Origin of the sequence: Yimella sp. RIT 621, from assembly GCF_004146205.1 — a bacterium.
Lineage (GTDB): Bacteria > Actinomycetota > Actinomycetes > Actinomycetales > Dermatophilaceae > Yimella > Yimella lutea.
The window spans coordinates 1-115,343 of record NZ_SEIP01000005.1 but is presented as its reverse complement, the minus strand read 5'-3'; the positions used below and the strand labels follow the sequence as shown (position 1 = coordinate 115,343).

At 67.2% G+C, this 115,343-nt stretch carries 106 protein-coding genes, 1 tRNA gene and 1 riboswitch; of the genes, 15 read left to right on the top strand and 92 right to left on the bottom strand.

The window, feature by feature from the left end:
- Complete coding sequence (locus EU513_RS06445; protein ID WP_129625067.1) at positions 1-1,953, top strand: acyltransferase; 1,953 nt, start codon at positions 1-3, stop codon at positions 1,951-1,953.
- Here the strand turns inward: EU513_RS06445 and EU513_RS06440 are convergent.
- Positions 1,950-3,938, bottom strand: a complete 1,989-nt coding sequence (locus EU513_RS06440) for an acyltransferase family protein (protein ID WP_129625066.1) — start codon at positions 3,936-3,938, stop codon at positions 1,950-1,952. The two genes, EU513_RS06445 and EU513_RS06440, sit on opposite strands and share 4 nt — an antisense overlap.
- 95 nt (positions 3,939-4,033) lie before the next feature.
- Complete coding sequence (locus EU513_RS06435) at positions 4,034-4,711, bottom strand: hypothetical protein (protein WP_129625065.1); 678 nt, start codon at positions 4,709-4,711, stop codon at positions 4,034-4,036.
- A gap of 87 nt (positions 4,712-4,798) precedes the next feature.
- On the opposite strand from EU513_RS06435, the gene EU513_RS06430 reads away from it, so the two are divergent.
- Both EU513_RS06430 and EU513_RS06425 read left to right on the top strand, forming a co-directional pair.
- A complete protein-coding gene (locus EU513_RS06430) occupies positions 4,799-6,712 on the top strand; it encodes an acyltransferase family protein (protein ID WP_129625064.1) in 1,914 nt (637 codons plus the stop codon).
- Positions 6,667-7,710: a sugar phosphate nucleotidyltransferase gene (locus EU513_RS06425; RefSeq protein ID WP_129625063.1), complete on the top strand. Its 1,044-nt coding sequence runs from the start codon at positions 6,667-6,669 to the stop codon at positions 7,708-7,710. Before EU513_RS06430 ends, EU513_RS06425 begins: the two co-directional genes overlap by 46 nt.
- On the opposite strand, the gene polA is transcribed toward EU513_RS06425, so the two are convergent.
- Positions 7,707-10,376, bottom strand: coding sequence for a DNA polymerase I (gene polA, locus EU513_RS06420; protein ID WP_129625062.1), 2,670 nt, complete (start codon positions 10,374-10,376; stop codon positions 7,707-7,709). The two genes, EU513_RS06425 and polA, sit on opposite strands and share 4 nt — an antisense overlap.
- 19 nt (positions 10,377-10,395) lie before the next feature.
- Between polA and EU513_RS06415 the strand changes: the two genes are divergently transcribed.
- Positions 10,396-10,854: a PaaI family thioesterase gene (locus EU513_RS06415; protein WP_370447346.1), complete on the top strand. Its 459-nt coding sequence runs from the start codon at positions 10,396-10,398 to the stop codon at positions 10,852-10,854.
- A 66-nt stretch (positions 10,855-10,920) separates the two neighbouring features.
- Here EU513_RS06415 and EU513_RS06410 read toward each other — a convergent pair whose 3' ends face one another.
- Positions 10,921-11,511, bottom strand: a complete 591-nt coding sequence (locus EU513_RS06410; RefSeq protein ID WP_129625061.1) for a GNAT family N-acetyltransferase — start codon at positions 11,509-11,511, stop codon at positions 10,921-10,923.
- Positions 11,512-11,628: 117 nt separating this feature from the next.
- Between EU513_RS06410 and EU513_RS06405 the strand changes: the two genes are divergently transcribed.
- Positions 11,629-12,408: a DUF554 domain-containing protein gene (locus tag EU513_RS06405; protein ID WP_129625060.1), complete on the top strand. Its 780-nt coding sequence runs from the start codon at positions 11,629-11,631 to the stop codon at positions 12,406-12,408.
- Positions 12,409-12,475: 67 nt separating this feature from the next.
- On the opposite strand, the gene EU513_RS06400 is transcribed toward EU513_RS06405, so the two are convergent.
- From EU513_RS06400 to EU513_RS06295, 22 genes are all read right to left on the bottom strand, one after another.
- Entirely contained in the window at positions 12,476-13,192 is a 717-nt protein-coding gene (locus EU513_RS06400) for an ABC transporter ATP-binding protein (protein ID WP_129625059.1), read from the bottom strand.
- Positions 13,179-13,997 (bottom strand): ABC transporter ATP-binding protein, encoded by an 819-nt coding sequence (locus EU513_RS06395; protein ID WP_239702859.1) that lies wholly within the window; start codon positions 13,995-13,997, stop codon positions 13,179-13,181. The genes EU513_RS06400 and EU513_RS06395 overlap by 14 nt, the downstream gene beginning before the upstream one ends.
- A gap of 173 nt (positions 13,998-14,170) precedes the next feature.
- Positions 14,171-15,340 carry a branched-chain amino acid ABC transporter permease gene (locus EU513_RS06390; RefSeq protein ID WP_129625058.1) on the bottom strand — a complete coding sequence of 390 codons (1,170 nt, stop codon included), beginning with the start codon at positions 15,338-15,340 and terminating at the stop codon, positions 14,171-14,173.
- Between the two features lie 58 nt (positions 15,341-15,398).
- Entirely contained in the window at positions 15,399-16,427 is a 1,029-nt protein-coding gene (locus EU513_RS06385) for a branched-chain amino acid ABC transporter permease (protein WP_129625057.1), read from the bottom strand.
- Between the two features lie 89 nt (positions 16,428-16,516).
- Positions 16,517-17,743, bottom strand: coding sequence for a branched-chain amino acid ABC transporter substrate-binding protein (locus EU513_RS06380; protein WP_240795947.1), 1,227 nt, complete (start codon positions 17,741-17,743; stop codon positions 16,517-16,519).
- Between the two features lie 206 nt (positions 17,744-17,949).
- Positions 17,950-18,567, bottom strand: a complete 618-nt coding sequence (locus EU513_RS06375) for an ANTAR domain-containing response regulator (protein WP_129625055.1) — start codon at positions 18,565-18,567, stop codon at positions 17,950-17,952.
- 85 nt (positions 18,568-18,652) lie between these two features.
- Complete coding sequence (locus tag EU513_RS06370) at positions 18,653-19,705, bottom strand: DUF695 domain-containing protein (RefSeq protein ID WP_141928689.1); 1,053 nt, start codon at positions 19,703-19,705, stop codon at positions 18,653-18,655.
- Positions 19,706-19,832: 127 nt separating this feature from the next.
- On the bottom strand, positions 19,833-20,381 hold the full coding sequence (locus EU513_RS06365; protein WP_129625053.1) for an NADPH-dependent FMN reductase: 549 nt from the start codon (positions 20,379-20,381) through the stop codon (positions 19,833-19,835).
- Positions 20,382-20,581: 200 nt separating this feature from the next.
- Positions 20,582-20,664: transfer RNA gene (locus tag EU513_RS06360), tRNA-Leu, on the bottom strand.
- 40 nt (positions 20,665-20,704) lie between these two features.
- On the bottom strand, positions 20,705-22,174 hold the full coding sequence (gene pyk, locus EU513_RS06355; protein ID WP_129625052.1) for a pyruvate kinase: 1,470 nt from the start codon (positions 22,172-22,174) through the stop codon (positions 20,705-20,707).
- Positions 22,175-22,317: 143 nt separating this feature from the next.
- Positions 22,318-23,775, bottom strand: a complete 1,458-nt coding sequence (locus tag EU513_RS06350; RefSeq protein ID WP_129625051.1) for a glutamate synthase subunit beta — start codon at positions 23,773-23,775, stop codon at positions 22,318-22,320.
- Positions 23,768-28,306 carry a glutamate synthase large subunit gene (gene gltB / locus EU513_RS06345; RefSeq protein WP_129625156.1) on the bottom strand — a complete coding sequence of 1,513 codons (4,539 nt, stop codon included), beginning with the start codon at positions 28,304-28,306 and terminating at the stop codon, positions 23,768-23,770. The genes EU513_RS06350 and gltB overlap by 8 nt, the downstream gene beginning before the upstream one ends.
- 162 nt (positions 28,307-28,468) lie before the next feature.
- On the bottom strand, positions 28,469-29,371 hold the full coding sequence (gene lgt, locus EU513_RS06340; protein ID WP_129625050.1) for a prolipoprotein diacylglyceryl transferase: 903 nt from the start codon (positions 29,369-29,371) through the stop codon (positions 28,469-28,471).
- Positions 29,372-30,172 (bottom strand): tryptophan synthase subunit alpha, encoded by an 801-nt coding sequence (trpA, locus tag EU513_RS06335; protein WP_129625049.1) that lies wholly within the window; start codon positions 30,170-30,172, stop codon positions 29,372-29,374.
- A complete protein-coding gene (gene trpB, locus EU513_RS06330; protein ID WP_205744691.1) occupies positions 30,169-31,419 on the bottom strand; it encodes a tryptophan synthase subunit beta in 1,251 nt (416 codons plus the stop codon). Before trpB ends, trpA begins: the two co-directional genes overlap by 4 nt.
- A gap of 30 nt (positions 31,420-31,449) precedes the next feature.
- Positions 31,450-32,259, bottom strand: a complete 810-nt coding sequence (trpC, locus tag EU513_RS06325; RefSeq protein ID WP_129625048.1) for an indole-3-glycerol phosphate synthase TrpC — start codon at positions 32,257-32,259, stop codon at positions 31,450-31,452.
- 22 nt (positions 32,260-32,281) lie between these two features.
- Positions 32,282-32,560 (bottom strand): HGxxPAAW family protein, encoded by a 279-nt coding sequence (locus EU513_RS06320; RefSeq protein WP_129625047.1) that lies wholly within the window; start codon positions 32,558-32,560, stop codon positions 32,282-32,284.
- 71 nt (positions 32,561-32,631) lie between these two features.
- Positions 32,632-33,189, bottom strand: coding sequence for a Trp biosynthesis-associated membrane protein (locus EU513_RS06315; protein WP_168990171.1), 558 nt, complete (start codon positions 33,187-33,189; stop codon positions 32,632-32,634).
- Positions 33,186-34,733: an anthranilate synthase component I gene (locus EU513_RS06310; RefSeq protein ID WP_129625154.1), complete on the bottom strand. Its 1,548-nt coding sequence runs from the start codon at positions 34,731-34,733 to the stop codon at positions 33,186-33,188. The genes EU513_RS06315 and EU513_RS06310 overlap by 4 nt, the downstream gene beginning before the upstream one ends.
- Positions 34,734-34,738: 5 nt before the next feature.
- Complete coding sequence (gene hisI / locus EU513_RS06305) at positions 34,739-35,095, bottom strand: phosphoribosyl-AMP cyclohydrolase (RefSeq protein ID WP_129625045.1); 357 nt, start codon at positions 35,093-35,095, stop codon at positions 34,739-34,741.
- Between the two features lie 191 nt (positions 35,096-35,286).
- Positions 35,287-37,107, bottom strand: coding sequence for an ABC transporter ATP-binding protein (locus tag EU513_RS06300; RefSeq protein ID WP_129625044.1), 1,821 nt, complete (start codon positions 37,105-37,107; stop codon positions 35,287-35,289).
- On the bottom strand, positions 37,104-39,071 hold the full coding sequence (locus tag EU513_RS06295; protein WP_129625043.1) for an ABC transporter ATP-binding protein: 1,968 nt from the start codon (positions 39,069-39,071) through the stop codon (positions 37,104-37,106). The genes EU513_RS06300 and EU513_RS06295 overlap by 4 nt, the downstream gene beginning before the upstream one ends.
- 19 nt (positions 39,072-39,090) lie before the next feature.
- Here EU513_RS06295 and EU513_RS06290 point away from each other — a divergent pair, with 19 nt between their 5' ends.
- A complete protein-coding gene (locus EU513_RS06290; protein WP_129625042.1) occupies positions 39,091-39,732 on the top strand; it encodes a TIGR03085 family metal-binding protein in 642 nt (213 codons plus the stop codon).
- Between the two features lie 20 nt (positions 39,733-39,752).
- On the opposite strand, the gene EU513_RS06285 is transcribed toward EU513_RS06290, so the two are convergent.
- Positions 39,753-40,226: a GNAT family N-acetyltransferase gene (locus EU513_RS06285; protein ID WP_129625041.1), complete on the bottom strand. Its 474-nt coding sequence runs from the start codon at positions 40,224-40,226 to the stop codon at positions 39,753-39,755.
- Between the two features lie 211 nt (positions 40,227-40,437).
- Here EU513_RS06285 and EU513_RS06280 point away from each other — a divergent pair, with 211 nt between their 5' ends.
- Positions 40,438-42,069 carry an HNH endonuclease signature motif containing protein gene (locus tag EU513_RS06280; RefSeq protein WP_129625040.1) on the top strand — a complete coding sequence of 544 codons (1,632 nt, stop codon included), beginning with the start codon at positions 40,438-40,440 and terminating at the stop codon, positions 42,067-42,069.
- Between the two features lie 178 nt (positions 42,070-42,247).
- Here EU513_RS06280 and hisF read toward each other — a convergent pair whose 3' ends face one another.
- Positions 42,248-43,003, bottom strand: coding sequence for an imidazole glycerol phosphate synthase subunit HisF (hisF, locus tag EU513_RS06275; protein ID WP_129625039.1), 756 nt, complete (start codon positions 43,001-43,003; stop codon positions 42,248-42,250).
- 24 nt (positions 43,004-43,027) lie between these two features.
- Between hisF and EU513_RS06270 the strand changes: the two genes are divergently transcribed.
- Complete coding sequence (locus tag EU513_RS06270) at positions 43,028-43,660, top strand: hypothetical protein (protein WP_129625038.1); 633 nt, start codon at positions 43,028-43,030, stop codon at positions 43,658-43,660.
- Between the two features lie 16 nt (positions 43,661-43,676).
- On the opposite strand, the gene EU513_RS06265 is transcribed toward EU513_RS06270, so the two are convergent.
- From EU513_RS06265 to EU513_RS06135, 27 genes are all read right to left on the bottom strand, one after another.
- Positions 43,677-44,168 (bottom strand): PH domain-containing protein, encoded by a 492-nt coding sequence (locus EU513_RS06265; RefSeq protein WP_129625037.1) that lies wholly within the window; start codon positions 44,166-44,168, stop codon positions 43,677-43,679.
- 7 nt (positions 44,169-44,175) lie between these two features.
- A complete protein-coding gene (gene hisG, locus EU513_RS06260) occupies positions 44,176-45,021 on the bottom strand; it encodes an ATP phosphoribosyltransferase (RefSeq protein WP_129625036.1) in 846 nt (281 codons plus the stop codon).
- Between the two features lie 48 nt (positions 45,022-45,069).
- Positions 45,070-45,333 carry a phosphoribosyl-ATP diphosphatase gene (locus EU513_RS06255; RefSeq protein WP_129625035.1) on the bottom strand — a complete coding sequence of 88 codons (264 nt, stop codon included), beginning with the start codon at positions 45,331-45,333 and terminating at the stop codon, positions 45,070-45,072.
- A gap of 93 nt (positions 45,334-45,426) precedes the next feature.
- Positions 45,427-46,176: a nicotinamide riboside transporter PnuC gene (pnuC, locus tag EU513_RS06250; RefSeq protein ID WP_129625034.1), complete on the bottom strand. Its 750-nt coding sequence runs from the start codon at positions 46,174-46,176 to the stop codon at positions 45,427-45,429.
- Positions 46,173-46,664 carry a 6,7-dimethyl-8-ribityllumazine synthase gene (gene ribH / locus EU513_RS06245; protein ID WP_129625033.1) on the bottom strand — a complete coding sequence of 164 codons (492 nt, stop codon included), beginning with the start codon at positions 46,662-46,664 and terminating at the stop codon, positions 46,173-46,175. The genes pnuC and ribH overlap by 4 nt, the downstream gene beginning before the upstream one ends.
- Positions 46,661-47,020 (bottom strand): hypothetical protein, encoded by a 360-nt coding sequence (locus EU513_RS06240; RefSeq protein ID WP_129625032.1) that lies wholly within the window; start codon positions 47,018-47,020, stop codon positions 46,661-46,663. The genes ribH and EU513_RS06240 overlap by 4 nt, the downstream gene beginning before the upstream one ends.
- 106 nt (positions 47,021-47,126) lie before the next feature.
- The gene (ribD, locus tag EU513_RS06235) at positions 47,127-47,933 is read right to left on the bottom strand and encodes a bifunctional diaminohydroxyphosphoribosylaminopyrimidine deaminase/5-amino-6-(5-phosphoribosylamino)uracil reductase RibD (protein ID WP_240795946.1); all 807 of its coding nucleotides are present in this window, start codon (positions 47,931-47,933) and stop codon (positions 47,127-47,129) included.
- 59 nt (positions 47,934-47,992) lie between these two features.
- Positions 47,993-48,125, bottom strand: a riboswitch (FMN riboswitch).
- A gap of 105 nt (positions 48,126-48,230) precedes the next feature.
- On the bottom strand, positions 48,231-49,100 hold the full coding sequence (locus EU513_RS06230; RefSeq protein ID WP_168990169.1) for a Rieske 2Fe-2S domain-containing protein: 870 nt from the start codon (positions 49,098-49,100) through the stop codon (positions 48,231-48,233).
- 101 nt (positions 49,101-49,201) lie between these two features.
- Complete coding sequence (gene rpe / locus EU513_RS06225; RefSeq protein WP_129625031.1) at positions 49,202-49,858, bottom strand: ribulose-phosphate 3-epimerase; 657 nt, start codon at positions 49,856-49,858, stop codon at positions 49,202-49,204.
- Positions 49,859-49,880: 22 nt separating this feature from the next.
- The gene (locus EU513_RS06220; RefSeq protein WP_129625030.1) at positions 49,881-51,410 is read right to left on the bottom strand and encodes an RsmB/NOP family class I SAM-dependent RNA methyltransferase; all 1,530 of its coding nucleotides are present in this window, start codon (positions 51,408-51,410) and stop codon (positions 49,881-49,883) included.
- Positions 51,407-52,330: a methionyl-tRNA formyltransferase gene (fmt, locus tag EU513_RS06215; protein WP_129625029.1), complete on the bottom strand. Its 924-nt coding sequence runs from the start codon at positions 52,328-52,330 to the stop codon at positions 51,407-51,409. The genes EU513_RS06220 and fmt overlap by 4 nt, the downstream gene beginning before the upstream one ends.
- Before the next feature lie 2 nt (positions 52,331-52,332).
- Positions 52,333-53,001 carry an HAD-IA family hydrolase gene (locus tag EU513_RS06210; RefSeq protein ID WP_129625028.1) on the bottom strand — a complete coding sequence of 223 codons (669 nt, stop codon included), beginning with the start codon at positions 52,999-53,001 and terminating at the stop codon, positions 52,333-52,335.
- 22 nt (positions 53,002-53,023) lie between these two features.
- Entirely contained in the window at positions 53,024-55,063 is a 2,040-nt protein-coding gene (locus EU513_RS06205; RefSeq protein WP_240795945.1) for a primosome assembly protein PriA, read from the bottom strand.
- A 72-nt stretch (positions 55,064-55,135) separates the two neighbouring features.
- On the bottom strand, positions 55,136-56,353 hold the full coding sequence (gene metK / locus EU513_RS06200; RefSeq protein WP_129625027.1) for a methionine adenosyltransferase: 1,218 nt from the start codon (positions 56,351-56,353) through the stop codon (positions 55,136-55,138).
- A gap of 71 nt (positions 56,354-56,424) precedes the next feature.
- A complete protein-coding gene (gene coaBC, locus EU513_RS06195; RefSeq protein ID WP_129625026.1) occupies positions 56,425-57,645 on the bottom strand; it encodes a bifunctional phosphopantothenoylcysteine decarboxylase/phosphopantothenate--cysteine ligase CoaBC in 1,221 nt (406 codons plus the stop codon).
- Between the two features lie 11 nt (positions 57,646-57,656).
- The gene (gene rpoZ, locus EU513_RS06190) at positions 57,657-57,920 is read right to left on the bottom strand and encodes a DNA-directed RNA polymerase subunit omega (protein WP_129625025.1); all 264 of its coding nucleotides are present in this window, start codon (positions 57,918-57,920) and stop codon (positions 57,657-57,659) included.
- Between the two features lie 30 nt (positions 57,921-57,950).
- Positions 57,951-58,562: a guanylate kinase gene (gene gmk / locus EU513_RS06185; RefSeq protein ID WP_129625024.1), complete on the bottom strand. Its 612-nt coding sequence runs from the start codon at positions 58,560-58,562 to the stop codon at positions 57,951-57,953.
- A complete protein-coding gene (gene mihF / locus EU513_RS06180) occupies positions 58,562-58,879 on the bottom strand; it encodes an integration host factor, actinobacterial type (RefSeq protein WP_129625023.1) in 318 nt (105 codons plus the stop codon). The genes gmk and mihF overlap by 1 nt, the downstream gene beginning before the upstream one ends.
- A 97-nt stretch (positions 58,880-58,976) precedes the next feature.
- Positions 58,977-59,858 carry an orotidine-5'-phosphate decarboxylase gene (pyrF, locus tag EU513_RS06175; protein WP_239701754.1) on the bottom strand — a complete coding sequence of 294 codons (882 nt, stop codon included), beginning with the start codon at positions 59,856-59,858 and terminating at the stop codon, positions 58,977-58,979.
- Positions 59,859-59,861: 3 nt separating this feature from the next.
- A complete protein-coding gene (locus tag EU513_RS06170) occupies positions 59,862-60,824 on the bottom strand; it encodes a dihydroorotate dehydrogenase (protein WP_129625022.1) in 963 nt (320 codons plus the stop codon).
- Entirely contained in the window at positions 60,821-61,669 is an 849-nt protein-coding gene (locus EU513_RS06165) for a hypothetical protein (RefSeq protein ID WP_240795944.1), read from the bottom strand. Before EU513_RS06165 ends, EU513_RS06170 begins: the two co-directional genes overlap by 4 nt.
- Positions 61,647-64,982, bottom strand: a complete 3,336-nt coding sequence (gene carB, locus EU513_RS06160) for a carbamoyl-phosphate synthase large subunit (RefSeq protein WP_129625021.1) — start codon at positions 64,980-64,982, stop codon at positions 61,647-61,649. Before carB ends, EU513_RS06165 begins: the two co-directional genes overlap by 23 nt.
- Complete coding sequence (carA, locus tag EU513_RS06155; RefSeq protein WP_240795943.1) at positions 64,982-66,151, bottom strand: glutamine-hydrolyzing carbamoyl-phosphate synthase small subunit; 1,170 nt, start codon at positions 66,149-66,151, stop codon at positions 64,982-64,984. The genes carB and carA overlap by 1 nt, the downstream gene beginning before the upstream one ends.
- Positions 66,148-67,464 (bottom strand): dihydroorotase, encoded by a 1,317-nt coding sequence (locus EU513_RS06150; RefSeq protein WP_129625020.1) that lies wholly within the window; start codon positions 67,462-67,464, stop codon positions 66,148-66,150. Before EU513_RS06150 ends, carA begins: the two co-directional genes overlap by 4 nt.
- Positions 67,461-68,384, bottom strand: a complete 924-nt coding sequence (locus tag EU513_RS06145; protein WP_129625019.1) for an aspartate carbamoyltransferase catalytic subunit — start codon at positions 68,382-68,384, stop codon at positions 67,461-67,463. Before EU513_RS06145 ends, EU513_RS06150 begins: the two co-directional genes overlap by 4 nt.
- The gene (pyrR, locus tag EU513_RS06140; protein ID WP_129625018.1) at positions 68,381-68,989 is read right to left on the bottom strand and encodes a bifunctional pyr operon transcriptional regulator/uracil phosphoribosyltransferase PyrR; all 609 of its coding nucleotides are present in this window, start codon (positions 68,987-68,989) and stop codon (positions 68,381-68,383) included. The genes EU513_RS06145 and pyrR overlap by 4 nt, the downstream gene beginning before the upstream one ends.
- Before the next feature lie 139 nt (positions 68,990-69,128).
- Positions 69,129-69,380 carry a hypothetical protein gene (locus tag EU513_RS06135; protein ID WP_129625017.1) on the bottom strand — a complete coding sequence of 84 codons (252 nt, stop codon included), beginning with the start codon at positions 69,378-69,380 and terminating at the stop codon, positions 69,129-69,131.
- Here EU513_RS06135 and EU513_RS06130 point away from each other — a divergent pair.
- Complete coding sequence (locus EU513_RS06130; protein ID WP_129625016.1) at positions 69,379-69,597, top strand: hypothetical protein; 219 nt, start codon at positions 69,379-69,381, stop codon at positions 69,595-69,597. The genes EU513_RS06135 and EU513_RS06130 overlap by 2 nt on opposite strands.
- 100 nt (positions 69,598-69,697) lie before the next feature.
- Here EU513_RS06130 and EU513_RS06125 read toward each other — a convergent pair whose 3' ends face one another.
- Genes EU513_RS06125 through efp form a run of 3 tightly spaced genes read right to left on the bottom strand, consistent with a single transcriptional unit; the run spans position 69,698 to position 71,516 of the window.
- Positions 69,698-70,510 (bottom strand): heparan-alpha-glucosaminide N-acetyltransferase, encoded by an 813-nt coding sequence (locus tag EU513_RS06125; RefSeq protein WP_168990168.1) that lies wholly within the window; start codon positions 70,508-70,510, stop codon positions 69,698-69,700.
- Positions 70,511-70,538: 28 nt separating this feature from the next.
- A complete protein-coding gene (nusB, locus tag EU513_RS06120; RefSeq protein WP_129625014.1) occupies positions 70,539-70,952 on the bottom strand; it encodes a transcription antitermination factor NusB in 414 nt (137 codons plus the stop codon).
- A gap of 3 nt (positions 70,953-70,955) precedes the next feature.
- Positions 70,956-71,516 (bottom strand): elongation factor P, encoded by a 561-nt coding sequence (efp, locus tag EU513_RS06115; RefSeq protein WP_129625013.1) that lies wholly within the window; start codon positions 71,514-71,516, stop codon positions 70,956-70,958.
- 179 nt (positions 71,517-71,695) lie between these two features.
- On the opposite strand from efp, the gene EU513_RS06110 reads away from it, so the two are divergent.
- Positions 71,696-73,258, top strand: a complete 1,563-nt coding sequence (locus EU513_RS06110; protein WP_129625012.1) for an FMN-binding glutamate synthase family protein — start codon at positions 71,696-71,698, stop codon at positions 73,256-73,258.
- Positions 73,259-73,276: 18 nt separating this feature from the next.
- Here EU513_RS06110 and aroB read toward each other — a convergent pair whose 3' ends face one another.
- The 13 genes from aroB to EU513_RS06045 form a co-directional block, all read right to left on the bottom strand.
- Positions 73,277-74,344 carry a 3-dehydroquinate synthase gene (gene aroB, locus EU513_RS06105; RefSeq protein ID WP_129625011.1) on the bottom strand — a complete coding sequence of 356 codons (1,068 nt, stop codon included), beginning with the start codon at positions 74,342-74,344 and terminating at the stop codon, positions 73,277-73,279.
- Positions 74,341-74,856 (bottom strand): shikimate kinase, encoded by a 516-nt coding sequence (locus tag EU513_RS06100; RefSeq protein WP_370447347.1) that lies wholly within the window; start codon positions 74,854-74,856, stop codon positions 74,341-74,343. The genes aroB and EU513_RS06100 overlap by 4 nt, the downstream gene beginning before the upstream one ends.
- The gene (aroC, locus tag EU513_RS06095) at positions 74,850-76,088 is read right to left on the bottom strand and encodes a chorismate synthase (protein ID WP_129625009.1); all 1,239 of its coding nucleotides are present in this window, start codon (positions 76,086-76,088) and stop codon (positions 74,850-74,852) included. The genes EU513_RS06100 and aroC overlap by 7 nt, the downstream gene beginning before the upstream one ends.
- Before the next feature lie 13 nt (positions 76,089-76,101).
- Positions 76,102-76,950 (bottom strand): shikimate dehydrogenase, encoded by an 849-nt coding sequence (locus EU513_RS06090; RefSeq protein ID WP_205744685.1) that lies wholly within the window; start codon positions 76,948-76,950, stop codon positions 76,102-76,104.
- Positions 76,944-78,158 (bottom strand): endolytic transglycosylase MltG, encoded by a 1,215-nt coding sequence (gene mltG, locus EU513_RS06085; RefSeq protein ID WP_129625008.1) that lies wholly within the window; start codon positions 78,156-78,158, stop codon positions 76,944-76,946. Before mltG ends, EU513_RS06090 begins: the two co-directional genes overlap by 7 nt.
- 16 nt (positions 78,159-78,174) lie before the next feature.
- Complete coding sequence (ruvX, locus tag EU513_RS06080; protein ID WP_129625007.1) at positions 78,175-78,663, bottom strand: Holliday junction resolvase RuvX; 489 nt, start codon at positions 78,661-78,663, stop codon at positions 78,175-78,177.
- 2 nt (positions 78,664-78,665) lie between these two features.
- Positions 78,666-81,374, bottom strand: coding sequence for an alanine--tRNA ligase (gene alaS, locus EU513_RS06075; RefSeq protein WP_129625006.1), 2,709 nt, complete (start codon positions 81,372-81,374; stop codon positions 78,666-78,668).
- 258 nt (positions 81,375-81,632) lie between these two features.
- Positions 81,633-82,796, bottom strand: a complete 1,164-nt coding sequence (locus EU513_RS06070) for an ABC transporter ATP-binding protein (protein WP_129625005.1) — start codon at positions 82,794-82,796, stop codon at positions 81,633-81,635.
- A 6-nt stretch (positions 82,797-82,802) separates the two neighbouring features.
- Positions 82,803-83,888, bottom strand: a complete 1,086-nt coding sequence (locus tag EU513_RS06065; RefSeq protein ID WP_129625004.1) for an ABC transporter ATP-binding protein — start codon at positions 83,886-83,888, stop codon at positions 82,803-82,805.
- A 13-nt stretch (positions 83,889-83,901) separates the two neighbouring features.
- Positions 83,902-84,891: an ABC transporter permease gene (locus tag EU513_RS06060; RefSeq protein WP_129625003.1), complete on the bottom strand. Its 990-nt coding sequence runs from the start codon at positions 84,889-84,891 to the stop codon at positions 83,902-83,904.
- A gap of 111 nt (positions 84,892-85,002) precedes the next feature.
- Positions 85,003-86,754 (bottom strand): ABC transporter substrate-binding protein, encoded by a 1,752-nt coding sequence (locus tag EU513_RS06055; protein ID WP_129625002.1) that lies wholly within the window; start codon positions 86,752-86,754, stop codon positions 85,003-85,005.
- Between the two features lie 76 nt (positions 86,755-86,830).
- Positions 86,831-87,856, bottom strand: a complete 1,026-nt coding sequence (locus EU513_RS06050; RefSeq protein WP_129625001.1) for an ABC transporter permease — start codon at positions 87,854-87,856, stop codon at positions 86,831-86,833.
- Between the two features lie 193 nt (positions 87,857-88,049).
- Complete coding sequence (locus EU513_RS06045; RefSeq protein WP_239701739.1) at positions 88,050-89,420, bottom strand: replication-associated recombination protein A; 1,371 nt, start codon at positions 89,418-89,420, stop codon at positions 88,050-88,052.
- Positions 89,421-89,439: 19 nt separating this feature from the next.
- Here EU513_RS06045 and EU513_RS16325 point away from each other — a divergent pair, with 19 nt between their 5' ends.
- Together EU513_RS16325 and EU513_RS06035 are read left to right on the top strand one after the other, a co-directional pair.
- Complete coding sequence (locus tag EU513_RS16325) at positions 89,440-90,213, top strand: GNAT family N-acetyltransferase (protein ID WP_129625000.1); 774 nt, start codon at positions 89,440-89,442, stop codon at positions 90,211-90,213.
- 16 nt (positions 90,214-90,229) lie between these two features.
- The gene (locus EU513_RS06035; protein ID WP_129624999.1) at positions 90,230-91,039 is read left to right on the top strand and encodes a thioesterase family protein; all 810 of its coding nucleotides are present in this window, start codon (positions 90,230-90,232) and stop codon (positions 91,037-91,039) included.
- 19 nt (positions 91,040-91,058) lie between these two features.
- Here the strand turns inward: EU513_RS06035 and EU513_RS06030 are convergent, their stop codons facing one another.
- The 3 genes from EU513_RS06030 to EU513_RS06015 all read right to left on the bottom strand — a co-directional run bounded on the left by EU513_RS06030 (position 91,059) and on the right by EU513_RS06015 (position 94,419).
- A complete protein-coding gene (locus EU513_RS06030) occupies positions 91,059-91,661 on the bottom strand; it encodes an HAD family hydrolase (protein ID WP_129624998.1) in 603 nt (200 codons plus the stop codon).
- A gap of 135 nt (positions 91,662-91,796) precedes the next feature.
- Complete coding sequence (aspS, locus tag EU513_RS06025) at positions 91,797-93,614, bottom strand: aspartate--tRNA ligase (RefSeq protein WP_129624997.1); 1,818 nt, start codon at positions 93,612-93,614, stop codon at positions 91,797-91,799.
- 427 nt (positions 93,615-94,041) lie between these two features.
- Positions 94,042-94,419: a YchJ family protein gene (locus tag EU513_RS06015; protein ID WP_205744684.1), complete on the bottom strand. Its 378-nt coding sequence runs from the start codon at positions 94,417-94,419 to the stop codon at positions 94,042-94,044.
- 79 nt (positions 94,420-94,498) lie between these two features.
- On the opposite strand from EU513_RS06015, the gene argG reads away from it, so the two are divergent.
- On the top strand, positions 94,499-95,920 hold the full coding sequence (gene argG, locus EU513_RS06010; protein WP_129624996.1) for an argininosuccinate synthase: 1,422 nt from the start codon (positions 94,499-94,501) through the stop codon (positions 95,918-95,920).
- 170 nt (positions 95,921-96,090) lie between these two features.
- On the top strand, positions 96,091-97,599 hold the full coding sequence (locus tag EU513_RS06005; protein ID WP_129624995.1) for a peptide MFS transporter: 1,509 nt from the start codon (positions 96,091-96,093) through the stop codon (positions 97,597-97,599).
- 57 nt (positions 97,600-97,656) lie between these two features.
- Here the strand turns inward: EU513_RS06005 and EU513_RS06000 are convergent, their stop codons facing one another.
- The 14 genes from EU513_RS06000 to EU513_RS05935 form a co-directional block, all read right to left on the bottom strand.
- A complete protein-coding gene (locus EU513_RS06000; protein ID WP_129624994.1) occupies positions 97,657-98,079 on the bottom strand; it encodes a hypothetical protein in 423 nt (140 codons plus the stop codon).
- Positions 98,066-98,416, bottom strand: coding sequence for a hypothetical protein (locus EU513_RS16635; protein WP_168990167.1), 351 nt, complete (start codon positions 98,414-98,416; stop codon positions 98,066-98,068). Before EU513_RS16635 ends, EU513_RS06000 begins: the two co-directional genes overlap by 14 nt.
- A gap of 17 nt (positions 98,417-98,433) precedes the next feature.
- Complete coding sequence (locus EU513_RS05990) at positions 98,434-99,582, bottom strand: pyridoxal phosphate-dependent aminotransferase (protein WP_240795941.1); 1,149 nt, start codon at positions 99,580-99,582, stop codon at positions 98,434-98,436.
- 11 nt (positions 99,583-99,593) lie between these two features.
- Positions 99,594-100,244 carry an NUDIX hydrolase gene (locus tag EU513_RS05985; RefSeq protein ID WP_129624992.1) on the bottom strand — a complete coding sequence of 217 codons (651 nt, stop codon included), beginning with the start codon at positions 100,242-100,244 and terminating at the stop codon, positions 99,594-99,596.
- A 4-nt stretch (positions 100,245-100,248) separates the two neighbouring features.
- On the bottom strand, positions 100,249-101,940 hold the full coding sequence (locus EU513_RS05980; RefSeq protein ID WP_129624991.1) for a CTP synthase: 1,692 nt from the start codon (positions 101,938-101,940) through the stop codon (positions 100,249-100,251).
- 68 nt (positions 101,941-102,008) lie between these two features.
- Complete coding sequence (murJ, locus tag EU513_RS05975) at positions 102,009-103,628, bottom strand: murein biosynthesis integral membrane protein MurJ (RefSeq protein WP_168990166.1); 1,620 nt, start codon at positions 103,626-103,628, stop codon at positions 102,009-102,011.
- On the bottom strand, positions 103,625-104,416 hold the full coding sequence (locus EU513_RS05970; RefSeq protein WP_129624989.1) for a hypothetical protein: 792 nt from the start codon (positions 104,414-104,416) through the stop codon (positions 103,625-103,627). Before EU513_RS05970 ends, murJ begins: the two co-directional genes overlap by 4 nt.
- The gene (locus EU513_RS05965) at positions 104,416-105,345 is read right to left on the bottom strand and encodes a copper transporter (RefSeq protein WP_168990165.1); all 930 of its coding nucleotides are present in this window, start codon (positions 105,343-105,345) and stop codon (positions 104,416-104,418) included. Before EU513_RS05965 ends, EU513_RS05970 begins: the two co-directional genes overlap by 1 nt.
- Positions 105,342-106,520 (bottom strand): putative cytokinetic ring protein SteA, encoded by a 1,179-nt coding sequence (gene steA / locus EU513_RS05960; RefSeq protein ID WP_129624987.1) that lies wholly within the window; start codon positions 106,518-106,520, stop codon positions 105,342-105,344. Before steA ends, EU513_RS05965 begins: the two co-directional genes overlap by 4 nt.
- Positions 106,521-106,537: 17 nt before the next feature.
- Positions 106,538-108,241: a DNA repair protein RecN gene (recN, locus tag EU513_RS05955; RefSeq protein ID WP_129624986.1), complete on the bottom strand. Its 1,704-nt coding sequence runs from the start codon at positions 108,239-108,241 to the stop codon at positions 106,538-106,540.
- Positions 108,241-109,140, bottom strand: coding sequence for an NAD kinase (locus tag EU513_RS05950; RefSeq protein WP_129624985.1), 900 nt, complete (start codon positions 109,138-109,140; stop codon positions 108,241-108,243). Before EU513_RS05950 ends, recN begins: the two co-directional genes overlap by 1 nt.
- A complete protein-coding gene (locus EU513_RS05945; RefSeq protein WP_240795940.1) occupies positions 109,137-109,952 on the bottom strand; it encodes a TlyA family RNA methyltransferase in 816 nt (271 codons plus the stop codon). Before EU513_RS05945 ends, EU513_RS05950 begins: the two co-directional genes overlap by 4 nt.
- Positions 109,949-110,176 (bottom strand): hypothetical protein, encoded by a 228-nt coding sequence (locus EU513_RS05940; RefSeq protein WP_129624984.1) that lies wholly within the window; start codon positions 110,174-110,176, stop codon positions 109,949-109,951. Before EU513_RS05940 ends, EU513_RS05945 begins: the two co-directional genes overlap by 4 nt.
- Complete coding sequence (locus tag EU513_RS05935) at positions 110,169-110,417, bottom strand: hypothetical protein (RefSeq protein ID WP_129624983.1); 249 nt, start codon at positions 110,415-110,417, stop codon at positions 110,169-110,171. The genes EU513_RS05940 and EU513_RS05935 overlap by 8 nt, the downstream gene beginning before the upstream one ends.
- Before the next feature lie 82 nt (positions 110,418-110,499).
- Between EU513_RS05935 and EU513_RS05930 the strand changes: the two genes are divergently transcribed.
- The gene (locus EU513_RS05930) at positions 110,500-111,633 is read left to right on the top strand and encodes a hypothetical protein (RefSeq protein WP_129624982.1); all 1,134 of its coding nucleotides are present in this window, start codon (positions 110,500-110,502) and stop codon (positions 111,631-111,633) included.
- A 160-nt stretch (positions 111,634-111,793) separates the two neighbouring features.
- On the opposite strand, the gene EU513_RS05925 is transcribed toward EU513_RS05930, so the two are convergent.
- From EU513_RS05925 to EU513_RS05910, 4 genes are all read right to left on the bottom strand, one after another.
- On the bottom strand, positions 111,794-112,804 hold the full coding sequence (locus EU513_RS05925) for an HAD-IIA family hydrolase (protein ID WP_129624981.1): 1,011 nt from the start codon (positions 112,802-112,804) through the stop codon (positions 111,794-111,796).
- 15 nt (positions 112,805-112,819) lie between these two features.
- The gene (locus tag EU513_RS05920; RefSeq protein WP_129624980.1) at positions 112,820-113,233 is read right to left on the bottom strand and encodes a single-stranded DNA-binding protein; all 414 of its coding nucleotides are present in this window, start codon (positions 113,231-113,233) and stop codon (positions 112,820-112,822) included.
- Positions 113,234-113,341: 108 nt separating this feature from the next.
- Positions 113,342-114,088, bottom strand: a complete 747-nt coding sequence (locus EU513_RS05915; RefSeq protein ID WP_129624979.1) for a lipopolysaccharide assembly protein LapB — start codon at positions 114,086-114,088, stop codon at positions 113,342-113,344.
- A complete protein-coding gene (locus EU513_RS05910) occupies positions 114,085-115,131 on the bottom strand; it encodes a hypothetical protein (RefSeq protein ID WP_129624978.1) in 1,047 nt (348 codons plus the stop codon). Before EU513_RS05910 ends, EU513_RS05915 begins: the two co-directional genes overlap by 4 nt.
- Positions 115,132-115,343: the final 212 nt, after the last annotated feature.

Genomic DNA, 115,343 nt, shown 5'->3' with positions numbered 1-115,343 from the left:
ATGGCGCAACGCAGCAGATCGCACTACGGCCACAGCCCGGCGCTGGACGGCCTGCGTGGTGTCTTCATGGCTGCGTTCATGGCCTTTCACTTCGGGGCGACGTTCCTGTCCGGCATGTGGATCGCGATCAACCTGTTCTTCGTGCTGTCCGGCTTCCTGATCACCCGGCTGTTGATCGAGGAACGCGAGACCCGTGCAAGCATCGATGTCTGGGGCTTCTACAAGCGACGCGGACGACGGATCCTGCCTGGGCTGTTCGCCATGTTGACGGTTGTGACCGTCTACGTCTGCGTATGGGCACCGGAAGAGCTACGCGCCCGGTGGGGCGGTGACATTCTGGCCACCCTCGGATTCGTCATGAACTGGCGGCTGATCGCCCAGAGCGACGAATACTTCGGCGACCACCTCGTCGCGCCCCCGCTACGACACGCCTGGACCCTCGGAATCGAGGAGCAGTACTACCTGGTCATCCCGTTCCTGGTGATGGGGCTGGTCCTGTTGGTGCGCAACCGTGCCGCACGCGTCCTGGCGCTCGTGGCCCTCGCCGGTCTGGCGACGATCTGGACGGCGGCGCTGGCCGCTCGGGAGTCGACGGGCTTCGCCCGGCTCTATTACGGCACCGATACGCGCATCGCGTCGCTGCTGATCGGTACCGCACTCGGAATCGCGCTCGGCTGGACCGCCAGGGAGGGTATCCCTCGGTTGCCGCTGCGGTGGGTCACCGTGCTCGGTTGGGTCGGACTGGCGAGCAATGTCGCGCTCTTCCTGATGATCGATCCGTTCACCGACTGGATGTACACCCGCGGCGGGATGTTCTTCGGCGCCATCGGGTCGGCGTTGCTGATCCTGTCGCTCGCCGACCCGCGTCGCAGCGCCATCAAACAGTTGTTCAAACCCCGCATCGCGCGCTGGTTCGGTCGGCTGTCCTACTCGCTCTATCTGTGGCACTGGCCGGTTCACTTGCTGCTGGGTCCCGACGGGCTCGCCGGCAGCGTCGTGCTCACCGGAGTCGTCGGCTTCGCGATCTCCACTCTGCTCGCCTACCTGTCCGACCGATTCCTGGAGCAGCCGGTGCTGCGCGGTGGGATCAAGGCCCTGCTCCCTCGTCTCCGGGTCCCGATGGCGGCCGTTTTCGCGCCCATGGTCGCCTTCGTGGTGGTGTGTGCCACCGTGTTGCTGCCCACCTCGGCGGCGCCGACCGGATCGCAGACGACGGTCATGCCAGCAGCGATCACGCGGACCCAACCTGAGTACTCGGGCACACCTGCTGCCTTCGCGATGCTGGGCGATTCCGTGCCGTGGTACCTCACCGAACGCTTTCCGCGCAAGCTGTTCCCGCAGGCGAAGCCGGTCAACCTCGCCTCCGAGGGGTGCGACCTGCTGGACCGGCCGCTGCTGTCGGTCGACGGCATCAAGGATCAGCACGGAGCCTGCAAGCAGAACATGAACACCTGGGGCGCGCGACTGCGAGAGTCCGGCGCTGCGTCGTTGGTGGTCTGGGGTTCGCCGTTGCTGGCCTCGGCACACCAGATGCCCGACGGTTCGAAGGGGCTGCTGGGTAACCCTGCGTACGAGCAATTGATCCTGCAGACCTACGACCGGATCTGGCAGACCGCACGGGCCAACGGAGCGCGGACCGTCGACGTGGTCAACGTGCCTTGTCGGCGCTTCGGAGCGGCTCCGGACTCCCAGGAGTACCAGCAACTGCAGCGCGAACAACCCGGCTACGTCGAGGAGTTCAACGATCCGGTTCGACTGAACGGCCTCCTGGCCCGCTGGGTGTCCTCCACCCCGGGCGCCCGCCTGATCGACCTGCACAGCGCCATCTGCCCCGAAGGACGCCGGGATTCCATCAACGGGATCACCGTGTTCAACGACGGGCTGCATTTCTCCCCCGAGTTCACCCCGACGCTGTGGCGTTGGCTGCTCGGGCAGCTCAGCGCGCGCGCTTAACCCTCGACCCGCACGACCTGCGGGGCCAGCCAACTCCAGATGAGTTCGGCTCCCGGCTGCGAGAAGTGGATGCTGTCCTTGTAGACGCGGGCACCGTTGATGGTCCGCCGATATTCACCGGCCGGACACAGCTGAGCGCTCAGATCGAGCACCGACACGTCGCCCTGGTGGCGGGCCCTCCACTCACCGATCAACCTGTTCGCCCATGCGGTGTCGATCGGCACGGGCTCACGCCCGACCAGTTCTGCACTACGACCGCGCAATTGGGCCGGTTCGAGCACTCGACACGGAACGTTGACCACGTCGAGACGTCGCGCACCGGTGGTCTTGAACTGGCCGTACAAGGCGTCCAGGCTGCGCAGCAGGAGGCGGCCCGCCTCCGGCGACCCCGGTTGGACGACGCGCCCGTCGATCTGCAGCGGGAACAGGAATGCAAGGCCGGCCGGAGCGAGGATCACGTCCGACCCTGCGGCACGCGCCTGCCCTGGCCACCGTTCGCGCCAGGCTGCGCAACCAGGATCCTCAGGGATCGTCTTGTCCAGGACGGCGAGGGTCACAGGTACCGGGTTGCAGCCGTTGTACGTCGCCAACCTGGTCATCTGCAAACCCGGATAGCTCGATCGGTGGAATCCTTCGACGAGGGACGAGGGTATCGAGTCGCCGACCACGGCCATCCGGACCGGGGTCGTCGGCGCGACATACCGCACGGATGCGTCCAGAGGCTGCCCGTTCCACGGCGGGCTGTCTGTCTGCGGCAACGAGTTCCACAGACCTGCCGCGATCGCGGCCAGCACGGCCACCGTCACGAAGCCGGTGGCCCGAGGTACTCGTCGGCGCAGCATACGCCGGACCGAGCCGCGAAGCCCGTACATCAGGATCGGCAGTTCGACCAGCCGGTAGGACGCGACCGCGCAGACCCAGGTGAGCAAAAACTGCAGCAACCCGTTGACCAGCGCCGGCAACGAGTCGAAGCGCAACCACAAGGAGATCGGCCAGTGGTACAGGTACAGCCCGTAGCTGATCTGTCCCAAGTGGACCAGGGGCGCAATCCCGATCACCCGGTTGATCGTGAGTCTGCGCGTGTCCAGCGCGGAGATACCCATGAAGGCCGCGAGCACCGCGAAACAGAACAGACCGCCATACCGGAACGCACCTGTGCTGCGCTCGTCGAGCAGGAAGAAGGCACTGAGCGAAACGATGGTGCCGATCCACCCGATCGCGTTGGTGATGCCGCGCGGCAACCGGAACTTCTCGCGTCCGGGGGCTGCGGTGTACATCGCTGCACCGGCCACACCGACGATCAGGGCCTGCATGCGAACGTCGGTGCCGTAGTAGAGCCGGCTTCCGGAGCCGCCCCCCGGGCCGACGAGGTAGGAGGTCCAGGCTGCGCTCGCGGCCGCGAGCGCGACCAACATCCACACGCGCACGGCTTTACGGCGGCTGACCGCGAACAGACCGAGGATGAGCCAGGGAACGAAGAGGTAGAACTGCTCCTCGACGGACAATGTCCACACATGGCGCAGCGGCGAAGGATCGCTGAAGTAGTCGAAGTACTGGTCGTCGCGTTCGATCAGGCGCCAGTTCTGCCAGAACGTCAGTGTCGCGAACGCATCACCCGCGGTCTGCGAGCGGTTCGGGGTGCTGTCGACGAACGCGACCTTGACCAGTACCGCCAGCACCAGCAGACACATCGCGGGGACGATGCGTCGCGCGCGGCGCAGGTAGAAGCGCACCACGTCCAGATCGCCGTACTTGTACCGCTCCTTGATCAGGATGGTGCCGATCAGGAATCCGGAGAAGACGAAGAAATGGTTGATGCCGATCCAACCGCCCACCAACCAACTGGCGCCGAAGTGGTAAGCGATGACCAACAGCACGAACAGACCGCGGTAACCGTCCATCGCGCGGCGGTAGCTCGGTCCGTGCTGCTCAAGGTCGAGCGCGACGCTGCGGCGCAGCACATCGGGCACGTCGAGTCCTGCCATCACATGTCCTCTCGGCCGGACCGCATCCGGCCGGGTATGTCGTGCCGACGGAACAACGAGCAGGAGCCGTCGATCACGGCTCCCGATCTGCTGTGTCAGACGTCTGTCGAGCGCCCGTCGGGAACGCGGTCGGCGTCGACGTCTCCACGGTCGAAGTCGTCATCCTCGTAGGAACGGCGGCGTCGGCGGTCAGCACGCTCGTCCAGGTCGTCCTCGAGCACGGGGCGGCGTCCACGACGTCCGGAGTCGCGTGCGGAATCACGTCCGGTCGGACGATCGGCGTCGTCGTCCACGATTGCGGGGCGGCGACCGCGGCGCTCGGCATCGCGTGCGGAACCACGTCCGGTCGGACGATCGTCGTCGTCCTCGTCGTCGTCGAACCGGTCGCTCGCCGAGGTACGGCGGGGGGCAGGACGGTCGTCGTAGCCCTCGTCGTCATCATCGTGGCGAGCGGGTCGACGTTCCTGCCGCTTGTCGAGACCGAAAAGAGCGACTCCGAGTGCCGGAATCAACAGGCCGAGTGCGAGGGCGATGATCGCGCGTAGTTTGGCTGCGTCGTTGACTCCCTGGCAAGCACCTCTGCCCCATCCGTCCGGCGGGGAGGCCGCCGATCCACACCCGAATACCCCGCCTACGTCACCCTTGGGTACCCACAGAGGTGTGAAGTAGAAGTATGCGGCGAGGCCCAGCAATGGAAGCCCGCACAACAACGCGATCTTGCTGCCTGTCCGCAACGCTGTCACAGTGCGGGTCTCGTATCCATCAGCTGACATGGCGGCGATGCTACCGGCAGCAACGACTGCAGATCTACTGCTCGGTAGATATGATCCGACGAGTTTTCCTGCCGATGGAAGGACCCCGTGGCCAAGCACAAGTCGTTGCCGTACCGTCCGGCTCTCGACGGCCTGCGTGGGGTCGCAGTCGCTGCCGTCGTCGTCTTCCATCTGAACAAGTCCGCCCTTCCTGGCGGATGGCTCGGGGTCGACCTCTTCTTCGTCCTGTCCGGATTCCTGATCACGTCACTGCTGCTGACCGAACACAATCGTTGGGGGCGGATCAGTCTCGGCGGTTTCTGGGCATCCCGAGCTCGCCGGCTCCTGCCGAGCCTGGTCCTCATGCTGTTGGCGGTGCTGACTGCATCCGCGTTCCTGGCCGAGCACGGACGGCGTCCGGCCATCGGTGGGGACGTCCTGGCGGCATTCTTCTACGTCGCCAACTGGCGCTTCCTGCTCGGGGACGAGCAGTACTTCGCGACGATCGCGATGCCCTCACCAGTGCGACACACCTGGTCCTTGTCCATCGAGGAGCAGTTCTACTTCGTCTTTCCGCTGCTGTTGGCGGCGCTCCTGGTCGTGGTCCGGCGGCGGGTCCAACTCGCGGTCGTTCTGGGTGTTCTCGCGACCGCTTCGGCCCTATGGATGTCGGTCAAGTACGTACCGGGCGTCGACCCGTCCCGGGTCTACTACGGCACCGACACCCGCATCTTCGAGTTGCTGATCGGCGCCGCAGCAGGAGCACTTCTGGGTGCTCACGAGTTCGCGGAACGGACCCGCTGGCGCGTCGACGGCATGATCGAGCGCCTGGCCTGGCCGGCCATCGCACTGTTCGTGTCGAGCTTCTTCCTGGTGGACGAGAACAGTCCCTTCGTCTTCCGCGGTGGGTTGGCCCTGCTGTGCCTGATCGCTGTCGTCCCGATCGTCGCCGCATCGGCGCGGACGAGGAACTCCTTCCAGCGACTCTTGGGATGGGAGCCTTTGCGTGGTCTCGGCCTGATCAGCTACTCGCTGTACCTGTGGCACTGGCCGGTGATCGTCTTCCTGAACGCGGAGATCGTCGCGAACCCCTGGGTGCGGGCGCTCGCCCAGGTCACGCTCTCCCTCGGCCTGGCGTACGCGACCTGGCGGTTCGTGGAGCAGCCGATCCGGCGTGGCGGCTTTCGGGCGCTGGTGCCTGGCCGACCGGCGACCAGCCGCGCCGTCACGATCGCCACCGTGCCGCTCCTGCTGGCCGGGCCGTTTCTCGTCCGGCTCACACCCGCACCGGCGGCGACGGTTCGTAATGTGGATCTGGCTGTCGGCACGTATGTGCCTCTGGAAGAGCGCGCGGTCGTGACCTTGATCGGCAACTCGATCCCGGAAAGTCTGAAGACCGGTTTCGACGCTGCGGAGTACCCGGACATCGAGGCCAAAGAGGTGACGAGCATTGGTTGTGATCCGTTCGTCTCCAACCGGTGGCGTGACGGAGCAGTTCAACCGCCCTCCTCGGAGTGCCGCGGATGGAAGGACGGCGGCTGGGTCCGAGCGCTCGGCGAGCAGAGACCCGCGCTCACGTTGTTCTTCGTCCCCCAGACAACGACTGGCGACTGGGGTGACGCAGGGCGGAAGATCGAGTTCGGCACCCCGGCGTACGACCGATGGTTGGCCGGAGAACTCACCACGCTGCACCGCAGGGTCACATCGGCAAAAGGGGGCCGGTTCGTGGTGATGAATCTTGCCTGCCACCGCCAGACCGACTTCGGTTTTGATCCGACGATCAAGAACGTCAATGACGATCGCAGGGTGCAACACGTCAACCGGGTCGTCGCGGTTTGGGCGAAGCAGGCAGGAGTTCCGGTCATCGACCAGTACAAGGCGCTGTGCACCGGCGGCTATCACGGATCGGTCAACGGCGTCCCGCTGTACAAAGACACGCTCCACTTCACCCCGGAGAGTGCGCGCATCATGTGGAGTTGGCTGGTGCCCCAGCTCCAGACCGCGTTGCAGAGCAGGGGCTGATCGTGCCGGTGGCGGTGATCCTCGCCGGTGGACTCGGTACCCGGATGCGGCCGCTGACCGACCTGCGGGCCAAACCCGCGCTCCTGGTCGCCGGGACGCCCATCGTCGGTCATCAGTTGCGTTGGTTGGCGTCTGCCGGGATCAGGCGGGTCGTGATCGCGACCTCCTACCGCGCGAAAGACCTGCGCACGGTCCTGGACGACGGCTCGGAGTTCGGGGTAGCGGTCAGTTACGTGCACGAAGCCGAACCTCTCGGGACCGGTGGCGCACTGGCGCTGGCCACCCGAGCGATGGATCCGCACCAGGCTGTCGTCGTCCTCAACGGCGACCAACTCACCGGTCACGACCTCCAAGCGCACCTGCTCGCGTTCGCCGACGGCGGCGTGGCTGTCACCATTCATGCCCGGCGAGTGGACGATGCACGCGCGTTCGGCCTGTTAAACCTCGACGGTGATCAGGTCCGCGGCTTTCGCGAGAAGCCCACCGAGCCGGTTCCCGGCGTCGTGAATGCCGGCACCTACATCCTGCGGGCAGGTGTCCTGCGCGACGTGCCGAGCGACACCGTGGTGAGCCTCGAACGTGAGGTGTTCCCCCGCCTGATCGCCGACGGTTTTGTCGTCACCGCATACCTGGAGGACGCCTACTGCCTGGACGTCGGCTCCCCCCGTGCGCTCCTTCAGGCCAACCGGGACGCGGTCGCCAGAACCGGTGCCACAGCGCGGGTCGACGGCGTCGTGGCGAGCAGCGCGACCGTCGACGGACACAGTTATGTCGGGACCGGCGCGGCGGTCGGCGCCGACGCGGTCGTCCACGGATCGGTCTTGATGCCCGGATGCGTCATCGGTGACGGCACGAAGATCGAACGCTCCATCGTCGCCCAGACCGCCGTCGTGGCCGAGGGAGTTCGGCTGCAAGACAACGTCATCGGCGAAGGAGCACGGGTCAGCAGCTCCCTCGAACCCGGTGCGGTCGTGCCGACCGGTGCTGTGATCGGTTAGTGCGCCGCCTGGTGCCAGGAATTACCCACGCCGATGCTCACGTCGAGCGGAACGTCCATCTCGATCGCCGCGCCCATCTCACGACGGACGAGATCCTCGACCTGGTCGCGCTCGCCCGGCGCGATCTCCAGCACCAGTTCGTCGTGCACCTGCAGCAGCATCCGTGACTTCAGGTCGGTGTCATCGAGCGCGCGTTGCACACCGAGCATCGCCAACTTCACCACATCGGCGGCCGAACCCTGGATCGGTGCATTGAGCGCCATCCGCTCGGCCATCTCGCGGCGCGGACGGTTGTCGGATGTGAGGTCGGGCAGGTACCGGCGCCGGCCGAGCATCGTCTCGGTGTAACCGACCACCCGGGCATCGTCGACGACCGAGCGCAGGTAGTCGCGCACGCCACCGAACCGCTTGAAGTACTCGTCCATGAGTTCCTTCGCCTCACCGGTGCTGATCGTGAGCTGCTTGGACAGACCGAACGCGGACAACCCGTACGCAAGTCCGTAACTCATCGCCTTCACCTTCGACCTCATCTCCAGGGTTACGTCGGCGGGCTCCACTCCGAAGACGCGTGCTCCGACGAATCGGTGCAGGTCCTCGCCGGTGCGGAAGGCTTCGATGAGCCCCTCATCGCCGGACAGATGCGCCATGATCCGCATCTCGATCTGGGAGTAGTCGGCCGACATCAGCGACTCGTAGCCGTCGCCCACCACGAACACCTCGCGCACCCGGCGGCCGGCCTCGGTGCGGATCGGAATGTTCTGCAGGTTCGGGTCGACCGAGGACAGCCGGCCGGTCGCGGCGACGGTCTGCAGGTAGGTGGTGTGGATGCGTCCGTCGTCGGCGGCCGACTTCATCAGACCCTCGACGGTGACCCGCAGGCGTGACCAGTCGCGGTGCCGCAGCAGTGCTTCCAGGAACGGGTGCTCGGTCTTGGTGTACAGGTCGGTGAGTGCGTCGGCGTCGGTGGTGTAGCCGGTCTTGGTCTTCTTGGTCTTCGGCATGCCCAGCTGGTCGAACAACACGACCTGCAACTGCTTGGGTGAGCCGAGATTGATCTGCTCGCCGCCGATCGCGTCGTACGCGTCCTGCTGCGCCTGCCGCACGCCGTCGGCGTACTCCGATTCCAGCGACTGCATCGCGTCGGCGTCGACCGCAATACCGGTGCGCTCCATCGAGGCCAACACACCGGTCAGCGGAAGCTCCACCTCGCGCAGCAACTGCGCTCCACCGGTGTTGTCGAGTTCGGTCTCCAATGCGTGGGCGAGTTCGGCAACGGCGGCGGCCCGCACCATGGCTTCGTGCGCCTCGGTGTCGGTGCCGCCGAAGTCGAGCATCCCCTGCGCGGCGGGTTCGGCGTCGGCCCGCAGTTCGCGCTTGAGGTAGCGCAGGACGAGGTCGGCGAGGTCGTACGAACGCTGGTCAGGACGCACCAGGTAAGCCGACAGCGCCGTGTCGTTGACGATGCCCTCGACCGGCAACCCACTGGCCACGAGTGCCTGCGCCTGCGGCTTGGCGTCGTGCATCACCTTCGGTCGAGCAGCGTCCGAAAGCCATTCCCGCACAGCGACCTCGCCTCGCGGCTCAAGCGTCGCGAGCTCGAGGTAGGCCGCCTTGTGGTCGGCGCTGATGGCGATCGCTTCGGCCTCGCCCGCGCCGCGCGCCCAGCGCCCGATGACCTCGACACCGGCGGTCACCCCGCTGCTGAGGTGCTCCCCGATCCATTCGGCCACCTCACCCGGCGGGAGCACCTGGCCCTCGACATCGACTCCGTCCTCGGCCTCCTCCTGCACAGCTTCGAGCGTGGCGAACAAGCGGTCCCGCAGCACTTTGAACTCCAGGCCGTCGAAGACGGTGTGCACCTCCTGGCGGTCCCACACCTGGCGCTCGAGACCGTCCGGATCGGTGGGCAGCACGACATCGCGCAGCAACTGGTTGAGCCGGCGGTTACGCAGCACCCCGTCGAGGTGGGCCCGGAACGACTCGCCGGCCTTGCCCTTGATCTCGCCCGCATTGGCAACGACGCCGGCGAGGTCGCCGTACAGGCCGATCCATTTGGCCGCCGTCTTCGGACCGACACCCGGGACACCGGGCAGGTTGTCGGACGACTCCCCCACCAGCGCGGCGAGGTCGCTGTAGCGCTCGGGCAGAACTCCGTACTTCTCCTGCACCGCGGCCGGTGTCATGCGAGCAAGTTCCGAGACACCGCGCACCGGGTAGAGCAGGGTGACTTTGTCGTTGACCAACTGCAACGCGTCCCGGTCGCCGGAACAGATCAGCACCTCGTCGAAACCGGCGTCGACCGCCTGGGTCGTGAGGGTGGCGATGATGTCGTCGGCCTCGTAGCCCTCGGACTCGATGTAGGTGATCCGCAGTGCGTCGAGCACCTCACGCAGCAGGGAGACCTGACCCTTGAACTCGTCCGGGGTGGCCGAACGTCCGGCCTTGTACTCGGCGTACTCCTCCACCCGGAAGGTCTTGCGCGAGACGTCGAAGGCCACGCCGACGTGGGTCGGTTCCTCGTCACGCAGGACGTTGATGAGCATCGAGGTGAAGCCGTAGACGGCGTTCGTGTGCTGCCCCGTCGTGGTCGAGAAGTTCTCGGCCGGGAGGGCGAAGAAGGCGCGGTACGCCAAGGAATGTCCGTCCAACAACAACAATCTCTTCACGCATGGCAGCCTAAGCCCCATGACCGACAACCACGCCGCCCCCACCACCTCCTCGATGTCCGACCCGGAGATGGTCGAACTGTTCAACACGATGAACGCCGGAACGCTCGTTGAACGGATGGGGATCGAGTTCCTCGAAGCCTCCCCGCAACGGGTCGTGGCCCGGATGCCGGTGGAGGGAAACACCCAGCCCTACGGCCTGCTGCACGGCGGCGCGAGCGTCGTCCTGGCCGAGACGGTCGGATCGGTGGGCTCGGCCCTGCAAGCCGGCGAAGGACGCGCCGCGGTTGGGCTGGACATCAACGCGACCCATCACCGCGGCGTCCGCAGCGGATTCGTCACCGCCACGGCGACGGCGATCTCGCTCGGCCGCACGGTGGCGTCCTACGACGTCGCGATCACAGACGACGAGGGCCGCCGGGTCTGCACCAGCCGCATCACGTGCATGCTGCGTGACGCGCCGACCAAGGCACAGTGACGCCCTAACAGGGCGAAAGTCCGCAGAACTCGCGGGTCAAGGCGCGGGTTCTGCGGACTTTTGCGTTCAGCCTGCGTTGCGGGCGGTCGCGGTCTTGGTGCGGGCGCGGCCACGGATGGAACGGCGCAGCCGGACGACGGACTGTCCGCCCGCCCGCTCGGCCGCGAGTTCGGGCTCGAGATGGCGACGCAGCGCGGCCACCGAGGTCGATCGCAGGGTGGTCGTGCTGGCGAACCCGAGCCGGGCGAAGAATCGGTTGATGTCACGCTGCGCAGCAGGCACCGCAGCGGTGACGACGCCGGCCCCGATGCTCTCGGCGGCGAGCGGGACGACGGCCAGCAGGGAGCGTGCCACGCCGGTGCGCCGGTGCGCGGGAAGCACGTACATCTGATCGATCCAGACGGACGTCTCGTCACTCATCGAGCTCATCGGGTTGCGCAACAGCACCAGGTAGCCGGTGGCCTCGGTCCCGTTGTGCGCCAAGAAGATTCGCACGTCCTTGTGCTCGACGGCGTCCCGCAGCCGGCCGTCGCGAACCATCCGGGCAGCCCATTCACGGGTCTGCCCGGCAGACACCCGGTAGTCGATCCACAACTGCTCGAGGTCCACCAGGTCGGCCGAGCCAGGACGCACCGCACGCACGGACGAACGCGCCACTTCGTGTCTTCTCCGGATCGTTGAGGGTTCACCTTCCGACCGGAACAGTACGCCTGTTCAGTTCGGCGTGGAACAAGAATCCGACAGATTGCTCCCGTCGGACTACCGTTACCGCTCGTGAGCGCAGTCTTTCCTGGCCTCGGCACGGTCATCAACGTCGCGACGGTCGTCATCGGTGCCGTGTTGGGGATGCTTGTGGGGCACCGGCTTTCCGAACACACCCGCTCCGTGGTCACCGACTGTCTCGGCCTGGTCACTCTGCTGACGGCAGGTCTGAACGCGATGATGGTGACGGACATCGGCCTGACCGATGCCGTCGGCAGCGGTGCTCCCCTGATGATCGTGCTCGGGGCGTTGCTCATCGGCGGGATCGCGGGCAGCATCCTGCGGATCGAGGACCGACTGGAATCGGTGGCCGGGCGCATCCAGTCCCGGATCGCCGGCCGGATGCCGAAGGAGCAGATCGACGCCGATGCCGGCTCGGCTCGCGAGCGCTTCATCGAGGGCTGGATGACCGCGTCCCTGTTGTTCTGCGTCGGGCCACTCACCATCCTCGGTTCCCTGAACGACGGACTCGGACGCGGCATCGACCAACTCGTGCTGAAGTCCGTCCTGGACGGTTTCGCGGCGATGGCCTTCGCGTCGACCTTCGGCATCGGCGTCCTGATGTCGGCGGTCTCGGTGGCGATCGTCCAGGGAGGACTCACGCTCGCCGGGTTCCTTCTCGGCTCCGTGCTGCCCGACCCCCATATCGCAGCACTGACAGCCACCGGTGGGGTCATGTTGATCGCGATCGGCTTGCGGCTGTTGAACATCCGTCAGATCGCGGTCGGAGACATGCTGCCGGCGTTGATCGTCGCTCCCCTGTTGACCCAACTCGTCATCGCGCTGCGTTGACGAATGCGAAAGTCCGCGGAACCGGCGACCCGACGTCGTGGTTCCGCGGACTTTCGCATCGAGTGGGTCAGTCGGCGCCCAGGTAGGCAGCCTTCACCGCGGGGTCGGCGGCGAGCTCGGCGCCGGCGCCCTCGCGGGTGATGTAGCCAGTTTCGAGCACGTACGCCCGGTGGGCGATCTTGAGCGCCTGGTTGGCGTTCTGCTCCACGACCAGCACCGTGGTGCCCTGGCTGTTGACTTCCTTGATGATGTTGAAGATCTGCTTGATGTACTGCGGGGCGAGGCCCATCGAGGGTTCGTCGAGCAGCAGCAGCTTCGGACGGGCCATCAGCGCGCGGCCGATGGCGAGCATCTGCTGCTCGCCACCGGACATCGTGCCGCCGGCCTGCTTCTCGCGCTCCTTCAACCGCGGGAACAACGTGAAGACCCGTTCGAGGTCCTGGTCGTACTCCTTCTGGTTCTTCTTGCGCGCGTACGCACCCATGTCGAGGTTGTCCAGCACGGTCATCGCCGGGAACACACCGCGCCCTTCGGGGGTGAGAGACATGCCGAGGCCGACCCGGGAGTGACCGGGGACCTTGGTGATGTCCTTGCCGTCGAAGGTGATCGAGCCGGACGAGGAGTTGAGCAAGCCGGCGATGGCACGCATCGTCGTCGTCTTACCGGCACCGTTGGCGCCGATCAGCGACACGATCTCGCCCTCGTTCACGTCGATCGAGATGCCGTGCAGCGCCTGGATCCTGCCGTAGTGGACCCCGAGGTCCTTGATCTCAAGCAACGCCATCTTCGTCGTCCTCCACTCCCAGGTACGCAGCGATGACGGCCGGGTCGGCCTGGATCGCCTTCGGTACGTCATCGGCGATCTTCTTGCCGAACTCCAGCACCACGATGCGGTCACAGACACCCATGACCAGCTTCATGTCGTGCTCGATGAGCAGCACCGTGTAACCCTCGTCCCGAATGGTGCGGATGAGCTCCATGAGCTCTTCCTTCTCCGCCGGGTTGAAGCCCGCGGCCGGCTCGTCGAGACACAGCAGCTTCGGCTCGGTCGCCAGGGCGCGCGCAATCTCCAGACGGCGTTGGTAGCCGTAGGGAAGGTTGCGCGACAGTTCCTGGGCCTTGTCCGCAATGCCGACGAACTCCAGCAGCGCCATGCCGTGCTCGATCGCCGACTTCTCCTCACGGATGTGCCGTGGCGAACGCACGAGTGCGCCGAAGACGCTGGTCTTGTGCCGGGCGTCCAGACCGACGACGACATTCTCCAGAGCGGTCATCTCACCGAACAGGCGGATGTTCTGGAAAGTGCGGGCGAAGCCGGCGCGGGTGATCGCGTTCTTCTTCAGACCAAGCACCGACTTGCCCTCGAGCAACACACCTCCGCTCGCCGGCTTGTAGACACCCGTCATGGCGTTGAAGCAGGTCGTCTTTCCGGCACCGTTCGGGCCGATCAGACCGAGGATCTCGCCGCGCTTGATGTCGAACGAGACGCTGTCGAGGGCGGTCAGACCACCGAACTTGACCGTCAGGTTGTCGATCTCGACCAGCTTCTCGCCGACCTCGACCGCGATCGTGCGGTCGAGCTCGACGATCTGTGCCGCCTCCGAATCCGGCGGCGGCGGGGGCGCCGGGTGCGCGTCCTCGTCCAGCAGATCGTGCTCGTTCTCCGGTTCGCCCTTGCCCAGACCGAGGTGGCCGGGCGTGTACGTCTGGCGTTCGGGACCGTCGCCGGGCTCCCCGCCGATCACGTTGTGGGTGTTCTCGCTCACGAGGTGGCCTCCTGCTCTGTGCCGTGTCCTGGGTCCCGGCGCAACCGTGCCGCTACGCGCTTGGCCTTCTTGCCGTACGCGAGCAGGTGGTTACGGGCACCGAACAGACCCTGCGGTCGGAAGATCATGATCAGCACCAGCAGGATGCCGAACACGAGGTACTTCTGCTCCGCGATGAAGATGAATCGAATCGGCAAGTAAGACACCAGGATTCCACCCAGGACCGCTCCGAACTTGTTACCGGCACCGCCCATGACGACAGCCGCGATGAACAACATGGAGGTCGCCACATCGAACTTCTGGTTGTTCACGAAGCCGACCTGACCGGCGAAGATCGCACCGGACAGACCACCGAGCGCCGCGCCGAGACAGAACGCCCACATCTTGAACTTGAAGGTCGGCACGCCCATCACCTCGGCGGCGTCCTCGTCCTCACGGATGGCGATCCAGGCACGACCCACGCGCGAGCGCTCGAGGTTGCCCAGCAGCAGCATCACGATGATGATCACCGTCAGGATCAGCCAGTACCAAGCGGTTCCGTTGCTCTGGACGAAGATCGGCACGCCTTTGTCATCGGTGCCCGGGGGGCGACCGATGCTCTGGAAGCCGGTATTGCCCTTCAGCGCCGGGATGATCGTCGCCAGCAGGCGGATGATCTCTCCGAAGCCGAGGGTCACGATCGCCAGGTAGTCACCGCGCAGGCGCAGCGTCGGGATGCCGATCAACATGCCGACGATGCCGGTCACGATCATCGCCAGCGGCAAAGTGGCCAGGTAAGGGATCTTCACCATGGTGGAGTCCGGGCTGGTCCACAGCGCCGCGACGTACGACCCGACCGCGAAGAAGCCGATGTACCCCAGGTCGAGCAGACCGGCCTGACCGACCACGACGTTGAGGCCGAGCGCGACGAGCGCGAACCGGGCCGCGTCGAAGCAGGCCAGCGGGAAGTTGTAACCGGCGCTCTCGGTGGACAGCAGCGGCGGATTGAGGATCGGTAGCAGGTAGAGCAGCGCTACTGCGACCGCGAGGACGCACCACTGCTGCCAGCGCTCCAGACCGTTCCACCAGCGGGACAGCCCCTCGAAGCGAGTCGGTTTGCGGGTCTCTTCCGATTGCTCGTCGGCCTTGGCCTGGGACGCGGCTGCGTCCGGGATCGGGGTGCTCATCGGGGTCCTCGCAACGTATCGGAGCGACGCAGAAGCGTAGAACTTCGTGGAGTGATTCTCATGCGCGTACCTTCCCCAGGTTGGATCCGAGGATGCCGTCGGGGCGAACCATCAGCACCATGATCAGGATGACGAACGAGACGACGTCGATCCACTGAGCACTACCCAGGAGCCACGCGCCGTAGTTGCCGATGACGCCGAGCAGCAGACCACCGAGCAGCGCTCCACGGATGTTGCCGATACCACCGAGCACGGCGGCGGTGAAGGCCTTGATGCCGAGGATGAATCCGCCGTTGTACTGGACGCCGGCGGGCACCTTCATCACGTAGAACAGTGCGGCTGCGCCGGCGAGGGCACCACCGATGACGAACGTGATCATGATGATGCGCTCGCGGTTGACGCCCATGAGGGTTGCGGTGTCGGGATCCTGCGCAACGGCACGCACGCCACGTCCGACGCGCGTGTGCCGGATCAGCTGGTCGACCGCAACCATCATCAGCACCGCTGCGCCGACGATGATCAGCGACGACAGCGGGATGGTGGAGCCGAAGACCTCGAAGATCGCCTCGTCCTTGAACATCGTCACCGAGGGCTCCGCGACGGCGCCGCGCCACCAGAAGAACGCGTATTGGATGACGAAGGACATGCCGATCGCGGTGATCAGGAAGACCAGGCGGGGGGCATTGCGGGCCCGCAACGGTTTGTAAGCGATGCGTTCGACCGCGAGCGCGACCAGCGCGGATACCACCATCGCGATGACCAACGCCAGCAGCAGGTTGCCGATGATGGCCGGCCATCCCAGATTGGGGACGGACGCTCCGAAGCCGAGCGCGGTGAGGGTGAACACCACCGCGTAGGCGCCGGCGATGAAGACCTCGGAGTGGGCGAAGTTGATCAGGTTCAGGACGCCGTACACCAGGGTGTAGCCCAGGGCGACCAGCGCGTAGATGGCGCCGAAGGTGAGGCCGTCGAAGGTGGCGTTCCAGAAGTTGTCGGCCAGTTCCTGCCAGTGGAAGCTGATCCAGGTGTTCTCGTCGGCGGACGCGAGCGCGGACAGCGCGGGCACCACCGAATGGAGGGCTGTCATGCAAGCCTCATTTCATGAAACCGGGCGAGGGCCCGTCCGCGGTTGCAGACAAGCCCTCGCTCGTTGGTGGATTCGGACCGATCTCGAAATCAGTCCAGCTTGCCGACAGAAACGATCTTGCCGCCGTCGACCTTGTAGCCGTAGACGGCCAGGTCGGACAGCTCACCCTTGTCGTCCCACTTGACCTTCTTGCTCAGGCCCTGACCGTCGTAGGTCTTGACGAAGTTGAGCAGCTTGGGACGGTCGGTGTTGCCCTTCTGCAGACCGGCCAGCAGGATCGCCGCCGCGTCGTAGGACTCGACCGAGTACGTACCGGGGGCCGCGTTGGCGACACCCTTGTACGCCGAGGCGAATTCGGGGATCAGTTCACCGGGGATGCAGGGGCAGGTGAAGTAGGCGTTCTTGCTCGAGTCACCGGACAACTTGATGAACTGGTCGTCCTTGACGCCATCGGGTCCGATGAAGGCACCCTTGAAGCCCTTGGCGACGAGCTGCTGGTTCAGCGGCGCACCCTCGGCGTAGTAGCCGGCGTAGAAGATCGCGTCAGCCTTGGAGTTGACGATCTTCTGGACGGTGGAGCTGAAGTCCTTCTGCTTGGTGGTGACCTTGTCCTCACCGGCGAGCAGCTTCTTCTCGGTGAGCGCCTTCTTGGCGGTGCCACCCAGGCCGATGCCGTAGTCGGAGTCGTCCATGACCAGGTAGACCTTCTTGGCGCCGAGCTTCTCGGCCAGGATGGCCGCAGCCGGACCCTGGACGTTGTCGTTGCCCAGGCCACGGAAGAAGGTCTTCCAGCCGTTGCCCGTCAGTCCCGGGTTGGTCGCGGACGGGGTGATGTGGACGAGGCCCGCCTGCTCGAAGATCGCGCCGGTGGCCTTGCTCTCACCCGAGAAGGGCAGACCGATGACACCGACGATGTTCTTGTCGCCGACGGCCTGGGTGACCGGGCCGGTGGCCTTGGTGGGGTCGCCCTCGGTGTCGTACTTCTTGAACTGCACCTGGCAGTCCTTGTTCGACTTGTTGTGCTCGTTGATCGCGAGCTGGACGCCGTTGTACTCGTTGATGCCGAGCTGGGCGTTGTCGCCGGTCATCGCACCGATGAAGGCGATCGTGGTGCCGGCGGCGCACTTGGCCTTGCCGTCACCGGCAGCCTTCAGCGCGTCCTTCGGAACGTCGATGCTGGTCTGGGCCTGAAGGGTCTTCAGACCCTCGGCGCCACCGCCACCGCCGCCCTCGTTGCCGCCTTCCTCGTTGGCGCAACCGGCGATGGTCAGGGACAAAGCGGCGAGAGCCGCCGCAGTCTTCAGAGTCCGGGACACAGTGAAGTCCTCCATAGGTCATGCGAGTGCCACCGCGGCACGTGCGCTGATCGCCCGCCGTCCGCACGGGAATCGCGCGCCTGTCGGGCGTTCGGAACACTAATGCGGTGCGACACGGGCCGCACCGGGATCAGCGGAATGAAGCCTGTTCGTTACCAAGCGTCCGGAGCGAAGCCGCAGTGGGACGGATGCCCGGAACGGCTTCGTCAGCGCTTGGGCTGCGCGGCGCCGGCGACGACGGCGTCCGCCACCTCACGCATGCCGAGACGACGGTCCATGGCGGCCTTCTGGATCCACCGGAAGGCCTCGGCCTCGTCGAGATCGAGCGACTTCATCAGCACGCCCTTGGCCTTGTCCACAGCCTTGCGGGTCTCCAACCGCTCGAACAGGTCGGCGACCTCGGACTCCAGCGCCTTGCGCTCGGCCCAACGGCCGGCCGCGACGGTGATCGCCGGGCGCAGGTCGTCCGCGGTGAACGGTTTGAGCACGTAGGCCATGACGCCGGCTTCCGAGGCCCGCTCGACGAGCTCCTTGTCGCTGAACGCGGTCAGCATCACGACCGGCGCCAGTCCTGCGCCGCCGATCTCCTGTGCAGCGCTGATGCCGTCCAGGCGTGGCATCTTCACGTCCATCACGACGAGGTCCGGGCGCAGTTCGCCGACCAACTCCACGGCCTTGCGACCGTCGCCGGCCTCGCCGATGACGTCGTGTCCGGCCTCCCGCAACATCTCCACCAGATCCAGCCGGATGATCGCTTCGTCCTCGGCGACCACGATGCGCAGCGGGGCGGACACGCCGGCAGGAACGGCGGCAGTTTCAGGCATGGGGCCAGGGTATCGAGGCCGAGCCCCCGGCTCGACCCGGAAGGGATCGGGGCAGCTGTGAGATCCGTCGCGGATCGGCGTGAACTCAGCCCCGCAGGTGGGCCACGTTGGCCCAGCCCGGGTCGTCCTCGATGTGGGTCTCCACCCGACCCGGACGGCCGGACGCCGCAGCCTCCAGTTGCGCTGCACCGGTCCGGGTCGAGTCGACGTAGAAGTGGTACTGGCACCGGGATCCGGCCATGACGATCGCGACCAGCTCACCTTGGCCCTCGAGCCGCTCCGACAGGTGATCACGGAACGCCATCAGGTCACGCTGCACCGTTTCGTCGGGCAGACCTTCGGCGTCGCCGGTGTAGGTCACGCTGATCGTCACGCTCTGGTCGAGCGTGGGTGCGGACGCGGCCGCGAGCGGCACGCGGGCGAGCACCCGCACCGGTCCGATCTGGCTGACGCCTTCCAGCGCCACCCAGGAGTTGGCGCCCTCGAACTCCTGCGCCATGTCCCGCACGACAGCGCGCAGACCGGAGAGGCCGAAACCGTCCATCGGTGGAACGAGGCTCGGGTGAAGTTCGCCGATCCAGGTCTCGGTCATCGTCTCCCCCACGGCGGCGTCGACCGCCAGGAAGCAGAACGTGGTTCGCCCTTGCTCCCCCAGTTCCTCAAGACGAGGGTGGTGTACCTGGACGTCGACACGAGTACCCGAACGTCGCACGCCGACCCGGGTCTCGTTCAATGCGAGCTCGATCGAGTCCAGTTTCAGGACGGAGTCGGACAGGTCGAGCATGGGCGGACGCGCGTCGGCGTACGACCAGAACACGTCCGACTCCGGTGCGCCTTCCAGCCATCGTCGTGCCGTCGAACGCAACGCGGGGTCGCCGTCGGCGGTCACGACGAGCTTGTGCATGGACTCATCGCCCTTCGCGAACTCCCAGGACAGTTCGCCGGCGACCGCTTCGACCTGGCCGGTCATGTCGGCGACGATGCGCCCGGGGTCGCCCTCGGCGAGGGCGCTGCTGCTGCGCGCCATTCCTTCGTCGGTCCACCATGCCCAGAAGCGAGCGATCGCCTCAGCCTGTCGCGCGGTCTGGCGTGCCGCCTGGTTGTCGCGACCCTTGCCGCGTCCGCCGAAGAGTCCCACGAGCGTCCTTCCGTTCGGTCGACTCAACGCTAGCCGAGCGCGGCGGCGGACTGTCGGCGGACACAGGAAGGCCCGCGAACGCCCAGGGGGGGTCGACGTTCGCGGGCCGGTCTGTGGGGCTGCCGGATCAGGCAGCCGGCTGCTGCTGGCTCTGCTTCTGGGCCATCGCGGAGAGCGCCAGACGAAGTCGGTCGGCATTGTCCTCACCGACGGTGAGTTCGCCCTCGGGCGTGAGGTCGGCGTTGAAGACCAGGTTGATCTGGTCCACGACGTCGGCCTTGACATGCGTGAGCACCTCGGCCAATGCCTGGGTCGCCTGCGCGGCGCCGCTCCAGCCGTAGCCCACCAGGGCGATCGGCTTGGCGTGCCACTCGGCGTACAGGAAGTCGATCGCGTTCTTGATCGACGCCGGGAAGCTCTTGTTGTACTGCGGGGTGACGACGACGAGCGCGTCGACGCCGGAAACCTGCTCGGCCCATTCCTTGGTGTGCGGCAGCGCGTAGTTGCCGTTCGCCGGCATGTCGACCTCGTCCAGGAAGGGCAGCGCGATCTGCGACAGGTCGAGCAGCTCGACCTCCCACTCCCCTGCCGGGACGACCGAATCCACCCAGGCAGCAACCTTCGGACCGATGCGGGCCGGACGGGTGCTGGAGACGACGATGCCGAGCTTCTTCATGGACGTGTCAACGACTTCGTCGGCCGGCATCTTCCGTGAGGCGTCGGTGGTTTACATCACGTCGAGGTGATCATCTCAGGCGGTTCCGTGTCGCCTTCCGGCGGCGGGGTTTTCGTTTGCCTCGGTCATCAAACGGGCTTTGGACCGGGGTGGACACGAATCGGGGCGAACCCCCATGGGATTCGCCCCGATTCGAGAAGTGCCGGGAGCGGGACTTGAACCCGCACGCCCTTTCGAGCAACGCATTTTGAGTGCGCCGTGTCTGCCATTCCACCACCCCGGCAGTGGACCGCCGCGCCACTATACGTCAGTGGAGCGACCGCTCACGAATCGGTTTCGCCCTCCTGGTGGAAGCCGTACGCCGGAGCCACGCCGTTCTTGGCGTCGCCGATCTTGTGCACGCGAATCGCGTTGGTGGAGCCGGGGATTCCGGGCGGGGAACCGGCGACGATGATCACCAGGTCGCCTTCCTCGCAGTACCCGTCGGCGATCAGGGTCTCGTCGACCTGCATCGCCATCTGGTCGGTGTGCATGACGGCCGGCACCAGGAAGGTCTCGACGCCCCAGACGAGCGCGAGTTCCGAGCGGGTCAGCTGCACCGGGGTGAACGCCAGGATCGGGATCTCGTTGCGCAGCCGGGCCAGTCGCTTGGTGGACCCGCCGGTGGTGGTGAAGGTGACCAGATACTTCACGTCCAGTTGGTTGCCGATATCGGACGCCGCCTTGCAGACCGCGTCACCCATCGTCCGGACGATGCCGTCCGGCAGCGGCGGGATGCGGTCGAATCCGTTCGTCTCGGTGCTCTCGATGATGCGAGCCATCGTCTTGACCGCCTCGACCGGCCACGCTCCCATCGAGGTCTCCCCCGAGAGCATGATCGCGTCGGCGCCGTCGAGCACAGCATTGGCACAGTCGCTGGCCTCCGCGCGGGTCGGGCGGTGATTCTCGATCATCGACTCCAGCACCTGGGTCGCGACGATGACCGGCTTGGACGCCATCCGGGACAACTCGACCGCGCGCTTCTGCACGATCGGCACGTCCTCCAGCGGCAACTCGACACCGAGGTCACCACGCGCCACCATCACACCGTCGAAGGCCTCGATGATGGCCTCGAGGTTCTCGACCGCCTGCGGCTTCTCGATCTTCGCGACGACCGGGCGGGTCTCACCCTCCTCGTCCATGATCTCGTGCACGCGGTCGATGTCGCCGGCGTCCCGCACGAACGACAGCGCGATGATGTCGCAGCCCTGGCGCAACGCCCAGCGCAGGTCGTCCTCGTCCTTCTCCGACAGCGCGGGCACACTCACCGCGACGCCGGGAAGGTTGATGCCCTTGTTGTTGGAGATCCTTCCGCCCTCGACGACGGTGGTCACCACGTCGGTGTCGGTCACCTCGATCGCGCGCAGCTCGATCTTGCCGTCGTCGATCAGGATGCGGTCGCCGGCTTCGACATCGCCGGGCAGGCCCTTGTAGGTCGTGGACACCCGTTCCTGATCGCCGTCGACGTCGTCCACGGTGATCGTGAAGGTGTCGCCCTTCTCGACCGTGATCGGGCCGCCGGAGAAGCGTGCGGTGCGGATCTTCGGGCCCTGCAGGTCGGCGAGGATCGCGACCGCGTGACCTTCGGCGTCACTCGCCTCGCGCACCCAGGTGTACATCTGGGCGTGGTCCTCGTGGCTGCCGTGCGACAGGTTCAATCGCGCGACGTCGAGGCCGGCGTGGACAAGTTCGGTGAGCTTCTCGTGACTGGCGACTGCAGGACCCATGGTGGCGACGATCTTCGCTCTGCGCATGACGCAACCCTAGCGATTGTTCGAACAAGCCACGATTTACGCTCAGTGACCGGAAAGTAGCTTTTCCGTTTTGACAACGGATCAGGGATGCCCGGCGGATCGTGTCCACCGGGCATCCCCGTCTCGCTGCTGGGTGACCGGGATCAGACGGTCAACGGCCGGTCCATGGGACCGATCGGCGCGGGCAGTTCCGATGTGCCGGAGAGGAATTCGTCGACCCCTCGCGCTGCCGACCGGCCTTCCGCGATCGCCCACACGATGAGCGACTGCCCGCGTCCGGCGTCACCGCAGACGAACACGCCGGGTGTGGTGGTCTCGAAGCGCTTGTCCCGCAAGACATTCGAGCGCTCGTCCTGCTCCACGCCCAACTGTTCGAGCAGACCTTCGCCCTCGGGTCCGAGGAAGCCCATCGCAAGGAGCACCAGATCGGCGGGCAGTTCCTTCTCCGAACCCGGCACCTCCTCGAAGCCGTTGTCGCCCTGGCGGACCTCGGCCAGACGCAACGCCTTCACATTGCCGTTGCCGTCGTCCACGAGTTCCTTGGTGGAGACCGCGTAGACGCGCTCGCCGCCCTCCTCGTGCGCGCTCGCCACGCGGTAGAGCATCGGGTAGGTCGGCCACGGGTGGTTCTGCGCGCGGTCCTCCCCCGGCTTCGGCATGATCTCCAGAGAGGTGACCGACTTCGCACCGTGCCGGTGCGAAGTGCCGATGCAGTCGGCACCGGTGTCACCGCCACCGATCACGATGACGTGCTTGTCGGTCGCGGTGATCTGGCCCTCGACATCCTCGCCGAGCGCCTGACGGTTGGCCTGGGGCAGGAAGTCCATCGCCTGGTGGATGCCGTTCAGTTCACGTCCGGTGACCGGCAGGTCACGCGGAACGGTCGCACCCACGGCGAGGACGACGGCGTCGTAGCGCTGGCGCAGTTGTTCACCGGTGATGTCCTTACCGACCTCCACGCCGCAGCGGAAGCGGGTGCCCTCGGCCTCCATCTGCGCGATGCGGCGGTCGAGCACCGACTTCTCCATCTTGAACTCGGGGATGCCGTACCGCAGCAGTCCACCCGGCTTGTCCGCACGCTCGTAGACCGCGACGGTGTGGCCGGCCCGGGTGAGTTGCTGGGCGGCGGCCAGACCGGCCGGGCCCGACCCGACGACAGCGACCGTCTTGCCGGTCAGCCGGTTCGGGATCTGCGGCTCCACGACGCCGTCCTCGAACGCCTTCTCGATCGTGGTGACCTCGATCTGCTTGATCGTCACCGCGGGCTGGCTGATGCCGAGCACACAGGCGGTCTCGCACGGCGCCGGGCACAACCGTCCGGTGAACTCCGGGAAGTTGTTGGTGGCGTGCAGCCGCTCGATGCCGTCCTTCCAGTCGCCGCGGTAGGCCAGGTCGTTCCACTCCGGGATGAGGTTGCCGAGCGGACAACCGCTGTGGCAGAACGGGATTCCGCAGTCCATGCAGCGGCTGGCCTGCCGCTGCACCTGGGCGAGTTCCTGTTCCTCGTAGACCTCTTTCCAGTCCTTGATGCGCACCGGCACCGGACGGCGAGCGGGCAGTTCGCGCTCGCGGTGCTTCAGAAATCCGCGCGGGTCAGCCACCGGACACCTCCATGATTCGTCCCCAGACCTCGGTTCCGTCGAGGTCGAGGCCCTCGGTCTGAGCCTTCTCTCGCACGTCGATGACGCGCTGGTAGTCGCGCGGCAGCACCAGCGAGAACCGCTGATAAGCCGCGTCCAAGTCGTTCAGCAACTTCACGGCCACCGTCGATTCGGTCCATTCGGCGTGGTCGCGCAGCAACTTCTCCACGAGCGGCTTGTCGCGCTCGCGCACCTCGACGACGTCGACCAGTTCGGGATTCACCTGCGATGCGTCCAAGTCGAGCACGAACGCCAGGCCACCGGACATGCCGGCGCCGAAGTTGCGTCCGGTCGGTCCGAGCACCATCACCGTGCCACCGGTCATGTACTCACACCCGTGGTCACCGACGCCCTCGACCACTGCCGTGGCGCCGGAGTTACGGACGCAGAAGCGTTCGCCGACGACGCCGCGCAGGAAGATCTCACCGGACGTCGCGCCGTACCCGATCACGTTGCCGGCGATCGCGTTCGCCTCGGCGACCAGCGAGGCCTCGGGCAGCGGGCGGACGACGACGCGTCCACCCGAGATGCCCTTGCCGACGTAGTCGTTGGCTTCGCCGAACATCCGCAACGTGACACCCACCGGCAGGAAGGCGCCGAGAGACTGGCCGGCCGATCCACGCAGCGACACGTCGATCGTGCCGTCGGGCAGTCCCTGCGGGTAACGCTTGGTGACCTCGTGACCGAGCATCGTGCCGACCGTACGGTTCACGTTCGTGATCGGCAGATCGATCCGCACCGGCTCCTTGCGCTCCAGCGCGTCCGCGCTCATCTCGATGAGCTTCTGGTCGAGCGCCTTGTCCAGACCGTGGTCCTGCACCGTGACGCAGCGGCGTGGGGCGTCGGCGGGTACGTCCACCTGGGCGAGGATCGGTGACAGGTCGAGACCGGCCGCCTTCCAGTGGTTGATCGCCCTGACCGTGTCGAGCATCTCGGAGTGCCCGATCGCTTCGTCGAGGGTCCGGAAGCCCAACTGCGCGAGCAGTTCTCGCACTTCTTCGGCGATGTACTCGAAGAAGGTCTCGACGAACTCCGGCTTGCCACTGAACCGCGCGCGCAGGTCGGGGTTCTGGGTGGCTACACCCACGGGGCAGGTGTCGAGGTGGCAGACGCGCATCATGATGCAGCCGCTGACCACGAGCGGAGCGGTGGCGAAACCGTACTCCTCGGCGCCGAGCAGTGCTGCGATGACGACGTCCCGCCCGGTCTTGAGCTGGCCATCGGCCTGCACCACGATCCGGTCGCGCAGGTTGTTCAGCAACAACGTCTGCTGCGTCTCGGCCAGGCCGAGTTCCCACGGCCCACCCGCGTGCTTCAGCGAGGTCAACGGCGCAGCACCCGTTCCACCGTCATGGCCCGAGACCAGAACGACGTCCGCGTGCGCCTTGCTGACACCGGCCGCGACCGTACCGACGCCGGTCTCGGCGACGAGCTTGACGTGCACCCGTGCCGAGGGGTTGGCGTTCTTCAGGTCGTGGATCAGCTGGGCCAGATCCTCGATCGAGTAGATGTCGTGGTGCGGCGGCGGCGAGATCAGGCCGACACCGGGCGTGGAGTGACGGGTCTTGGCCACCCACGGGTACACCTTGTTGCCGGGCAGCTGCCCGCCCTCACCGGGCTTGGCGCCCTGCGCCATCTTGATCTGGATGTCGTCGGACTCGGTCAGGTACAACGAGGTGACGCCGAACCGGCCGGACGCGACCTGCTTGATCGACGAACGCCGCTTGGGATCCATCAACCGCTCGGGGTCCTCGCCGCCTTCACCGGTGTTGGAGCGGGCGCCGATGTTGTTCATCGCGATCGCGAGCGTCTCGTGCGCCTCGCGGCTGATCGAGCCGTAGCTCATCGCACCGGTGGAGAACCGCTTCACGATCTCGCTGACCGACTCGACCTCCTCGATCGGGATCGAGGGACGGTCGGTCCTGAACTTGAACAACCCGCGCAGCGTCATCAGGCGCTCGGCCTGGTCGTCGACGCGCTGCGTGTACTGCTTGAAGATGTCGTACCGGCGTTGCCGCGTGGAGTGCTGCAGTCGGAAGACGGTCTCGGGGTCGAACAGGTGCGGCGGTCCTTCGCGGCGCCACTGGTACTCACCGCCCACCTCGAGGCTGCGGTGCGCCTGGTGCTGGCCGCTGGCCGGGTATGCCGTGGCGTGACGTGCGACGACCTCCTTCGCGATCGCGTCCAGGCCGATGCCACCGAGGCGTGAGGTGGTGCCGGTGAAGTGGTCGTCGATGAGTTCCTTCGACAGACCGATCGCTTCGAACACCTGCGCGCCGCGATAGGAGGCCACGGTGGAGATACCCATCTTCGACATCACCTTCAGCAGGCCCTTGCCGAGTGCCTTGATGAGGTTACGGACGGCCTCCTCGGGGGTGACGCCCTCGATCTCGCCGCTGCGGACGAGGTCCTCGACGGTCTCCATCGCCAGGTAGGGGTTGACGGCGGCTGCGCCGTAGCCGACCAGCAGTGCGACGTGGTGCACCTCGCGGACGTCACCGGCCTCGACGACGAGGCCGACCTTCGTGCGGGTGTGTTCGCGGATCAGGTGGTGGTGCACGGTCGAGGTGAGCAGCAGCGACGGGATCGGCGCGAAGTCGGCGTTGCTGTCGCGGTCGGACAACACGATGAACCGGTACCCGTCGGCGATCGCTTCGCTGACCTCGGTGCAGATGCCGCGCAGCCGAGCGCGCAGTGCCGTGACGCCCCCCTGGGCGTCGAACGTGCCGCGGACGACGTAGGTCGCGAAACCCGGGAAGTTGCCGTCCGCATTGATGTGCCGGATCTTGGCCAGTTGGTCGTTGTCGATCACCGGGAACGGCAGTTCCACCTGACGGGCGTGCTGCGGCACGGCCTCGAGCAGATTGCCCTCGGGCCCCATGAAGCCGCCGAGCGAGGTGACCAGTTCTTCACGGATGGAGTCCAGCGGCGGGTTGGTGACCTGCGCGAACAGCTGGGTGAAGTAGTCGAAGATCATCCGCGGACGGTCCGACAGCACAGCGATCGGGGTGTCGGTGCCCATCGAGCCGAGCGCCTCGCCCTTGCCGGCCGCCATCGGGCGCAGCAGGATGCGGATCTCCTCGTGCGTGTAACCGAAGGTCTGCTGCCGACGGAGCACGGATTTCGGTGAGTGCCAGACGTGTTCGCGCTCCGGCAGGTCCTTGAAGTGGATCAGACCGCCGTGCAGCCACTCCTGGTACGGATGCTCCTGGGCGAGTTGCTGCTTGACCTCCTCGTCGCCGATGAGGCGACCGGCCGCGGTGTCGACCAGGAACATTTTGCCCGGCTGCAGGCGTCCCTTGCGGACGACCTTGGCCGGATCGAGGTCGAGCACACCGGCTTCGGACGCGAGCACGACCAGGCCGTCGTCGGTCACCGAGTAGCGGCCCGGACGCAGACCGTTCCGGTCCAGGACCGCGCCCACCAGGGTGCCGTCGGTGAATGCGACGCAGGCCGGGCCGTCCCACGGCTCCATCAGGGCCGAGTGGTACTCGTAGAACGCGCGGCGCTCGGGGTCCATCGTGGCGTGGTTCTCCCAGGCCTCCGGGATCATCATCAGCACGGCGTGGGGCAGGCTGCGCCCGCCGAGGTGCAGCAGTTCCAGCACCTCGTCGAAGGACGCGGAGTCGGAAACCTCGCCCGCACAGATCGGGAACAGCCGCTCCATGTCGCCGCCGAACAGCTCACTGCGCAAAGTGGATTCGCGCGAGTGCATCCAGTTGCGGTTACCACGGACGGTGTTGATCTCGCCGTTGTGGGCAATCAATCGGTACGGGTGGGCGAGCGGCCAGGCCGGGAAGGTGTTGGTCGAGAATCGCGAGTGGACGAGCGCGAGTTCGGAGCTGAACCGCTCGTCGGACAGGTCCGGGTAGAAACGACCGAGCTGCTCGGTGGTGAGCATGCCCTTGTAGGTGATCGTCCGGCTGGACAGCGACGGGAAGTAGACCTCGGTCTCACGCTCGATCCGCTTGCGCAGCGCGAAGGCGCGACGCTCCAGGTCGAGTCCGCCCACTCCGTCCTCGGTGCCGGCGACCGCGACCTGGCGGAACACCGGCATCACGTCACGCGCGGCCTGACCGATCATCGAATCGTCGGTCGGCACGTCACGCCACCCGAGCACCCGCAGGTTCTCCTCGGCAGCGATCTGGTCGATGCGCTCACCGATGTGCCACTGCGCGTCGGCGTCCTGCGGCAGGAAGGCAATACCGATCGCGTACTCACCCTTGGTGGGGAGCTCGAACTCGCAGACGCCGCGGAAGAAGTCGTCGGGGATCTGGGTCAGGATGCCCGCGCCGTCACCGACGGTCGGGTCGGCGCCGGTGGCTCCACGGTGCTCGAGGTTCATCAGCGCGGTGAGGCCGAGCTGCACGATGTCGTGCCCCGCCCAACCGCGCATCGTGGCCACCATCGCGACGCCGCAGGCGTCCTTCTCGGTGGCTGGGTTGTACAGGCCCTGCGCCGCAGGAACTGCTGAGAACGAGCTCTGACCCATGGGTCCGATCACCATCCTGTCGTCCGGACATCCCGCCGGAGCGGAGTGTCGCCGTGTGAAACACGCATGGCAGGACGACGTTGGCCGGACATGCGTGCGACACACTACCGGCGGCCGGTGGCGTTCCGAACAATGGGACGGAAATGTCCCACAATGCGAAACTCAACGAGCGGAGGGCTCGGGATCCTCGTCGGTGCGCTCGGTGTACGGGGCGGCTTCGTCGACGGGCTCGTCGTCGGCGGCGATGACCGGGTTGTTCCGGAACTTCCACCACAGGAACGCGCCGAGAGCGAAGACGAACATGCTGGTCCACACGTTGACCCGCAGGCCGAGGATGTGGTTGGCCTTGTCGGTGCGCATGAGTTCGAAGACGATGCGACCGACCGGGTAGAGCATCACGTACAGCGCGAAGCTGCGACCGCGGGCCAATCCGCGCTTCCGGTCGACGAAGACGATGATCGCCGCGACAACCAAGCACCACAGCGACTCGTACAGGAACGTCGGGTGGAAGTAGCCGAGCACGACGGGATCGCCCGCGGCGTCCTTCACCGCGTGCCCCGCCGACTCGTCCCACTGGTAGATCTTCAACGCCCACGGGACGTCGGTCTTCTCTCCGTACAACTCGTTGTTGAACCAGTTGCCCCAGCGGCCCATCGCCTGAGCGAGGATCACGCCCGGAGCAGCGGCGTCGGCGTAGTCCCAGAAATTCACGTTGTACTTGCGGCAGCCGATCCACGCACCGAGGGCACCGAGGGCGATCGCGCCCCAGATGCCGAGGCCGCCCTGCCAGATCTTGAACGCATCGAGCGGTTTGCCGCCCTCCCCGAAGTAGGCCTGCGGTGAGGTGATGACGTGGTAGATGCGCCCGCCGACGATGCCGAACGGGACCGCCCACCAGGCGACGTTGAGTGCGTGATCGGACTCGTAACCGCGGTCACGCAGTCGCCGGCCGCAGATCCAGATCGCGGCGACGATGCCGGCCAAAATGCACAGCGCGTACCCACGCAGCGGGATGGGGCCGAGCCACAGCACTCCCGTGGTCGGGCTCGGCAGGTAGGTATGCACTCAGCGTCCCCGTCGGACGCCGTCGGCGAGCTCGCCGGCGAGGGTTCGGATCGCGTCCAGACGCGAGTCGCGGGTGTCGTTGTCCAGCAGCGTGCGCACCAGAGCGGTGCCGACGATCACCCCGTCGGCGAACCTGGCCACCTGTTCGGCCTGCTGCGGGGTGCTGACGCCGATGCCGACGCAGACCGGCAGGTCGGTGTGCTCGCGGGTGCGTTCGACGACGGCGGCGGCCTCGGTACCGAGGCTCTCGCGAGCTCCGGTGACGCCCATGACGGACGTCGCATAGACGAAGCCGCTGCAGTAGGAGGTGGTGTAGGCGAGGCGGTCCGGGGTCGAACTCGGAGCGACGAGGAAGACCCGGTTCAGGTCGTGTTTCGCGCTCGCATCCAGCCACTCCTGTGCCTCGTCAGGCACGAGGTCGGGGGTGATGAGGCCGGATCCGCCGGCGGCCTTCAGGTCGCGTGCGAACTCCTCCACGCCGTAACGCAACACGAGGTTCCAATAGATCATCACGACGCAGGCGGCGCCGGCAGCGCTGACCGCTTCGACCGCGCTGAAGACGTCCTTGACCTGCACACCGTTCTCCAGCGCCCGATTCGCGGCGTCCTGGATCACCGGACCGTCCATCAACGGGTCGGTGTACGGCATGCCGATCTCGACGACGTCGACGCCCGCTTCGACCATGGCGACCATCGCCTCGATCGACTCCTGCACCGACGGGCAGCCGACCGGCAGGTAGCCGATCAGCACGGCACGGTCGTCGGCGCGGGCCTCGCCGAGCACCTCGTCCAGACGGGTCACAGCTGCTCGCCCTCCTCGATCGTGTGGCCGTCGGAGTCCAGCAACCCGAACCACTGGCCCGCAGTGTGGACGTCCTTGTCGCCGCGTCCGGACAGGCTGACCAGCAGCAGCGCGTCCGGCCCGAGTTCCTTGCCGATGCGGATCGCGCCGGCGAGGGCATGGGCCGACTCGATCGCCGGCAGGATGCCCTCGGTCCGGGCGAGCAGTTTGAAGGCGTCCATCGCCTCGACATCGGTCACCGGGTAGTACTCGGCGCGGCCCGAGTCGCGCAAATACGCGTGCTCCGGGCCCACACTGGGGTAGTCCAATCCTGCTGATACGGAATTGGATTCGAGCGTCTGACCCTGGTCGTCCTGCAGCAGGTAGGTATACGCACCGTGCAGGACGCCGGGGGTGGCCTGACCGGTGAAGCGGGCCGCGTGCCGTCCTGATTCGACGCCCTCTCCCCCAGCTTCGAGGCCGATCAGCCGAACCCCCTCGTCCGGCACGAACCGGTGGAAGATACCCATCGCGTTCGAACCGCCGCCGACACACGCTAGGACGGCGTCCGGCAGTCGGCCGTACTCCTGCAGGACCTGCTCGCGGGCTTCCTCGCCGATGATCTTGTGGAAGTCGCGCACCATCTCCGGGAACGGGTACGGCCCGGTGACTGTGCCCAGGACGTAGTGGGTGTGGTCGACGGTGGCGACCCAGTCGCGGAAGGCCTCGTTGACGGCGTCCTTGAGCGTGCGTGACCCGTGCTTGACGGCGACAACCCTCGCGCCGAGCAGGCGCATCCGCGCAACGTTGAGCGCTTGGCGCTCGGTGTCGACCTCGCCCATGTAGACGACGCATTCGAGCCCGAGAAGCGCAGCCGCCGTGGCCGTCGCGACGCCGTGCTGACCGGCGCCGGTCTCGGCGATGACCCGGCGCTTGCCCATCCGCTTGGCGAGCAGCGCTTGCCCGAGGACGTTGTTGATCTTGTGCGATCCGGTGTGGTTGAGATCCTCGCGCTTGAGCACGACACGGGCGCCGCCGCAATGGTCGGCGAACCGTGGCGCCTCGGTGATGATGCTCGGCCGACCGGTGTATGTCTTGTGCAACCTGGCGAGTTCGGCGGTGAACTCAGGGTCGTGGGCCGCCTTGTGACGGTGCTCGTCGAGTTCCTCGAGCGCCGCGATGAGAGCCTCGGGCACATATCGACCGCCGTAGTCGCCGAAGCGTCCGATGCCGGGCCGGCCGGAGTTCTGCTCGACCGGGGTGGTCAACGGATCGTCGGTCTTGTTCCTGTTCACAGCTCAGGCAACTCCCTGCCGGGCGCGCGCGCCCGCTTCGATCATGGTGCGTACGGCCTGGCTGGGCTCGCCGCCGGTCACGAGCGCCTCGCCGACCAGTGCCGCGTCGGCGCCCTGCGACACGTAGTAGGCGATGTCCTCCGGGCCGCGGATGCCGGACTCGGCTACCTTCACGCAGTCGTCCGGGATGAGATGTGCGAGCTTGCCGAACATCTCGCGGTGCACCTCGAGGGTCTTGAGGTTGCGGGCATTGACGCCGATGACGCGGGCGCCGAGTTCGACGGCGCGTTCGGTCTCGGGTTCGTCGTGCACCTCGACCAGAGCAGTCATGCCGATGTCGGCGGACTGCTGGAACAGGTCATGCAGTTGGCGGTCGTCGAGGGCGGCGACGATCAGCAGGATGATGTCGGCGCCGTGCGCGCGTGCCTCGAACATCTGGTACTCGCTGACCATGAAGTCCTTGCGCAACACCGGGATTCGCACGCGCTCCCGGACCGCGTCGAGGTCGTCGAGCGAGCCGCCGAAGCGCCGTTGTTCGGTGAGCACCGAGATCGCGGCAGCACCACCGTCCTCGTAGGAACCGGCCAGTTCGGCAGGATCGGGAATCGTCGCGAGTTCACCCTTGCTGGGGCTCTTGCGCTTGACCTCGCTGATGATCTTGACCGGCCCGGGCGCCGCGAGCATCACGGCCGCGTCGAGCGCGGCCGGTGCGGCTGCCGCCTGCTCGATGATCTGGACGGGGCCGATGGCTCGCATCCGGGTCTTCAGATCCTCACGAACCCCGGAAATGATGTCGTCGAGAACAGTTGCCACGCTGAGGGACTACTTGCGCGGATCAGTGTGCCGACTGGGCGTCACGGGCACCGCGCGACTCGTGGTCCGGCGTCGCAGCCTGCAGCTTCGGGGCTTCGTGCGGCTTGGAACCGAAGCCAGCAGCGGTGAGGCCGGCACCGGCGATGACACCGACGACGACCAGGGCAGCGCCGACCCATGCGATGAGCGACTGGTTGATCATGATGCCGACACCGATCAACACGGCGGCCAGCAGCAAGATGCCGACCGCGGTCCAGGACGCCACGCTCTTGCCGTGGTTGTCGAGGTGCTTCTCAGCCATGGGTACAACTCCTTGATTCGGGCACTTGGGCACGTTCCGTGGTTCGCCGGTTCTGAGCTTGGGTCATTCTGTCAGTCATCGTCGGCCGTTGCTGCAGTCGGGTCTTTGCCCGCCGACAACTGGTCCCAGTCGGACTCCTTGGGCGCGGTGGGGGCGTCGTACTTCTCCCCCAGGCCGCTCCAGCGGCGACCGCCGGTCAGCGCCAACACGCCGAGTACGGCCAGCAGTACGCCGGCCGCGAGCGCCGGCCATGACCACGCCGTCGCTGCGGCGTCGGTGACCCGTGCGTCGGCGTGACCTCCGGAGGTGCTCACCCAGGTGCGCACGACGCCGCTCGGATCGAGCAGGGAGCTCAGCGCTCCGTACGCCGCCATGACGCCGGCCAGCATCAAGGCGACAGAAGCGATGATGCGGCCGACCCGCTTCGAACTCAGCAGTGCGATGACCGCGGCCAGTGCGACCAGCGCGCCTGCGAACGCCGGTGGCGAGGCCTTGTTGCCCTTGACCGATGCCTGGGTCGTGCCGGTGATGGTGTCGATGACCGTGCCCGTGACCCACGCCCTGGACGTCAGTGCGAGCAGGACAACGGCGACGACGAACGCCGTGGTCAACACCTGGCGTTTGCTCACGATGCGCCGCCGGCCGGAGGCTTCATGCTGGACGCGGTCGCGACGGCGCGCAGCGCGGCGGCCGCCTTGTTGACGGTCTCCTGATACTCGGTCTCGGCGACGGAGTCGGCAACGATCCCGGCCCCCGCCTGCACGTGGGCGCGTCCTTGGTGCAGCACCGCGGTACGGATCGCGATCGCCATGTCGAGGTCTCCGGCGAAGTCGAGATAGCCCACGACCCCCCCGTAGACGCCGCGCCGCAGCCCCTCGAGTTCGTCGATGATCGCCATGGCACGCGGCTTGGGTGCACCGGACAGGGTGCCCGCAGGGAAGGTCGCCACCAGCGCGTCGTACGCGGTGAGGCCGTCCTTCAACCGACCGACGACGGTCGACTCGAGATGCATGATGTGGGAGTACCGGCGCACGTTCATGAACTCCACCGTGTCGACGGTGCCGGCCCGACAGACGCGTTGCAGGTCGTTGCGGGACAGGTCGACCAGCATCAGGTGCTCGGCGCGCTCCTTGGGGTCGGTGAGCAGTTCCTCGCGCAGCAGACCGTCGTGCTCCGGCGTCTTGCCGCGCGGCCGGGAACCGGCGATCGGGTGGGTGATCACCTCACCGTCGGTCACCTTCACCAGCGCCTCCGGACTCGACCCGACGATGTCGTACGCGCCGCCGTCCGGCAGCGGGATACGCAGCAGATACATGTACGGGCTGGGATTGCTGGCCCGCAGGGCCCGGTAGACGTCCAACGCGTCTGCTTCGCACGGCACCGAGAACCGTTGGGAGACAACGATCTGGAAGGCCTCGCCAGCTCGGATCGCCTCCTTGCAGGCGTCCACCATGTCGTGGAACTCCTGCTGACTGTGACTGCTGTCCGGACGCAGTTCGGCGGGTTCGGGCACCGAGACGGTGCTGGGCGCGGGTGCCATCAACGCGTCGGTCATGACGTCCAGGCGGCGGACGGCATCGGTGTACGCCTGCTCCACTCGATCCGGCGTGTTGTCGTGATTGATCGCGTTTGCAACGAGCAGCAGAGAGTTGTCCGCGTGGTCGAAGACGGCGAGATCAGTGGTGAGCATCATCGAGATCTCGGGCAGCCCCAGCTTGTCGATGCCGTTGTCGGGCAACCGTTCCCAGCGGCGGACCGCGTCATATGTGATCGCACCGACCATGCCTCCGGTCAACGGCGGCAGTCCCGGGATGACCGGAGTGCTCAGCGCCTGCATCGTCTCGCGCAGCGCCTTCGTCGGGTCGCCACCGGTGGGCAGACCGACCGGCGGCTCACCGATCCAGACCGCCTCACCGTCCTGTTCGGTGAGGGTGGCGTGACTGGCAGCCCCGATGATGGAGTAGCGCGACCACACCCCGCCGTGCTCGGCGGACTCCAGCAGGAACGTGCCGGGTCGGTCGCTCGCCAGCTTGCGGTAGACGCCCAGCGGGGTTTCTGCGTCGGCGAGCAGTCGACGGACGACGGGAATGACCCGGCGGTCCTGCGCAAGGTGCTCGAACAGGTTCGCCGAGGGCCAGGTGAGACCGAACGTGAGATCGGCGCAGATGTCCATCCTGCTCACGCGGTCACCTCCAACGGCGTGAAGAAGCAGGTGCGCTCACCGGTGTGACAGGCCGCGCCGACCTGGTCCACGCGCACCAGGACCGCATCGCCGTCGCAGTCGAGCGACACGGACCTCACATGTTGCACGTGCCCGCTGGTGTCGCCCTTGCGCCAGTACTCGCCACGACTGCGCGACCAGAACGTCACGCGCCCTTCACTGAGCGTCCGGCGGAGGGCTTCATCGTCCATCCATCCGAGCATCAGCACCTCTCTGGTGTCGTGCTGCTGAATCACCGCTGCGACCAGCCCGTGCTCGTCCCGCTTGAGTCCGGCGGCGAGTTCGGTTGGTAGCGGACTGGTGGATTCGGGCATGTCTGCCATTGTCACGCACCCGCTGCACGAGCGCGAACCGGTCTCGGGAGCCCCCGGCACGACCGACCACCCCGAAGTTGCTTCCTATCTCGCATACTGAAAAGTGCATACGGTGGACGCCGGTCATCCGCCGCTACTTCGGGCAACAGCTGATGCTGTTCCTGGGGGCGATCGCGATGTTCGGCGGAGGGTCAGTGGCCGGACTGCTGAGCCGCCCAACTGGCGTGCAGGCGTCCGTAGACGGAGTCCGGGTCACGCACCAGGTCACGGTGCGGCCCGACGGCCACGATGTGCCCGGCGTCCACGACGACCACCATGTCGGCCGACTCCGCCGTCGACAACCGGTGCGCGATCGCGATCGAGGTTCGTCCGGCCGTGACCTGGTCGAGTGCCCGCTGGATCCGCACCTCGGTGCCGGGGTCGACGGCCGAGGTGGCCTCGTCCAGCAACAGCAGGTCGGGGTCGACGAGGTAGGCCCGCGCGAGGGCGACGAGTTGCCTTTCACCGGCCGACAGTGACTCGCCGCGTTGCCCGACCCGGGTGTCCAGGCCGCGTGGGAGACCGACGATCCAGTCGGTGAGATTCATGTTGGTGAACGCCTGCTCGACGTCGGCGCGGGTGGCCGTCTGCAGCCCGAAGCGCACATTGTCGAGCAGGGTGGCGTCGAACAGGAAGCCCTCCTGCGGCACCAGCACGACGTGTTCGCGCAGCGAGCGGAAACTGATGTCGCGCAAGTCGATTCCGTCGAGTTTGACGCTGCCGCCCGTCGGATCCATCAGTCGGGTGACGAGCTTGGCGATCGTGGTCTTGCCCGACCCCGTCTCCCCCACGACCGCGACGCGGGCTCCCGCCGGGATGTGCAGGTCGACGTCGTGCAGGACGGGCGCTCCACCGGGGTAGGCGAACGTCACCTTCTCGAAGTCGACGGTCACCGAACCGGACGGCATCTCCCGGCCTTCCGGCGGGTCGACGACTGCGACCGGGGTGTCGATCAGGCCGATGACGCGGCGCCAGCCGGCCACGGCGTTCTGCAGTTCGTTGAGGTTCTCCGTGGCCATCTGCACCGGCTGGGTGAACAAGTTGACGATGAACAGGAACGCGACGAGTTCACCGAGCGTGATGTTGCCGGCTGCTGCCTGTTGTGCGCCGATCACGAGCACGACGACGGTCGTGACACCCGCGACGAACTGGCCGGTCGAGAAGGCACCGACGGCCTTGATCTGGGCCAGGATGCTCGCCTTGCGATGCTTCTCGACGGTGACGTCGATGCGCTCGGCGGTGCGGTCCTGGACGCCGTACGCGCGGATCGTCGCGGCACCGACCACGGACTCGGAGATCGCGGCCAGCATGTCGGCGACGCGTTCGCGGACGACCGTGTAGGCGCGTCCGACGACACCCTGGAAGTAGCGCAACACGATGAACATCGGGATGAAGCAGATCCACACGACGGCGGCGAGCAACGGGCTGTAGACGAGCATCAGGACGCTGGCGATGAGCAACTGGCCGACGGCCATCAGCAGCATGAGGCCACTGAACTGGACGAACTGGCTGATCTGGTCGACATCGCTGGTCACGCGGGAGACCAGCGCGCCCCGGCGCTCGGCGTTCTGGGTGAGCATGGACAGGTCGTGGATGTGCCGAAAACCCTTGACCCTCAAGGTTGCCAAGCCACTCTCGCTACTACGGAACAGCCGCAGGTTGACTGCGTACGAGGCAAGGCCGGTGACGGCCACACCCAGCACGGTGAGCACCATCAGGGTCGTGACCGTGCCGGTCTGTGGACCACCGGGGGCCAGGATTCCGCGGTCCAAGGTCTGCTGGACGGCGATCGGGACGAGGACGCGTCCGGTGGTGGAGAAGATGGCGAGCGCGATCGTGACCAACAGACCGCGCCGCAGTTCGGGCGAGAGTTCGAAGCCGCGCTTGAGGGTCTGCCAGGTGGTGAGTTCGCCGGCGGTGCCCACCCGCTCCCCCGCAGCCGTGGATCCTGGGGTGCCGACCGCGGTGCTCATGCGTCCTCACCCTGCTTGTTCATCTGCTGGTCGATCGTTTCGTCGTTCTGCGCGTCATCCTGCTCGGCGATCTCGGCGGCGCGTTCGGCGTAGGCCGTGACCAGCGTGCGATATCCCGCGCTGCGCTCCATGAGTTGGGCGTGGGTGCCGCGGTCGGTGATGCGGCCACCGTCGACGAACACGACCTCGTCCGCGAGCGCGATGCTGGACATCCGGTAGGCGACCATCACCACCGTCGTGCCGTCACGGTTCTCACGCAGCGCCTGCAGGATCGACTGCTCGACAGCGGGGTCGACCGCGCTGGTCGCATCGTCGAGCAGGAGTGCGCGTGGACGACGGATCACCGCGCGGGCCAGTGCAATTCGCTGCCTCTGCCCGCCTGACAGCGACGCTCCGCGCTCACCGACCCGGGTGGCGGCACCGTCCGGGAGCTCGTCGACGAACCCGGTGGCTTGCGCGATCTGCAGCGCGCGACGCACCTCGTCGTCGGTGAAGTCGTGACCGAGGGTGACGTTGCCGGCGATGGTGTCGTCGAAGACGAACGTCTGCTGGGTCACCAGGGACGCGGCCTTGCTGGTCTCCCCTGCCGCGAGGTCGCGTTCGGGCACGTTGTCGATCAGCACACGTCCGTCGGTCGGGTCCATCAGTCGCACGAGCAGACTCATCAGCGTCGACTTGCCCGATCCGGTCGGTCCGACGATCGCGGTCAACGATCCCGGTGCCAGGTCGAGGTCGACGTCGTCCAGGGCGCGCCAGCGTTCGGCACCGCCGCCCTGGTACTTCTCGCTGAGGTCGACCGAACCGGACAGGTCGTACTCGTAGCCGACCTGATCGGCGCCGAGCGCGGCGGCGTGGTCGGAAATGAGCGTCCGGGTGCCGTAGTCGGTGTGCCCGGTGGCGGCCAGCACGCTGTTGAGGCGTACCCAGCCGGCGACCGAGCGCGGCATCTCGGCCAGCACCCAGCCGAAGGACCGCACCGGGAAGGCGAGCACGGAGAACAGGTAAGCGATCTGGACGACTTCTGCCGCCGTCGTTGCGCCGGCGCTCACCTGGGCGGTGCCGACCGTCAGGACCGCCAGCGTCCCGATCGTCGGAATCGCTTCGACCAGCGGGTCGAAGATGCCCCGGACGCGGCCGACCTCGACGGCGGCATTGCGCAGGCGCTGGGTCTCGACGGAGAACCGGTCGGCTTCCTGTTGCTCGCGTCCCATCACCTTGACCAGCAGGGCGGCCTCGATCGATTCGTGGGCCACCTCGCTGACGTGCGAGCGCATCCGCTGGGCGCGGGTCACCCGCGGCGACATGTAGCGCTGGAAGACCAGGTTGGTGGCGAACAACAACGGGAAGACGATCAGACCGACGAGCGCAAGCCAGACGTCGACCCGGAACATCTCGGCCAGACCGACACCCAGCATGACGAGCACCCCGATAGCCATCGGGAGCGGCTGGAAGATGTTCCAGGTCGCCTCCACGTCGGCGTTCGCGTTCGAGAGCAACTGTCCGGACGGGTGGCGGTGATGCCACGACAGTGGCAGACGCAGGTACTGACGGGTGACCCGTCGGCGGTAGATCGCGTTGAGGTTGAAGTAGGCCATGCCGGCCGCGACACGGCGCAGAATCACACCGATCACGTTGAGCAACACCACTGCTCCGAGTTGCCAGATGATCGTCCAGATCTGTTCCCCGGTGAGGCGACCGGCTGCAACCGCAGGCTCGGCGACCGTCGCGATGAGGTGCCCGATCACGCGCGCGGTGAAGACGGTCATCACGCCGTAGATCGCCGAGCCGATCACCGCGACGAGCAGTGTCTTCGGCTGGTCGCGGAAGCCACGCCCGAGGACACGGAACCCTTCACCGAGGGTTGATGCGCCGAAGTCGACCTCGGTCGTTCCGGTCTTTCGATCGTCCTTCTTGCCATCCGCCACCTGATCGTTGTCGGGTGTGACGGTCACGGAGGAGGGCATGTAGGACATGATTCACTGCATGACCTCATTTGCCCAAAGCGAGCGTTCAGCCTTGTGCGACACCTTCCTGGAGGTCGGTCCCGACGCGCCGACGCTCAGCGGCTCGTGGCGCACGCGTGACCTGGCCGCACACCTGATCCTTCGCGAACGTCGTCCGGACGCTGCGATCGGCATGTTCCTCGCGCCGCTCGCCGGACGCACGGACAAGATCCAGGCGTCGCTGGCGCAGCGGCCGTTCGAGGAGTTGGTCGACATCATCCGCAGCGGCCCGCCGAAGTGGAACCCGATGGCACTGGGCAGCATCGACGAAGCCGCGAACCTGGGCGAGTTCTTCGTGCACCACGAGGACGTGCTGCGTGGGGTCGACCCCGCCGCTCGCCGCCAGCTCGAACCGGCCGAGCAGAAGGCGCTGTTCGGGGTGCTCTCCCGCATGGGCATGCTGACCCTGCGGTCGTGCCGCGTCGGTGTGGTGGCCGATTCACCGGGTTACGGACGTCGGTCGCTGCGCAGTCCGAAGGACGAGCACGGCAACGTCGTGATGACCGGGGAACCCAGCGAGATCGTGTTGTACATCTTCGGACGTGGTGAGGTCGCCGACGTCGAACTCGACGGTGCCGATCACGATGTCGCGGCCTTCCGCGAGACGAACCTCGGCGTCTGACCACGCGCTGCGCCGTTGGGTCAGAGGACGAGCTTGGAGCCCTCGTGACTGCCTTCGTAACCGAGCCGCTCATAGAAGCGGTGGGCATCCGAGCGCGACTTGTCGGTCGTGAGTTGAGCGAGCACCGCCCCACGGCTGCGTCCGTACTCGTGCGCCCAGCCGAACATCGCTGCACCCAGGCCGGTTCCGCGGGCCGAGGCCGATACACGGACGGCCTCGATGAGCAATCGTGTGGCGCCTGCCCTGGCCAGTCCCGGGATCAGCGTGAGTTGGAACGTTCCGACGACTGCAGCTTCGTCGTCCGCGACGACCGCGAGGAACTGGTTGGGGTCGGCGTCGATCGCGGCGAAGGCCCTTTCGTAGACCGACTCGTCGCTGCGCTCCCTGGTGGCGCCGAGAGGATCGTCCGCCAGCAACTGCACGATGGGCCGGACGTCATGTGCGGTTGCCCTGCGCACCGAGTACCGATTGCCGTCGACGCTGAGTTCGTTCACTTGTTCATCGTGACAGGCGTTCCACGGACCGGCGCAGCGACGCAGGCCATGAACCGGGGGGCGCCGACCACCGCCGCTGGTTGAGCCTGGACGCTGCGACGAAGGACTGAGTCCAGTGCCGAAACCCTGGTGAGATCCGGTCCTTGGTGACCGACCCACCCGCGAGATCAGTGCCACGGAGGTTGTCGGTGGTCCCGCCTAGAGTCTTCTCATGGGCATCAGCTACGAGTTCTACGAACCGGAGTCTCCGGTGGAATTCGTTCTGTTGGAATCGATCTCGGATCACAAGCAGCGTTTGTTGAAACAACTGGTCGATGCATTGGGGTCGCCGTCGGAGGTCCTGGAGTTCGCGGTTCAGATGTCGCAGGACGCGTTCCACGGACTGCACGCAGACGCCCTGCAGCACCCGGGGGACATCGCCTCTGCCCGACCCGTCGATGCCGATGACCACCGCATGCTCGAGAAAGCAGTGACCGGTTCCACCCAGTTGGCATCGATCTCCCAAGCCGTGCAAGCCATGGCAATGGCGCGGTACGCCGCGATCGATGAAGAACTCGTCGATTCCGACACCGGTGTCACCGCGAAGGTCGAACACGCCCTCGGGCACCAAGCGTCGTTCGCCGACACCGACCTGGCGGCCGCGTGCCAGATGGCACCCCGCACCGCGTCGAGCAAGATGAGCAACTCCATCGACGTCTGCACCAAAACACCCGGGTTGCTCGCAGCGGCGGTCGAGGGGTCAATCCCGTACTGGAAGGTGTCCCTCGTCGCGTCCGAGCTGGTGAACGCTTCACCCGAGACGTCCCACCGGGTCGAGCAGCACCTACTCGACACCAAAGGCTTCGACACCTGGGGCTACCTGAAGGTGAAGACCGCCGCGCGGGCGCTGGTGACCCAGTGGGAAGAGGAAGCCGCGAAGAAGACCCGCCAGAAGGAAGCCAAAGAAGCCACCGGTGTCTGGGTGCGTCCCTCCGACATCCCGGGCATGGCCGAACTGCGCGCCATCGGGCCGGCCGACCAGATCGCTCGCATCTACGGAGCCGTCGACCAATTGGCTGATCAACGCTCGAAGAACCCGCCCGCAAGCGAGGGCAGCGAGACCGGTGAGTCGAAGCCGACACTCGGACAACTGCGCCTCGGCGCGTTGCACGACCTCGTCACCCGAGGCGCCGACATCTCCTACCAGGTCGTCATCCAGGTCCCAGTGGTTCGTGAAGAGCAACAGGCTGCAACAGCGGCCAAACGTGCCACCGACGACGCGGAACGCGAGCCCGAGGCGTCCCCGGATGATGGTTCACCCCCACCCGGACAGTCCACCTCATCCCCGCGAGGCCCTGACCATTCCGGAGCGCCCGCCGACACTGATGGCACCGAATCCGGCTCAACAGCACGCGAATCGGACCACTGCTACACAACGGGGTGGGCACGGATCGCAGGGATCGGGTTCATCCCACCTGAAGTCCTCGACGCGTTGATCGACCAGTTCGGTTGCCGCCTGACCCGGGCACTGGTCGACGCCGACACCGGAGTCACCTGCGAAACCTCGACAACCGCCTATGAACCTACGCCGCGGATGAGGGAGTTCGTGCAACAACGCGACCAGACCTGCCGTTTCCCCATGTGCACTAGGACCGCCATCAGGTGCGACATCGATCATGTCGTCGAATGGCCGGACGGACCCACCGCCGGGCACAACCTCGCCGCACTCTGCCGACACCATCACGACGCCAAGACCAAGAAGCACTGGGACTACGAGATGAGCGACGACGGAGTCTGTACCTGGACCTCACGCACCGGCCGCACCTACATCACCTACCCAGACTCCGTGCACGACGCTTCATGAATCAGCCCCGTAGGGTCGGGTAGCCGTTCACGGTCACCAGGTTTCGGCACATGCGCCCTCCTCCGTCGAGCGCATGGCTCAACCAGCCGTGAGGCAACGGCTCAGCACAAACCTCGGTAGGGCGCATGGCTCAACCAGCGATTCAAGGACGGTTCAGCCCGGGTAGCTCGTGCCGCGCTCAACGGACGGGGTGACCCGCGGTTCGCAGCGCGGCCTTGACCTGGTCGATCCTCAGTTGACCGAAGTGGAACACCGAGGCGGCGAGCACGGCGTCCGCGCCGGCCTCCACCGCTTGGACGAAGTGCTCGATCGTTCCGGCGCCGCCGCTCGCGATGAGCGGAACGTCCACCTCGCGTCGAACAGCGCGGATCAGCTCGAGATCGAAGCCGTCCTTGGTGCCGTCGGCGTCCATCGAATTCAACAAGATCTCGCCGGCACCGAGTTCGCACGCCCGCACGCACCACTCGATGGCTTCGAGACCGGCGGATTCGCGTCCACCGTGGGTGGTCACCTCGAACGAGCCATCCGCCGTCCGTCGCACATCGGCCGAAAGCACCAGCACCTGCGAACCGAACCGATCGGCGATCTCCCGAATCACCTGCGGTCGGGCGATGGCGCCGGTGTTGATCCCGACCTTGTCGGCCCCGGCCCGCAGCAGGCGATCGACGTCCCCGGCCTCCCGCACCCCCCCGCCGACGGTCAACGGAATGAACACTTCTTCGGCGGTCCGACGGACCACGTCGTACGTGGTTTCCCGGCCGGCCGAGCTGGCGGTGACGTCGAGGAAGGTCAGTTCGTCGGCACCCTGGTCGTCGTATCGGTGGGCCAGTTCGACCGGGTCGCCCGCGTCGCGCAATCCGGTGAAGTTCACTCCCTTGACCACCCGACCGGCGTCGACGTCGAGACACGGGATCACACGCACTGCAACCGACATGCGGCACAGCGTAATCTTCGGCACGTGACCGAGACCCCGACAGCTCAGCAGGCGGATGCCGCCGACCATACGAGCCGCCTACAGGCGAAGAACCCCATGGTCGAGAAGATCGCCCGCGCAGCGCTTCAGCGGGCCGGCGAGATCACCGACCGCCCCGTGATGATCACGATCGACGGACGCTCCTCGACCGGCAAGACCACCCTCGCCGGCGAGTTGTCGACGGTGCTGGACAACGCGCCCGTCGTCCACATGGACGACCTCTACCCCGGCTGGAACGGCCTGGCAGCTGCCCTGCCGGCACTCACGGACGACATCCTGATCCCGTTGCGAGGCAACGAGGTTTCCACCTATCAGCAGTACGACTGGATCGAGGGCGACTTCACTGCAGAGTTGTTCGTGGAGCCCGCGCCGTACGTGATCGTCGAAGGATGCGGCTGCAGTGTCGGCCCGGCGGGTCAGCTGAGCGACGTCCGGGTGTGGCTGGAAGCAGACGATGACCTACGCCGCGCCCGTGGACTCGTCCGCGACGCAGGCGCGTTCGACGAGCACTGGGACACGTGGGCCGAGCAGGAAGAATCCTTGTTCACCGGTGACGAGACCCGCGAACACGCCGACCTGGTCTTCGACACCAGCCACTTGCTCCGCGAATCCGCCTGAACAAGAAAGACTTCGGTCAGCCGACGGATTCGTCCGGGTAGGCGTTGGCCTCCACCAATGCTGCCATTCGTTGCGCCTCGGCCTGGGCGAACTCGCCGTCGGCGCGTTGTACCGCCATCACGGCGAGCTGTTCGGTGTCCGCGAGATCGAGGATCAGCCACGGTGACCCACCGCCGAACTGGACGCCGAGGATCTCCTCCCAGGCGACCTCTCGGGTGAGGAAGAGGTTGCGCACGATCAAGCCCTTGTCGGTGGGCACGGCCTTGATCGCGGTGTAGCGCCAAAGGAACGCAGCCATGCCGACGCCGAGCAGGAACATCATGAGCGCGTCCAGGACGGTCCACCCGGTGACGCCGCCGCGGGGCAGGTTGATGGCCACGAAACCGAAGACCGCGATCGAGGCAAGCCCCGCCACCAGCGGCACCCACCGTCCGCTGCGGGGCCGGAACGGCGCGTACGGGTCGTGGTCGCCCGAATGGTGTGGGTCGGAACCGCTCGGGGTGTTCATCGAGAACTCACAATCGGCAGGCAGCGATCTCTGTCACCAGGATGGCACGAGCACCCAGGTCGTAGAGCTCGTCCATCAGGGCGTTCGTGCGCTTGCGCGGCACCATCGCACGCACCGCGACGTAGTCCGGGTCGTGCAACGGGGAAATCGTCGGTGACTCCAGGCCGGGAGTGATCGCGGACGCCTTCTCGACGAGGTCCTTGCGGATGTCGTAGTCGAGCATCACGTAGTCGCGGGCCGTGAGCACACCCTGCAAGCGGCGGACCAGGACGTCGACCGCGGGGTTCGCGCCGGCCTCCGCCGGACGGATCAGTACGGCTTCGCTCTTCAGGATCGGCTCGCCGAACACCTCGAGCCCGGCGTTGCGCAGGGTGGTACCGGTCTCCACGACATCCGCGATGACGTCGGCGACACCGAGGGTGACCGCGGTCTCGACGGCGCCGTCCAGTCGGACGACGGACGCCTCGACACCGGCGTTCTCCAGATCGGATTCGACGAGACCTTCGAAGCTCGTGGCGACGCGCTTACCCGCGAGGTCGCCCACCGAGGAAGCGACGCCCGGGCGCGCGGCGTACCGGAAGGTGGAGGCACCGAAGCCGAGCTGCATGGCCTCGATCGCCGGCGCTCCGGAATCGAGCAGCAGATCGCGGCCGGTGATGCCGACATCGAGCGTCCCGCGTCCGACGTACACGGCGATGTCCCGTGGTCGCAGGAAGAACAGTTCGACGTCGTTGTCGGCGTCGACGACGACCAATTCCTTCGACTCACGACGACCGCGGTAACCCGCCTCGCGCATGATCTCGGCGGCGGACTCGGCGAGGCTGCCCTTGTTCGGCATGGCGACTCGCAACATGGTGAAACTCCTTGTGCAGATTGAGGATCGGCTCGAACCACTCGAGGCTCAGAGATGTCGGTAGACGTCCTCCAACGCGATGCCGCGCTCCAGCATCAGCACCTGCAGGTGGTAGAGCAGCTGGCTGATCTCCTCGGCGGCTTTGTCGTTGCCCTCGTACTCGGCGGCCATCCACACCTCGGCAGCCTCCTCGACGATCTTCTTGCCGATGAAGTGGACGCCGGCGTCGATCTCTGCGACCGTGCCGGATCCTTCGGGGCGCTCGGCTGCCTTGTCCTGCAGCTCGGCCCACAACTGCTCGAAGCTCTTCACGGGGCACAAGGGTACGCAGCGGGGCGGAGCCCGCGGACGAGCGGCCGGGACGTGGACTCGTCCACGTGACCCCGGCCACTCGCCGGGTGGGGGTCAGGCCGTGGCCGGTCGGCTCCCGCGCTCTCGCCGGGTCACCTTCACCCACTGGGTGAACCCGTAGATCACGAACAGCCCGTAGAAGATGTACATGACCGCTGTGGGCACATAGTCGGTGGCGAACCCGAACGGCACTCCCACCAGGTCGACCACGATCCACGCCAGCCAGAACTCGTTCCAGGCGCGGGCCATCGCGTACGTCGCGACGATCGACCCGACGAACACCCATGCGTCGCACCAGGCGAACCACCATTCCGGCGTCCAGTGCGGGTTGGCGTTCGCGTCCAGGATCGCCTGGAAGACGGCGTGGGCGATCACCGTTCCCACGATCCAGAAGGCCGCCATCAGCAGGCGTTCCTTGTTTGTCGCCCACCGCGGGGTGACGGCCGCCTCGGACGCCTCCGCGCGCTTGTTCTTGCGGTGCTGGTTCCACCGCCACCAGCCGTAGATGCTGGTGACGATGAAGAAGATCTGTCGCCCGGCCTGCCCGAACAGCGGGATGCGGGTGTCAGTGCCGAACGCGGCTCCGATGTAGACGAAGAACAGCATGATGTTGGCGACGATGCCGACCGGCCACGCCCACACCCAGCGCTTCATACCGAGGTAGGCGGACGCGACACCGATGAGCACACCGATCAACTCGAGCCAGTGCAGTTGGTACTTGCCGATGTCGAGGTGCCATTCCAACAGCTGCTGGAAGAAGTTATGCTCGCCGCCCGCGGCAGCGGCCAGCACGGTCGTTCTCATGCTTGTTCTCCTGATGTGTGTCGTGACGCGTCGCGAAGCGTACGCGCGGTCGCCAAGGCCGCAGTCGCGGCCTCGTATCCCTTGTCCTCACTCGAACCGGGCAAACCGGCCCGATCCAGAGCCTGCTGATCGTCGTCGGACGTCAACACCCCGAACCCGACCGGGACGCCGGTGCGCACCGAGACCTCGGTGAGGCCGACGGTGGCTGCCTGGCAGACGTAGTCGAAGTGCGGTGTCCCGCCCCGAACCACCACGCCCAGCGCGACGACCGCGTCATGGTCGGCGGCCAGACGCGCCGCTGCGACTGGGAGTTCGAAGGACCCCGGGACGCGGACGACGGTGGCGTCCGCGACGCCGGCATCGTCCAGGGACCGCTGTGCTCCGGCGAGCAGGCCGTCCATCACCTGTTCGTGCCAACTCGCGGCGACGACAGCGACCCTCAGACCGCGCCCGTCGACCTGGACGGTCGGTGCTCCGTGTCCGCTCATACGGTCGCTCCTTCGTGGATGTCGGGAAGGTCGCGACCCATCCGGTCACGTTTGGTCTGTAGGTAGCGCAGATTGTGATCGCTGACGCGCACCGGTGACGGCTCCATCGAACCAACCTCGATTCCGTTGTCCTGCAACCCGAGTCGCTTTGCGGGGTTGTTGCTGATCAGCCGAACATCGCAGATGTCGAGGCTGTGCAGGATCGCTGCTGCCGCCGCGTACTCCCGGGCGTCGACCGGCAGGCCGACGCCGCGACCCTCGTGACCACGCAGGTAGACGGGACTCGTCGTCGGCGACGAGCATCGGACGTCCGTCTCGTAGCGCCTGGAGTGCGTCCTCGATGGAGTTGAGTTCATGCCCTGACCTCCTCGACGTCCCTCGCCCCCACCACGATCTGGGCTGAATCGCCCTGCCGTTCAATGCTTTCGACGCGTCCGAGTTCCTGGATGATTCCGGTGAACATCAGATTTCTCCTTCGGGTTCGAGCAGCCGGCTGTCCGCCGGAAGGTCACGGTGCCCGACGACGACCCGTAGCGGGTCGTGTCCGGTGTACGCCGAGCAGCGAGCGGTGAGGGCCGGGTCGTCCGTCAGCGCGGTGCCGGTTCCCACGACGATCGCGCCGGAGCGCGCGCGCAGCGCGTGGACGTCCGCCCGGGACGCGTCCCCGGTGATCCACCTGCTGCTGCCGTCGGCCGCGGCGATACGGCCGTCGAGGGTGGTCGCGTACTTCCACGTCACGTGGGGCCGGCCGTGCTCGGCCGCGAAGAACCAACCTTCGTTCAGCGCTCTCGAGGACTGTTCGAAGCGCGGGGACGCCTTTTCGACGGGGATTCCGGCCTCACGCAGCAGCGCTGCTCCGCCGCCTGCTCGCTCCGACGGATCCGCCGCTACGAAAACCACACGCTCGACCCCGGCGTCGATGAGCGCCTGTGCACACGGCGGCGTTCGTCCGACATGCGTGCAGGGTTCGAGCGTGATGAAAGCCGTTGCGCCCCGGGCCGATTCGCCGGACTGTGCGAGTGCGGCGGCTTCGGCGTGGGCCGTGCCCGCGCCTGCGTGGAAGCCCTCCCCGACGACCACTTCGTCTCGCACGAGAACGCAACCGACGCGTGGATTGGGGTCGACGAGAGAGCCGAGCGCGGCGAGTGCCAGCGCACGGTCGAGCATCTGCTCGTCCTGGGGGCTGAGCGCCATCGGTTCCTTCGGTCGTCCGTCATGGACGTGAACCGGGGCGATGGCGAACGCCAGGAAACCCGCACGGGCTGACATCGAATGATGCACACCCGCAGGGCACCCTGCGTGCTCAGAGAATGCCGAAGCAGACCCTGAACGTGCGCCTCCCATCCGGACTTTCACCGTCGGTCCCGGAATTCCACCAGGTCAACCGCTCACCTCCGAAGAGGATCACGGGTCGCGGACTGTCACCGCCGGCTCAGAGTTTCGCTGACCCCGGAGCACGTTTCGCCGATCAGTATGACACTTCCCGTCCAGGTACTCGACCGGCTGGGTGGTCTCGGTGATCGCGTCATCCTCTTGCGCGGCAATGCCGACCGCGAAGGCTGAGGTTCAGGACGCCTTGACCAGCACCCGCCCGTCGGCGATCTTCACGTCCCAGCTGGGCTGCTCGACCGACGCCGGACCACGCATCGGCTTGCCGTCCCTCAGTCTGAATTCGCTTCCGTGCCAAGGGCATCGGATGCATCCGTCCTGGACTGTTCCTTCGTCGAGCGGGCCACCGGCGTGCGTGCACACGGACGACAGCGCGTACACCCGGTCGTTCTGTTCGATGAGTACCACCGAGACACCGTCCGCCGTCACCCGCATCGGCGTGCCAGGGGTGAGATCGACGCGGGCAGCGACGTCGGTCCAGTCGTCCGTGCGGTGCTCGAACGCGGTGTGGTTGACACCTACACCCTTGACGAACGACAGGTGTCCACCGAGGTAACCGGCCCCCGCGGTGAGACCGACCCCTGCCAGGCTCAGCAGCCGCCCGGTGGAATGCCGACCCTTCCCACGCGCCACCCAGGACGCGACCTGCAGGACGGTGGCGGCCGAGTTGGCAGCGGCGTGCACCAACCCGACCCGCTGTTCGGCTCCGTAGCTGTCCGACCAGTCGGACGCCCCGGTGGCCGCAGTGGGAACGGAGGCGAGGATCCCCACCCCCACCAACCGGCGCGCCGCCGCGGCGTCTGCTCCGGTGAGGTCGAGCACGGTCGCCATGGCGTACGCGCCGATCGGCACGTCGGACAGAACCGGATGGATCGGGTGGCCGAGGAAGGTGCCGGAAAGGATGTTCTTGACCGCCTTGTTGCCGGTCAATCTGCCGACGAAGCCGGCGTACGGCTCACTGATCTTGTCGAGGCCGCCCATCTCCTCGATCGTGCTGACCACAGTGCCTATCGGGTTGCTCGTCGGGTTGCTCGTCGGGTTGCTCATGACAGATTCTCCGTTTCGCAGGGGTCGCCGAGCCGGCGGCGCATACTCCTGCGTACCACTCGAGCGCAGTCGGCGGTAGTCGTTCGGCCTGTGGATCGTCGTCAGTGGACGCAGGATGCGGCCAGCTCGCGCAGTTCGTCGACTGCGGCCGCCGCGTCATCGGCGCCGTAGACCGCCGACCCGGCGACGAAGACATCGGCCCCCGCCTCGGCGCATTGCTCGATGGTCTTGGCGGACACTCCCCCGTCGACCTGCACCCAGATGTCGCCGCCGTGTTTGCGGGCGGCCTCGCGCACCTGACGCACCTTCGGCATCTGGTCCGCCATGAACGACTGGCCACCGAACCCGGGTTCGACGGTCATCACCAGCACCATGTCGAGTTCGGGCAGGAGTTCCTCGTACGGAGCGAAGTCGGTGCCCGGCTTGATCGCCATCGACGCACGGGCTCCCGCCGACCGAAGCGCTCGGGCCAGCTTCACCGGGTCCTTCGCGGCCTCGATGTGGAAGGTGACACTCTGTGCCCCTGCCTCGGCGTACTTCGGTGCCCAGTGGTCGGGGTCGTCGATCATCAGGTGGCAGTCCAGCGGCATCGGCGCCACCTTCAGCAGCGACTCCACGACCGGCAGGCCGAGCGTGAGATTCGGCACGAAGTGCGCGTCCATGACGTCGACGTGTGCCCACTCGGCATTGCCGATCCGCTTCAGCTCGGCCTCGAGGTTGGCGAAGTCAGCGGACAGGATGCTCGGTGCGATCTGCATGTGGGACATACCTTTTCGGGAGTCAGACGGACGTGGACTGCTTGCGCAGCAGGGCGAAGAACATCGCGTCGGTGTCGTGCAGATGCGGCCACAACTGAACGCCGGGGCCGTCGCCGAGGTCGGGAATCTGCTTGCCCGTCGCGTCCTTGAAGTACGGCCGAGCGTCCTCCTGGACCACCTCCGGGTGTCGCTTCAACGCGTCAGCGACAACCGCGGTGGTCTCGGCGGTGTGCGGGCTGCAGGTCGCGTAGCCGATGACTCCGCCGGGGCGGGTCGCCGCGATCGCCGAGTCGAGCAGTTCACCCTGCAGCGTGGTCAGACCGGCGACGTCGGACGCCGACTTGCGCCACCTCGCTTCCGGACGACGACGCAATGCGCCCAGGCCCGTGCAGGGAGCGTCGACCAGCACCTTGTCGTAGGTGTCGGGTTCTTCGGCTCCGAGTTCCCGGCCGTCACCGGTACCGATCATCACCTCGATACCCGACTGCAGCGCCGCGGCCATCGTCCGCCGCACCAGGTCGGTGCGATGTTCGCTGACCTCGTTGACGAACAACACCGAATCCTGTTCTGCCGCAAGGCAAGCCAACAGAGCCGCCTTGCCGCCGGGCCCGGCGCACAGGTCGAGCCATTCCTGCTGATCACCCTCGACGGGCACCGATGCCAAAGCGAGGGCGAGCAGTTGTGAGCCCTCGTCCTGCACAGCAGCACGCGTGTCGCGCACAGCGCGGATGGCTCCGGGGTCTCCCCCCGACATCCGGGCACCGAACGGCGACAGGCGCGACGGCGTCGCCCCCTCGTCGAGCAGTTCCTCGACCGTTGCCAGGTGCGGACGGGCGACGAGCATGACGTCGGCCGGGTCGTTGTCCGCCTCGAGCAACCGCCGCAGTTCGGCATCGACATTCTCCGCAGCCGCGGCACCCGAGCCGATCAGCGCACCCCGCAGGGCCCGGACGATCCACTCGGGGTGGGAGTGCTCGACCGCCAACGCGGCGAGCGGCTCACGTCCGGCGGTCACCTCGGCGACCCATTCCTCGCGGGTGCGTTCGCTGACCCGACGCAGCACGGCGTTGACGAACCCGGCCGCGCCCGCACCGTTGACCTCGCGGGCCAGGGCCACGGTCTCGGACGCGGCGGCGTGTGACGGCACTCGCATGCCGAGCAACTGGTGTGCGCCGAGGCGAATGGTGTCGAGCACGGCGGGGTCGATCTGCGACGCACCGCGTCCGGCGGCATGCTCGATGATCCGGTCGTAGAGGCCATGCATCCGCAACGTGCCGTAAGCGAGCTCGCTCGCAAACGCGGCGTCGCGTCCACTGATCCTGTTGTCGCGCAACGCTTTCGGCATAGCGATGTTGGCGTATGCGTCGTTGTCGTGCACCTGTCGCAGGACGTCCCACGCCACCCGTCGTGCCGGGTCCCCGCTGCGGCGGCGCTCGGCGGGCCGCTGCTCGGACCTGGCTCGGTCGGACGTGCGACGCGCCTGCGGACGCTGCCGGCCTTTGGCGTTGCGGTATTCGTCGTGGTTCCTGCCGGACTGCTCGGAGTCGCTCATGCCAGTGACTCCCCTTCCTCGATACGTGCGCCGCGCGCCCAGTCGGGCGCCGGTACTGCCTTCTTGCCGTGCGGCTGCACGATGCCGAGTTCGACAGCGCCCGATCCCGTGCCCACGAACACCGCCTTCTTGGTCACCCGAAGCTCACCTGGCGCAAGGCCTGGCTCGTCGACCGGACGAGCCGACCCGATCTTCAGGCGGGCGTCCCGGAACATCGTCCATGCGCCCGGGGCCGGTGAACAGGCGCGCACCCGGCGATCGATCGCGAATGCCGGCTCGTGCCAACGGATCCGAGCGTCGTCAACGGTTATCTTCGGCGCCGTCGAGACGCCTTCGGCGGGCTGCGGAACAGGGGTGATCGTGCCCTCTTCCATCGCGTCGAGGGTGGCGACCAACAGGCCGGCGCCTGCGCCGGCGAGCCGCTGCAGCAGGTCGCCCGAGGTGTCGCTCGGTTTGATCGTCTCGGTCATCGTGCCCAGCACCGGTCCGGTGTCCATACCCTGTTCGAGCAGGAAGGTCGTGGCACCGGTGACGTCGTCGCCGTGCAGCAAGGCGTGCTGGACGGGGGCCGCACCGCGCCAGGCAGGCAGCAGCGAGAAGTGCAGATTCACCCAGCCGTGTCGCGGGATGTCGAGCACCGCACGCGGCACAAGGGCACCGTACGCGACCACGGGGCACACGTCGGGCTGCAGCGCGCGCAGCCACTCCTGGAAATCCGGTTCCTTGGGATGCCCCGGGGTGGAGACCGGCAGGCCTTCCCGGACCGCGACCTCCTTCACCGGTGACGGTCGTAGCGAGCGTCCGCGCCCGGCAGGAGCGTCCGGCCGGGACACGACGCCGACCACCTCGTGCCGGGACTCGAGCAGGGCCTGCAGGGAAGGAACGGCGGGTTCAGGAGTGCCCGCGAAGACGATGCGCACGCTCAGGCCACCGGACGCACGTCGTACCCGCGGGCGGCGAGGTCCTGACGAAGATCCTCTGGACCGGTGAACTGGACGGCGTCGATGCCGGCTTCGACGGCCGACTGCACGTTGACGATCGAGTCGTCGATGAACAGGAAGTCGTCGATGCCGCCGATGTGGTCGGTGCGCTCGGCAAGCACCTCCCAGATCTCCGGGTCGGGCTTGACGACGCCCTCCTCGCCGGACACGACGATGTCCTCGAAGATCTCCAGGAAGTCGTACTGCTGTTCCGCGAGCGCGAAGAGGTCGGCATTCCAGTTGGTGAGCGCCACCAGGGGTACACCGGCCCGGTCGAGTTCACGCAGCACCTCGATCGAACCCTCGATCGGGCTGAGCGAGGCGGTGAAGTTGTCGATGTAGGCCTGCGCGGCGGGCTCCAGTTCCGGAAACCGGGCGCGGACGTCGGCCACGGCCTGCGCGGGTGTACGTCCGGCGTCGTTGGTGAGATTCCAGGCGAAGAAATCGAACTCGGGATGGTGCACGAATTCTCGCGCCTTGTCCGGCCCGAGTGCGGCCGCCACCGCGTCCTGCGGGATCCACCGGATCAGGACGTTGCCGAGGTCGAAGATCACGGCTTCGGCCGGGGCGGGTGCGAAGCGTTCGTCATCGAGGTCGATGTCGAGATCCATGCCGGAAACCGTATCGCCCGGATCAGAGGGTCGATCCGTCCGGGTCGACCCGTACGGACAGGTGGTCCTTGGCCCTCGCGAGGCTGCGCGAAGTACGCAACGCGGTGATGGCGCCCGAGGCCTGCCCGGCGCGGTCCGCCGGGGCTCGCAGCAGCAATCGCACCTGGGGTTCCGGGCCCGGGAGCGGTGCCGGACCGAAGCGCTCGAGCCAGCCGGGGACGGTGGACGCCGCCGCCGTCACTGCGTCCGGCGTACCGGTGAGCGTGGCCGTCCAGCGGGTGGGTGGTAGGTCGAGCGCGGTGCGCTCGGCGAGTTCGCTCTCGGCGAGGGCCGCTGGGGCCCATCGCACCAGATGCCGCACGACCGGCGACGTCGCCTCCGCGCCGGCGAGCACGACCACTCCGCCGTCGTCCGCCGAACGGCACAGTGCCGCGGCTGCCAACCACTGGCGCATCGCTTGTTCGTTGCTCTGCAGGGACGGCCGGTCGAGCATTGCCCACGCGTCGAGCAGGAGGACGGCTGAATACCCTTGCTCGGCAACGGGTTCCGCACCCGGTGTGGAGATCACGAGGGCCGGTGCTGCGGGCACGCGGGCAACGATCTGGCCCGCTCCGGATCGCACGACCGGCACACCCGGGAACGCGCGTCCCAGTTCCTCGGCGGTGCGCCGAGCACCGATGACGGATGCTCGCAGGCGGGTGTCATCGCACTCGGGACACCGGAACCCGTCCACTCGCGTGTCGCACCACGCGCAGTGCGGAGCTTGGTCGGAGCCGGCGAGTTGCAGCGGGCCGTGGCAGGTCGGGCACTGCGCCGCGTGACCACAGGTGACACAGCGCAACCGGGGAACGTATCCGCGGCGAGGCACCTGCACCAGCACCGGTCCGGTCTGCAGTCCGTCGTGCAATGCCTTCCAGGCGCTGGCCGGCAGGCGAGCATGCGCCGCCGGGCCGTGCCGCTCCACCTCGCGGTCGTCGCCGGCGACGTTGACCCGGGGCAACTGCGCCCGGACGGGCCGGGCCTCCACAGAGACGACCCTTCCTTCGTCCATCCATTGCGCGACGGCGACGGAGCGCGCAAACCCGCCGAGCACGAGGGCGGCCGCGGAGTCGAGATGTCGGCGCCACAGGATGTCGCGGGTGGTGGGGTACGGAGCCCGCGGTTCGGTGAGCAGGTTGTCGCCGTCGTCCCAGCACAGCATCAGGCCGAGGTCGTGCACCGGCGCGAATGCCGCGGCGCGGTTGCCGACCACGCATTGCACATGACCCCGCAGCACCTTGAGCCAGGCGGTGTAACGCGCCTGTGGCCCCTGGTCAGCGGTGAGTCGGACATAGGAGTCCTTGCCGATCTGGTCATCGAGTTCGCGCGCGACGCGTTCGACGTCGCGGTGATCGGGGACGGTGATGATGACCCCCCGCTTGGCGGACAGGGCCGCTCGGGCGGCGTCGGCGAGCGCCCGCGGCCAATCGAGTGCCGGATCCGTGCTCGGCAGAGCGAGCCAGGACGCTGCGGGCGCCTGCCCTGCTCCGATCCGGCGCAGTAATGCCGGCCCCGCCGGGTAACGCGCCCAAGCCGCGCTCGTCTCCAGCAGCGGCGTCCACGGCGCACTGCCTTCGGTCGCCAGCGCGCCCTCGGCCCGGGCATGACGGGGTGGAACAGCGAGCCGGACGACGTCGGACACCGACCCGGCCTGGTCGGTGGCGATCTGTCGGCACAGACGCAGAATCTCGGGAGTGAGCACCGGTTCGTCGGAGACGACGGTGCGCAGCGGGACGAGTTTGCCGACGTGCTCGGCCGTCGCCGTGCGCTGGAGGAGGTAACCGGTGACGTCCTGTGCGCCGAAGCGCACCTTGACCCGCACGCCGGGCCGTGCGGCCTCGTCCAGGTCGGCCGGGACGGCATACTCGAAGGTGCGATCGAGGTGGGCGACGCCGAGGTCGAGCATTACCACCGCCACCGGATCGAACTGCGCGAGCGTCGGCTCCGGACGCTGCTTCTTCGCCCGCGCGGCGGTCCGCAGCAGTTCCAACTGCTGCGGTGTCGCCGGGTGCTCGTCTGCCACGGGATCGTTCTATCAGCCGTCGACGACACGCCGGTCGATCAGTCCACCGGAGCACGAAATCCGCGTGAGCGACTATCGGGCTGCGGCCTGGAGCTGCTCGACGCGGTTGGTCTGCTCCCAGGTGAACGGGTTGTCGACACCGTCTGCGGTGGTGCGGCCGAAGTGGCCGTACGCAGCGGTCGGCTTGTAGATCGGACGCAGCAGGTCGAGCTGCTCCACGATCGCAGCCGGACGCAGGTCGAAGACCGAGGTGATCGCAGCCTGGATCTTGTCGGCCGGGACGGCCTCGGTGCCGAAGGTCTCGATGTACAGACCGACCGGCTGCGCCTTGCCGATGGCGTAGGCGACCTGCACCTCGCAGCGCGTGGCCAGGCCCGCGGCAACGACGTTCTTGGCGACCCAACGCATCGCGTACGCGGCCGAACGGTCCACCTTCGAGGGGTCCTTGCCGGAGAACGCGCCGCCACCGTGGCGTGCCATGCCGCCGTACGTGTCGACGATGATCTTGCGGCCGGTGAGGCCGGCGTCGCCCATCGGGCCACCGATGACGAACTTGCCGGTCGGGTTGATCAGCTTGCGGTAGCTGCTGACGTCGAGGCTGTTGCCACTCGCGGCGAGTTCCTCCAGCACCGGCTTGATGACGTGCTGGTCGATGTCGGGCTCGAGCATCCCGGTGAGCGAGATGTCCTCCGAGTGCTGGGTCGACAGCACGACCGTGTCGAGTTTGACGGCCTTGTCACCCTCGTAGGAGATGGTGACCTGGGTCTTACCGTCGGGGCGCAGGTAGGCCAGCTCGCCACTCTTGCGGACAGCGGTGAGGCGCTCGGACAGGCGGTGCGCGAGGAAGATCGGCAGCGGCATCAGCTCAGCGGTGTCGTCGCACGCGTACCCGAACATCAGCCCCTGGTCGCCGGCGCCCTGCGCGTCCAGCGCCTCGGTGCCGCCCTCGGCACGGTGCTCGTGGGCCTGGTCGACGCCCTGGGCGATGTCGACCGACTGCTCACCGATGGAGATGGACACGCCACAGGAGTTGCCGTCGAAGCCCTTGAGCGAGCTGTCGTAGCCGACCTCCATGATGGTCTCGCGCACGAGCTTGGCGATCGGCACGTAGCTCTCGGTACGCACCTCACCGGCGACGTGCACCAGGCCGGTGGTCACCATCGTCTCGACGGCGACACGGGAGTTCGGGTCCTGCGCGAGCATCGCGTCCAGGATCGAGTCGCTGATCTGGTCACAGATCTTGTCCGGGTGTCCCTCGGTCACCGACTCGGACGTGAAAAGGCGTGCCACCTGTTATCTCCTTCGTTGCAGCGGCTGCTGGCTTGTGTCGACCCGTCGCCGGGCCGACCTGAGTGTAAAGGTCAGGAGAGGTCCTGACCCACCGCGTCCCACACCGTGTCGGCGATCAGATTCTTGTCCGCCGGACCCACCGTGACGGGCTCCTGCCCCGGACGCATCAGGTGGACGGTGCTGGTGTCCTGCCCGAAGGTGACTCCGTCCCCCACCTCATTGGCGACGAGCAGGTCGCACTTCTTGCGTTCCAACTTGGCTCGGGCATGAGTGAGGACGTCACCGTGCTCGTCACCGGTCTCGGCGGCGAACCCGACGATGTACGGCGTGCGCGAGTCGCCGCGTGCTTCGACCAGGCCGGCCAGGATGTCGGGGTTGCGCACCAACTCGACGGTGGGTGCATCCGGGTCACCGGCAGCGAAACCCTTCTTGATCTTGGCGGCGGAAACCTGCGCCGGACGGAAGTCGGCGACGGCTGCGGCCATCACGATGACGTCGGCCCCGCCGGCGAGTGCCTTCATCTCACGTTCGAGCTCGAGTGCGGTCTCGACCTTCACCAGGTCGACGCCGCCGGGCACCGGCAAGGAGGCCGTCGACACGAGCGTCACCCGGGCGCCCCGGCGCGCGGCCGAAGCGGCGAGCGCGTACCCCTGCTTGCCGGAGGAACGATTGCCCAGATAGCGCACCGGATCGAGCGGTTCACGGGTGCCGCCCGCGCTGATCACGACGTGTTTGCCGTTGAGTTCGTCATCGGGGCCGCAGCTCACGCCCTCGAGGTAGCAGCGGCAGTGCTCGAAGATGTCCTCGGGCTCCGGCAGGCGTCCCGGGCCGGTGTCCGCGCCGGTGAGGCGACCGGACGCCGGCTCGACGACATCGATGCCTCGCTCGCGCAGCGTGCTGACGTTGGCAACCGTCGCCGGGTGCGTCCACATCTCCGTGTGCATCGCCGGCGCGAGCACGACCGGGCAGCGTGCGGTGAGCAGGGTGTTGGTCAGCAGATCGTCGGCCAGACCGTGCGCCGCCTTCGCGAGCAGGTCGGCAGTGGCCGGCGCGACGACCACCAGGTCGGCCTCCTGGCCGATCCGGACGTGCGGCACGCGATGCACGTCGTCCCAGACCTGGTCGCTGACCGGTTTACCGGACAGCGCCGCCCAGGTGGGAGCGCCGACGAACTTCAGCGCGGACGCCGTGGGCACGACGGTGACGTCGTGCCCGGACTCGGTGAATCGGCGAAGGAGGGTGCACGCCTTGTACGCGGCGATACCTCCGCCGACACCGAGAACGATGCGCATGCCGGTGGTGACTAGGCCTCGACCTTGTCGACGTTCAGCAGTCCGTCGTTGATCTCGCGCAGCGCGATCGACAGGGCCTTGTCGTTGATCTGGCTGTCGACCAACGGGCCGACGTACTCCAGCAGACCTTCGGACAGCTGCGAGTAGTAGGCGTTGATCTGCCGTGCGCGCTTGGCGCCCAGGATGACCAGCGCGTACTTTGAGTCGGCCACCTGCAGCAGGTCGTCGATCGGCGGGTTGGTGATGCCCTCGGGGGCAGCCTTGGTGCCAGACACGAAGAAGCTCTCGTTTCGTTCGGGGTGTTTTCAGTGCGTTGCGCGGGCCGCCGAAGCGTGCCGCTCCATCAAGTCTACGAGTTCTGCGGCGGCAACCCCAACATCCTCGTTGACGATGGTGGCGTCGAACTCCTTCTGGGCAGCCAGTTCGGCGCGCGCGGTCTCCAGCCGGACGGCCTGTTCCTGCGCGGATTCGGTGCCGCGGCCGATGAGTCGGTGCACGAGTTCGTCCCAGCTGGGCGGCGTCAGGAACACGAAGAAGGCGTCCGGCATCCGTTCGCGCACCTGGCGTGCGCCCTGCAGGTCGATCTCGAGCAACGGCAGGCGGCCGGCTTCGATCGCGTCCTGCACCGGACGGCGCGGGGTGCCGTAACTGGCCCGGCCGTGCACGATCGCGTACTCCAGCAGTTCGTCCTGTTCGGCCATCCGGTCGAACTCGGCCTGGTCGACGAAGTGGTAGTGGACGCCGTCGACCTCACCGGGACGCGGGGCCCGTGTGGTGACCGAGACCGACAGCCACACCTTCGGGTAGTTCTGCCTGATGTAGGCCGCGACCGTGCCCTTCCCGACGGCGGTCGGGCCGGCCAGCACGAACAGGGGCGCCGCGCCGGACGGGGATGAGTTGGAGGCGGTGGTCGACATCAGCGCTTCTCGAAACGCTCCAACAGAGCGGCGATCTGGTGGTTGCCCAGACCACGCACCCGACGGGTCGAGGCGATCCCGATCTCGTCCATGATCTGCGCTGCGCGGACCTTGCCGACGCCGGGCATGGACTCCAGCAAGGCGGACACCTTCATCTTGCCGATGATCTCGTCGCTGCGACCGCTGTCGATGACCTCTTGCAGCGATCCCTGCGAGTTCTTCAGCCGGTTCTTCACGGCGGCGCGTCTGCGCCTGGCCTCCGCCGCCTTCGCCAGAGCCTCGGCGCGCTGCTCAGGCGTCAACTCGGGAAGTGCCACGCGAAATCTCCTTGGGCCACAGAGGTGTTCAGGTCAATCGATCGCCGCTCGATCCTGACCGACGTTCGCTCGACGCCCGAAGGCGTCCGGTCAGACCCTAGCCCAGGGCCGCGGCGGCGTGGGCCGCGGTCGCACGCAACGCCTCCCGCAGACAAGCAGCGTCCGGACCGGCCGCGAGCACCGACCGGGACGCCGACGGCAGCACCTGTGCGGACGCCGCACCGAAGGCGCGAGCGATGTCCTCGACGGTCGCGCCCTGCGCCCCGAGGCCCGGCGCCAGCAGCGGCCCGCGACAGTGTTCGAGGGCGTCGCCCAGACTCAGATCGGCGATGTCCTTGCCGGTCGTCGCGCCGACCACCAGCCCGATGTCGGCGACCCGCCGGTCGGCCGGGGTCGCGTCGTTGAGGTCGGCGACCGCGTCGATCACCGTCTGCGCGACCGTGCGCCCGTCGCGCTGCCGTGCGTGTTGCACCTGCGCGCCCTCTGCATTGCTGGTGAGCGCGAGCACGAAGATGCCGGAGCCGGTCGCACGCGCGAGTTCGAACGCGGGCTCGAGACTGCCGACGCCGAGGAACGGGCTCACCGTGATGGCGTCCGCCCGCGTCGGCGCCGCCGGCCCCAGGTGCGCCGCGGCGTACGCGTCCATCGTGCTGCCGATGTCGCCCCGCTTGACGTCGAGCAGGCTCAACGTCCCGGCCGCACGCAGCCCGGCCAACGTCTCTTCCAGGACGGCGACGCCGGCCGATCCGAATCGTTCGAAGAAGGCCGCCTGCGGTTTGACGATCGCTGCGTGCCCACCGAACGCCTCGACACATCGCAGCGCGAACTCACGCAGACCGTCGACATCGTCGGTCAAACCCCAGTCCCGTAGCAGAGCCGCGTGCGGGTCGATGCCGACACACAACGGACCGTGCTGGTTCATGGCGGCGCTGAGGCGTGAGCCGAAGGTCTGCATCGAGGTCTGGGTCGAGGTCTGCATCGTTCACCCTTCGTGAGCGAGCCCGACGAGGTCGAGCACGCTGTCGATTCCGTTGTGACTCAAGTGTTCTGACAGACCATCGACGACGGAGCGCGCGCTGGACGGATCGTGCAGCAGAGCCGTGCCCAACTGCACGGCGGTGGCTCCGACGGCGAGCGCCGCGAGTGCATCCGCCGCGCTGCTCACTCCCCCGACGGCAACCAGATGCACGGGAGCCAGACGTCCCGAACGGACGGCGGCACGCAGGTCCCAGATCGCGCGCAACGTGACCGGCAGGATCGCCGGGCCGGACAGGCCACCGCTGGGGGCAGCGACGTCGATGTGCTGGTGCGGACCGGAGGGACGACCGATCGCACGCAACGGGCTGCCGACCACGATCGCCGTCGCGCCGGCCTTCACGCACCCACGGGCGATGTCGGCGACGTCCGTGACGTCGGCGCTGAGCTTCGCCAGCAGCGGCACCGAGCGCGGGAGTTCCTCGCGCACCCGGGCCACCGCTTTGGTCGCCTGGAACTCGTCGTGCGAGAACGGCCGTCCGGAGTTCTTCGCGTCGGGGCACGCCAGGTTCATCTCGACAGCTGCGACCCTGCGCATCAGCGAGTTGCGCCGCAATCCCAGTGCCACTTCGGCGTATTCGCCGATCGTCGTGCCCGCGATCGACACCACGACCTGCCCGATCGCATCGCCGTCCCATGGCAACGCGGTCGGTCGCAATCGGTCGACGCCCAACGAGGGACGCTCGGTGGGTGCGAGCAGACCGCTCGCCGACTCCCGCAGCACCCCGCGTCGTGAGGCCGGGCGGGTGCTGGCGGTCATCGACGGAGTGACGATGGCCGCGAGATCGTCGGCGATGCCCAGGCGTTTGAGTTCGCGCCCGAAGGCCACGCAACCGGAGGCACCCATCACCGGGTGTTTCAGACGCAGCCCGCCGACGTCCACCGCGAGCGCGTCGAGTGCGGCGCTCATGACGTGACCACGGTCGAGGCGCCGGACAGGTCCTGCAGGTACAGCGGCCAACGCACCCGGTCGGCACGAAGGACAGCGCCCTCGGTACAGCAACGGATCGAATGCCGGTCGCCCGATTTCGACTGCACCGGCACCTCGCAGCTACCGCACAGTCCTGTGCCACAGGGCATTTCCTCGTCGATGCAGCACTGGACGACGACACCGAACGGCTGCGCCACCGCGGCCACTGCGGCCAGGTGCGGCGCTCTGCCGGCCGCGTAGACCACAGACGCGTCACCGGTGCGCAGCAACTGACGCACGGCCGCGGCCACCTGCTGCGCCAGGCTGGTGTCAGCTGACGGCAGCACGACGGACACGTTGCCGACGATGCGGCGTACCTCGACGACTCCCACCAGGTGCCGGTCATCGGTGCCGCCCAGCACCAGGTCGATCCGGCAGCCTCGATCACGCAACTGGCCGGCGAGCCAGCTCAGCGAAGCAGCACTCGCACCCACCCCGACGACGACCGCATCGACCGCGCTCGACGGCAACGGGAACGGCCGACCGATCGGCCCGATGAGGTCGACCTCGTCGTGGGCTCGGCGTTCGGCAAGCCACCGGACGCCGGCGTCACCGTCGGAGTCGACGATGATCTCGACCGTGCCGCCGTACGTGCCACTGGGTGACGCGTTGCTGATCGGGACGGTGCGTCGCCCGACCAGCGCCGAGGCGTGACCACCGACCGCGGCGGACACGAACTGACCCGGCTTGGCGATGTCGGCGATCTGCGGCGCGACCAGTGTCAGGTGCCGGAACGCGCCCATCCGCCGGGTCGCGATGACCTCAGCTTTGCTGGTGACCAGCACCCGCTGCGCCCGTCCGGCCGTACAGGTCGAGATCCGCGGCGTGAGCCTGCAGCGGCTTCACCCGGATCTCCCCCGTCTGCAACGACTCGATGCCCTGCACCGCGGCACCGAGTTCCTGCACGGTGGTGATGATCGGCCGGTCCATGCTGGTCGTGGCCGCACGAATCGCGTAGCCGTCCGCCCGTGCTCCACCGCCCGAGGGCGAGTTGAACACCATGTCGACCTCGCCGGCGAGGATGCGGTCGACGATCGTCGGTTCACCGTCCGCGCCGCGTCCGAGACTGTGCTTGCGCACTACCTGTGCCGGAATTCCGTTGCGGCGCAGCACTTCTGCCGTACCGCCGGTCGCCATGACGGTGAACCCGAGGTCGGTCAGCCGCTTCACCGGGAAGATCATCGCGCGCTTGTCACGGTTCGCGGCGGAGACGAAGACCACGCCGGACGTCGGCAATCCGCTGATCGCGCCGAGTTGGGCCTTGGCGAACGCCGAGCCGAAGTCGCGGTCGATACCCATGACCTCACCGGTCGAACGCATCTCCGGGCCGAGCAGGCTGTCGACGACGTCGCCCTCCCGGGTGCGGAAGCGCTTGAACGGCAGCACCGCCTCCTTGACGGAGATCGGCGCGTGGCTCGGCAGTTCCGAGCCGTCGCCGGTCTGTGGGAGCAGCCCTTCGTCGCGCAGTTGCTTGATGCTCGCGCCCAGCATCACGCGTGCGGCCGCCTTCGCCAGCGGCACCCCGGTCGCCTTGGCGACGAACGGCACGGTGCGGCTGGCCCGGGGGTTGGCCTCCAGCACGTAGAGGATGTCCTGCGCGAGGGCGAACTGGACGTTCATCAGCCCACGGACGCCGATGCCTTCGGCGAGGCGACGGGTGGACTCGCGCACCCGTTCGATCTCCTGCGCGCCGAGCGTGACCGGCGGCAGGGTGCACGCGGAGTCACCGGAGTGGATACCGGCCTCCTCGATGTGCTCCATGATGCCGCCGAGGTACATCTCGTTGCCGTCGAAGAGCGCGTCGACGTCGATCTCGATGGCGTCGTCCAGGAAGCGGTCGACCAGCACCGGGTGTTCCGGCGAAGCGGTCGTCGCCCGGGTGACGTACTCGCGCAACGTGTCGTCGTCGTAGACGATCTCCATGCCGCGTCCACCGAGCACGTACGAGGGCCGCACCAGCACCGGGTAGCCGATGTCGCTCGCGACCCCGACCGCCTCGGCGGCGCTGTAGGCGATGCCGTGCTTGGGCGCCGGGAGGTTGGCCTCGGCGAGCACGCGTCCGAAGGCTCCGCGGTCCTCGGCGAGATCGATCGCCTCGGGCGAGGTGCCGACGATCGGCACACCTTCGTCCTTGAGTGCCTTCGCCAGCCCGAGCGGCGTCTGCCCGCCGAGTTGCACGATCACACCGGCGATCGGGCCGGCCTGCTTCTCGGCGTGGAAGACCTCGAGGACGTCCTCCAGCGTCAGCGGCTCGAAGTAGAGCCGGCTGGAGGTGTCGTAGTCGGTTGAGACGGTCTCGGGGTTGCAGTTGACCATGACCGTGTCGAAACCCGCTTCGCGCAGAGCGAACGACGCGTGCACGCAGGAGTAGTCGAACTCGACTCCCTGACCGATGCGGTTGGGCCCGGACCCGAGGATGAGGACGGCCGGCTTCTCGCGCGGCGCGACCTCGTTCTCCTGGTCGTAGGTGGAGTAGTGGTAGGGGGTGGACGCCTGGAACTCCGCCGCGCACGTGTCGACCGTCTTGAACACCGGACGCACACCGAGCGCGTGACGGACGCCGCGGACGACCGCCTCCGGGGTGCCGGTGAGCTGCGCCAACTGGCTGTCGGAGAAGCCGTGCCGCTTCGCCAGGCGCAGCAGCTGCGGGGTGAGCCGGTCGGCCTGTTCCACCTTCGTGGCGATCTGGTTGATCAGCTCGATCTGGTCCAGGAACCACGGGTCGATACCGGTCGCGTCGTGCACTTCCTGCACAGACAACCCGGAACGCAACGCCTGCTGCACCAGGACGATTCGCCCGTCGGTCGGTGTCTTCGCCTGCTCCAGCAGTTCGCGACCGGCCTCGATGGTCGGCGCGATGTCCTTGCGCCAGTGGAAGGTCGCGTCCTTGCGCTCCATCGAACGCAGCGCCTTCTGCAGGGCCTCGGTGAAGTTGCGGCCGATCGACATCGCCTCGCCCACCGACTTCATCGTGGTGGTCAGCGTCGGGTCGGCCGCAGGGAACTTCTCGAACGCGAACCGCGGCACCTTGACCACCACATAGTCGAGCGTCGGCTCGAAACTGGCCGGGGTCTGCTCGGTGATGTCGTTCGGCACCTCGTCGAGCGTGTAACCGATCGCCATCTTGGCCGCGATCTTGGCGATCGGGAATCCCGTTGCCTTGGAAGCCAATGCGGACGATCGCGAGACTCGCGGGTTCATCTCGATGACGATGATGCGTCCGTCGGCGGGGTTGACCGCGAACTGGATGTTGCACCCGCCGGTGTCGACACCGACCTCGCGGATCACGGCGATGCCGATGTCGCGCAGCTTCTGGTACTCGCGGTCGGTGAGCGTCAGCGCCGGGGCGACGGTGATCGAGTCGCCGGTGTGCACGCCCATCGGGTCGAGGTTCTCGATCGAACACACCACCACGACGTTGTCGGCGTGGTCACGCATCACCTCGAGTTCGTACTCCTTCCAGCCGAGGATCGACTCCTCCAGGAGCACCTCGGTCGTCGGGCTGTACTGCAGACCGGCGCCGGCGATGCGGCGCAGGTCGTCCTCGTCGTAGGCGAAACCAGAGCCGAGACCGCCCATCGTGAACGACGGACGGACGACGACCGGGTAGCCGAGTTCCTTTGCGGCGTCGAGGCATTCGTCCATGGAGTGACAGATCGTCGACTTCGCCGACTCGGCGCCGCAGCGCTCGACGACACCTTTGAACCGTTCCCGGTCCTCACCGAGTTCGATCGCCTCGACGTTCGCACCGATCAGCGGACAGTTGTACTTCTCCAACGTCCCGCGCTCGTGCAGGGCGATCGCCGTGTTGAGGGCGGTCTGGCCGCCGAGGGTGGCCAGCACCGCATCCGGGCGTTCCTTGGCGATGATCGCCTCGACCACGTCCGGGGTGATCGGCTCGACATAGGTGGCGTCGGCGAACTCCGGGTCGGTCATGATCGTCGCCGGGTTGGAGTTGACCAGGACGACCCGGATCCCCTCCTCGCGCAGCACCCGGCAGGCCTGGGTGCCGGAGTAGTCGAACTCGCAGGCCTGACCGATGACGATCGGGCCGGAGCCGATCACCAGGACCGACTTGATGTCCTCGCGCTTGGGCATCAGTGCTTGCCTCCTGCAGTGGTTTCGAGCAGTTCGACGAAGCGGTCGAACAGGTATGCGGCGTCGTGCGGACCGGCGGCAGCTTCGGGGTGGTACTGCACCGAGAACGCTGGGATGTCCAGGCACTCCAGGCCCTCCACCACGTCGTCGTTGAGGCACACGTGGGAGACGCGGACGCGTCCGAACTCGGCGCCGGCCGGGGCCTCGACGTCCCCGTCGAGGGGCGCATCGACCGCGAAGCCGTGATTGTGCGCGGTGATCTCGACCTTGCCGGTGCGACGGTCCATCACCGGTTGGTTGATGCCACGGTGGCCGTACTTCAGCTTGTACGTGCCGAACCCGAGCGCTCGCCCGAGCAACTGGTTGCCGAAGCAGATGCCGAAGAACGCAATCCCGGCGCGCAGCACCTCGCGCAGCACCTCCACCTGCGGGGCCGTCGCCGGGTCACCCGGGCCGTTGGAGAAGAAGACGCCGTCTGGGTTCACGGCCCGGATCTCCCCGATGGTCGAGGTCGCCGGAAGCACGTGGACCTCGATGCCTCGCTCGGCCATCCGCTGCGGGGTCATCGCCTTGATGCCCAGGTCGAGCGCGGCCACGGTGAACCGCTTGTCCCCCACTGCCGGCACGACGTAGGCCCGCTCGGTGGAGACCTCGGACGCCAGTTCAGCCCCGGCCATCAACGGCTGCTCGGCAACCTTCTCGACGAGGTCGCCCTCGATGTCGTCGGGTCCGGAGAAGATCCCAACCCGCATGGCCCCCCGCTCGCGCAGGTGACGGGTGAGCGCCCGGGTATCGACGCCGCAGATGCCGACCACACCCTGCTCGCGCAGGTCGTCCTCGAGCGTGCGCTGCGAGCGCCAGTTCGACGGGCGCAGGGCGGGGTCACGCACCACGTAGCCGCTCACCCAGATGCGCTTGCTCTCGGCGTCGTCGTCGTTGACGCCGGTGTTGCCGACGTGCGGCGCGGTCATGACCACGACCTGCTTGTGGTAGCTGGGGTCGGTGAGTGTCTCCTGGTAGCCGGTCATGCCGGTCGAGAAAACGGCCTCTCCGAACGTGCTGCCCACGGCACCGTAGGCCTCACCCTCGAACCTCGTGCCGTCCTCCAGCACGAGCACCGCCCGCTCCCTCTCTTCGAGCGAGCGGGTTTGGTTCACAACGGAATTCACGAGTTGACCTCTCCATCGAGCACAGTGGCGCGACCGCGCAGGAAGGTGGCGACCACCTGTCCGTGCAGGGTGCGTCCGTGCCACGGGTTGTTGCGGGACAGCGACTGCGAGGCAGCGCCGTCGATGACGACCTGACCTTCCGGATCGAAGAGCACCAGGTTGGCCGGCTCCCCTTCGGCGAGCGGGCGCCCTTGACCGGCGAGCCCGGCGATCCGTGCGGGTGCACCGGACATTCGGTCAGCGACCCCCGCCCAATCCAACGTGCCGTCCCGGTGCATCACCGTGTTGACCACCTGCAGCGCCTGCTCCAGACCCAACATGCCGAAGGCTGCCTCGCCGAACGCGTGCTCCTTGTCGTGGCGCGCGTGCGGGGCGTGATCGGTTGCGACGGCATCGATCGTGCCGTCGGCGAGCGCCTCGCGCAGCGCCTGCACGTGCTCGTTCGGGCGCAGCGGCGGGTTCACCTTGAACGTCGGGTCGTAGGTAGCCAGCAGGTCCGTGGTCAGCATCAGGTGGTGCGGTGTGACCTCGGCGGTCACCTTGATGCCCTGAGCCTTCGCCCAACGGATCACCTCGACCGAACCGGCCGTCGACACATGCGCCACGTGCACCCGAGAGTTCGTGTGCCGGGCGAGCATCACATCGCGTGCCACGATGACTTCTTCGGCGACGACCGGCCAGCCGGGCAGTCCCAGGCGTCCGGACAGTTCGCCCTCGTGACAGCAAGCCTGTCCGTCGGCCAGGCGCGGGTCCTGACTGTGCTGGGAGATGACTGCGTCGAAGGCCCGGACGTACTCCAACGCGCGGCGCATCAGCCGGGCGTCGTGTACGCACTTGCCGTCGTCGGAGAAGACGTTGACCGCGGCGTTGCTGCGGTGCATGAGGCCGAGTTCGGCGAGTTCCTCGCCGGCCAGGCCCTTGGTCACGGCGCCGACGGGATGAACGTCGACCAGACCGCAGCGGCGGCCCAGGTCGTGGATGTGCTCCGCGGCCTCGGCGGTATCGGTCACCGGGTTGGTGTTCGCCATCGCCAGGACGGCGGTGAACCCACCGGCCGCGGCGGCGGCGGATCCGGTGGCGACCGTCTCGGCGTCCTCCCGGCCGGGCTCGCGCAGGTGGGTGTGCAGATCGACCAGTCCGGGCAATGCGACCAGGCCGTCCGCGTCGAGCACGATCGCATCGGCAGGTGCGTCGATCGAGCCGAGCCCACGGATCACACCGTCGGCCAGCAGCAGGTCGCCGGCTCCGCGGCCGAGGATGTCAGCACCCTTGATCAGGTAGGCGCTGCTTTCGGTGGTGTCTTCGGTGCTCACGCGTTTCCTCCGAGCAGGTGGTACAGAACGCTCATCCGGACGGCGACACCGGCGGACACTTGGTCCAGGATCGCCGAACGGGCTTCGTCGGCGGCGTCGGCCGCGATCTCCAGGCCCCGGTTCATCGGGCCGGGGTGGCAGATCACCGCATGCTCCGGCAGCTTGCGCAATCGGTCGCGGGTCAGGCCGTAGCCGATGGTGTACTCACGGGGCGTCGGGAAGTAGCCGCCGCTCATCCGTTCCTTCTGCACCCGCAACATCATCGCGACGTCGATCGTCGGCAGCACGGGGTCGAGCTCGCCGGTGATCGAGAATCCCTCTGCCGCGGCCCAATCGGAGATACCACTCGGCATCAACGTCGGCGGCGCGACCAGCGTGATCTGCGCTCCGAGCGTGCGCAGCAGCAGCAGATTGCTGCGCACGACGCGCGAGTGGGTGAGGTCGCCCACGATCGCGACGTGTTTGCCTTCGAGGTCGCCCAGCCGGCGACGCATCGTGTACGCGTCCAGCAGGGCCTGGGTGGGGTGTTCGTGCGTGCCGTCGCCCGCATTGACAATGGCGGCATTGACCCACCGGGCCACCTGAGCGGGGGCACCACTGGCGTGGTGGCGGATGATCAGCCCGTCGACCCCCATCGAGGCGACGGTCATGACGGTGTCGCGCAGCGACTCGCCCTTGCTGACGGAGGAGCCCTTCGCCGAGACGTTGATGACGTCGGCGGACAACCACTTGCCGGCGATCTCGAAGGAAGATCGGGTGCGGGTGGAGTCCTCGAAGAAGAGGTTCACGACCGTCCGTCCGCGCAACGCGGGCAGCTTCTTGACATCGCGGTGCTGCACGTCGTGCATCTGCTCGGCGGTGTCGAGCAGTTCGAGCACCTGGTCCTTGGACAGATCGGCGGCCGAGAGTAGGTGCTTCATCGCTGGTCCCCCTCGCTCATGTCGGCCTTTCCGGCGTCGATGCGCACTTCGTCCTCGACATCGTCGAACTCGGTCAGTCGCACGTACACCCGCTCCTGGCTGGACGTGGGCAGGTTCTTTCCGACGTGGTCGGCGCGGATCGGGAGTTCACGGTGACCACGGTCGACCAGCACGGCGAGCCGGACGGCGCGCGGCCGGCCGAGGTCACCGAGTGCGTCCAGTGCCGCTCGAACGGTACGGCCGGAGTACAGCACATCGTCGACCAGCACCACGACCCTGTCATCGACCCCACAGTCGGGAATGGTCGTCGGCAACGCGGTGCGCACCGGGTTGCGGCGCAGATCGTCGCGGTACATCGTCACGTCGAGCGTGCCGACGGGCACCTCGGTGCCTTCGACCTCGCGCAGGGAGTCGGCCAGGCGTGTGGCGAGTACCGCTCCGCGGGCCGGGATACCGAGCACGACGAGGTCATCGGCTCCCTTGTTGTGCTCGACCACTTCGTGGGCGATCCGGCGCAGCGCGCGCTGAATATCGCTGGAGTTGAGGACTACTCGACCCGTGGAAGAGGTGCCTTCGGACGGGGAGTCTGTTGAGTCAGGACGCATGGCGTCAGGACCTCCTTCGCCGCCTCACAGGACGGAATCGTTAAAGGATGTCGAGCGCGTGCGAGCCTAGCCGAGATCCGACTGCCGGTCGCACCCGGTACCGACAGGCGGGCGGTCCCGACCAAGCATCACGACCTGCTTAAACGATTCGGTCGGCCTTCGCGGGCGCGAGGATCAGCAACGGCTCCTTCGGGACCGAGTTGACATAGTCGGCGACCTCGCCGTCGAACTTCACGGCAGTGCTCGCGATCTGAGCCAGGCGCCCGCGTGGCACATCACCCACGACGACGAAGCGACCCTGCCGCACGCTGGACATGCCGTGCGCACTCACATCGACCTCGTCGCTCAGGCCGCGACGAAACAGCGCTTCGCCCACCGGGTCGCGTGTCATGGATGTCGATGTCGTCGCCGGTCTGGTCGACGTGCTGGCGGACGCCGTCCTCAGCGCCGTCGAGCTGGGGGACGATCCGCTGCTCGATGTGCCGGCCGAGGTGGTCACCGGGGACGTCGAGGCGGCCGTGCCTGCTGAACGAGCACCATTGCAGCCGGTGGCGAGCACACCCGCCAGCAGTGCTGCCACCACGCCGGCCCGGCGGGTTCGACGGTGAGGGTCCATGCGGTGCGGTTCCCCCCGGGGATTGAGACAGATAGGCAAACCTTATCGTGCAGATGCTCTCAGCGACCGGGTCTTGGGCACGTTGAGGGCTCTTAGATGAGTTCGAGCAACACAAGCAGGGACAGAGCGCCGAACAGCACAGGCTGGTGGGCAAGGTAGATGGCGAGTGTGTGCCGCCCGAGTGTCTGCGACGCGGTCGAGACCGGGCCGGTGGGCTGCCAGGACGCCACCCGGTCCCGCAGTGCTTCATTGCCCAGCAACGTGCGGGTGAGGACGAGGCCGAGCAGCGACAGCGCGAACATAGGCAGTAGTGGTTGCACGTCGAGACTCGGCGAGAGCGTCGGCGTCAGACCCGTCCAGGTGACCCAGCGCGATGTCGAGTCGATGGAGACGATCGCCGGAAGCGCCGCGCTGATCAGAGCCGCGCCGATCGCCACCAACCGCGAGGCCCGAAGGAAAGGCAGCAGCAGCGCGCTGGTGAGCGCGATGTTCTGCAGGATCCCGAAGGTCACCATGAACTGGGGCGCCAGGACGAGGCTCACCGCGGTGATGGCGTACGCGGCGGCGAGCAGCTTGAGCAACCGTCGTCCGAACGTCCGAAGGTCGACCGAATGCCGGTGTGCCAGAGCGAGACTCACGCCGGTGAGCAACAAGAAGGTGCCGGCGATGACGTGTCCTGTCATGCGCCCCGACGGCGTTCGGGCCCAGTGCTCGGTGACGCCGAAATGGCCGAGGTCCCACACCAGGTGGTAGAGCACCACCGCCACGATCGCGACACCACGAACGACGTCGACGAGCGCCCAACGCGCCGTGCGGGCAGCCCTGCAGGCAACTGCTGTCGATCGTTCGGGGGCGAGCGCGGTCACGTCAGCTGCGACGGCGCTGCTGCGCGCGCGGTTCCGCACTCGTCCTCCCCCGAACCTCCGGTCGTTTCTAGACCAGTGTGTCCTTGACCTCGGCCAGCCGGTTGAGCAAGCCGTTGACGAACTTCGGCGACTCGTCGGTCGACAGCTCGGTGGCGAGGCCGACGGCCTCGGCAATCGCCACGCGGTCGGGCACCTCGTCGTTGTAGAGCAACTCGAACGCGCCGATGCGCAACAGGTTGCGGTCGACGGCGGGCATCCGGTCCAGCGGCCAGTCCTTGGCGTACGTGGTGAGTGCGTCGTTGATCGCCGCCCAGTTGCGCACGACTCCACGCACGAGGTCGCCGGTGTATTCCGGCAGCGGCGCCGGGGTCACCGGCGCCTCGACCCGCTCGTCGAGCAGGGTCACCGCGTTCACGCCACGCTGCTCGGCCTCGAAGAGCAGGTCGAGTGCGCGCTTACGCGCCTTGGTGCGAGCACCCATACGTCAGTTCACGCGGCCGAGGTACGAACCGTCGCGGGTGTCGACCTTGACCTTCGTGCCCGTCTCCAGGAACAAGGGCACCGAGATCTCGGCGCCGGTTTCCAACGTCGCGGGCTTCGTGCCGCCGGTGGAGCGGTCACCCTGCAGGCCCGGTTCGGTGTGGGTGATCTCCAGGACGACGGCGGCCGGGAGCTCGACGTACAGCACGGTGCCCTCGTTCTGGGCGACGATGGCTTCCTGGTTCTCCAGCAGGAAGTTCGCTGCATCGCCGACGGTCTCGGCGGGGATGTTGATCTGGTCGTAGGACTTCACGTCCATGAAGACGTAGTCGTTGCCGTCCTTGTACAGGTACTGCATGTCGGAGCGGTCGACATTCGCGGTCTCGACCTTGACGCCGGCGTTGAAGGTCTTGTCGACGGTCTTGCCGGACAGGACGTTCTTGAGCTTGGTGCGCACGAAGGCCGGGCCCTTACCGGGCTTGACGTGCTGGAACTCGACGACCGACCACAGCCCGTTGTCGATCTTGAGGACCATTCCGTTTTTAAGGTCGTTCGTGGATGCCACGCGCGGTTCACTTTCATCGTCGAGGTCTGGGCAGCGACCAGCAATGGTCGACCGGCCCGGGAACTGGACCATGGTACCGGCGGCACACCGGTGCTCCGGTCACGCGTCCGATCAGGCGCCGGTCACACTTGTCGGGGCCGGCAGGCTCGGACGAGGCGCGCAGACGGCAGACTTCCCTCATGAACCGTTCGCTGATCGCCGTGCCGTTGATGGCAGCCGCCGGAGTTGCCGCCCGCGACGTGCTGCAGCGCAAGCACTCCCTGCTTCGCAACTTCCCGCTGATCGGTCATGCCCGCTACGCGATCGAGACAATCGGTCCGGAGATGAGGCAGTACGTCGTGGCGTCGAACGACGAGGAACGGCCGTTCAGCCGCGACCAGCGCGCCTGGATCTACGCCTCCGCGAAGGGCGAGAACAACTACGTCGCGTTCGGCACCGACAACAACGTCGAGACCGACGAGGGCTACTCGATCATCAAGCACCGCACATTCAGTCCGACTCCCCCTCCGACCGGCGCCCACGTCGGGAACGACGTCGTCCTGCCCAGCGCGAAGATCCTCGGCGCGCCCCGCGGACGCGCGAAGGCGTTCCGGCCGGGCAGCGTCGTGAACGTGTCGGCGATGAGCTTCGGATCGTTGTCCGGCAACGCGATTCACGCCCTCAACGCCGGCGTGAAGCAAGCCGGCGCCCTGCACAACACCGGTGAGGGCGGGCTGTCCAAGCACCACCGTCAGGGCGGGGACCTGATCTTCCAGATCGGCACCGGTTACTTCGGCTGTCGGGACGAGCACGGCCGGTTCGACATCGATCGGCTCGCAGCTCTGGTGGAGTCGGCACCCGTCCGCGCCGTCGAGATCAAACTGTCGCAGGGCGCCAAGCCCGGCCTGGGCGGCGTGCTGCCGGCCGCCAAGGTCAGCCAGGAGATCGCCGAGATCCGGGGCGTCCCGGCCGGTCAGGACGTCATCAGCCCGTCCCGGCACGCGGAGTTCAGCGACGTCGATTCGATGCTCGACTTCGTCGAACTCATCGCGCAACGCACGGGTCTGCCGGTGGGCATCAAGTCGGCCGTCGGCGACCTCGCCTTCTGGGACGAACTGGCGGCGACCATGGCCGACGGTCAGCGCGGTGTCGACTTCGTCACCATCGACGGCGGCGAAGGCGGCACCGGTGCCGCACCGCTGGTCTTCAGCGACGCGGTGGCGCTGCCGTTCCTGATCGGGTTCACCCGGGTGTACGCCCGGTTCGCGAGGACCGGCATCACCGATCAGCTCACATTCATCGGCTCCGGGAAGCTGGGTCTGCCGCGCAATGCGGCCGTTGGTTACGCGCTCGGCATCGACATGGTCAACGTCGCCCGCGAAGCGATGCTCGCGATCGGCTGTTTGCAGACCCAGAAGTGCCACAAGGACACCTGTCCCACCGGTGTCGCGACTCAGAACAAGTGGCTGGAGCGCGGCCTCGACCCGGAGCTGAAGGCGGTCCGCGTCGCCAATTACCTGCGCGCGATGCGCCGTGACCTGCTCAAGGTGAGCGAGGCCGTCGGCGTCATGCACCCGAGCCTGCTCGAACAGGACGACGTCGAGCTCATGCTCGGCAACCGGAAGGGCACACCGGTCGGCGAGATCTACGAGTACGAGCCGGGCTGGGGACGCCTGGGCGAACCGTGGCGATCCCAGATCGACGAACTCATGGTCGGCGAACCCACCGGTGGCTCCGCTCCCCCGTCGGCCACCGCGCAATGATGCGCCGAACGGTGGGACTCAGCTGACCGCGTCGTACGCCTCGCGCAGCCACTGCGGGTCGGGACCCTCGAGGCGCGCCGGCTCGGCGATGTCGGTGAGCACCACGAAACGCAAAGTGGCTCCGCGCGTCTTCTTGTCCCGCGACATGGCGGTCAGCAGTTCGTCCCACCGACCGGGTTCGTAGCGGGTCGGCAGCCCGACAAGGTCGAGGATGCGGCGGTGCTCGGCGACGATCGTCTCGTCCAACATGCCTGCGCGGCAGGCCAGTTCGGCGACGTACACCATGCCGACCGCAACGGCGTCACCGTGCCGCCACCGGTAGTGCTCCACCTGCTCGATGGCGTGGGCGAACGTGTGGCCGTAGTTGAGAATCTCCCGCAGCGAGGATTCGCGCGGGTCGGCGGCCACCACACGCGCCTTGACGGCGACAGCTCGCGAGACGAGTTCGGGCAACACCTCGCCGTCGACGTCCAAGGCCGCCTCGGGGTCGCTTTCGATCAGACGAAGGATCTGCGGGTCGGCGATGAAACCGCACTTGATCACTTCGGCGAACCCGGCAACCAGGTCGGCCAACGGCAAGGTGTGCAGCAGATCCAGATCGCACACCACAGCGGACGGGGAATGGAACGCACCGACGAGGTTCTTGCCCTCGGCCGTGTTGACCCCGGTCTTGCCACCGACCGCGGCATCGACCATGCCGAGCAGGGTGGTGGGCACCTGCACCACGGGAACTCCCCGCAACCAACCGGCCGCGACGAATCCGCCGAGATCGGTGGTGGCACCGCCGCCGAGGGCGACGACGACATCGGTACGGGTGAATCCTGCCTGTCCGAGGGTCGCCCACAGGTCGGCGGCGACGCTGATCTGTTTGGCCGACTCGGCGTCGGGCAGGACGCGAACCACCACCTGGCGGTCACCGGTTCGCAACGAGTCGGCGACCTGTTCGGCCCTGTCCGTCATGGCGGGAGCGTGCACCAGCAGGACCCGCATGGCGCCCCCGACGTGATCGGCAATCTGGTCCGCGACGCCACGTCCGATGATGACGTCGTAGTCGTCACCGACCTGGATCACCTTGGCGCTGTTCACGATTCGCGCCCCAACCAGGCATGCACCTGCTCGACGACCTGCTCGGGCGTGCACCCTGCGGTGTCGATGCGGACGCTCGCGAGCGACTCATAGGTAGGACGGCGCTCGTTCATCAACCGGGTCCAGGTGGCGCGCGGGTTGACGGCGAGCAACGGTCGGGAGGCATCGAAACCGATGCGTCCCGATGCGTCCGAGATCGAGACGTCGAGGAAGACGACATGGTGACCACTCAGGAGTTCGGCGACGCTCGGCTGCATCGGCGCTCCCCCGCCGAGCGCGACGACGCCCGCACCGTCGAGGGCTCGGGCGACCGCGTCGGCCTCCATGCGGCGGAACGCAGGCTCGCCGTCCTCGACGAAGATGTCGCTGATCGTGCGACCGTCGGTCTGCTCGACGAGCGCGTCGGTATCGACGAACTCCGTGCCGAGCGTCTGCGCCAGGCGCGCCCCGACCGTCGACTTGCCCGCCCCCGGCGGGCCGATCAGCACAACCGTCGGACGAACAGTCACGATCCCTCCTGCGACTCGAAGGACTTCATCAGCTCGGGAATCGCGTTGAGATAGGCGCGGTGGTTGCGGGCCGTCTCGGCGACGCTGTCGCCGCCGAACTTCTCCACGCATGCCTCGGCGAGCACAAGAGCCACCATGGCTTGCGCCACGACCCCCGCCGCCGGCACCGCGCACACGTCAGAGCGCTGGTGGATCGCCGTCGACGCCTCCCCCGTACTCACGTCGACCGTGCGCAGGGCACGCGGGACGGTGGAGATCGGCTTCATCGCGGCACGCACCCGCAGCGGCTCGCCCGTCGACATGCCACCTTCGGTACCTCCCGCGCGGTTGGAGGCCCGCCGGATCACTGCGTCGGTGCGGTCGATCTCGTCGTGGGCCGCGGATCCGCGACGAGCCGCGGTGAGGAAGCCGTCGCCCACCTCCACACCCTTGATCGCTTGGATCCCCATCAAGGCACCGGCCAGCCGCGCGTCGAGGCGGCGGTCCCAGTGCACGTGCGAACCGAGGCCCGGGGGTAACCCGTACGCCAGCACCTCGACCACCCCACCGAGCGTGTCGCCGTCCTTCTTCGCCGCGTCGACCTCGGCCACCATCGCAGCGGATCCGTGCGGATCCAGCGAGCGAACCGGGTCGGCATCGAGCGCCTCGACATCGGCCGGGACCGGCAGCGAAGCGTCGGGCGCCGAACCGGCGGTACCGATCGACACGGTGTGCGAGACCAGTTCGATGCCGTATGCCTGCTCCAGGAACGCTTCGGCCACCGCTCCCAGGGCCACGCGTGCCGCGGTCTCGCGTGCGGAGGCACGTTCGAGAATGGGGCGCGCCTCGTCGAACCCGTACTTCTGCATACCGACGAGGTCGGCATGGCCCGGACGCGGACGGGTCAGCGGACGGTTACGGGCGAGCTCCTGCGGCGCACCGATGTCGTCTGCGGCAGCGATCGCGCCCTCATCGACCGGGTCGGTACCCATGACGGCCTGCCATTTGGGCCATTCGGTGTTGGCGATCGTGATCGCGATCGGCGACCCGAGGGTGCGACCGTGGCGCACACCGCCGCCGAAGGACACCTCGTCCTGCTCGAACTTCATCCGCGCCCCCCGACCATGGCCGAGACGGCGGCGGGCCAGAGCAGCCTGCAGATCGGACGAGGACACCTCGACCCCTGCGGGCAATCCTTCGAGAACGGCGGTCAGGCACGGCCCGTGGGACTCACCTGCGGTCAACCAGCGCAACATGTGCGCGATCTTTTCACGCCTCGCGGGCCGCGAGTGCAGCGTGTCCAGCCTGCTGGACGGCATTCAGCGGTGGAACCCGGCCGGTCATCAACTCGACCTGTCGCACAGCCTGGTGGATCAGCATCTCCAGACCGGAGACGACACGAGCGCCGGTGTGCTCACCCGAATCGGCGAAGGCGGTCGGCCAGCCGGCGTAGACGGCGTCCATCCACACCGTTCCGGTCCGGGCACGCACCGGACTCGCGCTTGCCACCCCCGCGAAGCCGTCCGCGCCGCCGGGCGGGAGGGTACTGATGACCAGGTCGTATCCGTGTGCGTGCACTCCGGCGTCGGTCAGTGAGACGACGTCCGTGGTCATGCCGTGATCATTGGCCTGGGCGAGTGTCGAGGCGCGCGCGTCCTTGCGGACGGCGAGGGTCACGTCCAGCACGCCGAGTTCGGCCAGTGCGGCCAACACCGACCGGGCAGTCGCGCCCGAACCCAGCACGAGTGCACGGCCAGTCGCGGCCGTTCCCACCCCGGCGTCCTGCAGAGCGGCGACCACCCCGTGGACGTCGGTGTTGTAGCCGTGCCAACCCGACTCGGTGGGGACAAGCGTGTTGACCGCACCGGTCTGGAGCGCGATCGGATCACAGTGCGCAGCGAGGACTAGCGCCTCCTCCTTCAACGGCATCGTGAGGGAGAGACCCGCCCACTCCGTACCGAGGGATCCGACGAACTCCGCCAGGGCGGACTCGTCGACCTCGAACCGCTCGTAGCGCCAGTCGTCCAACCCCAACGCCTCGTACGCCGCCCGGTGGAGCACCGGCGACAGCGAGTGCTCGATCGGCGAACCGAGCACCGCCGCCCGACGGATCAGCACTTGCCCGGATTGTTGCGGCACCAGGCCTGGAACTCACGAACATTCTTCAGGTGGGCGCCGTAGTCGGTCTCGAACTTCGTCTCGCCGGTCTCCTGGTTCACCGTCACGAAGTAGAGCCACGGTCCGGTGGCGGGCTTGGCCGCTGCCTTGAGCGCTTCCAGACCCGGGTTGTTGATCGGGCCAGGGGGCAGACCCGGATGCTTGTAGGTGTTGTACGGGCTGTTGTCGTTACGTTCCTTGTCGGTGGTGGTGACGGTGCCACGCTTCTGGGTGATGTAGTGGATCGAGGAGTCCATCTGCAGCGGCATCCCCTTCTCCTCGCGGTTGTCGATCACGCGCGCCACCTTCGCGCCGTCGGCACCCAGCCGCGACTCACCTTGGACGAACGACGCCACGATCACGGTCTTGCGCAACTGGTCCGCCGGAACACCCAGCTGGTTCAGCTGCTTCTTACCCAGTGCGACCATCGCCTTGAGCTGCTCGGACGCGGTCGCGCTCGGCTCGAACTCGTAGGTGGAGGGGAACAGGAAGCCTTCGAGCTTGCCGTCAGCGGCCGGCGGGAGGCCGAGCGCCTTCGGATCGACCTTCTTGTACTCGGCCACCGGAACACCGGTCTGCTTGGAAAGGGTCGCGAAGATCTCGCTCACCCACATGCCCTCACGCACTGTCACGCCCTTGGACATGCGGGTTGCGGGGTCGAGCAGCAGGTTGAGCGCCGACTGCGAACTCATCTGCTTCTTCATCTTGTACGTGCCGGGCTGCACCTTGGAGAATTCCGGGTTCGCCCCGGCGACGGAGGCGAAGGTTCCGGCGGACTTCACGACGCCGGCCTCCTTCAGAGCGACCCCGATGGCATGGCCGGAGTCACCCGGCTTGACCTTGACCTCGACCGTACCGGTGCCCTCACCCGCGTAATCACCACCGCCGGATCTGCCTGCGCCGATGCTGGGAATGAGGTCGGTGCCCACGGTCTTGAGAGCCAGCCCGAAACCACCGAGAACCAGCACGCTCGCGAGAGCCATCACCAGGCAGGAGCGGTTGCGACGGTTCGGACCCTCTGGGTTGTCAGCCTGCGCGAACGGACGCATGTCACGCGCCTGCGCACGCGATTGCGCGGCCGGCTCCCGCCGGTTGGGAAGTTTCCCGGCCGGCTGCCCGCGGTCTTCTCCCTCTCCGAAGATCGAATCGGAGAGACGGGAGTCGTTCATCAAGTGCCCTTCTTCTTCACGTCGACCGCCGGTGGCGGGGTTTGCGCCCGCCCACGGCGATGCCTGGGGGCGCACCGGTCGTACGTTCTGTGTCCAACGCGACTTGCAAGATCATCGCAGCCGCCTGGCTGTCGATCACGCTTTTGCTGCGCCGTGTCGAAACTCCGGCGTCGCGCATCGCCCGGTGAGCGTCCACCGTGGTGAGCCGTTCGTCGACCAGCCTCACCCCGATGGATGGTCTGGCTCGGTGCAGAGCGGTCGCCCAGGCGCGCGCTGCCTCGGCGGCCGCCCCTTCGTCGCCGGACAACGACCTCGGCAGCCCCACGATCACCTCGACGGCGGAACGCACGTCGACCAGTTCCAGCGTCTGCTGGATGTCGCGGTTCGTGGCGGCGTCCCGCGCGAGGGTCGTCTCCGGGGTCGCGATGAGGCCGTCCGGGTCGCAGATCGCGATCCCGACCCGGACGGAGCCCACGTCGACGCCGACGCGTACGCCACGGCGCATGATCAGTCGAGTGTCTGTCGAATCGCGCAGGCCACGGCCGACAGCGCCTCGTCCACCTTGGACGGGTCCTGGCCGCCGCCCTGGGCGACGTCCGGCTTGCCACCGCCACCGCCACCGAGCACGGACGCGGCCTGCTTGACCAGCGCACCCGCCTGGATGCCGCGGTCACGGGCCGACTGGTTGGTAGCGATCACGACCACCGGCCGCCCGGCATTGACACCGGTGACCGCCACGACGGAGCCGGACGCGTCACCGAGGCGGGCGCGCAACGAGAGCACCAGCGAGCGCACCTGGTCCGCCGGTAGGTCACCCGCGTGGTGGGTCAGCACCTTCACCGCGGAAATGTCCTGTGCCTGCTCCACGAGGGAGGCAGCCTCGGCCTGCACCTGTTCCTGCTTCAGCCTGGCGATCTCGCGCTCGGCGTCCTTGACCCGGACGAGCAGGGCGTCGACCTTGTCGCGCAGTTCGCCCGGTTGCGCGCCGACCATTCCGCTGAGTTCGGCGACCAGCATTCGTTCCTTGGCGAGGTAACGCAGCGCTTCCATCCCGACGAGCGCCTCGACACGACGTACGCCCGAGCCGACACTCCCCTCACCGGTGAGCGTCAGGGCACCGATCTGCGAGGAGTGTGCGACGTGCGTGCCACCGCACAGTTCGCGCGACCACGGGCCACCGATCTCGACGACGCGTACCTGCTCGTCATAGGTCTCCCCGAAGAGAGCGAGCGCCCCCCATTCGCGCGCTTCCGGCAGCGTCATGAACTGCGCCGACACCGGAAGGTCCTGTCGCACAGCGAGATTCGACACTTCCTCGATCTCGCTGCGGGTCGCGGCGGAGAGGCCGGAGTTCCACGCGAAGTCGAGACGCAGGTAGCCGGGCTTGTTGTACGAACCCGACTGCAGCGCGGACGGGCCGAGGACCTGCCGCAGCGCCGCGTGCACGACGTGGGTGCCGGAGTGTGCCTGACAGGCCGACACACGCCACTCGGGGTCGACCTTGGCCTCCACTGCGTCGCCGACGGTGAGCCCGTGCTCGCCGGCTTCGACGGTGTGGACGACCAGGCCCTTGACCGGACGCTGAACGTCGCGCACCGGCAACTCGCCGTACGGACCGGCGATGACCCCTGAGTCTGCGATCTGACCGCCGGACTCTGCGTAGAACGTGGTGCGGTCGAGTACGACCTGACCGGTCTGACCCGGACGAAGCTCGGGCACCTGCACCCCGTCCACGACGATGCCGGTGATCTTCGCGTCCGCCGAAAGTCCTTGGTAGGCAAGCCAATCGGTTGCACCGAGGGCTCGCAGTTCACGCCACACCTCGGTGTGCGCGTGGCCGGCCTTCTTCGACTTCGCGTCGGCCTTCGCGCGATCGCGCTGCTCCTGCATCAGGCGGCGGAACCCCGGCTCGTCGACCTGGACACCCTGCTCGGCGGCCATCTCGAGGGTCAGATCGATCGGGAAGCCGTAGGTGTCGTGCAACTGGAAGGCCTGCTCTCCCGCGAGCGTCGCCTGGCCACCGCCCGTCGACGCAGCACTCTGCTTCGCCTTCGTCACGGCGGTGTCGAGGATGACCGTGCCGGCGCCCAACGTGCGGCGGAACGCGTCCTCCTCGCCGTAGGCGATCTGGCTGATGCGGGGAAAATCGATCTCGAGTTCGGGGTAACTGGCCTTCATGCGGTCCATGGAGACCGGCAGCAGTTCGGGCAGGGCCTTGTCCTCGTAACCGAGCAACCGCATCGCGCGCACCGCCCGGCGCAGCATGCGACGCAGCACGTAGCCGCGACCCTCGTTCCCCGGGGTCACTCCGTCGCCGATGAGCATCAGGCTGGAGCGGACGTGGTCGGCGACCACACGCAGGTGCACGTCGTCCGGGTGCGATTGCCCTGCCGCCTGCCCGGACTTCTCGCCGTACTTCCTGCCGGTCATCTCGGCGGCCTTGGCGAGCACTGGGAAGACCTCGTCGATCTCGTACAGGTTGTCCTTGCCCTGCAGGAGCGTCGCCATGCGCTCGAGGCCCATACCGGTGTCGATGTTTTTGGCGGGCAGCGGACCGGCGATGTCGAAGTCGGCCTTGCTGCGCACCTGTGACAGGTCGTCCTGCATGAACACGAGGTTCCAGAACTCCATGTAACGGTCCTCGTCGACCGCCGGTCCGCCCTCGGCGCCGTACTGCGCGCCACGGTCGTAGAACAACTCCGAACAGGGACCACCCGGACCGGGCACACCCATGTTCCAGTAGTTGTCCTCCTTGCCGCGGCGGGTCATCCTCTCGACGGGGATGCCGATCTTCTCGTGCCAGATCGCGTACGCCTCGTCGTCGTCCTCGTAGACGGTCGGCCAGACACGTTCGGGGTCGAGGCCGTACCCGCCGTCGGCGATCGGGGTGGTGACCAGGCCCCACGCCAGTTCGATGGCGCGCTCCTTGAAGTAGTCACCGAAGCTGAAGTTGCCGTTCATCTGGAAGAACGTGCCGTGACGTGAGGTCTTGCCGACCTCTTCGATGTCACCGGTGCGCACGCACTTCTGGACGCTGGTGGCGCGCGGCCACGGCGGCGTCTGCTGGCCGAGCATGTACGGCTTCATCGGCACCATGCCGGCGTTGACGAACAGCAGGTTGGGGTCGTCGTAGATGAGCGGTGCGCTGGGCACGACCACGTGGTCGTTGTCCTCGAAGAACTTCAGCCAACGGCGCCGGATCTCGGCGGTTTCCATGAGAATCCTTAGGTTTCGATCAAGAAAATGGGCAGGACGAGGGGCGGGGCCGACAGGGCCCTACGCGGCTCGTGCTCCCAGGTGCCGACACGACCCGACTGTCCCGGCGACGTCGCGTCGTCGGGCTGCTCGGGAGAAGGTGTCGGTATGCATCCCTCGAAGCTTATCGCCCGTCGGTGAGGGTCGTCGCGACAGATACGAACGGCGGCCGCGCCACGGTGTGTGGTGCGGCCGCCGTTCGAATGCGTCCTGCGTGGATCAGGCGTCCGCCTCGACGACCTCTGCGGTGAGGTGGGTCTTCTTCTCCGGGAAGTGACAGGCGATGCCGTGACCGAAACGCTCCCCGTGCCCCTTGATCTGCGGTTCCTCGCTGGCACAGATCTCCTGTGCCTTCCAGCACCGGGTGCGGAAGCGGCAACCGCTCGGCGGATCGATCGGGCTCGGGACGTCACCGACCAGTCGGATCCGCTCCTCGGGCACGTGGCCACGAACGACATTCAGGTCGGGCGCCGCCGAGAGCAGCGCCTGCGTGTACGGGTGCTCGGGTGCGCCGTAGATCTCCTCGCGGTCGCCGAGTTCCATGACCTTGCCCAGATACATGACCGCGACGCGGTCGCAGAAGTGCCGCACGACGCCGAGGTCGTGAGCGATGAACACGAACGCGATGTCGAGTTCCTTGCGCAACTTGCTCATCAGGTTCATGACCTGTGCCTGGATCGACACGTCGAGCGCCGACACCGGTTCGTCGGCCACGATGACCTTCGGCTCCACGGCCAGCGCTCGGGCGATACCGATGCGCTGACGCTGACCGCCGGAGAACTCGTTCGGATAACGATTGATGTGCTCGGGATTCAGACCGACGAGTTCCAGCAACTCCTGAACGCGTGCCTTGACCTGCTTCTTGGGCACGATGCCGTGCAGTTCCAGTGCGGTACCGACGATCGACTGAACCGTGAAGCGGGGGTTCAGCGAACCGTAGGGGTCCTGGAAGATCAGCTGGATGTCACGACGGAGCGGACGCAGGTCCTTCTCCTTCATGTGGGTGATGTCGTTGCCGCCGAAGGTGATCTTGCCGTCGGTCGGCTCCAGCAGTCGGGTGATGAGACGACCCGTCGTGGTCTTGCCACAGCCGGACTCACCGACCAGGCCCAGGGTCTCCCCCGCGGCGAGGTCGAAACTCACTCCGTCGACGGCCCGTGTCTGCAGGGTGGTCGGGAACAGCCCCGAGTACTCCTTCACCGGGAAGTGCTTGGCGAGGTTCTCCACCACCAGCAGCGGCTCCCGGCCGGCGGTGGCCTTGCGCTCGTGCACCACCGGGGCAGCGTCGTACTCCGGCCGATGCGTGGCACCGGCGCCTGCGGCGTTCTCTTCGGCGCCGGCTGCGTGGGAGCCGGTGCCCGATTCCTTGTTCAGATCTGCCATCTCGTACTACTTCCCCAGTCGCGGCGCGACCTCGGCCGCGAAGATCTCGGCGGGCTCGGCCAGGTGGCACCGGGTCAGACGTCCGGGTTCGCCCGGCACCTCGGTGAACGCCGGCAGTTCGGTGAAGCACCGGTCTCCCGGAACACGGTCGGCGTAGTCGCACCGCGGGTTGAACGAGCAGCCCTTGGGCAAGTTCAACAGGCTCGGCGGGTTGCCGCGCACCGGGTTCAACGGCATGTCGATGGCCGCCGACAGCGAGGGCACCGACGACAACAAGCCCCAGGTGTAGGGGTGACGCGGGTCGGCCAGCACCTCACGCGTCGTGCCGTACTCCACACCACGGCCGGCGTACATCACCAGCACCTTGTCGGAGACCTCGGCGACGACCGCGAGGTCGTGGGTGATCATGATGATCGCCGACCCGAACTCGCGCTGCAGATCGTTGAGCAGGTCGAGAATCTGTGCCTGCACTGTCACATCGAGCGCGGTGGTCGGCTCGTCCGCGATCAGCAGACGCGGGTCGTTCACCAGACCGAGTGCGATCATCGCTCGCTGACGCATACCACCGGAGAACTCGTGCGGGTACTGCTTGGCACGACGCGCCGGGTTCGGGATACCGACACGGTCCAACATCTCGACCGCACGCTTGTGGGCGAGACTCTTGGACACCTTGTGGTGCACCAGGTACGCCTCGGCGATCTGGCTTCCGATCTTCTTGAACGGGTGCAGTGAGGACTGCGGATCCTGGAAGATCATCGCCACGGTGTTGCTGCGTACCTTCTGGAAGGTCTGCGGGCTCGCGCCCACCAGTTCCTGTCCGTCGAGCAGGATCGACCCGCTCATCCGAGTGCGCTTCGGGTCGTGCAGGCCCATGACGGCCATCGACGACACGGACTTGCCCGAACCGGACTCCCCCACGATCGCCAGGGTTTCACCGAGCTTGAGCTCGTAGCTCACGCCGTTGACGGCACTGACCACACCATCGGCCGTCGGGAACTGCACCTGCAGATCCTTGACCTCCAGGATGGTCTCGGCGTTGGGGTCGAGCCGCGGACGGCGGGAGGACTGTTCGCTGATTGCTGCTGTGGACATCGCTCTTCTCTCCTCAGGACAGCTTCACGCGTGGGTCGACGACGCCGTACAGCAGGTCGACGATGAGGTTGCCGACGCTGACGACCAGGGCTCCGACCAGGACGACGCCACTGATGACCTGCAGGTCCTGCTGATCGAACGAACGAATCGCCAAGGTGCCCATGCCGGGCAGACCGAAGATGCGCTCGGTGAAGACCGCCCCGGACAGGTCCGCGGCGATGTTCAGGCCGACGAGGGTCAGGAACGGTGCCATCGCAGCGCGCAGCGCGTGGCTGATGACGACCTTCCGCTCCGACAGGCCCTTCGATCGGGCGGTGCGGACGAAGTCACCGGAGAGCGTGTCGATCATCGCGGCGCGCACGTAGCGCACGTATGCCGTCGCCTGGATCAGGCCGTAGATCAGCCAGACACCGATCAGGCCGACGAACCACTTCGCGGGATCTTCGGTGAATGGCACCCACTGACTGCGCGGGAGAATGGGATGCAGCACCATCAGGTACAGGAAGAACAGCAGCGCGAGGATGTAGTAGGGCACCGACGGGACGAACTGGGTGATACCGACGATCATCCGATCGACCCAGTTACCTCTGTTGCGCGCTGCCACCACCCCGAACATCAAGCCGAAGAGCGTGTAGACCACGGTGCCGCCGACCACCACCGACAGCGTGACCGGAGCTGCTTGGAAGACCATGTCCTTGACCGGACGGTCCTGAACCCAGGACCAGCCCAGGCAGGGGGCGGCGCATTCCTTCTGGAAACCGCCGGAGGTGATCGTGCGCCCGACGGCGATCCCCTTCACGTACTCGGTGTACTGCTGAACCTTGGGCTTGTCGAGGCCCATGCTCTTTTCGATCTCCGCGATCCGCTCCTCGGTGCAGTTACGGGTGCACGAAATTCCGGCGGGATCGTTCGGGCCGAGATAGAAGATGACGAAGGTGAAGGTCACCGCGGCAAGCATGACGCTGAGCGTCATGAGCAGCCGTCGGAGGACGTAGACGAGCACGAGTACTCCTGGTCGGAATGGGGTGCGTTGGGGGCTCGCGAGAAGGGCCGCCCGGGATCACCGGGCGGCCCCGCTCGTGAACTTACTTCAAGGTGTTGCTACTGACGTAGGTCAGCCGACCCAGACCTGGGCCAGGTCCGGCATACCGCGGTTCGGGTCGTTGACCACGTTGTGGACCTGCTTGCCGAAGATGAAGTTGGCCTTACCGTAACCCAGCGGGATCGCCGGGATGTAGTCCTTGGCCAGCTTCTCGTCGAGCTTGTTCCACTCCGGTCCCTGCTTGTCGGCGTCGAGACCGATGATGCGGTTGATCTCGGCGTCGAGCGTCTTGTCAGCCAGGAAGCCCACGCTGTGGCCACCCTTCTGCACGGCGCTGGTGAACAGAGCCGGGTAGACGGAGTCGCCGGCCGGCCAGTCGTAGCACCATCCGGCGGGACCAGTGAGGGTGTTGACCTTGCCGTCGGTCTCGGCGCGACGCTTACGAGCGTCAGCCTTCGGCACACCGACGTCCTTGACCTTGAAGCCGGCCTTCTCGAACGCCGTCTTGCGGGCGATGTTCGCCTTGACTGCGTCCGGGTTGTCCTGGGTGTAGTACCAGGAGATCTCGAAGTTCTCCTTGCCGGCGTCCTTCAGCATCTTCTTGGCCTTCTCCGGGTCACCCGTACCCTGGCCGGTCATGCCGTTCTGCGGGGCGTAGGCCTTGAAGCCCGGCACCTGCGGCGCCATGTACGACGTCGCCGGGGTGAAGCTCAGGCTGGTCGCGCCCGACGCCTTGCGCACCTGGTCGTACGGGTACGCAGCGGCGATCGCCTTGCGGACCTCGAGCGGCACGGAGCGGGTGTCGATGTTGAAGTAGGTGACACACGGGTCCGGACCGGTGACCAGCTGGTCCTTCTGCTGGTTGACCTTCTGCAGCAGCGTCGAGTCGACGCCGTCCCAGTTCAGGGTGGTGGCGTCCGGACCGTTGCTGGCGAGGATCGCGGTCTGGGTCGGCTTGGTGTCCGTACCCCACTGGAAGTTGTACGCGTCGACGTACTGGCGGCGGGCCGGGTCCGAGGCAGCATCCCAGTTCGGGTTCTTCTTCAGCGTCAGGCTCTGGCCCTTGACGTACTTGTCGAACATGTAGGGACCGGTGGCGATGGGGTTGTCGCCGTACTTGTCCTTGGTGTCCTTGGCCTGCGGAATCGGCGAGACCTGGGTGAACGCCGCGTAGTACGGGAAGGTCGGCCACTTCTTCTTGAGCTTGAACTCGATGGTCTTGTCGTCCTTGGCGACGACACCCTTGTACTCGCCCTTGTCCTTGAACGGACCCTTGTACTTGTCACCGTCGAGCAAGTAGTCCATGACGTACGGCGGGCCGTCCGGCAGTTCCTCGGTGGCGAACGACCGCTTCACCGCGTAGGCGATGTCGGCAGCCTTGATCGGGGTTCCGTCGGCGTACTTCAGGCCGTCCTTCAGAGTGAAGGTCCAGGTCAGACCGTCTTCCGACGCCTTGCCCAGGTCGGTGGCGAGGTCCGGCACGAGGACGGACTTGCCGTTCTCGACCTTGTAGGTGGTGAGCGTACGGGTCACCAGCTGGCTCAGGATGGCCATGGTGTCCTGGTAGTAGGCACGGGTCGGGTCGAAGGTCTCCGGCACCGACGCGTACTTGATGGTCAGCGTGCCGCCCTTCTTCGCACCCTGGATCTCCGGAGCGGGGCCCTTGGCGTCGGCCTGCAGGTCGGCCGCGGCCGTGCCCTGCGAGGTCGACGAGCTCGAACCCTTGCCCGCGTCGGTCTTCTTGTCGGAGGGGCTTCCTCCACCGCAGGCTGCGAGCGACACAGTGCCCGCTGCAGCCAGCGCCACGACCTTGGTCCAGCGCATGTTGTTTCTCCTTTGTGTACTTCCCGGCCAGCACCAGGAAGGTTCTGCACGATCCGTCGGCGACGGATCGAAGTCTTTATCGGCGGGTGTTCGGGTTGAACGCGTCCGCGATCGCGTCGCCCAGCAGCGACAGCGCGAGCACCAGCAGGGAGACCGCGATCACGGGGACCCACAGGTACAGGGGCTGCAATTCGTAGTAGCCCTGTGCCGCGGCGATCGTCAGACCCCACGACGCCGTCGGCTCCTTGAGCCCGACACCGAGGAAGGACAGACCGGCTTCGGCGGAGATGAACGCCGGGATGGCCAACGTCAGCGACACGATGATCAGGCCGACCAGGTTCGGAAGCATCTCCTTGAACAGGATCCGGCGTGTGGGCACGCCCAGCGCCCGAGCGGCCTGCACGAATTCTTTCTCGCGCATCGAGATCACTTCGCCTCGTACCAGGCGAGCAAGGCCGGCCCAGAAGAAGAAGGTGAGCACGAACACCAGCGAGCCGAAGCGAACCTTGGTGACCGTGTCGTCGGAGATCTCCAGCGGAGAGCCGAACCATGAGGTGATGATCGGCACCAGCGCGATGGCGAAGAGCAGGAACGGCAGCGACAGGATGAAGTCGATGACCCACGAGACGATGTTGTCGATCCAGCCACCGAAGTAGCCGGCCAGCAGACCGACCGTCACGCCGATGACCGTTGTTGCGATCGCGGCGAATGTGCCGATGACGATGGAGGGACGTGCTCCGTACACGAAGCGAGCGAACAGGTCACGGCCGAGCGAAGGTTCGATGCCCAGCCAGTGGTCGGCGGTCTGCCCGATGGTGGGAAGTCCGTCGACGTCCAGCAGGTCGGAGTGCGTGGTCGCGGGGTCCTGCCCTTCGAGCGCGGCCAACGCCGGAGCGAAGATGGCCACCAGCACGTACACGACGATGATGCCGAAGCAGATCATCGCGACCTTGTCCTTGCGCAGGCGCGCCATGGCGATCTGAACCGGCGACTTACCGGCGGTGCTCAGACCCTTGTCCTTCTTCCCACGACGACCGGTGTCTACCGGTTCGACGGTGGCCTCCGAGACAGACTCGGCCACCTGCTGCGGGTTGAAGCTCATCGATCCTCCGTTGGGACAGACGCGGGTTCGGGCTCGTCGGTTGACTGACCTTCGGTTGCGACGTGTACCAGGCCCCAACCCGGCGGCTCGTGGTTCACACGCGCCTCACGCCGTGGAAAAACATGCCACACGGTTTGCCAGGTGCAACCCTTCGGTGCCGTACGGTCACCCAATCGTTACCAAGTGTCCGAGATCACAAGGTGTGGTTCCGGATGGTGCTGCGAAGGGTCGCCCAACGCTGTCCCAGGGTCGCTTCCCAGCCCCTGTCGGACGGGTGGTAATAGTCCGCTTCTGAGATCAGATCGTCGGGCAGGAACTGTTGCGGCCCAACGCCATTGGGTTCGTCGTGCGTGTAGCGGTAGCCCTCGCCACTGCCGTACTCGGCGGCGCGCGCATAGCCGGTGCCGCGCAGGTGGGCCGGAACCTGCCCGATCCGGCCGGCCCGGACGTCGGAGATGGCCGCGTTGATCGCCGCATAGGTCGCGTTCGACTTCGGAGCCAGACAATTGTGTACCACTGCCTGGGCGAGCACCAGACGCGCTTCGGGCATGCCGATCTGGGCGACAGCGTGCAGGGCCGCGACGGCCGTCTGCAGTGCCGTCGGATCGGCCATCCCGATCTCCTCCGAGGCGGAGATGACCACCCGCCTGGCGATGAAGCGCGGGTCCTCACCCGCCTCCAACATACGGGCGAGGTAGTGCAGCGCGGCGTCGACATCGCTTCCCCGCATCGACTTGATGAAGGCCGAGGCGACGTCGTAGTGCTGGTCGCCGGTCTTGTCGTAGCGCACCGCCGCCGTCGCTACTGCCTGCTCCACGTCGGCAAGCGTGATGTGGGTCGGCGTCGCGGTGTCGTCACGGTCGAGCGCGACACCTGCGGCCGCCTCGAGCGAGGTGAGCGAACGCCGTCCGTCACCGCCGGCCATCCGGACGAGGTGGTCGAGAGCTTCGTCGTCCAGCACGAACTCGGCAGCAAGGCCGCGCTCGTCGGCCACCGAGTCGGTGATCAGTTGACGAATATCGCTGTCGTCCAACGACTTCAGTGTGACTGTGACCGACCGGGACAGCAGTGGGGCGATGATCGAGAAGGACGGATTCTCGGTCGTGGCCGCGACCAGGATGATCGTCCGGTTCTCCACACCGGGCAGCAATGCGTCCTGCTGCGCCTTGCTGAACCGATGGATCTCGTCGAGGAACAGGACTGTGTCGCGCCCGTAGAGGGACTTGTCGCGCACCGCCTGGTCCAGCACCGCCCGGACGTCCTTGACTCCCGCATTGATCGCCGAGAGCTCGACGAACCTGCGGTCGGTGGCGCCGGCCACCAGGTGCGCGAGTGTCGTCTTGCCGGTGCCGGGCGGCCCCCACAGGATCGCCGAAACCGGACCGGCCGCTCCCCCGGCGCCCTCGATCAACCGGCGAAGCGGGCTGCCGACACGGAGTACGGCCTGCTGCCCTCGTACCTCGTCCAGGTTGCGCGGCCGCATCCGCACGGCGAGCGGTGGTAGTAGGCCGCCCTGACCCCTGGGGTCGGCGTCGGCGGAGGCGGCGAAGAGGTCGTCGGACACGACTGCAACGCTAACCCTCGTGAACCTGCAGCTACGAACCCTGAGCGGACGTGACGAACTCCTTGCCGCGAGCGGCGACGACCCCTATGTGCGTTGGGAATGCGATGCCGCCCTGGTCGATCAGGCGTGGGCGCTCGGATCGGCCGTGGCGTTCCTGCGCCGCGGCCACCATCGTCGCAACGTTCACCTGAACGTCTGCGGCCCGGAGCACGATGCCGCTCCCCTGCTGGACGCGATCGTCGCGGCAGGCTTGCCGCCGGAGGCAGACGGCATCTCGATCGACCAGCATCTCTTCCCGCTCGCGCAGCGCCATTTCACCTTCGGCCGAGGTGGCGACTGGGACTGGATGTGGACGGTGGACACGCCACCTGTCGTGCCTCACCTCGATCACTTGGACGAACTGGACGATACGTTGGACGCCGCAGAACTGTTGGCGCTGAACGAGATCGGTAACCCGACTGCTGAATCTCGTCCGGGCGAGGGCGCAACCGAACTGTGGCTCGGCATCCGCGAGGAGGGTCGCATCGTTGCTGCCGGAGCAATGCACCGCACGGGTGCAGGTGCGCCACACCTCGCCGGCATCGTCACCCACCCAGACGCCCGTGGACGTGGCTTCGGCGCAGCCGTGACTGCCGGACTGACGACCGCGGCACTCGACCGCTCGGGCGTCAGCACGCTCGGGATGTACTCCGACAACGACACGGGTCGTCGGCTCTACCACCGTCTCGGCTACCGCACCGCTCACGCCTGGGCGTCCCGCGGGTTCGCCGAGACACCCATCGGCTCGCAGTGAGTGATGGGATGTGCACATGACCGACTTCGATGACGCGATCGCGCTGACCTCCGCTGCCGACGACACCTACCGCGGATCGCTGTCGGACGAGTGGAGCATCGGCGAGGCGGTGAACGGTGGGCTGCTGATGGCCCTCTCCACCGTCGCTGTGGTCGACGCTGTTCCGGAGCACCACCCGCACCCCCTCACCTGGAGTGGGGTCTTCCTCTCCCCCGCGGTACCCGGCGAAGTAACGGTCGCACCGACCGTCCTGCGTACCGGTCGGACCATGTCGACCGCCGAAGTGATTGTGCGACAGGGAGATTCAGAACGCTTCCGGGCGCTGGTGACGATGGGCGACGTGTCGTCGCACGCCGAACCGGTGCGCAAGCACAGCCCGATGCCGACCTTCCCGGACGCCGAGCACTGTGTGTCGGCCTCCGAGGCGCCGCCGTCCGCGCTGACGAAGTCGGGGCTGCTCCACCGCTTCGACATGCGACTGGATCCCGCGACCGTCGGCTGGGCGCTCGGCGACCCCAGTGGGATGGGCGAGATCCGCGGTTGGATCAGGTTCGCCGACGGGCGCGAACCGGATCCGTTGTCGCTGTTGACTTTCCTGGACGCGTTCCCGCCGGTTGCGTTCGACGTGGGCTCGGTGGGTTGGGTGCCGACGATCGAGTTCACCGGCTACGTTCGCGCCGTCCCGGCGGCGGGTTGGCTCGCGATCCGGCTGCGTACTTCGACGGTCACCGGCAACCTGCTGGAGGAGGACGCCGAGGTCTGGGACTCCACCGGCCGACTGGTAGCGCAGTCGCGCCAACTGGCCTCTGCTCGCTTCGCCGCCTGAGAGTCGGCGACCCGATTCGCTACTGCCGCAGGTCGGGGATGAGCTCCGCTACCTCGCGCCGCAACTCAGCGGCGCCGGACGCCGGATCATGATGCACCGCAACGATGCCCAGCGACCGAGCGCTCTCGATGTTGCTCAGAACATCGTCGACGAAGAGCGCCTCCTGTGCCTCGATGTCCAAGTCGGCGAGTATCGCCTCGAAGAACTCGCGGGACGGCTTCATGTGGCCGATCTCGGATGAGTAGTAGGCACCGTCGACCCGGTCGTCGTACTTGCGCTCGTGGCGCATCAACTCGACCCGGATGTCCTGCTGATTGGTCGCAAGCACGCACCGAACACCGGCCGCCCGTGCGTCGTCGACCACCTGCCAGGCCGGTTCGTCCGCTTCGAAGAGCGACCAGAGAGCCAGCACGTCCTCGACCGACACGGCCACAGGGTGCAGATCGACCAGATCGGCGACGACATCCCGCAGGGAGCGCTCACCGCGCAGCGCCGCGTGCTCGGCCTCGAAGAGAGCGGCGGTGAACTCGGCACCGCCCAGCCGCGACAGCGCGTCGTCCCAGTCGTGGGCAGGGTGCTGGAGCACGCCGTCGCAGTCCCAGAGGATCGCCTTGATCGCCACGTGCTGTCTCCGTTCGTTCGCTGAGCCAGATCTCCGAGGGGCGAACCAGGTTTCGGCGCGCGCGTCCTGCTTCGTCGGACGCGTGGCTCAACCAGCGCCGGCGGTGGGAGCGCGGCGAGCCGCGCTCCCACGCCTTCAACTCTGGTTCGGGTTGACCTCGTCGGCACCTTGCGCCGCAGCCTTCGGCTGCTGCGGCTTGGCGTCGACGCCGGCCTCCTTGCGCTGCGCCGACGTGATCGGTGCCGGTGCCGCGGTCAGCGGGTCGTAACCGCCACCCGACTTCGGGAACGCAATGACCTCGCGGATCGAGTCGGTGCCGGCGAGCAGGGCGCAGATGCGGTCCCAGCCGAAGGCGATTCCACCGTGCGGGGGTGCGCCGAAGGAGAACGCGTCCAGGAGGAAGCCGAACTTCTCCTGCGCGTCTTCCTTGGACAGACCCATCACCTCGAACACCCGCTCCTGAATGTCCTTGCGGTGGATACGGATTGAGCCTCCGCCGATCTCGTTGCCGTTGCAGACCATGTCGTAGGCGTACGCGAGCGCCTCGCCCGGGTCGGTGTCGAAGCTGTCGAGGTACTCCTTCTTCGGCATGGTGAACGCGTGGTGCACGGCGGTCCACTTGCCGGAGCCGACGGCGACGTCACCGGAGGCGACGGCGTCCGCGGCCGGTTCGAACAGCGGGGCGTCGAGCACCCACAGGAACGACCAGGCTGATTCGTCGATGAGGCCGCAGCGCTTGCCGATCTCCAGACGAGCCGCGCCGAGCAGGGCGCGCGAACTCTTGACGTCGCCGGCGGCGAAGAAGATGCAGTCGCCCGGCTTGGCTCCCACATGCGCCGGCAACGCTGCCTTCTCGGCGTCCGAGAGGTTCTTGGCGACCGGTCCGGTGAGCTCGCCGTCCTGCTGCAGCAGCACGTAGGCAAGGCCCTTGGCGCCGCGCTGCTTGGCCCAGTCCTGCCATGCGTCCAACTGACGGCGGGGCTGCGAGGCTCCGCCGGGCATGACAACCGCACCGACGTACGGTGCCTGGAACACGCGGAAGGTGGTGTCCTTGAACAGGTCGGTGCACTCGACGAGTTCGTTGCCGAAGCGCAGGTCGGGCTTGTCCGAGCCGTACTTGGCCATCGCGTCGGCGTAGGTCATGCGCGGGAACGGCGTCGGCAGTTCGACGCCGATGACCTTCCACAACGCCTTGGCGATCGCCTCGCCGAGTTCGATGATGTCGTCCTGTTCGACGAAGCTCATCTCGATGTCGAGCTGGGTGAACTCCGGCTGACGGTCGGCGCGGAAGTCCTCGTCGCGGTAGCAACGTGCGATCTGGTAGTAGCGCTCCATGCCGGCGACCATGAGCAGCTGTTTGAACAACTGCGGGCTCTGCGGCAGCGCGTACCAGCTTCCCGGCGCCAGGCGTGCGGGCACCAGGAAGTCGCGAGCGCCCTCAGGGGTGGACCGAGTCAGGGTCGGCGTCTCGATCTCGACGAAGTCGCGCTCGGCAAGCACGGCGCGGGCGGCGGCGTTCACCTTGGAACGCATGCGGATGGCGTTGCCCTGTGCCGGACGACGCAGGTCGAGGTAGCGGTGCTTGAGGCGAGCCTCCTCACCGACGGTGACTCGTTCGTCGATCTGGAACGGCAGCGCGGCGGACTCGCTGAGCACCTCGATCTCCTCGGCGACGACGTCGATCTCGCCGGTCGGCAGCTCGGGGTTGACGTCCTTCGCGTCGCGCCGCTGCACGGTGCCGACGACCTTGATGCAGTACTCGTTGCGCAGGTCGTGCGCGCTGCCGGTGAGCACCTCGTCGCGGGCGACGACCTGGACGACACCGCTGGCGTCGCGCAAGTCGATGAAGGCCACACCACCGTGGTCGCGGCGACGCCCGACCCATCCGGTGAGGGTGACGGTCTGTCCGGTCTCCGCCGCGCGCAGCGTGCCGGCCTGATGAGTACGAAGCATGTTCGTTCCTTTCGGTCGGGTCCTCACCGAAGGAACTGCGGGGATCCGCGGTTCCTGGCGAGGAACGGCGGCCCGGGAGGTGTGGGCGGGGGCCAGATCGCGGTGCCACCACACCTTCGCCGGGCAGATCGCCCGGCCTCTCGTCGGTACGCCGGACGCGCGGTTCGAGGCTGACCTTGCGGCCCGGCGGATCGTCACTCCGTCACCTCGAACGCTCTCAATGCTAGGGCAGCACGCGAATGGACGCGAACCGGTTCCTGCCCATCCGGCCGGTACAGGCTTTACCTGCCGCTCACCCCACTGCCGGTCCGTCGCGCGCAGAAATTTCTACGACCAGAGCCAGTGCCTCTGGTTGACCGACTCCGCGCGTCTGAGCGTCCTTCAGTGCGGTGACATCTGGCGCCAGGAGTCCTGTGGACGGACGCCCTCAGCCTTCGTCGGAGAGGTAGAACCAGCGTCCGGCGCGGCGTGCGAAGGTGCTGCGTTCGTGCACCAGACCGCCCTTGTGGGTGGCGGTGAACTCGACGACGCCGGTTTCGTCGTCCGGGCCACCGTCGACCGTTTCGTGAACCGTGAGGCCTGTCCATTCGGTCTCCGGGTCGACCGTCACCGGGTTCGGTCGCGTCTTGGGATGCCATGTGCGCCAAAGGTGTTCGCGGTTGCCGTAGAAGTAGGCGGTGTACCGCGAGCGCATCAGCTCCTGCGCGGTCGTCGCGAGCCGGTCGGTGGACAGCAACGGGCCGCAGCACGCGTCGTAGGGCAGCAGCGAGCCACACGGACACATCGGGCAGTGCAGATCGGTCATCTGCCCAGTGTGGACCCCGCGCCCTCCACGAATCGGACGTGGCACCGCCCACATCGGGCGACCTCCTACGATGACGACCGTGTCGAAAGTCTTGAACTCCCTTCCTGTCGGTGAACGTGTCGGCATCGCCTTCTCGGGCGGTCTGGACACGTCGTGTGCTGTTGCCTGGATGCGTGCCGGAGGCGCCGTTCCGTGCACCTACACGGCCGATCTCGGCCAGTACGACGAGACGGACATCGAGTCCGTGCCCGGGCGTGCGACGCAGTACGGCGCCGAGGTGGCTCGTCTGGTCGACTGCAAGCGCCTGCTCGTCGAAGAGGGCCTCGCGGCCATCGCGACCGGTGCATTCCACATCCGCTCTGCGGGCCGTACGTACTTCAACACCACTCCCCTGGGCCGCGCGGTCACCGGCACCTTGCTGGTACGTGCGATGCAGAAGGACGGCGTGTCGATCTGGGGTGACGGATCGACGTACAAGGGCAACGACATCGAGCGGTTCTACCGCTACGGGCTGCTCGCCAACCCGGCCTTGCGCATCTACAAGCCGTGGCTCGACCACGACTTCGTGACCGAGCTCGGCGGACGTCACGAGATGTCGGAATGGCTTGTCGCACACAACTTCCCGTACCGCGACAGTGCCGAGAAGGCGTACTCCACCGATGCGAACATCCTGGGCGCCACGCACGAGGCGAAGAAGCTCGAGCACCTCGACACCTCGATGGAGATCGTCGAGCCGATCATGGGCGTCGCGTTCTGGGACGAGTCGGTGAAGATCGACACCGAGGACGTCACGATTCGTTTCGAGCAGGGCCGGCCGGTGTCGATCAACGGCACCGAATTCGGTGACGACGTCGTCGCGCTCATGCACGAGGCCAACACCATCGGTGGCCGACACGGTCTGGGCATGAGCGACCAGATCGAGAACCGCGTGATCGAGGCCAAGTCACGCGGCATCTACGAGGCGCCGGGTATGGCGCTGTTGTGGATCGCCTACGAGCGTCTGGTCAACGCCATCCACAACGAGGACACCGTCGCCGCGTTCCACAACGACGGACGCCGCCTGGGCCGTCTGCTGTACGAAGGCCGCTGGTTCGATCCGCAGTCGTTGATGCTGCGCGAGGGTCTGCTGCGTTGGGTCGCCTCCGCCGTCACCGGCGAGGTCGCGCTGCGCCTGCGCCGCGGTGAGGACTACTCGATCGTCGACACCAAGGGTGAGAACTTCAGCTACCACCCGGACAAGCTGTCGATGGAGCGCACCGAGAACGCCGCGTTCGGTCCGGTCGACCGCATCGGCCAGCTCACGATGCGCAACCTGGACATCGCCGACACCCGCGCGAAGCTGGAGTTGTACGCCTCGCAGGGCGCACTCCCGCAGCGCGAGACAGATCTGGTCGGCGAGTTGAAGCCCGGTGGCGCACAACAGATCTCGTCGAACCCGTTCGCGGGCAGCGACGATGACGAAGCGCTCGACCGCGCGGCGTTCGACCTCGGAACCGACTGAGCGCCCCGACGCACTACCGTCGAACGGCCCCGCCACGCACCAACGGCGGGGCCGTTCGCTGTTCTCGACGGAGAGACGAATCATGAACACGCCCTCCGACATCGTGCTGGTTGTGAACCGAGCACTTTGCGATGCTGAGGGGTCCGATACATCACCTGTGAGGAGTCCTCATGTCCCAGGCGGCATCAGCGCCGGACAGCCCTGAGCGCACTTTCCTCGGTCACCCCCGAGGGCTTGGGACAATTTTCAATGTCGAACTGTGGGAACGCTTTTCGTACTACGGGATGCGCGCCATCCTGCTGTACTACCTGGTCGACACGGTCGCCGACGGCGGTCTCGCGGTCGATGAGACGCTCGCCGCGGCAGTCGTCACGATCTACGGTGCTGCGGTCTACCTGTTGTCGATCATCGGTGGGTGGGCGGCCGACCGAGTCATCGGCGCACGCCGGGCGGTCCTGTTCGGCGGACTCATCATCATGGCCGGGCACCTCTGTCTCGCGATGCCGGCAGCAGCCTTCTCCTGGCTGGGAATCGCCCTGGTCGCACTCGGCACCGGCCTATTGAAACCGAACACGGCGTTGATGGTCGGCCAACTGTACGGCGACCGTGACCCCCGTCGGGATGCCGGCTTCTCGATCTTCTACATGTCGATCAACATCGGCGCGTTCTTCTCCCCTTTCGTGGTGTCGTTCCTGAAAGACCGCTGGGGCTACCACGCCGGCTTCGCCGCTGCGGCTGCCGGCATAGCGATCGCCCTGGTGCTGTTCGTCCTCGGACGCCGATCGGTCGCCGGCGAGAGCGACGTCGTCCCAAACCCGTTGCAGCCACATGAGCGCAAGCGGGTGCCACTGATGCTGATCGGCGCGGTTGCCCTTGTCGCTCTTCTCGTCGTTGTCGCTCGGTTGTGGCGCGACGACACCCTCGAGGCCGTCATCGATGCCATCTCGATCCTGTCGATCAGTGCGTCCATCGCGTACTTCACGGTGATGTTCCGCAGCCCGAAGGTCAGCGAACGGGAGCGCACCCACCTGTGGGCATACATGCCGATGTGGCTGGCCGCGGTGTTCTTCTGGATGATCTTCGAGCAGGCCGCCGGCAAGCTCGCCGCGTTCGCGGACACGCGTACCGACCTCGACTCGCTCGGCTTCACGTTCAAGGCCGAGTGGTTCCAGTCGGTCAACCCGGTGACGATCATGATTCTGTCCGCGCCGATCGGAATGCTGTGGGCCCGCCGGGCCGGACGCTTCCCGTCGACGCCGACGAAATTCGCGATGGGCGTCGTTCTCGCTGGTCTGTCGTTCATCGTGATGGCTTGGGGCAGCGCGCAGTACGAAGGTCCCACCGCTCCGGTATTCCTGCTGATGAGCGTGTTCGTCGTCCAGACGATCGGTGAACTGTGCCTGTCCCCCGTCGGACTGTCGGCGACCACGACGCTGGCTCCCGCTGCGTTCGCCGGTCAGGCGATGGCCTTGTGGTACCTGTCGTCCGCAACGGGTCAGTCGTTGGCCGCGCAGTTGATCCAGGCGATGGGCGGACTGTCCGACACGACGTTCTACCTCGTGCTCGGTGCCATGGCGATCGCCGTCGGTGCGCTGTTGGCGCTCATTTCCCCGATGGTGCACCGCAAGATGAGGGACGCCGAACCGGACGCGCAGCACAAGGCGGCGGCTCACGCCTGAGACCCCGCGTGGTTCGCCTCGGAGCACCGGCCCGTCCGCAGGTGCTCCGAGGCGGCGTCAACTGGCCAGTTCGTCTTCGAAGACGCACTCGTCATATCGGGTGACCTCGTCGTCGGTAGCCAGGTAGCAGCCGATCAGGCGGTCGCCGAAGGTCTGCGCAATCCACTGTTGCCATCGCAGATCCGCAGGTCCGAGATGCGGCGAACCGAGCCGCCCGCGTGCGAACAACAGACATCCACCGATCTCGTCCAGGAAGTCCCGCAGGAAATCCATCAACACCCAGGGCGGTTCGTCCGCGTCGGCGGGCACGTCGTTGATCGCGACCGGCTGCAGCAGCCGTTCGTTCTCGTCGAGCACGAGGAAGGTGATCGAACCGCGGTCCCGGTCCTCGAAGCTGACGAGCAGATCGATCACGTCGGCGACGTCGGAATCGGTGACCGGTGCATCGCTCCAGTCGTCTTCAAGGTCATGGAAACTCATGCCGAGCACAGTGGACCCGTTCTGTCGTCGGTGCCGGTTTCCACAGACAGTTCTCGTTGGTCCACAACGACCGATCAGAGTGCCGCGTTTGTGGTATCACGGCGTGCAGGTGCCGGCGACGGATCAGAGGCCTTCGGTGGTAGCCCGCTCGAGTCCGCCGGAAGGTGGCCTGCCAATCGTCCGGAGTGAGCGGGCAACCCTGTGGACGCAGGTCGGGCCGCGAGCGGATCGAGTGCAGCAGGTCGACGGGGAACACCCTCCACGGGGTCGGCTGCCTTCGGGCGAAGACCGCTGCAAGAGTGCTCTTTCCCGCGCTCGACCGACCGTTGAGCAGCACCTCGCCCGGCCATGGTTTCAGACCACCGCGGCCAGTCGGTCGAATGCCTGGTCGAGTTGCTCGGTCGACCCGCAGAACGACAGACGCATGAAGCGGTGACCGTCGACCGGATCGAAGTCGATGCCCGGTGCCAGCGCGACGCCGGTGCGGTCGAGCACGTCCAGGCACCACTGCTGGGAATCGTCGGTCAGGTGGCTGATGTCGCAGTACGCGTAGAAGGCGCCGTCCGGCGGGGCGAACGAGGTCACACCCAATTCGGGAAGTCGCCGTAACACCAGGTCCCGGTTGCGTGCATAGCGCTCGACGTGGCCGACGAGTTCGGTCTCCGACTCCTGCGCGAACGCAGCCACAGCGCCCGCCTGTGAGATCGCCGGCGCACAGATCGACAGGTTGCCCTGCAACAGTTCGACCGGGCGAACCAGACTGTGCGGCAACAGATTCCAACCCAGACGCCAGCCGGTCATCGAATGGAACTTGCTCACCGATCCCATCACGACGGCGTTTCGCGACGTCTGCCAAGCGGTCGATGTCGGTCGCCCGAAGCTGATGCCGTGATAGATCTCGTCCGACAGCAACAGCACGTCGTTCGCCTCGCACCACAGCGCGATCGTGGCCAACTCGGCAGCGTCGATGATCGTGCCGGTCGGGTTGGCCGGACTCGCGATGATCAGCCCGTCGATCGGTTGCTCCAGCGATTCGAGCTGTGCCACCGAAGGCTGGAAGCGCGTCTCGGGTCCGCACACCAATTCGACCGGCTCGCAGCCCAGTGCGCGGACGGTGTTGCGATAGGCCGGGTAGCCCGGACGAGTCATCGCGATCCGATCCCCCGCCTCGAACGCTGCCAGCAGCACCGTACTGAAGCCGCCCGAGCTGCCGTTGCTGACCACGACCTCGTCCGGATCGACCTCGACTGCGTAGTGCCGTAGGTAGTGCCCACTGATGGCCGTGCGCAGTTCGAGCGTGCCCTTCGCCTCGGTGTAGCCGAGCGTGTGCGTGTCGAGCACCCGTTCCACCTCCCGCCGCACCGGATCGGGTGCGGACGTGGAGGGCTGACCGACGCAGAGCATGATCGCGTCGCCGTGAGTCTGCTGGCGACGGGTGGCGGCGGCGACCAGCTCCATCACATGGAACGGCGGGACCTGACCTCGACTCGAAACCCTTTGCACGGCAAGCTCTTTCAGCGGTACACCGGATGAGCCGGCCAAGGAGCGTCCGCCGGACGCAGACCCGAGTAGTCTCCCGCCAAGCGTGCAGCGGCAAGCACACCCGCGATCGCGACCGCGTTGTGCACCCGTCCTTCGAGGGCGGCGTCGGCAACCTCGCTCAACGGCGCCCAGCCCGTCGGCATCTCGTGCTCCTCGCCCTCACGGACGAAGTCGTCCAGCACCGATGGGAAGACGTCCCGTGCGAGAAAGATGCGGATGTTCTCGGAGTTGCCGCCCGGCGAGGTGAACAGGTCGAGCAGCACCGACCAGTGTTCGGCACCGAGCTCGGCTTCTTCCGCGAGCTCCCGGACGGCGGCAGCGTGCGGGTCCTCCCCCGCGACGTCGAGCAGACCCGCGGGGATCTCCCAGTCGTAGGTGCCGACGGGGTGCCGGTACTGCTGAATGAGCAGCACCTCTTCGGCTCCGGGTTCACCGCGTAACGCCACGACCGCCACCGCGCCGGTGTGTTGCACGTAGTCGCGGCTGACCTCTCCGGCATCACCGAGATCGACCCGGTCGGTGACGACGTTCCAGACATGGCCGTGGAACGCTTCGCGCCGAGAGACCACCGGCGCGGGTTCGATACGGTCGGCGATTCCCGAGGGCAGGAGCTCGTGCGTCATCAGGTCAGTTCGACTGTGCCGCAGCGTCTTCGGGCGTGCGCGGCCGCTCGACCTCGACCAGCCGTGAGGCCCGCTGCTGATCGATCGCCGCACCGATGAGACCGGCGAACAGCGGGTGCGCTCGGTTCGGACGCGACTTGAACTCCGGGTGCGCCTGCGTCGAGACGTAGTACGGGTGCACGTCCTTCGCCAGTTCGACGAATTCGACCAGCCCCCACTCGGGGTGGGTTCCGCTGATCACGAGTCCGGCGTCCTTCAACTGCTGGACGTACTCGGTGTTGACCTCGTAACGGTGCCGGTGCCGCTCGGTCGCCGTGGTGGAGCCGTAGGCATCGGCCACGACCGAACCCTCCAGCAGTGCAGCCTCCTGTGCGCCCAGGCGCATGGTGCCGCCAAGGTCTCCTGCACCCTCGACGAAGTTCTTCTGCTCCTCCATCGTCGCGATGATCGGGGTCTTGGTGTCGGGGTCGAACTCGCTCGACGACGCGTCGGCGATGCCGGCGACGTTGCGCGCGTACTCGATGACCATGCACTGCAGGCCCAGGCAGATACCGAGAGTCGGCACACCCTTCTCACGGGCCCACTTCAGCGCGCCGAGCTTGCCGTCGATCCCCCGCACCCCGAACCCACCGGGCACGAGCACCGCGTCGACACCTCCGAGCTCCTTCTGCGCACCGGCATCGGTGGCGCAGGAGTCGCTGGCGACCCAACGGATCTTCACGCGCGCGTCGTGGTGGAAGCCGCCGGCACGCAACGCCTCGGTGACCGAGAGATAGGCGTCCGGTAGATCGATGTACTTACCGACCAGCGCGACCTCGACCTCGTGCTCGGGGCTGTGGACGCGGGTGAGCAGGTCGTTCCACGAGGTCCAGTTGACGTCACGGAACGGAAGGTCAAGGCGGCGGATGACGTAAGCGTCCAGACCTTCGCCGTGGATCACCTTGGGGATGTCGTAGATGCTCGGGGCATCGACGCACGCGGCGACGGCTTCCTGGTCGACATCGCACATGCGGGCGATCTTGTTCTTGATCGAGTCGGGAAGCTCCCGATCTGCCCGCAGCACAAGCGAATCGGGCTGAATACCGACCTGACGAAGGGCAGCGACCGAGTGCTGGGTCGGCTTCGTCTTCAGTTCACCGCTGGGTGCCAGGTAGGGCACGAGCGAGACGTGCAGGAAGAACACGTTGTCGCGTCCGACGTCCTGCCGCACCTGACGGGCTGCCTCGAGGAAGGGCAGCGACTCGATGTCGCCGACGGTGCCACCGATCTCGGTGATGATCAGGTCGACATCCGGGCCGGCCTGGGCGCGCATCTGCGCCTTGATCTCGTTGGTGATGTGCGGAATGACCTGGACGGTGTCGCCGAGGTACTCACCGCGCCGCTCCTTGGCGATGACCTGGCTGTAGACCTTGCCGGTCGTGACATTCGCGCTACCGGCGAGGTTCACGTCGAGGAAGCGCTCGTAGTGTCCGATGTCGAGGTCGGTCTCGGCTCCGTCGTCGGTCACGAAGACCTCACCGTGCTGGAACGGGTTCATCGTTCCCGGGTCGACGTTGATGTACGGATCGAGCTTCTGCATCGTGACCCGAAGGCCGCGAGCGCCGAGCAGGTGACCGAGGCTGGAAGCCGTCAGACCCTTACCGAGAGAGGAGGCGACGCCTCCGGTAACAAAGATATGCTTCGTCTGGTCCGCCACGGGCTGCCAGTCTACGCAGATGGTTCACCGGGTGCGACACCGGCACACGATCGACTCGCTGCCAACGCTCAGGAGCCTCCTGCGCGGCCCAACGCACCGACCCAGCCGCGCATGGTCGGCCGGTCGATCGTCCACATGGCTCCCACGAACGTGGCCATGGCCACCAGTCCGACCAGCACACTGACCGCAGTCGCCCCGGCCAGGGTGTCGGTCAGTCCTGCGCACAGACGTCCGAGGCCCAAGCCGGCGAGGGCGGACAACAACCCGGCGAGAAACGCCCGGACCCATGATCGGATCGTCGTTGCGAGCTCAAGGTCCGGCCAGTCACGCCGGACCAACGCCACGAGAGCTGCGGCGGCCGCGGTCATCCCCAGGGACGAGCACAGCCCGAGTACGACGAGGGTACGCGCGGAATCCAGGTGCACGCCGTGCAGGAATGCGAACGGCAGGACGCCCGCGACGAGCCAGCCGATACCCACCGCCATCCCCGCCGCCACAGCCGCGCCGCGCGCGTAGAGTGCACGGCTGAGCAGAGCGATCAGGCTGAACCCGACCAGTCCTGGCGCGTACGCGGCGAGCGCGGGCGTGAGCGCACGCACCGAGGCCGGCCGGGCGTCGAGCGCTTCGAAGAAGGCCCCGGCCGGACCGGAGACCGCGATCAGAGCAGCGGCACCGAGGATCGCCGCCGCCCCGACGAGTGGCAGCACTCGGCGCAGCACGGACGACCCTTCGGTGCCGCTGAGTCGCGGAAACGCGGCGGTGGCGATCGGCACCGCGAGCAGCGCGTACGGCAGGAGGTAGAGCGCCTGGACGTAGTTGTAGACGTTGACGGCACCGGTGTCGCCACGGTCGTTGGCCAGGGCGATAGTGGCAAGCACGGCAATTTGTTGGGCCACGAGAGCGATCATCCCCGCACCCGCCAATTGCCGGGCCCGGGCAGCGACACCTTCGGGGAATCGCACTGTGGGCCGGAGCCGAATACCCGCTCGCAGTATCGGGATCAGCAGCGGCAGGCTGAGCATCACGACGCCGAGAGTGGTGCCTCCGGCAAGGATCCAGCGGACGCCGTCGTCCGTCCCCAGCACGACGCCGGGTCGGGCTTCGTACCTGTTCGGGTCACCGGCCGCACCGTAGACCAGGTAGGCGGCGATCACGACCAGGCTGGACAACAGCGGTGCGACCGCTGCCGCGACGAAGCGTCGGTGCGCCTGCAGTACTCCCGCCAGCACGATGCCGACTCCGTAGAGCAGCACCTGTGGCGCGAAGACCACCAGCATCGTCGCGGTGAGGTTCGACAGCGTGCCCTCGCATCGAGTACCCGCTCCGCCGGCGAGGGCCGATGCGATCGGACCGGCGAGCAGCCCCAACAAAACGGCGAGAGGCAGCAGAACCACGACGGCCCAGGTCAGCAGCGCCGACGAGATGCGATCGGCCTGATCGCGATCGCCTCTCTCGACCGCGGACGCCACCAGCGGCACCACCACCGCCGCGAGCGCCCCACCGGCAGTGACCTCGTAGAGGACGTTGGGCAGTTGGTTCGCGGTGGCGTACGCCTGGCCGACGCAGCTACCACCGATCTCCTTGGAGAACACCAACCAGCGTCCGAACCCGGTGATCCGGCTGGCCAGGGTGACGGCCGCGATCGCACCTGCAGCACCGAGAAGCGTCCCGGTCCGCCGCGGACTCACGTCGATCTGCCCCACTGATCGATCGCGTGCAGCACCGGGTGGGCATCGATCACCCGGGAGAAGCTGACCTTCTCCGAACTCAACATCAACGCGACGACGCCGGCAGCGGCCACGAGCCGGCCGCGCGTTCCGAGGTGTCGTGCCCAGGCAGCACCCAGCACGGCGCCCAAGGGGTTGCTGCCGGTGTCGCCCATCATCGAGTGACCGGCGAAGTCATGCCGCGCGACGACGGCCCCTGACGTGATCGGCACGACCGCGAGCTCCGGGTCGATGAACAGCAAGGGAAGGTCGGCGAGTAGCGCGACCTTGAGCGCTCGTCCGGGCCGTAGGTCGAACAGGTTCATCAGGTTCGCCGAACCGGCGATGAGGACGGCGGCTGCCGGTGTCCCGATCGGACGCAGTCGGCCACGGTCCATCAGCAAGGCGGCGAGGACGGCGGTGCCGCCGATGCCGAGGATCTTCAGGGCGCCGGTGGTGACCTCGCCGTGCAGCAGCCCGGCGACATGCCCCTTCAACCCGCGCCTGTCGGCCGACCCGGCCACATCGTCCACGAGACCGAACGCACCCGATCCCACCGCGACGAGTGCCAGCACCGGATCGACCATCGCCGCGCCGGACAGGCCCGCGATGATCGCCGGGCCTTCGATCAGTGTGACGTCGTCGCCACGGAAGTTCTTGCGCGACAGGCGTTCTCGGACGGCGGGAAGACGGTGCAGCAGCGAACGCGTACCACCCGTGAGCGCTGCGGAAAACACGGCCGAGCGAACGCAGGTAGCGGTCGAAGCCATCACTGCGCCTCGGCGGACGGCTCCACCTGCGGCATCATCGCCGACGCATCCCGGCCCATGCCGTACTGCCCCGACCTGCCGGCGAGTTCGTCGCGCAGGCAGAGCCCGACGGCGACCTGACCGATGGCGAGCGAGCCGTTGTCGACGGTGCTCATCACCGAGACGACATCAGGGGTGTCGCGCAACCGGGTCATAAGGGCATCCGGGGACAGGCCGTCGTTGGTGGACGCGGAGCCGCTGGACACCCCGACCACGGCATCGACCGAGATGCCGAGGCCGGAGACCACGGCGGCCCACCGCTTCGCCTGGCCGTCCTTGTCCACCATTCCCGGCCACACCACGACGATCGCGGACGCTGCCGGACCGTCGGACGGTTCGACCGTGGTGGCATCGCTGTCGGCGAGCTTGTCGAGGACACCTCGCGCACCGGCGTCCCCGCGCGTCAGCGCGCGCGCCAACACAGCTCCACCGAGCCGGTCGGCCTTCACCGACCTCGGGTCGAGAGCCACCTTCGCGGCGTAGTCACGCATCGTGGCCGAGTCGGCGTAATCGGATCCGGTCCACTTGTCGTCGAGAGTGACGGTCGTGGCGACCTTCCCGTCACTGTCGGTCACCGTCCTGCGGACCTTGGTGATCAGGCTGTCATCGACCCCGGGAAGCACCACGATCGCGACCTGCCGTCCGGTGAGCTTTCCTGCCAACAGACTCGGTGCGAGTTGCGCCACTCCGTCGTCGCGCTTCTTGCTGGACGCGTTGCCCTGATTGACCTGGTTCTGCAGCTCGGCCTTGTCCTTGCGCAGCGACACCACCTGGCCGTTGAGCTGGTCGGCCACCTCGCCGCGCAAAGAGAACCCGCCGATGATGATGCCGGTCGCGAGCGCGAGGAAGACCGCGACCAACGACACGACGTGATACCGGAAATCAATCACTGAAAGAGCCCCTCGAGCCAGGAGTAGAAGGTGTCCCAGCGCGCACCGATGATCTGGTAGAACGCTTGTCCGGCAGGGGTCGACAACATCGCGACCAGCAGCGCGATCAGTCCCGCGACGACGAGCACAGCCAAGGACGGCCAGCCGATGCTGGAGCGATACAACCTGCTCACGCCCTTCGCATCGACCAATTTGCTGCCGACCCGCAGCCGGGTCAGAAAGGTGCTGGCCATACCGGCACGACCCTTGTCCAGGAACTCGACCAGGGTGGCGTGGGTACCGACGGCGACGATGAGATCGGCGCCGGCGTCATCGGCGATGAGCATCGCGATGTCCTCGCTGGTGCCGGTCGCCGGGAACACCACGGCGTCGTCGATGCCGAGCTCCTCGACCCGGGAAAGGCCCGGAGCGCGTCCGTCGCGGTAGGCGTGCACGACAAGCTCGGCGCCGCTGCGCAGTGCTTGATCACTGACCGAGTCCATGTCGCCGACGATCATGTTGGGCTTGTGGCCGGCCTCCAGGATCGCGTCGGCGCCACCGTCGACTCCGATGAGCACCGGTCTGAAGTCGCGGATGTATGGCTTGAGGATCGCCAGATCCTCCTTGTAGTGGTAGCCGCGGACGACGATCAGCACCGGTTTGCCGTCCATGTCGGTGCGGATGTCGGGCAGACCGATGCCGTTCAGCAGCAGGTCACGCTCCTGCTCGAGGTACTCCATCGTGTTGCCGGCGAACGCCACGATCTGCTCGGACAGGCCCTCGCGGGCCTCCTGCATCGCCTGCTCGACGATCTCAGGAGTCATCAGTGTGCCGGAGGCGATCGTCTCGTCGTCGACCATGAACGTGTCATCGACCAGGCGTCCGGTGCTGCCTTCGGTGGCCGCCGTCATCACTGCTTCACCGACACCGTCGAGCAACGGGATACCGGCGTCGACCAGGATCCCCGGTCCGACGTTCGGGTAACGACCGGTGGACGACTTCGCCGCGTTCACGACGGCACTCGGCCGGCACGCGACCAGCGCCTCGGCACTCACCTTGTCGATGTCAGCGTGGTTGATGACGGCGATGTCGCCCGGCCGCAGCCGCTTGGTGAGGTCCTTCGTGCGAGGGTCCACCTGCACCCGGCCACCGGTGCGTTCCGGGGCCGCGTCAGACCGCTGGAGTGGGTTCCTCACCCGCACATCGTGCCAGGTCAACGGCTCGAAGCCCGGGAGGTGGCCACCTGGGCGAGGAGATCATCGACGTGCGCCAACGCGGCTGGGCTGTCGCTGACACCGCCCAGCATGCGGGCCAGTTCACGCCGGCGGCGGTCACCCTCGACGACCGCGACGTCGCTGACGGTCACGTGTCCGTCGTCCTGCTTGTGCACAACCAGGTGCTGGTCGGCGTACGCAGCCACCTGCCCCAGATGGGTGACCACGATGACCTGAGCGTGCTGGGCCAGCGCCTTGAGCCGCGCCCCGATGTCGAGCGCCGCGGAACCGCCGACGCCTGCGTCGACCTCGTCGAAGATGAAGGTCGGCACTCCTCCGGCTGCGGTCACGACCTCGATCGCCAACATGACCCGCGAAAGCTCACCACCGGATGCCGCCTTGGACACCGCGCGTGGCTTTGCGCCCTTGTTCGCGGCGAGTTGGATCTCGACGTCGTCGATACCGCTGGAGCTGTACTCCCCCGGCTTCGCGGTGACCTGCACGCTCACCTTCGCCGAACCCATCGCGAGATGCGCAAGTTCGGCGGACACCTCTTTGCCGAGCTTGACCGCGGCTTTGCTGCGCTGGGAGCTGAGTTCCCTTGCCGCTTCGGCGAGTTCGTTCTCCAGCGCCTGCGACCTCAAGGTCAGGTCCTCGATCCGCTCGTCCGAGGACGCCAGATCGTTGCTCTCCTGCGCCGCCTGCGCGGACCACGCCAGCACTTCGTCGACCGAACGTCCGTACTTGCGCAGCAACGTGTTGAGGGCAGCGCGACGTTGTTGCACCTGCTCCACACGGGCCGGGTCTGCGTCGAGGTTCTGTACATACCCCTGAATGTCGGCCGCGAGATCGGTGAGCTGGACGCTGAGGTCGTCGAGCCGGACGCGCAGATCGCGCAGGACCGCGTCATGTTCGATGCCGCGCGCGAGGGACGCGGATGCCTGGCCGAGCAGGGTCAGGGCGCTGCGGTCGTCCAGGTCGTCGCTGCCACTGATCGCTTCGTGAGCGCCGCCGGCGGCGAGCATCAGGGCGTCCAGGTGCTCCAGACGCGACGATTCCTCGGCGAGGGCGACGTCCTCCCCCGGTTGCGGGTCGACGGCCTCGATCTCCTCCAGCGCCGTCGTCAATTGGTCGAGGCGCATCGCCCGGTCGCGCGCCTTGGTGGTCAGTTCGTTCAGTTCGCGACGTACCTGTTGACGTCCGACGTACACGGTCGCGTACCGATCGCCAGCCTTACGCAGCGGCGCGCCACCGAAGTCGTCCAGCACTGCGCGGTGCTGGTCGGGGCGCTGCAGGCGCCATTGATCGGATTGTCCGTGCACGGCGACGACGAGTTCGCCGATCTCACCGAGCACTCCCACGGGTGCGTTGCGGCCGCCCACCCATGCTCGCGAGCGGCCACCGTCGGCCACCGATCGAGCAAGCAGTAGTTCTCCCTGGTCGACCTCTCCGCCGGCTTCCAGCGCGCGTTCGACAGCGGCATGTTCCGCGGGAAGTTCGAGCACCCCTTCGACGACCGCGGAGGAAGCGCCTTCGCGCACCAGGGCTGCAGTCGCGCGTCCGCCGAGCAGCAGGCCGAGCCCTTGGACGACCATCGTCTTGCCGGCACCGGTCTCGCCGGTGAGCACATTCAGGCCGGGCGCGAAACGCAGCGTCGCATCATCGATCACACCCAAGTCGCGGATGCGAATCTCCTTGAGCATCAACGCACCTCGCGCGCGCCACGCCAACCGTGCACGGAAAGATCGAACTTGGCCACCAGACGGTCGGTGAACGGGGCCTCGGCCAAGCGAGCCAGGCGCACCGGAACTGGGCTGCGCCGCACCGCTATCCGTGCACCCTCGGGGAGGTCGAAACTACGCCGACCGTCGCACCAGACGACCGCGCGGCCCGGCGAACCGGCGACCATCTCCACAGCGACACGGACGTCATGGCTCAGCACAAGCGGACGGGCGAACAGAGCGTGCGCCGAGATCGGGCACAGCAGAAGCGCTTCCACGCCAGGCCAGACCACCGGACCCCCGGCCGAGAATGCGTAAGCCGTGGAACCGGTGGGGGTACTGATGACGACACCGTCGCAGCCCCAGGTCGACAAGGGTCGACCGTCGATCTCGATGACCAGTTCGATCATTCGCTCCCGGGAAGCCTTCTCGACCGATGCTTCGTTGAGCGCCCAACTGTTCCAGACGACTTCTCCGTCCACCGTCACGTCGACCTCGAGGGTTTCGCGCTCCTCGACCGTCCATGACCGTGACACGATCCGCTCGACGGTCTCGTGGATGTTGTCGCGCTCGGCCTCGGCGAGGAAACCGACATGTCCCAGGTTGATCCCGAGCAGCGGCGTGCCCGCAGCTCGCACGGTCTCCGCGCTGCGCAGGATCGTGCCATCACCACCGAGCACGACGGCGAGCTCACAACCCTCGCCGGGCAAGCCGGCCTGCGGCACCACGTTCGGTCGGTCGAGCACACCGAACGCGCGAAGCTCCTCCTCGTCGCCGGTGATCTCGATGTCGTGAACTGCGAGCTCCTCGACCAGTTCGCAAGCTGTCTGTCGGGCCTGCTCGCGACCGGGGTGCCCGCTCAGCAGGACGCGGCGGGTCATGCGGTCTCCTGCTCGATAGTGGTCACGAAGGCCGCCTGTGCGGCCTCGTCCATCTTGCCTTCCGTGGACCGCCTCGCCCACAGCAGGTACTCGTGGTTTCCACCGGTGCCGGCGACCGCGCTGCGAACCAGGCCACACACGTGCAGTCCGGCCCGGCCGGTTGCCATGAGTACTTCGCGGACGGCGCGAGCGCGTTCGCCGGCGGATCGGACCACCCCGCCGTGGCCGAGCCGTTCGCGACCGACCTCGAACTGCGGTTTCACCAAGGCGATCAGCTCACCGTCGTGCGTCATCAGTCGCGCGAGGTCAGCGAGGACCAAGGTCAAGGAGATGAAGCTGAGATCGGTGACAACAAGGTCGGCGGGACCTCCGATCGTCGCCGGGTCGAGCCCGCGGACGCTCACCCCACTGTGGTCGTTGACCCGTTCGTCGTCACGCACCACCGTCGCCAACTGGTCATGACCGACATCGACGGCTTCGACCTGCACAGCGCCGCGTGACAGCAACACCTGGGTGAACCCACCCGTCGATGCGCCGACATCGATGGCGCGTCGCCCGGAGGGGTCGAGGGCGAAGGTGTCGAGCGCGCCGAGCAGCTTGTGAGCGGCGCGGCCTACCCAGGGATCGATCTCGCCGCTCACACCCAGTTCGACGGATTCGTCCACCTTCACCGACGGTTTCGTGATCAGGTCACCGTCGGCGTGGACTCGTCCGGCCAGAACGAACTCCCTTGCCACAGCGCGCGATCGAGCAAGCCCGCGGGACACGAGCGCCTGGTCGACGCGTTCGGCGTCGCTCACCGGCGGGTTCACCGCTCGATGCTCGACAGCTGTCGCCGCAGGGTGTCGTGCGCCGAACTCAACGTCGCGATCTGCTGATCGAGGTCGATCTGTACGTCGTCGGCTTCGCTGTACTCGGCAGTTGATGAGGGACTCGGCAGCTCACGAACTGCGGACATCGCCGCCTCGACCTCGGTCGCGCCACGCTCTGCGGCGGGCGCGACCGGGCCGGGCTTGGGAACCGTCGGTTCAGACATCCGCGGGCTTGGTGGACTGCTCGGTCTGCGCGTCGGTGTTCACTGCCGGAGCCTCGTCGGCCTGCGAGGTGGACTCGGCCACCTTCGCCGGCTCCACGGACTCGGCCGTCGACTTCGCCGGCGCTGCCGCGGACTCGGTGGTGGTCGGTGCGTCCTGCTCCACAACCGCGGTCGACGGCGTGGCCACCGAGGACGGGGTTGCCGGCGCGGCGGGGGTCACCCCGGCCGACTCGACACCCACCGTGGTCTCGGTCGCGCTCGGACGGGTCTCGTCCTTCGTGGCGGTAGACGGAGCCTGAGCAGGTGCGGACGGCTTCGGTGTCGTGCTCTTCGCCGTGTCGGACGTGGGCGTAGTCGCTGCCGTCTTGGTGGGCGTAGTCGCTGCCGTCTTGGTGGAGGCAGCCGACTTCGTCGTGGTGCCGGACGGCGACGACGCAGTCTTGCTCGGGCTCGCCTCGGTGGTCGATGCCGTGGTCGTCGTTTTTTTGGCCGGCGTCGACTTCGACGTGGTCGTCGTCTTCTTGGCCGGCGTCGACTTCTTGGCCGGCGTCGACTTCGACGTGGTCGTCGTCTTCTTGGCCGGCGTCGACTTCGACGCGGTCTTATTCGACGGGGTGGACTTCGACGGGGTGGACTTCGTGGTGCTCGTCTTCGCCGGGGTCGATGTGCTGGCCGACTTCTTCGCGGCGGACTTCTTCGTCGCCGTCTTCTTGGTCGCGGTGGCCTTCGCCGGAGTCGACTTGGTGGTGGACGCCTTCTTCGCCGGGCTCGCCTTGGCGGCCGTCTTCTTGGCCGCGGCGGTGGTCTTGGTCGGAGACGACTTCGACGCGGTCTTCGCAGCTGCAGACTTGGTAGCCGGCTCCTTGGCCGAAGCCGACTTCGACGCCGCCGTCGTCTTGACCGTGCCGGTCGCCTTCGTCGTGGCGGACTTCGCGGTGCTCTTCTTCGCCGCCGGAGCAGACTTCGCCGCAGCGGTCTTGTTCGCCGAGGACGCCGTCGACGGGGTGGACTTCGACGGGGTGGACTTCGTGGTGCTCTTCTTCGCCGGAGCCACCTTCGCGGTGGCCGAGGTCGTTGCAGCCTTACGGACGGCAGCACGCGAGGGCGTAGCCGTCTTCGTTGCCTCGGCCGTGGCCGAACGCGAGGGAACGGGATCGGGGGCAGTAGTCGGCTTCTCGGTCTTCGGACCACGACCGGGCACTACCCGCGCGGCACTGCGAGCCCCGGTGGTGGCCAAACCGGCAAGGGTCGCGGTGCCTCCTGCCAGGCCTGAACGCAACGAGCGGACCTCCTTGCTCAGGCGGTCGATCTCCTGCTGGGCGTTACCGAGCTCGGAGAGGGTCGACAAACCGACCTTCTCGAGCTGGCCGCTGATCTCTGCCTGGACTGTCTGGCGGATCAGTTCACGGTTCGCAGCGGCGGCTGCGATCAGTTCGTCGGCGAGTGCCGAAACCTGACCGACCGGCTTGTCCATCCCGGTTGCGCTGACGAGGGTCTGCGCCGCCTCCATCGCCTTGGCACGGGTCAGTTCGCCTGCGCCGGAAAGGATTTGCAGTGCTGCACGCACGCTGTCGAGAGCCATGGCCACTCCTGATCGGGGAAAGTCTTCGTACCAGACTACTTGCTCGTTACCCAGCAGTTCACTGCCTTCGCCGAGTCGATCCGACCCGTGTCGACAGCCTCCCAGAGAACGGCCAACGCAAGGCGTAGACGCTCCTGCGAATCGTCGGTTCCTTCGATTCGCAGCCTCGGTCCCGAGGCATCGTCATCGAGGTGGGCACGCGCCGAGCCGATGCTCCAACTGCCCGAATCCTGTCGCGGTTCGGTGTAATTCTGGTCGAGGGCGCGGAGGTCTTCAGCGACGAAGCGCGGTCGAAGCTCGGCCGGAGCGGCGATCAGATCGGCCGGTCCGTGCACTCCCGTGAGCACGTGGAGGCAGTCCATCCCGGCTGCTGCCGCGCCGGCGACGTCGGTCTCCAACCGGTCACCGACCCCGAGCGTTTTCTCGGGCGCCACACCGAGTATCTCGGCTGCCATCGTGTACATCAGCGGCCCCGGTTTACCCACGACGTCGGGATCGCGGTCGACGGCGGCACGCACCGCGGCCACGAGCGATCCGTTACCCGGTGCCGTACCCAGAGCCGTGGGCAGAGTCAGGTCGGTGTTCGTCGCCACCCAACGCGCACCGCCCTGGATCGCGTACGCCGCGTCGGCGAGATCCTGGGCCGTGACCTGCGGACCGTAACCCTGCAGCACCGCAGCCGGTCGCTCCTTCGGATGACCAGTCGCCACCTCGAATCCCTTGTCCACCAAGGCGATCCGGACACCCTCACCACCGACCGCCAGAACAAGCGAATCCTGCCCGATCTCCTGAGCCAGGAAAGCTGCACCCGCCATGGAACTGTTGACGACCGCGTTGTCGTCGAGGGTGAGGCCGAGATCGCGGAGGTGCTCAGCGACCTGTGCCGGTGGTCGGGAGGCATTGTTCGTCGCGTAGGCCACCTTCAGGCCGGCGGAGCGGGCCGCCTCCACCGCTGTGATCGCGTGCGCTACCGGTTCGGGGCCGCGATAGATCACCCCATCGAGATCGAAGACCAAGGCATCGTAGGAGTCCCGCAAGCTCGTCATTCGGTCATTGTCGCCTCACCCGGTCATGATGGAACGACCGGTACGCACCCGCATCGCCTCCAGTTCCATCCGCACCATCGCGCCGGCGTCGACCCGGCGGACGCGGCGGCGCATCGCTCCCAGCACCTCGACGGCTTGGCCTTCGCGCAATCTGCACGCAGCTTTGCGTGTCGACGCGGTGAAACAGTTGACCTCGAAGACGTCATACCTGGGGCTTCTACTCGAGCGTCGTGCCGAAGCCGGTCGCTCCACCGACACCCGCAGGACGACGAGTTCGTCCCCGCTCGGCATCTGACGAACCTGCGGGTCGCTTTGCACGGTGCCCACGATTCGAACCTCGTTGACGGCTGTCACCGAGGGCTGTAGTCCCTTGGCGGCACCTCGAGTGGTCTTCTCGGCCGAATTCGGCGTCGCCTTCTGTGCTGGCATGTCCAGCCTCCTCTCCTGATGACCAGACGATCGCCGGCCGGAGGGAGAAAACAAACGTCCCGCACCTGTCGTGTGGACAAGCGCGGGACGTCGAAGGGGCTGTGGAAATCAGTCCTCGCGACCGGACACCGGATCGGAGCCGTCCGCGTGAGCGGGGTCGTCCGACTCCGGCAGTTCGTCGTCGTCCCAGTCGTCGCCGAGGAGATCGACCAGCTCGATGCCGTCCAGTTCCGCGAGGCGTTCATCTGCGTCGGTCAAGCCGTCTTCGTCGGCAGTGGCGGCGCGCGAGAAGTACTCACGTGCTTGCTCTTCGTCGCCGCCGGCCAGAAGTGCCTCGGCGTACGCGTAGAGCAAGCGGGCGGCCCACGGCTGCCGACCGGCCTTGTCGAGTGCGGGAATTCGCAGTCCGATCAGCGCGGCGTCCGGCTGACCCATGTCACGACGCACACCGGAGACCACGATCGCGAGTTCGATGGCGTCGTCCTGAGCCAGTCGCTTGGCCTCGGGCGAGGCCGCGAGGTCGAGCGCCCGATCGAACCGGCCGAGTCCACGCTCGCAGTCGACCATGTACGGCAACAGGTGGTCCGACCCGGACAGTCGACGCGCTGTCTTGAACTCCCGTAGTGCGTCGGTGAACTCACCCCGCCGGTAACGGACAAGACCCAGGGCCTCACGGACGGCAGGCACCCGTCCGGCGCGGCGGGCAGCGTGCTCGGCGTGGTCGAGTGCCTTGTCGGGGTCGTCCTCGAGCACGATCGCCGTCGCCGCAAGGTGAGCGGCGACTCCTTCGGCGTTCTCCACGGTGAGCGTTCGCAGTTGTTGCCACACACTGCGGTCGAGTTCCTTACCGGTCACGCCTTCAGGCAGGGCCGGCTCCCGACGGCGGTCACGACGAGCGTGATCGTCGAGGCCACGGTCCCAACTGCGCGGGCCTCCCTCGGGACGTGCTTCCTCCGGACGCTGCTCGCGGTCGTCACGGCGGTTGTCGCGTCTGTCATCGCGGCGGTCGTTGCCTCGTCCGCCCCGGCGGTCGTCCGGACGCGAGTCGCGGCGAGCACCATCGCGGAACGGGCGATCGTCTCTGCGGGGACCGCCGCCGAACGAACGTGCGGCAGCATCGCCACTGCGCTGGGAGCCACCGCGGTCATCCCGACGGCGGTCGCCCTGCCGTTCATCACGACGATCGTCGCGCCGGCCGTAGCTGCGACCCTCACCCTGTTTCCTGAAGTCGGAGTCACCTCGCGACCCGCGGTCGTCGCGACGCTCGAATCCACGCCGCTCTCCGCCACGGTCATCACGTCGGTCATCACGTCGGTCATCACGTCGGTCATCGCGTCGATCTGCGTCGCGACTCTGGCGTCGATCGTCCCGCTGGTATCCAGCACGCCCCTGACCACTACGGTCATCACGACGCTCGAACCGTCCGCCGCCACCGGCACCGCCCCGGTCGTCGCGCTGGTAGCCACCTCGGCCCAGGTCGCGACGGTCATCCCGGCCGCCGTCGGAGCGACGGTCATCCCGGCGCTCGAAACGTCCGCTGTCCCCTGAGCCGCCTCGGTTTTCGCGCTGCTGGTACCCGCCGCGCGATCCGCGGTCGTCGCGGCGCTCGGATCCGGGCCGCCGGCCGCCGCGGTCATCGCGTCGATCGCCCCCACGGCTCGCGCCTCGATCGTCACGCTGATAGTCGCCGCGCCCCTGGTCACGACGGTCATCCCGGCGATCGCCGCCACGGTTGTCGCCACGGTTGTCGCCACGGTTGTCGCCACGGTTGTCGCCACGGTCGTCGCGTCGAGGACCGAAACCGGAGCCACCACCCGCACCACGGGAACCGGCGCGGTTGTCATCGCGCCATCCGCGTCCTTCCGAGCGACTGCTTTCAGCCCGATCGGATCCTCCATCGGAACCGCCGGCTCGGGACCACCGCTCCGACCGGCCTTCGCCCTGCTGGTCGTCCTTCTCGGGTCGCTCGTCAGCCACTACGTCTCCTCGGATCGAGATCATTCATCGGGTACAGGCGTGCTGATCAGTGTCCCACGCGCATACAAAAAAATTGGAGGGTCGTCCCCGACAGGTCTGTGACCCATTACGGGGACAACCCTCCAATTGAGGT

Coding starts and splice junctions, on each gene's coding strand:
- EU513_RS06445 (WP_129625067.1), top strand. CDS start 1: ATGGCGCAACGCAGCAGATCGCACTACGGCCACAGCCCGGCGCTGGAC.
- EU513_RS06440 (WP_129625066.1), bottom strand. CDS start 3,938: ATGGCAGGACTCGACGTGCCCGATGTGCTGCGCCGCAGCGTCGCGCTC.
- EU513_RS06435 (WP_129625065.1), bottom strand. CDS start 4,711: ATGTCAGCTGATGGATACGAGACCCGCACTGTGACAGCGTTGCGGACA.
- EU513_RS06415 (WP_370447346.1), top strand. CDS start 10,396: ATGACCGACAACCACGCCGCCCCCACCACCTCCTCGATGTCCGACCCG.
- EU513_RS06400 (WP_129625059.1), bottom strand. CDS start 13,192: ATGGCGTTGCTTGAGATCAAGGACCTCGGGGTCCACTACGGCAGGATC.
- EU513_RS06390 (WP_129625058.1), bottom strand. CDS start 15,340: ATGAGCACCCCGATCCCGGACGCAGCCGCGTCCCAGGCCAAGGCCGAC.
- EU513_RS06385 (WP_129625057.1), bottom strand. CDS start 16,427: ATGACAGCCCTCCATTCGGTGGTGCCCGCGCTGTCCGCGCTCGCGTCC.
- EU513_RS06375 (WP_129625055.1), bottom strand. CDS start 18,567: ATGCCTGAAACTGCCGCCGTTCCTGCCGGCGTGTCCGCCCCGCTGCGC.
- EU513_RS06365 (WP_129625053.1), bottom strand. CDS start 20,381: ATGAAGAAGCTCGGCATCGTCGTCTCCAGCACCCGTCCGGCCCGCATC.
- pyk (WP_129625052.1), bottom strand. CDS start 22,174: ATGCGCAGAGCGAAGATCGTCGCCACCATGGGTCCTGCAGTCGCCAGT.
- gltB (WP_129625156.1), bottom strand. CDS start 28,306: ATGGGTCAGAGCTCGTTCTCAGCAGTTCCTGCGGCGCAGGGCCTGTAC.
- EU513_RS06320 (WP_129625047.1), bottom strand. CDS start 32,560: ATGGCTGAGAAGCACCTCGACAACCACGGCAAGAGCGTGGCGTCCTGG.
- EU513_RS06310 (WP_129625154.1), bottom strand. CDS start 34,733: ATGGACATCTGCGCCGATCTCACGTTCGGTCTCACCTGGCCCTCGGCG.
- hisI (WP_129625045.1), bottom strand. CDS start 35,095: ATGCCCGAATCCACCAGTCCGCTACCAACCGAACTCGCCGCCGGACTC.
- EU513_RS06300 (WP_129625044.1), bottom strand. CDS start 37,107: ATGAGCACCGCGGTCGGCACCCCAGGATCCACGGCTGCGGGGGAGCGG.
- EU513_RS06295 (WP_129625043.1), bottom strand. CDS start 39,071: ATGCCCTCCTCCGTGACCGTCACACCCGACAACGATCAGGTGGCGGAT.
- EU513_RS06290 (WP_129625042.1), top strand. CDS start 39,091: ATGACCTCATTTGCCCAAAGCGAGCGTTCAGCCTTGTGCGACACCTTC.
- EU513_RS06280 (WP_129625040.1), top strand. CDS start 40,438: ATGGGCATCAGCTACGAGTTCTACGAACCGGAGTCTCCGGTGGAATTC.
- hisF (WP_129625039.1), bottom strand. CDS start 43,003: ATGTCGGTTGCAGTGCGTGTGATCCCGTGTCTCGACGTCGACGCCGGT.
- EU513_RS06265 (WP_129625037.1), bottom strand. CDS start 44,168: ATGAACACCCCGAGCGGTTCCGACCCACACCATTCGGGCGACCACGAC.
- hisG (WP_129625036.1), bottom strand. CDS start 45,021: ATGTTGCGAGTCGCCATGCCGAACAAGGGCAGCCTCGCCGAGTCCGCC.
- pnuC (WP_129625034.1), bottom strand. CDS start 46,176: ATGAGAACGACCGTGCTGGCCGCTGCCGCGGGCGGCGAGCATAACTTC.
- ribH (WP_129625033.1), bottom strand. CDS start 46,664: ATGAGCGGACACGGAGCACCGACCGTCCAGGTCGACGGGCGCGGTCTG.
- EU513_RS06240 (WP_129625032.1), bottom strand. CDS start 47,020: ATGAACTCAACTCCATCGAGGACGCACTCCAGGCGCTACGAGACGGAC.
- ribD (WP_240795946.1), bottom strand. CDS start 47,933: ATGTCAGCCCGTGCGGGTTTCCTGGCGTTCGCCATCGCCCCGGTTCAC.
- EU513_RS06230 (WP_168990169.1), bottom strand. CDS start 49,100: ATGAGCAACCCGACGAGCAACCCGACGAGCAACCCGATAGGCACTGTG.
- rpe (WP_129625031.1), bottom strand. CDS start 49,858: ATGCAGATCGCACCGAGCATCCTGTCCGCTGACTTCGCCAACCTCGAG.
- EU513_RS06220 (WP_129625030.1), bottom strand. CDS start 51,410: ATGAGCGACTCCGAGCAGTCCGGCAGGAACCACGACGAATACCGCAAC.
- EU513_RS06210 (WP_129625028.1), bottom strand. CDS start 53,001: ATGGATCTCGACATCGACCTCGATGACGAACGCTTCGCACCCGCCCCG.
- coaBC (WP_129625026.1), bottom strand. CDS start 57,645: ATGCGCATCGTTCTCGGTGTCGGCGGAGGTATCGCCGCGTACAAGGCG.
- gmk (WP_129625024.1), bottom strand. CDS start 58,562: ATGTCGACCACCGCCTCCAACTCATCCCCGTCCGGCGCGGCGCCCCTG.
- pyrF (WP_239701754.1), bottom strand. CDS start 59,858: ATGCAGACCTCGACCCAGACCTCGATGCAGACCTTCGGCTCACGCCTC.
- EU513_RS06170 (WP_129625022.1), bottom strand. CDS start 60,824: ATGAGCGCCGCACTCGACGCGCTCGCGGTGGACGTCGGCGGGCTGCGT.
- carB (WP_129625021.1), bottom strand. CDS start 64,982: ATGCCCAAGCGCGAGGACATCAAGTCGGTCCTGGTGATCGGCTCCGGC.
- EU513_RS06145 (WP_129625019.1), bottom strand. CDS start 68,384: ATGAAGCACCTACTCTCGGCCGCCGATCTGTCCAAGGACCAGGTGCTC.
- pyrR (WP_129625018.1), bottom strand. CDS start 68,989: ATGCGTCCTGACTCAACAGACTCCCCGTCCGAAGGCACCTCTTCCACG.
- EU513_RS06130 (WP_129625016.1), top strand. CDS start 69,379: ATGGATGTCGATGTCGTCGCCGGTCTGGTCGACGTGCTGGCGGACGCC.
- EU513_RS06135 (WP_129625017.1), bottom strand. CDS start 69,380: ATGACACGCGACCCGGTGGGCGAAGCGCTGTTTCGTCGCGGCCTGAGC.
- nusB (WP_129625014.1), bottom strand. CDS start 70,952: ATGGGTGCTCGCACCAAGGCGCGTAAGCGCGCACTCGACCTGCTCTTC.
- EU513_RS06110 (WP_129625012.1), top strand. CDS start 71,696: ATGAACCGTTCGCTGATCGCCGTGCCGTTGATGGCAGCCGCCGGAGTT.
- aroC (WP_129625009.1), bottom strand. CDS start 76,088: ATGTTGCGCTGGTTGACCGCAGGTGAGTCCCACGGGCCGTGCCTGACC.
- mltG (WP_129625008.1), bottom strand. CDS start 78,158: ATGAACGACTCCCGTCTCTCCGATTCGATCTTCGGAGAGGGAGAAGAC.
- ruvX (WP_129625007.1), bottom strand. CDS start 78,663: ATGCGCCGTGGCGTACGCGTCGGCGTCGACGTGGGCTCCGTCCGGGTC.
- alaS (WP_129625006.1), bottom strand. CDS start 81,374: ATGGAAACCGCCGAGATCCGGCGCCGTTGGCTGAAGTTCTTCGAGGAC.
- EU513_RS06070 (WP_129625005.1), bottom strand. CDS start 82,796: ATGGCAGATCTGAACAAGGAATCGGGCACCGGCTCCCACGCAGCCGGC.
- EU513_RS06065 (WP_129625004.1), bottom strand. CDS start 83,888: ATGTCCACAGCAGCAATCAGCGAACAGTCCTCCCGCCGTCCGCGGCTC.
- EU513_RS06055 (WP_129625002.1), bottom strand. CDS start 86,754: ATGCGCTGGACCAAGGTCGTGGCGCTGGCTGCAGCGGGCACTGTGTCG.
- EU513_RS06050 (WP_129625001.1), bottom strand. CDS start 87,856: ATGAGCTTCAACCCGCAGCAGGTGGCCGAGTCTGTCTCGGAGGCCACC.
- EU513_RS06035 (WP_129624999.1), top strand. CDS start 90,230: ATGACCGACTTCGATGACGCGATCGCGCTGACCTCCGCTGCCGACGAC.
- aspS (WP_129624997.1), bottom strand. CDS start 93,614: ATGCTTCGTACTCATCAGGCCGGCACGCTGCGCGCGGCGGAGACCGGA.
- EU513_RS06015 (WP_205744684.1), bottom strand. CDS start 94,419: ATGACCGATCTGCACTGCCCGATGTGTCCGTGTGGCTCGCTGCTGCCC.
- EU513_RS06005 (WP_129624995.1), top strand. CDS start 96,091: ATGTCCCAGGCGGCATCAGCGCCGGACAGCCCTGAGCGCACTTTCCTC.
- EU513_RS06000 (WP_129624994.1), bottom strand. CDS start 98,079: ATGAGTTTCCATGACCTTGAAGACGACTGGAGCGATGCACCGGTCACC.
- EU513_RS05985 (WP_129624992.1), bottom strand. CDS start 100,244: ATGACGCACGAGCTCCTGCCCTCGGGAATCGCCGACCGTATCGAACCC.
- EU513_RS05970 (WP_129624989.1), bottom strand. CDS start 104,416: ATGGCTTCGACCGCTACCTGCGTTCGCTCGGCCGTGTTTTCCGCAGCG.
- recN (WP_129624986.1), bottom strand. CDS start 108,241: ATGCTCAAGGAGATTCGCATCCGCGACTTGGGTGTGATCGATGATGCG.
- EU513_RS05950 (WP_129624985.1), bottom strand. CDS start 109,140: ATGACCCGCCGCGTCCTGCTGAGCGGGCACCCCGGTCGCGAGCAGGCC.
- EU513_RS05940 (WP_129624984.1), bottom strand. CDS start 110,176: ATGTCTGAACCGACGGTTCCCAAGCCCGGCCCGGTCGCGCCCGCCGCA.
- EU513_RS05925 (WP_129624981.1), bottom strand. CDS start 112,804: ATGACGAGCTTGCGGGACTCCTACGATGCCTTGGTCTTCGATCTCGAT.
- EU513_RS05920 (WP_129624980.1), bottom strand. CDS start 113,233: ATGCCAGCACAGAAGGCGACGCCGAATTCGGCCGAGAAGACCACTCGA.
- EU513_RS05910 (WP_129624978.1), bottom strand. CDS start 115,131: ATGGAGGATCCGATCGGGCTGAAAGCAGTCGCTCGGAAGGACGCGGAT.